Source organism: Lentihominibacter hominis (genome assembly GCF_014385065.1).
GTDB classification, from domain to species: domain Bacteria; phylum Bacillota; class Clostridia; order Peptostreptococcales; family Anaerovoracaceae; genus Lentihominibacter; species Lentihominibacter hominis.
In genome coordinates this window covers 1-114709 of sequence record NZ_JACRTA010000002.1, presented here as the reverse complement: position 1 = coordinate 114709, position 114709 = coordinate 1, and the positions used below count along the sequence as shown (strand labels likewise).

Below are 114709 nucleotides of genomic sequence, written 5' to 3'. Positions count from 1 at the left end.
TGTCTGAGGTTCTCCTTCGCATTTTCCATTCTTGCCAGTCCTGCCTTGGCTTGCTCCATAAGAGCATCACTGAAATTTATCGGATTCCTGTAATGTCCTGAAAGCAGGAAAAATCTGATAACCTCTCCGTCATAATCCTTAAGTATATCTCTGACTGTAAAGAAATTACCCTTTGATTTCGACATTTTCTCATTATCAATCGTTATATATCCATTGTGCATCCAATAATTGGCAAATGGTGCTCCATTGCAGCATTCAGACTGAGCAATCTCGTTTTCGTGATGCGGAAACTGAAGATCCTGACCTCCTGCATGAATATCTATAGTATCTCCAAGATGTTTTTTTGACATGGCAGAACACTCTATATGCCAGCCGGGACGACCTTTTCCCCAAGGGCTTTCCCATGCTATTTCGCTTTCTTCCTTCTGGGCCTTCCATAATGCGAAATCCAATGGATCTTGTTTTATATCACCCACTGCTATCCTTGCTCCCGACTCAAGATCTTCTACGTTCTGCCTTGAAAGTTTTCCGTATCCGTCAAATTTTCTTGTCGAAAAATAAACATCACCATCTGCTTCATAGGCATATCCTTTATCTACAAGGGTACTGACAAAATCTATGATCTCAGGAATATGCTCTGAAACCTTAGGATGAACATCCGCCTTTTTAACATTCAGAGCCTTTGCATCCTTATAATATTCTTCTATATATTTTTCACTGACTTCAGAAGCTGTTATGCCTTCCTCTTTAGCTTTATTTATTATTTTATCGTCCACATCCGTAAAATTCTGAACGAATTTCACTTTATATCCTCTATATTCCAAGTATTTTCTCAATGTGTCAAAAACCACGAAAGGCCTTGCATTTCCTATATGGAAATAATTATATACTGTAGGCCCGCACACATATATTTTTATAATGCCGTCCTCTATCGGTCTGAGTTCTTCTTTTTTTCTCGTAAGTGTATTATATACCTTCATCTTTTTCCTCCGATTCCTCATCCGGTCTTTTATCTCCGTATATATCTTCTTCATATATCTGAACAAAAGTCCCGTCCTGGATCTCCTTCACAATATTGGCATACTGACAATCGCTGTCGCATCTGACATGAGTCTCTTCGCCGAATTTCTCTATGAACAGTTCTTCCAGCTCCACTACTCGCCTTCTAAGACACTCCAGCTCTACGGCCACAGGATCCGGAAGATCTACCTGATCCAGTTCCTTAGTAGGCTTACCATGTCTTCTTACTATGGTGCCCGGTATCCCTACGACTGTACAACCATCCGGGATCTCCTTCAACACTACAGACCCTGCTCCTATTTTTACATCATCCCCTACTTTGAAAGGTCCCAGTACTTTAGCGCCGCTGCTTATAACGACTCTGCTACCTATGGTAGGATGTCTCTTTCCTACATCTTTGCCTGTACCTCCCAGAGTGACGCCCTGATATATAGTCACATCGTCTCCAATCTCAGCAGTTTCTCCTATAACTACAGCCATTCCATGGTCTATGAAACATCTCCTGCCGATGACAGCCCCCGGGTGTATCTCAATACCTGTGAACCACCTTGTAAGCTGGGATATCATTCTCGCAAGCATCTTAAGCTTATGTTTATAAAGCCAGTGAGCAGGTTTATGCCAGATGAGCGACCAAATGCCAGGATAACACAATAATACTTCGAGGCTTGATCTTGCTGCCGGGTCCTGCTCCAATACCGCTTTTATATCCTCTCTAACGTCTCTGAAAAATGCCATTATATCTTCCTTCTATACATGAATTTCGGTTCCCCTTTGAAACTGAAAAAGCAGGTATCCATACCTGCTTTTTATAATATCATATCTATTCGGTGGATTCAATGAAGGTTCTTAAAAAGTACCATGTTAAATCGTCTGCCTGCTCTTTATCTTTCAAAAATTTCGATTGGCATCTTACAAGTCCAGAAAATCCAGAGGATTGACACAATTTCCGTTTATTATCACCTCAAAATGAAGATGTGGTCCTGTGGAATTGCCTGTGGATCCTACGAGCGCTATCTTTTCTCCTTTACTCACATGCTGCCCCTGAGATACAAGTAATTTACTGCAGTGAGCATAATAGGTCTGCATACCATTACCGTGATCTATTTTGACAAGATTACCATATCCTCCGGAAACTCCCGAAAAATACACCTGACCATCATCTGCAGCGTATATAGAGTTTCCCTGAGCCAAAGCAAAATCTATGCCACTGTGCAGCCTTCCCCATCTCTGTCCGAATCCGGATGAAATATATATATTATCTATAGGATTGCCAAGAGTCTCATAGACAGCCGACGGATCATATGAAACATTGTCTCCGCTGTAATTGCCGGTTCCGCCTCCATACCCGTCATAATTTTTTGTTCCGGTCAGGACTATTTCTTCCTGAGGTTCTTCGAGAACTTCTTCTTCAAGTACTTCTTCTCGGATGCTTCGGCCGTTTTCTTTAACTACTTTTTTTACAACTTCCTTTGTTCCTTCCTTTCCCTCTGTCTCCACCTTTTTTTCTCCGATATACATATCAGGCTCCGGTTTATATTCCTGTTCAAACTCTATAGGTTCCTGCTGCACCTGTTCTTCAGTAGTAACTACTGTAAGATAACTTTCACCGTTTTTTCCTTCCGATAAAAGTTCTTTCGCTTCTTTTTCGGTCAGGATATCCGGAGCTTTATCTCCATTTTTGATCTCCATCTTCTCCGTTTGTGTTTCTTCCTTCACCTCGATATCCAAAACAGTTCCGCTGCCTCTGCGGTACTCTTCTATCACGTCGCCGACCACTTCTTGAGCCGTCTGCTGGGAGTCTACCAATGCGATCTTTTCTCCATCTATCGTTATATACCAAGGAGGTGTTATTACTTCTCCATCAGCCAAAACTACCGGGATATCCTTTCCCTCAGGTGACATTATTGCTCCTGCCATTATAGAAGCTGCCATCAGTAATGCGCCTGCGATAACAAAAATCAACATTCCCCTGCGGGGGACGGGCGCCCCGCTTTCCATAAAGCTTTTCATAATAAATTCTTCCTTTGTGATTTTTTCCCTCTCGGGATTTGTTTTCCATTTCCTTTAGGAAATAGTTTCCTTAACTATTATTCCCATATCCTTTTTCTTCATACACACAAAGAAAAAGCATCTGAAATATTGAATCCTCATCAAATCTCAAATGCTTTCATTATTATTTTTTATAATACTTTATGCTGTCGGTTCAGCATAACTGTAATCAGCCCCATGAAAATCAGAACCTCTGGTTATCAAAAGATCATACTTTTCAGCTATTTTAATAAATCGGGCAGTATGCTCAGAATTCTGATCCGGATGATAGCATTCCAAACCTTTAAGCCCTTTATTTTTTAACTCTGTTATTATTTTCTCCATATTAAAGAAAAATTCTTCACTGCCGGGCTTGCCTATATGCCTGGTTTGTATAGGATGTGCCAGCACCGCAAAGCCTCCTGCCCTGTTTATAACATCAATGGCTTGCTCTGCAGACAACTTTTCTTTCTTAACAGTTTTAGCCTTAAAGCTTTCTAAAAAATGACCATCTTCAAAAGCCTCCCGATAATCTTTCACATATCCTTTTTCCGCAAGAGCTCTGGCTATTACAGGTTTGCCTACGAACCCGCCCGGCTGCTTTTTTTCCAGTTCGTCAAGATATATATCATATCCCATATCCCGCAAAACACCTATAAGTTTCTCATTACGACTATGCCTCCGTTTCGCAAGATCTGAAACAATCTTTCTGAAACCAGGATCATCTGTGTCCATATCATATCCCAATATGTGAAGTCCTATGCCAGCTTCCAGTTCTGTTGCCAGTTCTATACCAGGTATTACCACAAGGCCTTCTTCTTTTCCCTCAGTCAAAGCCTCTTTTACTCCGCCTGTTCCATCATGGTCAGTTATAGCTATAACTGAATATCCCATAACTGCGGCCTTTTTTACTATAGATGACGGACTTGCCTGTCCGTCGGAATAATAAGTATGAATATGAAGATCCACCTTATGAATATCCCTCTCCCCTACAACCCTTTCAATCATGCTCATGATTTTCTCTATCTGATGCACAGCATATCTTTTGCTACGTCATCGGATACTTCCTTTCCCATTATACTTTTTACAAGAGTCAGAGCGAATTCCATAGCAAGAGCCGGTCCTCTGCCTGTTATAATATTCCCGTCTACTGTCACAGATTCTGCGCTAACTTCAGCGCCTTCCAGAGTTTCTTCCATCCCCGGATAAACAGTGGCTTTCTTTCCTTTCAAGATTCCACATGATCCAAATATCATAGGAGCTGCACATATGGCCGCAAGCTTTTTACCCTTTTGAGCAAAATCTTTTATATGTGATGTGAGACCATCATGAGCCTGCAGATTTGCCGCTCCGGGCATTCCTCCGGGAAGAACAATCATATCGCATCTGCCATAATCCGCATCTTCATAAAGAATGTCTGATTCCACAGGCACACCATGTGTCCCTGTAACAATACGGTTCCGGGAAACGGAAACCGTTTTCGTATCTATGCCGGCTCTTCTAAGAACATCCACTACAGTCAACGCTTCTATTTCCTCAAATCCTTCAGCCAGATGAACATATACCATTAATCATCGCTCCTCTCTAAAGTAATTATTCCCCAAATCAGCGGGAGGCTGACTATCTTTTTTCTTTTTATATGTACTGAATATAACAATCAAAATCGTAGCTACATATGGAATCATATCAACAAGATATTGTGATATATTGAATCCCATTGCCTGAAGTTTGAGCCCCAATATGCTGAGGCCTCCGAAAAGAGCCCCTCCGAAAAAGCCTTTTATAGGATTCCATGCTACAAAGATAACGAGAGCTACAGCTATCCAGCCCCTTCCGTTTACTATATTTTCCTGCCATATCGGCATACGTACAAGGGAAAGATACGCTCCGCCAAGACCGCAAAGAGCTCCTCCTATAAGTATGTGTACATACTTATACAACGTTACATTTATACCTGAAGCGTCAGCTGCCGCATTGCTTTCCCCAAGAGCTTTAAGGTTCATGCCCATCCGTGTCTTATACATATAGACGGCTGCAAGAGCGCATAATATATAACTTAGATATACGAACATATCCTGTCTGAAAAATATAGGCCCTATAAACGGTACATCTCCCAAAAGTGGGATCGATATCTTAGCGAAAAACTCAGTTATCTGAGAAGGCGCACTGGTCCCAAGCATTGATTCACCTACGAATTGAGCAAACCCCGTTCCGAATATAGTCAATGTAAGCCCGCAGACAATCTGATTCGCTCTGAGAGTAACGGTTAGCACAGCAAAAATCAGCGCTCCTCCTGCTCCTGCCACAGCGGCAACCAATATTGCCGCAATGGCGTTTTCTGTATTCAAAGCCGCTACAAACCCCATCACCGCTCCTATGAGCATCATTCCTTCCACACCCAGATTAGTGCTTCCCGATTTTTCAGTTATGAGTTCACCGAGAGTGGCGAAAATCAACGGAGTTCCCGCTACTATACATGCCGCTAAAAAATCAGTCATGATTATGCCACCTCCTCTTCTTTATTTCTTCCTATATGTACTTTATATCTCATGAAAAACTCGCTTCCCAAGATGAAAAACAGAATAAGCCCCTGTACAATATCTGATACCGCACTTGGAACTCCCAGTGCAATCTGTATATATTCTCCTCCCTGTACGAGCATAGCAAATACGATACATACAAAAAATGCTGTTCCGGCATTAAGTTTAGACAGCCACGCAGGTATTATAGCAGTGAAGCCATAGTTATTGGCTATTCCATATACCAAAGACTTCTCTACTGCAGAAACCTGTATCATTCCTGTTATTCCACACAAGCCTCCCGATATCAGCATAGCAGTAACTATTATCCGGCTTATATTCATGCCGGCATATCTTGCAGTCTCGACACTCTCTCCTACTACAGCTATTTCGTACCCTTTCTTGGTATGCTTCATGAAAAAATATACAGCTACAGTAGCAAGTATAGCCAGTATCCAACCTATATGTATACCTCCCAGCACCGGAAGTTCAGCACTTGCAGGAAATCTGGGTATCCTCGGAAATCCATTGACAGACGGATCTCTCCATGGACCATACTGAAGATATGTAACAAACTTTATAGCCACATAATTCATCATAAGTGTGAATATTGTCTCATTAGTTCCTAATTTCGCTTTAAATATGGCCGGTATAAAAGCCCATATTCCTCCGCATATAACTGCCGCCACTATCATGAGAAAAAGCATTACGGGCTGCGGAAGATCCGGGCTGAGATTAAGCGCCACCCATGTAGCTCCCAGAGCTCCCATTGTTATTTGTCCTTCTGCTCCGATATTCCAGAACTTCATTTTAAATGCTACAATTATCCCCAGTGATGTTATTATCAATGGTACGGCCTTGACTATGGTTTGCTTTATTCTCAGTTCAGTTCCCAGGGACCCTAATATGACTTCCTTAAAAATATGAAACGGATTCAATCCAAAAACAGCGAGAATAACTCCTGCGAATACTATTGAAAGAAAAACAGCCAGTACTGTTATCAATAATTCTTTGCTTCTGGGAAGATCGTCACGCTTAGTAAGTCTTATAAAATCCATTACGCACTCACCTCCTCTTCTGTTTTTCCTGTCATCAGAAGACCTATATCTTCTTTTGTCACCTTATCAGGATCTACTATCCCCGTTATTTCTCCATGACACAGGACAACTATTCTGTCGCACAGATCCATCAATACATCTAAGTCCTCACCGACAAACAATACTCCTACGCCGTTTCTTTTCTGTTCATTGAGAAGTTCATAAATCTTATAAGAAGCTCCAATATCGAGTCCCCTAACAGGATATGCCGTTATCAGGACCTTTGGCGATGAATCTATTTCCCTGCCCAGCAATACTTTCTGAACATTTCCGCCTGACAGCTTTTTAACCGGGGTATATATACTCGGAGTCTGAATGTCCAAAGCTTCCACCAGTCTTTCAGCTTTTTTGATACAGGGTCCTCTATGAAGTATAAAACCGGGACGATTCTGATAATCTTTCAGTATTATGTTATGCACTATATCCATTCCTCCGACAAGCCCCATTCCAAGACGGTCTTCAGGTATAAATCCCATACGTATTCCAAGTCTTATTATATCCCTGGGAGTTTTCCCCACTATATTTTCCCCATCAAAAAAGATTCTTCCTTTTTGAGCTTTTATCAAACCCGCTATAGCTTCACACAATTCTTTTTGCCCACTGTTGGCTACTCCTGCCACACCCACAATCTCATGAGATGACAATTCAAAACTTATATCAGAAACAGCTTCCTTTCCCTCTCCGTCAAGAACCGTTATTTCATCAAGATTAAGAAGCGTTTTTTTATCCCGGAATTTCTCCTTTTCTATAGACAGGTCAACTTTTTTTCCTACCATCATCTCTATAAGATTGGAAACCTGAATATCTTTTGTTTCAACAGTTCCTATGGACTGTCCTTTCCTAAGTACCGTAACTCTATCGGAAATCTCCATCACTTCATTAAGCTTATGTGTAATAATTACTATAGAACAGCCTCGTTCCTTCATATTTCTTATTACCCTGAAAAGTTTTTTTATTTCCTGTGGAGTTAATACTGCGGTAGGCTCGTCCATGATAAGGATCTTCGCTCCTCTATATAAAACCTTTATTATTTCCAGTGTCTGTTTTTCTCCCACTGACATATCATAGACCTTTTTATCAGGATCCACGTCAAGGCCATACTGATCTGAAAGGGTTTTAACCTTCTTTGTAAGACTTTTGCCATGAACGAAAAAATTCGTGCGCTGCCCTATTATAATATTTTCCTTAGCAGTCATCACGTCTACAAGTTTAAAATGCTGATGTATCATTCCTATGCCCATTCTTATCGAATCCTTTGGCGATGAAAAATGGACTTCTTCTCCGTTGATCTTAATGTGTCCGGAATCAGGTGTATATATTCCAGACAACATATTCATCAGTGTTGACTTCCCTGCGCCGTTTTCGCCAAGTAATGCATGAACCTCCCCTTTTCTGACAGAAAGATCCACATTATCATTGGCTTTATGCGATCCGAAGCTTTTGCTGATATTTTTCATTTCTATTGCAAGATTCTGCTCCACTGTATTCCTCCGTATACGCTGCACCGATACTTCCTTTATAAATAGTATAAGGGGAACTATATAGTTCCCCTTATTACTATATCATAATATTAGTTTTTTATAAATATGATAATTTTACTAGTTGGAAGTTGCTGTCACGCCTTCAATCTCTTTGTTGATCTTCCAGATCTCTTCATCTGTCAATGTCTGTCCGTCCTTGCAGAGAAGGCTTCCGTCAGTATATTTAATTTCTCCGGAGAATACATCAAATTCGCCGTTTTCCATCTTGGCCTTTACTTCCTCAATCTTCTTCAGTGCATCCTCAGGAACTGCCGATCCAAAATCATCTATACAGATCAGACCACTTTCCATAGAACCGTAATAGCTGAAAGGCTTATTCCCTGTCGGTTTCCACTCACCAGCGAGAATCTTTTCGAATGTCGGAGTAAAGTATGTTGCCATATCCCAATAAGGGGCTGTCAGATAGCTGTCTCCTGCAACATTGTTATCAGAGTTCCAACCTGTAGTATAGATTCCTGCTTCTTTAGCAGCAAGCTGTGTAGCAGTCGAATCAGCATGATAAGTCAGCACATCGCATCCTGCCGCAATAAGCTGCTCAGCGCCTGTCTTCTCAATCTCAGCATCTCCCCATGTATTGATATAGATAACCTTTACCTCAACATCCGGATTTATTGCCTGAGCTCCCAAAGTAAATGCATTAATCCCTATCTGTACTTCTGTATAAGGGTATGCTGCCACATATCCGAGAACGCCTTTCTCACTGGCTGCTGCAGCAGCCATCCCGCTGAGATATCTGGCTTCTTCCATAGAACCGAAAAAGTTTTCCATATTTGTATCATTCTGATACGTTCCGGAAAAGTGCAGGAACGTAATGTCATCATAGTCTCCGGAATTGGCCAGTTCATCCATGATCTCCCCATATCCGAACGAACATCCTACTACGATAGTACATCCCTGATCAATAAAGTTCGTTACAGCATCCTTAATGGCCTGTGCATCATTTTCACCTAAATTTTCTTTTATAAGCAGCTCAAGACCATTTTCCTCTGTTGCCTTTTCAAGGCCTTCATTCATACTCTGCGTGAAACCGCCATCGTTTACATTTCCGATATAAAGCGCTCCCACTTTACCGTTTTCACCCTTGCTGCTGTCGTCTCCTCCACATGCAGCCAAAGCAAATACCATAATTGCGGCTAACAATACTGTTAGTACTTTTTTCATCTTTCTAATTCCTCCGTGTAAATTATTGTGATATTTCTTCGTATATTATAATATTTATTTTTCATTAGTCCAACAAAAAAATGTATTAAAAGTAATTTTTTTGTCAGGATTTTTACGCATGACTTATATTTGTATATCTTGATATCTCGTGATTCACTGTTACAAGATCGTCTGTTGACAAGTCATGAACAGATTTATTTCCTGTTATCCTTGCAAACATTTTTAATTCTTCCCGCGAAACATTAAGAAAATTAGCCACTCTCTGAGCTGCCGCATCCACCTTCAGTCTGTTTCTGAGATCCTCGTTTTGGGTTGCTATCCCCACAGGACAGTTTCCCGTTCCACAGATCTTATACTGCTGGCATGCTGCCGCCATAAGTCCTGCCGAAGCTATTGCCACAGCATCGGCTCCCATAGCAAGAGCTTTTGCAAAGTCAGCGGATACTCTCAGACCGCCCGTTATAACAAGTGAAATATCAGAATCCACCGAATCAAGATATTTTCTTGCTCTATAAAGCGCATAAACTGTAGGTACTGTTGTCGCCTCTCTAAGCATATAAGGACTCGATCCTGTTGCTCCGCCTCTCCCATCTATTGTTATGAAATCAGGCTCTGCAAATACACAATGTTCAAGATCCTTTTCTATCCTCCCCGCTGCAATCTTGATTCCTATCGGTCTGCCTTCCGAACGCCTTCGAAGCATACTCACCATATCTTTAAGATCCTCTTTGGAATTTATCTCAGGGAACTTACTGGGGCTCTGTATATCTTCACCCTGTTTTTTCCCTCTTATTTCAGCTATCTGAGCGGTTACTTTCTCTCCCGGAAGATGTCCTCCCATTCCGGGTTTTGTCCCCTGTCCTATTTTTATCTCTATGGCGTCAGATGATCTGAGATTTTCATCAGTAACACTGTATTTATTTGGAATATATTCAAAAATATATTTATATGCTTCTGCTCTTTCTTCAGGAAGAATTCCTCCCTCTCCGCTGCATATTGCAGTATGCGCCATAGCCGACCCCTTCGATAGCGCCGTTTTTATCTCTTTTGATAAAGCTCCGAAAGACATATGAGAAATGTAAACAGGATTATCTATTACCATAGGTTTTTTTGCATTTTTGCCTATAACTGTTTTTGTATCTACTTCATCTTCATCATCAAGCGGAGGAGGATTAAGCTGTGCGCCTAATATCAGTATATCATCCCAATTAGGCATAGGCATCTGAGTACACATGGCTGAATCAAGAGATTTCCCTGTAACTGCCATTTCATGTATCTCTTCCATATATCTGCATGATTTATCATGTCTTATGAAATTCTGATCATAACTGAGATCCTGCTCTGCCTCTCTTGCATCATCAGGAGATATAAAGGAATCCGCACTCTTTTCAGGGCCCTTTTTCTCATCTCCTTCCGGCTCCAATTCTATAAACATATCCCCCGGCTGAAAACACACCGGACATCTTTCAGGTGGTTCATTGCCCTCGTATACGTATCCGCATACCGAACATTTAAATTTTTTCATTTCGTCTCCCCTTTCATCTTACTTGAAGACAACATCCTTTTTTACCTATTCTAATCATATATCTTATTTTTGCCATAATGTCAATAGCAATACCTTCTTCAAAAACGGCTTTTATATTCTTAAAAATTTTTATTAAAAACAACGCTGTTTCAGTTTTTATGCCATTTCTTTCCGTTTCCGTATGTCATAAGTGATTTGCATGGAAAAATAAACAGCTACGGCTAAATTATAAAAAAATGAAGCCCATACGTTATCGAACTTCATTTTATCTTAACTTTCTTCAAAACTTATTAGTCAAAGATTATATTTCCATCAGAGATCTCTCTGATAACCGCCAGAGATTCAACTTTATAACCTCTGTCCCTGAGTTTCCTGCTCCCGCCTTGAAACCCTTTTTCTATAACAGCTCCGATACCTATGATTTCGCCTCCCGCCTGCTTAACTATCTCTGTGAGTGCAAGAGATGCTTCTCCGTGGGCCATAAAATCATCTATTATCAGCACCTTTTCACCGGCATGAAGAAGATTCTTGGAAACTCTGAACTTAGAAACGGTTCCTTTCGTAAATGATCTGGCATCCGCTTCATAAAAATCTTCCGTCATAGTATTAGGTGAGGTTTTTTTTGCAAACACTACGAGAGGATATTCAAAATACTGGGCGGCAAGACATGCCACGGCTATACCGCTTGCTTCCACAGTCAATATCTTGTCTATTTCACAATCTTCAAATCGTTTTCTGAATTCTTTGCCTATACGCTCAAGAAACTCCACATCAAGCATATGATTAAGAAAACGATCGACTTTTACTACTTCTGTACCTATAGCCAAGCCTTCTTTTAAGATCTTTTCCTTTAATTCCTGCATATCTGACCTGTTTTCTATTTATCTTCCTTAAACAAATCTTCCAGCCCCTCAAAAGAAATCTCTCCGGCTTCTTCTTTAGGTGCTTCTTCTGCAGGCTCCTCTTTTAACTCAGGCATATCGACCTGTATATCATCGAGCTTAAGCTCCTGTATATCATCAACCGGCTTCCCATCAGTATTCTCTGTCTGAACGAGATCTTCCAGCTTAAGTTCCGTGAATTCTTCCTCAGCAGGTTCTTCGGCAATTTCATCTGCAGCAGGCTGTTCTGTATGTATCTGCGGAAGCGTAATCTCCTCCACACCTTCTTCTGCCATCGGGATATCAACGGCATCAAGATCCTGTGCAACATTCCATGCTGCTTCTTCGTCATCTGCCAGTTTGCTCTTAAGGCTGTCCACTCTTCCTGCAGTACGAAGTATATTTGTTTTTATCTCAGCAAACTCTTCTTCCATAGCATTGAGCTGCTGCTTGTATTTATTCTTAAGAGCCTCGGCTTTTTCTTTCTCAGCCTGAACTTCTGCTTTCATAGCAGCTTTTTCAGCTTCTACAGCCTCTCTGGAAGCATTAAGTTCTGCTGTGATGGCCTCTTTTTCGGCCTCCATACCATTTCTCATTTGTTCCAGCTCTTTTTCCTGCTTAGCCACATGTTCTCTGCCTTCTGATAAGATTGTCTCTACCTCTGTTTTCGCCTGATTGATTATCTCATTGCTGCTCTTTTTAGCTTCCATGATCAAGCTTACATACAGTTCGTTGTTATCATCATATTTCTGATATCTTTCTCTCAGTTCATTTATCTCTACTTCATAAGCGTTTTCCAGCTCTTCTATATTATTTTCGTACAAATCGCACAGCTGCTGCATGCATTCGTATACATCATCTTTGTCAAATCCCCCAGCCGGGTTCTTCTTGATATTCATATTTTTCAGAAGCCCGATAACCGTTTCACGTCTTTGCTCAGTTAATGCATTCTTGTTCATTTCCGTAACCTCTTTTTCTTCTCATTATTATAATGCGAATAAATAATATGCTATATTATAACATCATTAAACTGCTTTGTCTTCCTTTATTTGTAATTATGTCTCATTTTTTATTGACTTTTACCACTCAAAAAGGTTACCATAACAAAAAGGTCTTTTATCAAGGAGCTTTATTTTCTCATGAATTTTATGTAAAGTTGAGGTCAATATTTATGAAAACTATTGAAATAATATCAGGAGAACAAAAGGCGCGATTTACCACTAAGTCCGTTACTTTTGACGGAAAAGAGTACCTTTATATCAAGATGTCTGATGTAACACATAATACAGAAGAATGTGTGTATACATTTACATATGAAAATGAAATCAAAACTCTGCCCTATGAAGCAAAAGATGCTCGGATCCTAAATGCGATATTCAGCCAAGTTCAGAATCTGCAGGTTAAAAAAAAGCATATAAGTGAAGTTTCTAAAACTACTGAGAAATCAAAAGTTGAAAACCACGGGATTTCATCCAAACCGGATTCGGAAAAAGAACTTCTGTGTCCCGAACATTCAGAAAAACCAGATATATCATCCGAAAAAGACGCTCCTCTTGATCCAAAAGCCGAAAAAGCCAGACTTAAAGCTGAAAAGGAACGACTTAAAGCGGAGAAAAAAGCTGAAAAGGAAAAAGAAAAAGAACGAAAAAAAATTGAAAAATCAAAAACAGAGAATCCTGACATAATAACAAAAGAAAATCAGCAATCCGGTGATAACACAGCTACAGATGAAAACAAAGAAGAACCCTCCGATAAATTCTCATTATTTGAAGACTTAGATCAAAACTCGGACAAGCTGTCCGAAAATATAGATAATGCAGATTCCGAAAACAGTGATCCAAACGTTGCCGAAAAGAAAACCCGTTTCAAAAAATCCATCATAATATTCGCTATAATAGTTGCTGTGATAGTCGCTCTCTCACTCATATATTTCCTAATATTCGGAACCAAAGACAAACCTTCATCAATAAATCCTTCCTCAACTAATTCCGAAACATATGAAAACATAGATGAATTGATAGATGATCTGCAGTAAATTACTGCAGATCGTTTTTTAATTCATTCTATCGGGATGACATCTTCCGCATGGTTCATATCCAGCCTCTTGGGCAGTTTGTATATCCATAAAATAAATCCTGTTTTCCTCATTGGGAAGACCTCCGCAATCCGGAAAATGATACTTCCTTGAATTTATATTTCCTATATATTTAGCGTTTTCGTACTCTTTAACATGAGACCTTTCAGATTTTTTCCCTTCACAGTTGAATGTAATATCCTCACCGTCAGATACAGCTATTACAGTCCCTTGTTCATCTGTTCTGAAAATCTCAGCTCCAAGATCTCCGAATCTGCTCATGGACTCTTCATGTGGATGCCCATACATATTATCTTTCCCACAGGATATGACTACATATTTTGGATTTACTTCACGCAAAAAATAATAACTGTTTGAAGTACTGCTTCCATGATGCCCTGCCTGCAGAATATCAGCTTCAAGTGCCTCTCCGCTTTCTATCATCTTACGTTCACAGGAACTTCCCGCATCCCCTGTAAAAATGATACTGTTCTCCCCATGCATCACCTTAAGGCATATGGAATTATCATTTTCATCATCGGATTTCTCCAAAGGTCCCAGAAACTCGATACTGCATTCTCCTAAAGATATCGTATCTCCCGGCAAAGGAGCCTGTGTCTGTATTCCCATCCTATCTATCACTGTCTTGAGATATCCTTCAATACCATCATCATATCCTTCAAGCATAAATATCTTATCTACAGCAATGCTATCTATGATATCTCCTCCGGATCCTATATGATCTTCATGAGGATGAGTAAAAACTATATATTTAAGCCTGCTTATCCCCAAATCATCAAGATACCCTGTAATGAATTCTGCATCATCTCTGTTTCCCGCATCTACAAGCATTGCTTCATCCTGTGAAACCAACAATGTAGAATCTGCCTGCCCCACATCAAGAAAGTAAATGGTCAGATTTTCTTTCACCGGCGACTTAACTGAAGAACTGTCTTTCAATGTATCCATGCCACACGAACTGAAAAGCAGCAATACCATCAGCAGCATGAAAAATACCGGAAATACTGAGCATTTTCGCGCAATACACCCGGTATTCTTTTTATATTCTTTTTTTCCGCAACTAATCATTTTATCAAGATCTTCCCTGTTTACCATATATGTCATCTCTTCCGGCCTGCTTTTTACAATATCACTGATATATATGTTCCGCCGCGGCCTTCTGCATGAATTATCTCAAGTCCTTTATTTTGCTGAAATATATCCCTACACTCTCTAAACATCAATGATATGATTTCCTTTGTGAACAAAGTGTCATAAGGATGTCCTAATTTTTTTCTTACCTTTGCGAAAACCGTTTCGGGCATAGCTTTTATGGCCATATCAGCCATAGCCAGAGGCACCGGCATAGAGAAATTCGTTTTCCCGCTTCTGACTTCTATCTTCATAAATCCCTATTTGTCCACAAAGACGCGGACTTTTGTTCCGTCAGCCGCATCAATGCTGACAATATCTCCTTCCATTCCTTCGTTAATACACTCAGCTACTGCTGACATTATTTCTTCAAATTGTATGCCATTAAGGTTCCCATCGGGAATCGGCAGTTTCCCTGAATTCTCCAAGAGCCTTTTTACAGCAGCTACCGGAAGCTGTATATTTATCTTATCCCCATCAGCGCTGTCTACAGTAATCCTGAACATTTTCTTTCCGTAAAGTATTATTTGTTTATCGTCCATATTTCATTTCCTTTTTGTATAATAAATATATTTATTATATCACGGCATATCGATATTTAACAGATATTTGACTTTGATCTTAAAACGAAAGAAGGATGCTCTCAGCGAACATCCTCTTTTCACAAATACGTCTACGCAATTTTTCTGCAAAACAACGTTCTGCATCTTAAATTCATGGTGGAACAAGCAAGAGTTTAGTCGAACTCTTGTTGTTTCTTCCGGTACCGCTCTGCTTCTTTGCCAACTAAAAGCATAGGTAATTATACTATATATAATGTAGGAAAAAATCTCTCGCCAATATAATATAGAGTCTATCTCATAATTTCCAACATCCATAATAAATTAATCTTCATCAGAATCACCGAATAATATTTCGTCCAAGGCATCGCAAGTTAGATGCAACTTATAAGAAACTTCAGACATACTCTTTAAATGAGAATGGAGATCTACAAGTAGTTCAGGAAGATCATCAATAGTTTTCGCATATTCAGGCTTAAAGCCTCCAACCAAAATTTCCACAGGAATATTTAATCTGTCAGCAAAAAGCTGTATAGTATCTGCACGTGGATTTGAGTTTCCATCCAAATAACGCTGCAACGAAGATCTGGCAATTCCCAGATCTTCAGCAAATTCAGTTAAAGATAAATTTCTCTTTTTCATTATAGATCTTAAATTGCATTTAATATTTTCCTGGATTTTCATAGTGTACTCCTTTCCTTTAAGCATAATTTCTGCCTCAAGCCTGCGTAAATACCAACATATCGGCATTCGTACCGACATATTGATACAGGATCTAAAAAATTAATTTATAGATGAAATTTTTATACAAAAGAATTTCCTTTTAAAACTTCAGCACTCTAAGATATGTTTTTAATATATTAAATACTATAAATGCATAAGAAAAATTTTTTATAGATTAACTGTTATTTTTCTATATCTGCTAACAAATCTTGTAATTTTTTTCGAGTTTCTTTCATTTTTTCAACGTGATTACCATCTATTAAATGATTAAGCATTTGTATCATCACAACACACTGAGTTCTATTCATATTGCGTATCTCTTCCAGAGCCTGAAAATCATTCTGCTCATGCCGTTTTAGGCGGTCTATAGCTTCCCTGTTCCTGTCCACCATATCTTTCAACCGGAAACCCGGGGAAACAATATTTTTAACAACAGAGGCGACATTGCCCAAAAGAACAATGCCGCCCCCTATAGCCATTAACATCTGCCAGTCCATTTCTGTCACCTTTATATTTTTTTAGCATAATCCAGACATATCCATCCAGCTCCGGATTTTAACTTGCCCCAATTGCCCTGTGTTTCTACTATAGTATAAACTCCCGGTTTGATAAATCCTTTATTTTCGTAGTTTGTTCCCGGACCTTTTCTGATATATAGGTCTTTGGCAGTAACCTTTACGAGATAGCTTCCCGAATGCTGCTCTGTGTCCTCCATTCCATTATCCGTAATCCCCAATGTTTTCAATATCCCTCTTGCATACGCATAACCAAACGCCTTTTGTTCTGCTGTAGTATCTGCGATCTCTACATCTGTAGCATTGTCTACAAATACGCCTTCGCAGATAACCGCAGGAGCCTTTGTCAATCTGATCATTCCAAAATAATCACCATTACTGCCTTTCTTGGTTTTTAGTCCTCTGCTATTTTGTCCGATCTTTTTTACTTCTGTTTCAATATTTTTTGCAAGAGCTTTACCCTTGCCACCGTTTATGGTATGGTAAACCTCAAAGCCATCACCACCGCCGGCATTATTGTGAATGGATACAACATAATCTGCTTCCCAACTATTAGCTTCCTTTGCCATACTATTAATACTGGTGTTTGTCTCATTACTGGTTCTGGACATTTTTACTATCACTCCATTTGCTTGCAAGTAATCTCTGCACGCCAATGCCATTACCAAATTAACGTCTCTTTCATTTAAATATTTCACTGCTCCGGGATCGCTTCCGCCATGGCCCGGATCTAAATATATCTTAGCCATTTATTTTTCCTCCTTTAGGTTCATCATATTTTAACGCCTGCGCACTGTCATTTACACCTGCTGTTGTCGGATCAATAACAATCCCCAGCATAGCCAATATATTTATCAGCATACCGGCGCATTCTACTATCTGAGATTCACTTATGCTTGGCGTTATGCCAATTAACCCCAATATCTGATATATAAATGCTATTATCGCTGTTGACAATGCAATCAATGTGGCCTTATTCTGCAGTCTTAATTTCCATTTTATTTTCATATTATTCACCTTCTATAATTACTGTGTCTTTCCGTGGGTAATCATAATATATTTCGTTTCCATTTCCGGGTAGAATTATAGTTCCTGCCTTCAACTCCATGTTATCTGCCATAATATCTTCATGCGTTTGTATTATTTTATTTATACTGTCCACATTTATCTGTGCATGTCCGTCTGGGTATACATATACCGTGTAATCTACAGGCTTAGGCGTTTTAGGCTTTGCGCTGGAAATGAAATACGCCGTACAAACCACTACGGCGATTGACGCAGTGATGACCGATATTATCAGCTTTTTCATGATGTCGCCTCCAAGCGATTTATCTCATCTCGCCATGCTTGCCTCTGCACCTTCATCTCCGGGTATTCTTCCCAGGTAGACACTCCCTCGGCTATCTTTATAGCAATATAATCTGTATCTGATAGTTTCTGCTTTAGCGCGGTTATTTCCGCCTGTGCCAGTTCTTCTGCTGAAAACACCTTGAACCGCAGTATATCTTCATACTCATCCCACGCATCTTTTTCTTCAACTCCAGGGACATCGACGACCCATTCGACGTCCTTTCCTCCGTTCGCGTATTCGGCCACCGTTTCCCAGTGCCCTTTTTCCTCTACACCTTCAACGGCTTTGTGCCGCGCCACCAGGATTTTTTCCTTTTCTACGTATCCCGTATTATAGTCGATTTCCTGCTCTTGTAATTCGTGTCCCTGTTCATCCAATATTCTCATAATTAATCTCCTTTAAATACCTACTTCTTCCCATCCTGCAGGATAGGTCGACGGCGCCCAAATATTATCATCTATAATCGATCTATAGACCACATCATTTTCTATGCAACATTCGTCTTTCATATATACGCCCGATGTTCCGCACGGTGCCACGTATGGCTTTGCTTTGGTTGGGTCTTTTGTATGTGCCAGTCCCCAACGATCTCTAGCCTCGCCTGGTCTTTGCCTGTTTGTAACGCTATCGTACGGCTGTATAAGCGTCCAAACCTGGTTATCATCGCAAACCACAGAACCCGAAGGCCAATTTAGATATTGCTTATCCGGGTCGAAATCTGGGATATCTGACTCTTTTTCAATTAATGCAGTGCCGTCTAATCTTGAGGCCTCCGCTTGAATCGCTATCGCTGCACGAAGGCCCGCGCTCCTTGCTAATTGCAGGTTGCTTTCATGATTTTCTGCATTGTAACTGTTTACGCCCTCATGCATCGCCTGTTTAATTTCGTTCATTTTCTCACCTCTTAGCCTGTCCTTCGCCAGATTGATACGTTTATGTAGGGTGGCATATTATTATGCGCAGCATCACTGCCGGCGTTTCCAATATTTCCGGTGACTGTATGCGTATGCGCACCTTTGCTCGTTGCAGTACCAGAAACATCATGTGTATGCACGCCCGCCAGTCCGGTGCTCAGTGTTCTCCCTGAGTCCGAAGCGTTCGCCCAACTTTCTGCTCGCACTGCCGAACCGTTTATACCGTTAGAGGTATTAGGAACACTATGGTTATGTGACCCGGCGCTTGCCGCTGTTCCGGATACAGTGTGAGTATGCGCCCCAGCGCTTGTCGCGGTTCCAGTAAAAGTATGCGAATGAGACGGCATCTCGGCGCTTGTCAGCAAATGTTCTGCTTCACCACCTGTACTACCTATAGTTTGGCTGGCTGTTACGCCATAAAGAAATCTCGATGATATCCTCGTCCAGCTTCCCCCGAAGATTGATGCCGGAGAAGTGTGGTTATACGCGAAGTATATACTCCCAACCGGGTATACATCGTCGAGACTACATGCGCCTATATTGGCACGCGCAGCGGCGGCATTTCGCGCCCCGGTTCCACCGTTGGTTATTGGTATCGTATCGGCCGCGTTGTAATCTTTTGTCCATTCCGACCATGTATCACCATTATAATACCGGTGCCAACGCTGACCGGAAAACGGGATTAGTTCCTGGACCTTGACGCTGTTCGTAGTTGCCAGCACCCGCAGCTGAAAACCACCGATGCCAGAAGCTACATCGGTAAGGCCTTCTGGACAATTTTTAAGGGACGTCGCTATCACATCGTTTGTACAAAGCCAGTTACCGCACATCTTAAAATCGTTCAAATCCTCCCCACCATTGAAAACGTTCTGCGGCTCCAACAATACCGCCCGCTCGGACAAGTCTCCAGCCTGTGCAATCAGCGCCGCTAGGTCATTACTGTTCGAGCCCTCTGGAACTGGTGTCCCTTGGGCTTCAATAGCAGAAAAAGCGGCGTCGATGTTGCCGCTTATCCTGTTTATCTCAGATTGTATACTCATAGGCGCCCTCCTATATGGCTGCCAGCGCTGTTTCTATATCATCGGACAAGGTTACCGTACCGCCGGTTGTATATCCAGCAGCGACCTGATACGACGTTGCTGTCAGGCCGTTTATTTCCGCATTTATAGCGCCGTTGTTCGACATGGTACCGGTTATCAGATCGCCGTTAGTTCCAACTATTACTTTATTGGCCAGAACATCCGCAGCGGTCGCCGTTACGCTGGAAACGTCCTGATAGGTATCGGGAATTGCTCCAACAGTTACATCGGACAGGCCGTAATACCCCTCGTCCGGCGTTATATTCTGCTGGCTTTTTGTTGGCGTAGCGGCCTTAGACTGCAATTTGTAATTTCCACCACCCGCAACGCCGGAAACCGTTCCGGACCCGTTGTGGTATCCTTTTGGGATCGTGTAGGTTTCCCCTTCCTTTACGTCCGCAGAAACCGCGCCATTATCTACTATGCCGTCAATTTCCGTTGCCAGGGCGTCTAATTTATCCGTATTTCCGCCGATCCCCAGCTCGATGGCTTTGGCTCTTATCGTGTCCCGGGCAGTCTGGATTCTGGTTATTTCAGTTTGGATGCTCACTTGTTACCTCCTTCTTATATGGTTTTTAATAAGGCATCTATGTTACCCACTATAACGTGCACACCTGCGGCCGACATTGGCAACGGACTGTCCTCCATCTCGTTTACGGTTTTCACGCTCACGCTCTGCCCGTCGATTTGCAGGGCGTTTCCCAATGCCATAGCCTGCGCCTGGCCGGGCGGTCCCGTCGCCAAAATGGTGTTGGCCGGTTGCGCGATGTCAACCTTGCCGTTCAGGGCTGCAGTCACGACTTTGTTTTGCACAGGGTTTTTACTGGTCTCAGATAGCTCGTTGTCAACTTCGCCCGTCTGTTCGACATATATCTTCCCGTCCTCAGTCAAATCCAGGGTGCCTGTTGTTTTACCTTCGAGCGTTAAGTCTTCTGTGATACGCACGCTCTCAATTTTCAGATTTACCATCGCCTATCACTCCATCTTTTAATATTGCCCCCACGGGCTCAGTTATTATATTCGTAGCGTAGGCGGTACCGGTTCGAGATAGCACGCGCAACTGTATTTCTACGTCGTCTTCCGCCATGAACGATAGTGTTTCTTCTTGCGTTAGCTCCGCCCGTATCTCGTCGCCCGAGATATCCAGTTCCGATAATCCCTTTTCTACTTTCCGGCTCCGCTGCTTTATAGTCAGATATGCTTTATTTACTACAATCTCAGATAATCCTGTCACCGTAAGAAGGATGGTCGGAGTTGTGCCTCGCCTCATTGTGCTCTCTCCTTTCTATGCGGTCCGTCTCCACATGTACACAGATAAATACGGAGGCATATTCTCATGCGCGCCCCCGCCTCCGGTCGCTAAAGTAACACCATTTCTGTTATTTGTCTTATCGGGCCAAGTCTCACAAACTGCACCCGCAGAGCCACTCACTTCTGCGCTCGTACCCTTGACCGCGTGTGTATGCGACGGTATTTGCGCCGTTGTCAGCGTTACCGTAGCGGCGCCTCCGGTGTTACCGATTTCGCTTGCGCTTGCCGCCGCGTATAAAAACCGGGAAGATATCCTCGTCCAGCTTCCTCCGAAAAGAGTAGCAGGCGACGTGCTATTATACGACAAGTATATACTGCCCACCGGATAAACGTCATCCATCCCAACCGCTCCGAGATTTAGACGCGCCTCTTTTGCCTTGTCCGCCCCGGTGCCGCCATACATCACCGGCAGGGCCCCAGATGTTATATCCACTGCGCTGTGCTCGTGCACCATGTCAGCCTTCTCGTTTATCTGATTTTGCAGATTACCCGCCGTCGTGTCGTCTATCGCCGAGGTCACAAGATCCATATACTGCTCTAAGCTGGATTGATACTGGTTGAAAATATCGGTCAGATTCAACGGCGTAGGTATCGCCGGAACGACCAGCCCGCAAAGATCGCTGTTTAATCTCTGGTCGGTGACATCTGCGTTTGTGATCTCGTCTGACCCCTTCCGCACTCGAACATCCGCCAGGGCCAGCTCAAAATAGTTAGGCTCCTGGGTGAGCGCCGGCGGCTGCGGGCTTGCTGCCGGGGTCCCTTGCAGCTTATATATTCCAATGTTACGTGCATCCATAGCTGTGTCGAACCTGATCACTATTCTATCTATACGGTCATACTGCGCATCGGGCGTCGTGTGTGTGAATGTCTTTGCTGCGTCCGAATTATATAACGCTCCCTCTATATGCGCGCCGCCGGGCGCAACAGAGGTCACAAATCCGCCGGGCGCAGTCACCTGTAATGAATTTGTCGGCGTTTGAAAAACGCCATTGAGGTACCGCAATTTATTAAACGTCCTCTCGTTGTCTGCCGTTATCGCTCTGTCGTATACGGGCGCGTCAGCGGTCCCTGTATTCTGCGATTCGAACGGATAACTTATTTCCGCCATTTACATCGCCCTCCATTTCTGTTTTTGCGGTGTGCCAAGCACTACCGTTACATCTAATTTATTACTGCTATAAACTTCGTCCACCTCTATAATTCTCGCTGTATACATCTGTCGAATAGCGTCGATTGATACCGTACAGATGTCGCCCAGGTCGTAGTCTTTCCGGTAAAAAAACCGCTCCTGAAGAACCTCTGCCGCAATACTCTCCACTTTGTAGTTACTCAACATATCTACCTGCGCCGCAGCTTTCATCTTGTTTGAGAGAACTTCGGCGTTGGCCGGAACCAAATCTATCCCATCAATTTGCGAGAAAAACACTTTTTCCGGCTTCGTCAGGCCCATATCTTGAGGCCGGTTTCCATCATATTCGTAATATGTCTGAAAGTATGATTTTAGTTTTCCTTCTTCTATCCAGCCCGTCACGACCCCATAATCAGTCGGCCAGTCTATGGCGCTTGTACCTTCCGGAAGCGCCTGTAAGATCATATACCGACTAAACTCTCCGGATTCATCATATGTATAATTAACGCGGCTCACGTTATTAAGGGAATCTGAGAATCTCACGGTGTTTCGCAAATCCTGACCTTTCCAGAAGTTTACCGTAAGCCCCAAAAGCGGCTTGCTTTCATCTGTGTAATATACAGGCGTACAAGTGTAACTCCAATTATCGCCAGAGAGTATATTGTAAAGTGCTTGCCCAAGAGCTTGCCCGGCCGGTACGGCGTTGCTTATCGCCGTCGGGAACGCACTGTCTGCATCAAACTCAAGCTTACGCACTACACGCTTTCCGGTGTCCATCACGCCTCTTTCTATTTCTCCTGTATCAAAGTTTAGATTCAGGGCGCTACACATATACTCTTTCAACATTTTTTCAACGTTCCATCCCTCTTCGAAATTGAACGCGAACGCTACCGCGCCCCAATCCAATACTTTATCAACGAAAAACCCAGACACAGTTATAAATTTACCAGAGACCTTTTCTTCATATTCAACCTTTTGTACAAGACCAGTTTCTGGCCGGTCGTTATACTTTACGTATTTCATATCCGGCATATAAGCATCTGCCGTAAGATAAAGGACAAAGGACCCGCACTCAAGGTATTTTCGTGACCATTGCAGTTCTATGAAATCTATTGTACCGAGCGGTTTCCCGAATTTATCGAACACTAAAACCATTACAATCCTCCGTATCTTCCTGTGTAATCCATTCGGGCGTCAAAAGCCAAGTTATTCTCGTCTTCTGCGGAAACCTGAACATCGTTGTCCCCATACTGGAGCGCAAGGCTCGGTAGGTCCAGATAATTGTACAGACTCTCTGACACCCTCTCACCGTTGAGCGTTACGAGCTTGTTTTCCGCATCGATGACGATCGTATCGCCGCTTGTGAGCTGTACGTCAACGGTTATGGTCACCGTGCCTACTCGGGCGATCACGCCATTTACTAGCCCTTTTGCTTTAAGCGTCGCTATTATCGGCGCAGGCTCACTTCCGAGGTAATTCACCGTTTTTATAATAGCCTTTTCCATGCTGTCAAATGGAAGGCTTCCACCCAGTGGATAAGCTCTTGTGACATGCCACAACGGAGTCGTGGCTACAAAGTTTGTCTGCGTCTGTAAATCAGCGTACAGGTCGGCATCGGGGGCTTTAAAGCTCACTGTAATTTCTTGATTTCGATATACCGTTTCCGCTTCGCACTTCGCTCCGGTTATTACACAGTTTTTTGCAATGCGCGTATTTCCCATATATGTAAATTCCAAGTCATACACATGATTGGCATTATGAAACGCAAGTGCCATAGTCCTGTCATATTCATTAGTCGCACTGTTTTGGCTTCGGGCGACAATATCTACATCCCTGCTACCTTTCCGCTTGCCGGTTATTATATCTCCGTTTCCAAATCCTCTTTCTTTTGTAAAGACTTCCATCGTTGGGAAATCTATACCCTCAATGCTTATTATCCTCCAATCGGCGTTCTCATATGAAAAAACCTGCCCATCGCTTCGCTTTGCGACGACTCTTACAATTTTAGCCATTTACACTACACCTCCCGCGCCCGCAAGTCCGAATGTCGCTATATTTTTTATAGCTCTGGCCGTCTCGTGTGGCGTTTCAACCGGCTGATAGATATTTACCGTTTGATTTATGGCGCCAGGAGCAGCCGGAGCTGAAGCTGCAAACGCGGCTCCTCCGGAAAACCTCGCATCGTAAATCCGCGCTTCCGGCGGTTTCCAGTCGGGGGTAATCGCCAATTCCGCCGCTGAATAGGCGTCCTGTACCGCCATCATCTGCTTTCGGGCGGCTTTTACCGCCAATTTCGTCTGGGAGGTAATTCCATCAGCCAGACCATAAACCAGATTTCGACCGATGATCTTATCCATGACACGAGATGGCGAATGTATACCGAAGAAATCCTTTATGGCGTTCAAACAGGAACGCCCGAACCCTTTGATCTTATCGACTATCCAGCCCGTCACGTTTTTTATACCGTTCCACAGACCCTTTACCCAGTCCTTGCCGACGGATACCAACGATCCTATGCCGCTTTTGATTTTCCCTGGCAGAGACTTCGCAAACGACACTACCTTCGACCCCAGGGAGCCTACCCAACTTGATATACCGTCCCACAGCTTTTTCAAAATCTGCACGCCGACGCTGAAAATCTGGCCAAGCATTGATATCAAACCGTTTACGATAGCCATGATTATCTGTGGCAGTGCGGCAATCAGCTGTGGTATGGCCTGAATCAATCCTTGTATCAATGCCACAATGATTTGCACGGCTCCGCTTATGATAGCGGGCAGATTCTGCGTTATCCCGGTAATTATCGCCGTTATTATCTGCGGTATCGCGGCGATCAGTGTCGGCAACGCCTGTATGAACCCCTGTATCAATGCCATAATAATCTGAACCGCAGAGTTGATTATCATCGGCAGATTTGTTGTTATAGCGTTTATGATAGCGGTGATTATCTGCGGTATTGCGGCTACCAGCATAGGCAACGCCTGCACAAGCCCCTGTACCAACGCCATAATAATCTGAATCGCCGCCTCGATGAGCATAGGCAGATTCTCCGTTATAGCGGTAATTATTGCGTTAAGTATTTGTGGTATCACCGCTACGATCTGCGGCAACGCTTGCGTGATTCCCTGCAATAGCGCTGTCAGAATTTCGACTCCGGCGTTTATAATCGTCGGTAGCGCGGCTGAGATTGCCTCTATAATCTGTGGCAACATATCCGCAAACTTCCCCGCCATCTCAACGATTTTCCCGGAGAAGTTCTGCACCATAGCTGTCGCCGCGTCGCTGTCTTTGACGAACGCCAACAGCAACGCCGACACTCCGACTATAGCTCCCCCAAGCAGTAGCCATTTACCCGCAGTCAAAACCTTGCTGAGCGCGGATTTCGCCTTTGTAGCAAGATTCGTCGCTGTGGTGTTGGCGGCGGTCGCGGTGGTATTGGCTGTCGTTGCCACGGTGTCCGCGGCCATAGCCGCCGACTTTTTAACCAGCGACGCCCGCACACGAGATGTAAAATCCATAATATTCCCAAGCCCTGTAGCAAGCTTACCGAATATTACAAGAAGCGGCCCCGCCGCCGCAAGAAGTCCGGCGAACCCCAGTACAAGACCCTGTACCCAGCCCGGGGCGGCCGCTATATACTCTATTAGCCCCGCCAGTGCGGTCAGGAGGTCTGCCGCTTTGTCTTTAAGCAACGTCATTATGGGCTCCGCTACGGCTCCGATTTTGGCGATTGCGTCCGTCAGTTTGGCCTGCGCCCTGTGCGCGTCCATTACGTCGCCGTTGAGCTCTTTATATTTATCCGACGCGTCCCCGTACAGGTCGTTCAACGTTTCCGTTATAAGGGCCTGTCGTTCCTGCTCTGTAGAACAAGCGGCCAGTTTTTTATTAAACTCGTCTTCTGACACGCCGGCCCAGTTTAACGCGTCGGCAAGCGGCCCTGTGACTTGCCCTACTTTTGCCGTCTCGTTGGCGGCCTCCGTCAGACCCTCCAGCGGTAATGAATCGCTGAATGTGGCGAATACACCCGGTAGAATATCACCTGTCCAGGTCGCAAGTTCCTTTTCATTGTCCGTAAGCTGTGCCAAATGGTTCGCCGCCTCAACCGACGTATCTTCTTCGCCCAGCACCGCGTAAATGTCTTCATACGCGCCTTTGGCGGCTTCCGCCGAAAACCCGGCAGTCGTAAATGCCGCTTCTAGCTTCCCCATCTCGGTACGATATTCTCGCGTCTTTTCCGCGGTCGCCATAAATGCTGTACCAGCGGCCACGATTGGCCCTGTAAACGCCTTCGTCATTATGCCGCCTGTTTTCTCAAACACCGAACCGACAACCCCTAATTTTTGCCCCGCGGTCGCTTCTACATCATCAAGTCCTTTTAGCAGTCCGGACTCGTCCAGCAGGGTCTCAAATATAATTTTTCCGTCTGCCATCTATTCACCCGAAGAGCTTATTAAACTCCTCTATCGCCTCTTTTTCGTCGTCGCTCACCGGTTGCGGGAGCGCCCACATTCCCTTTAGCTTCATGTGCTCTTTATGCAATGGATCTTTACTGCTTCCCTTATAACTTCGATAGCCGATTATATCGGTCAGTGTAGTCCCCTGCGGAACGGCGGCGAGAAGCGCGGAGAATTTATGCCAATGCATATCGGCCTCCGTCAGATCAATTCCGTAGGCCTGTTGAAACGCGGCGTAAACATAGTCCGCGTCTATATCCAGATCTAATAGCCTCTCACTTGTTTCCTCTGCCCTCGGCACCTCTCTCGGCGGCCTGTAAAACCGCCCCAACGCCTCGATAACCGCCTTGCCGGGTGTCGGGTACCGTTCCAGGAACAATCCGCGATACCCGGTAATCTCACCGTCTCTCAGCTGGCCTATACGCTCAGGAAACGTCATCCATACGCGGAAATCAGTGTCAAGCAAAAAGGGCGTACCGCCTATCTCAATACCGTTCGGTAGCCCTTTCGTTTTAAGATCTATCATTTTATGCTTTTCCCTGCGTTTTCGATTATCTTTACCTGTTCCGCAGTGTCTCGCACAGCGTCAAATACCGGACTGTCGAGCAGTTCGGTCTCCTGCGCTTTTCGCATTTCCCGAAGCGGCTTTTCGTACGCCAGTATCACGCCGTTATACACCAACGTGAGCCGCACCACGTCAACCTTTTCTATGGTCTGCGCGCCGAGGATTTCTTTCGCCACCTTATCCCCCAGCGCCTCATTAACCAGCTCCCACTGCTTCCTGTAGGATTCGATCATACTGGGCGCCTTTTCCGCGGCCTCTATCACTCTTACGGTCTTCAACGTTTTCGGTGCAAGCTCATACTCTTTGCCTTCCCACTCAAACTTGTTCATCGGTACTATCCTCCCTCATTTCTTCTTGTTCATCAACTTCTGTCTCTGTCGGGCCGGCTTCGGCCGGCGAATCAGGGCGTACTTATCGTAAATGTCGGAACATAGTCCGGCGAGCTTCCCGTCACAGTGACCGTTCCCCGGTCGATATTACCGCCGAACAGCAGTTCGAAATTGAGCTCGCTGTCCACGCCGTTCATCTCGTTGAAGCTTACCATGCAGTCTACCTTCCATGCTTTATACTCCGCTTCCGGGCCGCTACCGCTTGCGCCAAACATGAACACGATTAGCATAGGCACCTTCGCGCTCGTTCCGGTCGGCAGATTATAGCACTTCTCCCAGAAAAATTTGAAATCCGGTTCGTCCTCGTACATTTTGAGCGGCTGTTCAAGCGACGGCGCATATTTCGTCAGCTCCGTCGTAGGGTTTTCATCTGCTATATAATCAAATTCCTCTGTTTCCGGATTAAATGACAGCGTCAGCTCCGTCGACTTCTTGATCCGCTTCCATGTTGGGGAGCTCGGCTCCGTTCCGGAATCGAAAAATAACGCAATCTGATGTTTCTTTATCATTTTTTTACTCCTCTCTCATATGTTATTGATACTGTGAATTGGTACGCCGCGGAATCCTCTGTGCGGGACAGCATGTAGAATGCGTTACTCATGTCTATGCTATGCACCGGATACCCGATATCCGGATAGTTCTCCGCCAGCTCCTGCGCCCATATCCAATCCTCAACAGTCTCAAGGTACTCTTCGTTATCGACCCTCTCAGTGCGTAAATTCATAGGCCGCAGAAACAGCAAATAATACGTCTCTGTCCGTATTTCGCTACCGTCGATGAGCTTCTGCACCGTTATCGTGGGCTGTTTGTATAGCCCCGCCGCGGGGTCCTCCGGCGCGAGCTGGCTCACGTCTATCTCGGTAATGTCCTCTATCTCCGGGCATGTCTTGAACCACTCCAGAAGACCTTTTATCTTGCTCATTATTTGCCTGCCTTTCCGCCACATACGGCCGCCGCGCCTTTCAGGATAGACTCTCTGCCGCCTTCATTCATCATGCGGCCAAACCAATAGTTACCGCGCTTAGGCGCTTCGCTAAAATCCGCGGGCTCGTAATACCAGCGTCGGGCGTAAGGGGTGTTGTAAATTACCTGCCCCTGCCCGATCACCGTCGAACGAATGCCGGACCGTATCAACTCGCTGCCCCGTTTCGGTACATTTGGCTCGCAGAGTCTCAGCACTTCGCTATCTATAAACTGCTGAGCCTTGCCGCCTATACCAAGGCCCCGCTGCTTTGCTGTCTTTGCAGCGTTCACCAGTACTTTTGTTTTTATCTTTATTTTCACTTCGCGCTCACACTCCAATGCTTTAAAAGCGGTCTTAGAGTATTGTCCGACACGGTGTATATTGTCGCGGCGCTTTCGTAATCGCGCTTTAAGTCCGTTATTGTGTAATCGTCTGTTATCTCGGCCTCACAGCAGCCAAGTACGACAACATCAAGATTGTCAAGCCCAAAGGTAAACCCGCGTCCTACATACTCTTTTTTCAGTACATATCCGGCGCGATATGGTACCGTAAGTCCGATTTCGGGATTAACGTGCATTTTTCCGTCAGAGTCAACCGTTTTCGTCGTCTTCTCTGTCCATTGCACGCCGGTGAGGACTGTCCGATACCATTTACCGTCATAATGGTTGTACAGTGTAACGACATCGCCGAAAAGCGTATCACTCATCAAACCGCCGCCCTTTCTCATACACACACATAGATAACAGATGTGCCGGTATATACCGTTGCGCTATCCTGTTCATCTCGGCATTCGCGCCGCCTGTATCCGCGGACCCGGCAAAAGTTACAGAGTACCCCGCATTACTCACGGACTGCACATCCCTTCCCTCGACCTTTGCGTCCTCGTAAGCTTGTAGGACGTCGCACATCTCACAGGCCGCGTATTTTACCTCCTCTGGTGCTGCTTCTGGACCGCCAAGACGTCCGAAGGTGATATAATCTATAAAGCTACTTACTCTCACGATCTGCCTATTAAAATGTACCTCTATCATATCCCCGCAATAGGTATCTATATAATACTCGTAGTCCGCATACCTGTTCATTTTGTTACCCCCCGCGGCTCGTCTTTCTTTTCTTTTTTATCTTTTACCGGTTGCGGTTTTACCTGCGCCGGGGAGCCGGCCTTTCCGGCTCGCGACGCGCGTTTTTCCGCAAAAGTTAGACCTATCCTTTTCGCCATGCCGAACCTCTTACGCCTTATAGTGCAGATAGATACCGGCAAGCTTATTCTCATAGGCGTCGACCAGACCATACTTTCTGTACTTCTGGATATACCCATCAGACCTCTGATTAGCTTCCGGCGTGATTATGTTGGACGCGGTATGCTTCCAGTATTTAAGTACGGCCGGTTTGTGGATTATCATGAAGTTGATATCCTTACCAGTCGATGCCTTGACGTATCCGCCGATAGTCTCATCGGCGCCCTCAGAGCTTGTATGGTCTGCGCCATCATACAGGTCGATCGCCGTATAGAATCTGCTCTGTGGCACCTTCACGATCTGCGTAAATCCGTCAAGCAGCTCCCTGGACTTCGTGGTATCCATCGCCCTGATAGCGGAAAGGTTCGTCGGCGTGATAAACAGATATCTGTTCTCATCCGGTACCTCGTCCTCATCCATCGTATCAACGCCTGCTTTGATTGCCGCCATTACTCCGGCGCCATCCGAAAGCGTAGCCCCAGTGGCAACCTTAGATATCCCGGATATGCCGGCAAGAGTAGCGAACGTGAATGCGTCGTCTTCCGGTACTACTTTCGTCCTTACGAACTCAGACGCAAGTCTTCCGAAAGCGAGCTGTACAGTCTCCTCATCATCCATGCTGTCAACCTCAAACAATCTACCTCTGTCGTAGTTGAATTTAACAGTTTCCCAGTTGAACGTCACGTCGCCTTTGATATAACCGTCATTCCTGGAATAGTCTGCAAGGCCATCCATGGAAAGCTTCGGTACCATGATCTCGTTTGCGTTTGCTCCCTGCCTTGCTGTAGACGCGTCGCTATCCAGAACAGACGTGAGCGACGCCTTCTTATATACCTCATCAAGCAGGCTGATATAATTTTTTGCTAAAGTTATGCTGTTTGCCATTATTTATTTACCTCCATTTTCTTCTGGCAGTCCCATTGCTGCCCTAAGCGCGGACGAGCTTCCTCCGGCTCCGCCGCCTCCTCCTATCGGACCTGTAGGATTAGGATTATCTATCGGCTCCTTACTCTTAAAGAGATAGTCGTTATCCTTCTTCACCTCTTCAAGCGCGGCCTTGATATCATTCTTCTGGTTCTTACTGCCTTTAAGCGTATCAAGGTCGAGCATAGCCATTATAGCCTTATCACTTCTGCCGCCGGCCGCCGATATCGCTTCTTTTACCGCGTCCCTGAAAACGCGGTCGGCCTCCTTAGCAGCGTACTCCTCGTCTTTGGCCTTGATATCTGCCTGTAGCTTTTCGATAGTCGCCTGCATTTCTTCCGGCTCCACGTCCTTAAACTTTTCAAGCTCCGCTGTTGCGGTATCAAGCTGCTCCTTATACTTGTCTCTGTCAGCTTCGGCGGCTGTCGCCTTTGCTTTTTCGGCTTCGATATCCTTGCCGTTTTCAGCCATAATCTGGTCGATAGCTTCCTTTTCCAGTCCAAGCCCTTCTAAAAATTCTCTTTTCATTCGTTTCCTTTCTCGCCTACGATTTTTTACGCCTATCTCTTGGCTCAGCGCTCTGCGCTCATACGCCCGCAGATCAGCAAATTTTGTATAACAAAAGACCAGCCATATTTGACTGGTCTCAGTTATCTTATAAAAAGACCCGGCGCCCGAAGGACAGCCGAGTACGTTCCGTGGATTATATAAACGCTTGCTTTATTCCTCTACCCCAACTATTCTTCTAAAACTTCAAACGCTTCCTCTGGGTATAAATAATCCTCTCCGGTCTCGTCTATAACCCTATACATGTCATACTCTTTTCCTAAGCACGCATAAGTTTTTCCCGGTATTAAATCCAGAGGCATAACATCTTCACCGATATACTTAACCTTCATCAAAGTACCTCTTTACTTTCATTCTTACCTTCTCGCCTTCTGCTTCGTACCAATGAATTTCAGCTTTTCGCTCCTTACCTTTATGAACAACAACGGCTTCACCCCTATTCTTTTGCCAAGAATCGGCAGGGTGACCGTATTGCGCTTCGAGATCAAAGCGGTCGCGAATCTCTTTATCTGTTCCCTTCCCCGCAAAGGTCTTTATTTTCGTGATCTTGCTACCTTCTTTAATGCTTGCGTTACCGCCTTGCAATAAGCGAACATCGTACCGCTTTGCCGCAGCGCCAAGGCCTTTGGGTACGTCATAGTCTCTTTGGTTTATTATACCACGCTTTGAGACTTTTGCACTCCTATTTATTTGAATTTTACCACCTGATGCCACTCTTCCTAAACCATCAATATATACTCTCTCCATCTGAGCTTTAAGTCCCATCGCGTTTGAAAACTGCTTATACTCCTGAAGCTGCCCTTGATATCTCGCCTTCGCTATTATGATGTCGTCCGGGTCTGCCCCGCCTTCTTCAAGGAGTCTGACCTTCTGTCGTTGCGCTCGCATAGACGTCTCCATGCGCCTCTGTTTCTGTTTGGCGTCATACGGTGTATACTCTTTGCCTTTAAAGGTTTTCTTTTTCTTCTCGAGCTTTTCCTGCTCCCTGAGCCATTTGTCAGAATACTGTCTTTTCGACACGCCAGGGATAAACGGATAATAGTCATGATAGCAATTTATTCCTTTGAGTCCTGTCTTATCACCAAGACCACAAACCCGTACAAGATCTCTTTTCGAGTACACCCGACCCTGCCATTTTCTATGGCTCGGTCTTGCGCCACTGTGGTATGTGACCTCAAAATATTCAGTGCCCAGTTTCTCCGCGTTCATTTCGGATATTTCACCCGCCATCTTGGAGACGGCAGTCATGACCGCGCGTCTTGCAGCAACAGGAAGCCTGCTGGTATATCCGCTTGTGTAGTCTATTGTTCGTATGCCGCTATTTGCCAGCGTGTTTACTGTCCGTTTCAAGACTGAATTATAATCAAATGCCCCGGAAGCTATATCCAATACCGCAGCGCTTAACGTTTTACGGTAAAATTCGGTAAGCGGCAGGAATGTCATTTGTCCGCCGACACTTTCCACTATGCCTAAAGTCTTTGTCATGTTTTCAATATCTCTCCCCGCCTGTTTCTTCGCGGCCTCGATCTGCTGTTGCAGTTGTTCGTTTTCATCGTACGGCACAAACTCGCCGTTTATCTGTTCGTATATTTTCTTGTTTCTCGTATACTCCTGTTCCACCACATCGTCATAGAGCTTCCAGATATCACCGTATGAGGCGTTTAGGGCTCTTTTCAGGCGTGTTTCTATCTCGTCTGAGGAATAACCCATATCGTGAAGCCTCCGCACCTGATAATCCGCTGTAGACGTTATTTGCCCTTCTTTCTTTATCCGCCTGACGATATCCGCCATAACCCGGTTTTCAAGCTCGGAAAACAGCCCCTCAATATCGTCTGCGTATTTATCCCTGTAGCTCATCAATCTACCTCATGTCGATATTATCCAGTATGGGGTTTGACTGCTCAGGGAGGTTTGCGAGTGCGGTCTCCCGGTCTTCGCCGTACCACTTAGCCCTGTACTCGTCAAGACGCATAACGCCCATAGACACTTCTTGCCTGTCCTGGTTTCTCTCTGCCTCTTCATCTGTAAGAATCGAGTCGTTAAACGAGCACGAGAAGCTGTATCCTGTAGTGTATAAGCCGTTGTAAAATGCTATGGCGTCGACCAGACCTTCCAAACAGTTTTTAAGGTTCTCCTGAATCGCGGATACTCTGTTATATTTACGTTGCTTCGCAGCCCTTATCTCGGTCGCGGTCTTATCTACATTCTGTGTGTCGGAAAGATCGCCGTAGGCCAACCCGACGATAAATTCTATCTGCCTGTAGTAGCTTTCAAGGCCGCGGTTAAATGCTTCGTCTCGCATCTCAGGCGAATATTCCTTGAACAAGTCGCCTTTTTCTGCATCTATATTCAAGCCCCGGTAAAGGCGCCGGTCTAAGTTGTCCACATAGACGCGGCCGTTATGTTCTCTTCTCAGAGCTCTTTCATCCACATGTATGGCGCGCTCCCCGGATTCATACTCCCAGTCATACCTTGCCGCCTGAATGTCTGCTTTGCGTATTCTGTCCACTGCCGCGCCCGAATAGATTGATACTCCGCAGTCCGTTTCATCTACGCGGTTTTTAATCGGGTTTTTATAAAAACCGAAGTCCATTTTGTCCATGCCGGGGTACGTGATATCCTCTGGGTATCCAGCCCACTCCGGAATGTCCGTCAGGTATGTCTGCGTTCCAAGGTTCGCAGCCGTTGCGCTGAAATACGCTTTATTTTCGATTCGCAAGCCCTGATCTGTAAGGGTATGCCGCTCTGTCCTGAAAAAATATTTATTCGCCTCCAGCTTTTTACGCTCAATCAATACGCAGTCTACCAGCCTGTCCGCATCAAACTTTATCGGTATAAAATCTTTCGCCGATACGTACTCTACAGCGCCACCCATCATCGGCTTTATTATCATGGAGCCAAGAGCGATTCCCTCTTGCAGATTCTCATTTAAATCCTTTATTGCCTTCCGAAAAAGTTTATCAAGATTTTCATTATCAACCTTTGCCTCCATCTCGTTTATGGCAATGTCGGCAAACTCCCTGCATATGCCGGATTCTATACCAAGAGACGGGGCTCTATTGTTCCATGGCGCTCTGCCGTTCAGCATAGCATCCCACAGCTCTATCCTCTCGACAAGCTCTTCTGTGAGCGCAACGTCTCCGCCAACTATACGCTTTATGTCCGTAGTGCTAAACATCGCTCTAAGTGCCCTCCAAAATGTCTTTATCCCTTCAAACATCTCTGCCCTCACTCAATTAGATACCTGATGTCGCGCTCGATTGTGTATTCAAACGCATCCAGACTATCTATATCGCTGCTGCCATCGTCAAGCCTCTCGTCGGTCTTACTGTCCCAGACGGCCTCCTGAAACGCCCCTGACAGGCTCTCGCAGTCTTCTGTAATAAAAAAACGCCCCGCGCCCATAAGTCTGACGGTGCAGTCGATTCTATCTTTTATTCGTATTTTCTTCGCCGGTCTCACGATAACGTGAGTAAAGTGCTTTTCTACAGCGTTTCTGATCGTGTTACCGAGTACGGTCTCGGCGTTATCCCAGTAAAGCTCATCCACCTTGCCATATTTTTCTTCTATGGCGCCAACAAACTCGCATACCAGCTTATCCAGCGTGCTGCTGTCAATTGGCTCAGGATAGTCCTTCTGCATAATTCGCCGTGACATCAGCGGAATCACCTTGCCGTATCCAATAAACCCCGTCGCCACGAAAGCATGGCCGGAGCTATTGCCCCCAAAGTCTACCCCGACAACGATTTTGCTTATCTTACCGATATCAGGCACGACTTTGAAGCGATCCGGCGCGTCCGCAAATTTCCTATATATCGCGCCCTCGGCTCTCTTCCACAAGCCCTCGATATATCTGTCATAATATATCGTGCCGTCATATTCCTTGCACAGATTTTCCACAAAACCGGGGTCAAGATACGGATTGTCGAAAATCCTGTAGTGCTGCAAATATATGTCTGCGTCTGAGTCCAAAAACTCCTTGAGCCAGTGCGTAGGAAACTCCGGATTACATGCCCCGTCAAAGCAGGAATATGGCTTATCCATTCGAGATTTCAGCATCTCAAAAAATTCCTTGTTCCATTTTGCTATTTCATCGCCGTAGCAGTATTTAATGCTTGCGCCCTGTATCTTCGCTACCTGGTTTATTTTCTCAGCGCCCAGGCAATATACTTCCTGTCCGAAAAGCGTTGCGGTATTCTTGCTTACGTTTATAGGGCTTACGCGCTTTGCGGTGTAAATCTCTCGCATAGGCTGTAGAACATTTCTCTCAACCGTATCCCTGCTCACACCGGCAATAACTACTAACCCGCTTTTATCTTTTCGGCTGATAATCCGTTCGGGTATAACGTTCGCGATATCCACAAACGACTTGCCCGAGCGCACCGCGCCTGATTTTATATTCCATCGGTGGTTAGCTTTCTGCGTATACTCAATTTGTTTTTTACTTAGCTGAATCATTACGCATAGCCTTTATGAAATCCATGACCTGATCGTTATCATTGGTCGTAATCTCCCGTTTATCCCGCCAGTCTTCCGGCTTGCGATTTTTAAGCCAGAAAATTTGCGCCGTAGTATCTGGTGCTACTTCTTTTGTAACTCTCTTCGTCTCAACACCACCTTCTATGGTTACTTCGTCATAGGTATAGCCCAATGCCCTTTTAAGCAATGCGTTCTCAACTTGACGGTCGACAACCTCTTTTCCCTTTTTTAGGACGGAATAAATGGCAGGATAATTCTTTTTCCATCCTGTGAAAGTCCTTTCACTTACTCCAATATTCTCTGCAATCTGTTTATCCGTAAGGCCATCTCTTGCCCACCCTTCCAGCTTCAACAAGCCTTCTGGTGTTAGCCAATATTCATATTTTCCCTTAGCCATCAGGCTCGCTCCTTTCTTTGCATATTAAAAGAGACGGTGTTTGCCGTCTCTAATAGTTTCTCTCTTAAAAAAATCTGTTCAAAGCCACTTTTACTTGATATCATTATACATCAGAAAAAACGGGCATTGTGGGCAACTTGAATTTACTACAATTTTACTTTACGACATATTATTTTTAGCCTCTTTACGTTCCTTGCACATCTCGCCTATGACCTCATTTAACTCTTCTTTAAAGTCATACATTAAGTTTGATAATAAATCTATTGCATCGTTATATGTTTCAGGGGCATTAGGACCTTCAATAAAACAATCCCTTAGAGCGTGTGCCATACTGCTTAATCCATCAGCTCTGACACTTAAATTTTCCAATCTAAAAAAACTTTTTGTTGCCATTTTATGCTACCTCCAGAAACTTGTTGATAAAATACTGCTGACCCTTACCTGTAACCTTAACAGTCTTACTTACTGAAGTATGTCCATCAGCATGAGTTATAACTGTTTCTTTAACTTCAAAGAGCCCTTTATCCATTGCTCTCTGCGTTGGCATATTCCAGTCGGCACCTTTTCTTTTGATAAGATATCCATTTTCTCTTAACCACTGAAATAGCCTTTTCTGCCCTGTATCAACACCATTCTGTTTTATCAGTTTTGCTAAATCTCCAACAAGAATAGATGTTTTTGAAGCTGCTACAGCATCGGCAAATATAGTCTTTGGTCTATCCTCCTCAATTTTATCCTGTAATCTATTTCTTAAAGCCCTTTCATCCTTTAATTCTTGTGCAAGGCTGATAATTGTATCTGGATTAAGGAGTACTTCCTCTATCTTTTCAGGTGTCATATATGTACCATGTTTGCGGATTGATGGAAGCACTTCACTTGTTACCCACCTTTTAAATTGTCTTGCTTGCGGCAGCTTGCTGGAAAGAATAAGGCTGTATAAGCCGGATTCGTTAATGACGGTTTAGTTTGGATTACCTCTTTTTCCGTCGGAAATTGCTACGGTATTCTTGTCTTCATCATCAACATGGCTTCCTAAAGCGTCTCTGGAATTTGTATATCCTAATATGTCAGCTACGTCTTTGCCTATAAACCACGGCTCGCCATTCTGTTCTATAACCCTTACTTCTCCAAACTGCTCGTTTTTAAATACTGTTAAATTGTTCATTTTTTCCTCTCTTTCTCTTTTGACATCCAGAAAGAGACCTGTTATAATTCATTTAGAATCCTCTCTGGATTTGACTGTGAGTAACTATCCTCGGCTAAAGTGATTAGTTACTCTTTTTCTTTTTGTAAATCCTTTTTGATTAGATGAATTATGTAATCTTTAATGCTACAATTCAACTCAATAGTTCGAATTTTCATTTTCTTGTGAAATTCATCATCGACTTTTATTCCTAATGTTTTCATTATTCGCCTCCTTTCGTTACGTTTTTTCATAATTCACTACATCATATTATTACGTTTTTTAGTAATTGTCAATATACTTTTTCATAATTGTTTACTTTTTTTCGTGTTTATGTTTTACTATACTCATAAATATAAGCATAGTAATTAAGGAGGGTGAACTTTATGGGATACGGTGCATCGCTAAAAAAAATTTTAACAAACAAAAATATGACTGTAATTGATTTATCCGAAAAAACAGGTATTCCTTCCACAACTTTATATTCCATAATAAAACGTGATAGTAACGATATAAGCACTGAAACACTTGCCAAAATATGTGAAGCATTAGGCACTGAGGCTACATATTCACTATTAAATGAAAATTATAAAGCAACGTACAAAGTCTACTACGATGTTATTCATGAACATATGCACGATTTGTTACATGAAAAAAGTACCTCTGAGTATCTTAAAACAAAACTCCAACTCTTCGCAGAACCCTCCATGTCATACAATGCACCACTTGACGTTTCCGACCTTACCAATGACGAAATAGAGCAAGTCAAACAATATATCGAGTTCCTCAAATCACAACGGAATAAAAATGTCCACTCAACCACCGACTAAGGTGGTTTTATTTTATCCGCATTATACACCCTGTTTTTTAATTATAATATACTAATTTTCAAAAAACATATCACATTTTCTCGCCACAGTCCTCCTATCATACCCTAAAGATTGTCCTATCTCTGCCCATGTTTTACCTTTTTGGTATCTGAGTCTAAATATTGTTCTTAGCTCGCTATCTTCAACACAATCAATCCATTTCTCCATTTTATCTATTTGTTTAAGGAGTTTTCGAGTCTTTTGAGCGAGTTTTTTCTGTAAATGGATATATTCCTCCATGTGAATGCCTTTTATCGGTATAACGTGCTTGTCAGGTCTCTCAGGAGTACTTCCAGTAACAGAGTCTATGACTACTTTAGGCTTTAAAGAAATAATATCCCCTGCCAATTCGTCCACTTCTATGTACAACATACGCAAACTTTCTAACTGCTTTTTATCCATCATCTCCAACCTCCACTTTCACAAACCTCACACCAAACTTCTTGTATGCCCTTCCATCTCTCATACTCTGATGCAGATTGCTGTCGCTTATCCCATACGCTGTGGCAAGCTGGCTTGCCGTATCTTTGATTATGCGGGGGAGCTCGTATCTATCGTTTGTTACGGATATCCATAAAGTCATATGCCTGCTACCTCTGTTATTTTTTCAGTGACCGATCTTATTGAATCCGTGAATTTTTGGAAAACAGGCTGATTTTCATAAAGAATAATTATACCCATGCTCATAGCATGATTTCTTTCAATCCTCGCACCTTTACTTTCCTTCCAGTTATCCAGCATATATATACCATCACAAGATTCTAAAAGGATTAAATCTATAGCCATAGATTTTTCATAATCAAGACCATATGCGTCTACCGTTACCGGATTTATTACCTCATACCCTTCTCCTCTTAAGCGTTTTTCTGCTGCGTTGAATTTGCCCACATATTCTTTTTTATCAAGACCGGTCATTTTACCTGATATATAAATTCTCATATTTTTAACTCCTTTGCCAATCGTTTTAACTCTTTTTCTAATATTTCAGGGGCCCTACAGGACATAATCAATATATTCTTTTTGATCTCGTACTCACGCACCCTGTCACTATACTTTTTCATCTCTGCTCCTCGCCCTTTTTATAAACGCATTAGCAAGTCGTATATCATGTTCCAAAGTATCGTCAGAGCAGTATTCCGAATCGCTACAGATAAACACTACAGCATCATTCTCACCATTAATTTCTCCACAATCACTCGGCATGAACTCATACCCACTCTGATCATTAAGGCCATCTCCTGAGGCACCATCACCATTCTGCAGGTTCATGTAATGTACTATTCCTTTGCTGCTGACCCATATTGAATCATGTGGATCAGTGCCTACTTTATGGATTTTGCCCGTGCATTTGTCTCTCACATACATATCAATCAAACTCAATGTTGCACCTCCATTCCATTACTTCACATTTAAGATTCTCTATCTCCTCTCTCAAGAGACGTATATTTTCACTCGAAGACTGTTTTATTGTCTTCTCTATAAAACTGTTCACCGCATCACCAAAAGTCGCTGCATAACCGCTCACACGTTTCTCATAAGGTTTTCCTTCTTTAGATTTCACTACGCAGGTGATCCAGTAGCAGTATGGATCACTGTTAAGGAAATGTTTATCATCTAACTGTATTTTCATAACATCCTCCAAGGGTTACTAACCGTTACTAACTTCAAAATATTAATAACCCTAAACAAACGTTTAAATTTCAATGTTTATGCCGTTTTTTGAAAGAATAGGGTTACTAAAATTATCAATTTTTCTTATATTTACAAAAACGTATTTCATTTTTGTACTTTTTTATATATATTTTTAGTAACCTTCTCTCTAAGAGAGTCAATGAATGTTGAAATATCAATGATTGTAAGGGTTACTAGCAAGGTTACTAGAGGTTACTAACATATATAGTCTATTTTTCTGAAACTGCTGCATTCATTGACTTTTCAACGTTTAAAAGGGTTACTAACATATATACTCTATGATAACCTTCTAAAACTCGCCATCATCAGTCTCATAAAATCCTTCAATTTGCTTTTCTCTCTCATAACATATCTGCGTCCCATACTTCACCGTCTTCTTTCTGCCAATATCGGTCCAGCCTACAATCGAATTTCTCATGATGTCATGTATCTCATTACTTTCCTTCCTTTTAGGTTTGACCTCTATTTTCAGCGCATCCTCCCAGATCTGCATCACACAAACTCTGTCAGCAGTCAGCCCGTCAAGATAGCTCTGTATTATTCCGACCCGGGGATCCTCTTCGAGAAAACTTTCCTGAACCGCTTTAACATCATCATACAAGTCTTTTGGCATTATGAGCCTTGGGTGCTCTGTCTTATATATATGGAGCGCCTCCGCCCATGCCTGTTCAATATCCGCCCTGACCGCTCCCTCATCATCAAACAGTGACTTCTTCACTCGCCTCCTATTAGTACGCAATGGTAAATATCGCCTATTTCCTGTTACGTCCGTGAGGAAGTGCTCGTTATTGGTAGTGCCTGCAAATACGCACCTTCTCGGTCGTTGCACTGTTCTCCTACCATATGGCGGCCTGTATGTGTCTATGGTAGATGTCAAGAATGCCTTTATACTTTCGACTTCCTTCTGCCTTTTGGCTGCCAGAAGTTCTGCCAGCTCCACGAACCACATGCCTCGCAGTCTCTCAACCGCCTTATCTCCTTCAACGGTGTTAAAGTTATCGTCGTACCATGCGTCAGACATCGCGAGCCTTCGGAGAAACGTGGATTTTCCTATGCCCTGCTCTCCTACCAAAACTATCATATAATCAAATTTACAGCCCGGTTCACATGCCCTTGAAATGGCTCCGATCATAAACAGCTTCATAACTTCGCCTGAATATCTGGTCTTTTCGACACCAAGATAATCAGGCAATAGATTCTCAATGTGAGCCTGTCCATCCCATTTTGGCAGACCGTCAAGGTGCTGTGTTATTGGATTGAATGCGTTTTCTGAAGATACGATATCTAACGCCTTTAAAGTGTTGTCCTTGTTTTTAAGTCCGTATTGCCTTTCAATATAGCAAAGCAAGTTACTATCATCCGTATCTGTCCATTCACGATATTCAATACCCTCGCCCCACGGCAATTTCCCACAAACAAACACGTTATATGAAAGGCAATTCAGGCGAATCTTATTGTGTAAATTTTCATCTTCACGCAAGACCGTGCATGCATTTTCGATTGACTGTACCACTTTTGCCTTATCACCCTCGCCAGTCATATTGAGGGTGATGTACTGCGGGGCTTTTGGAGTGTATGATACTACTGAAAGCCTACCTTTTTCTTTACTCAAAGCACTCTCTATGGTTCGCTTAAGTTCCTCATCGTCAAGCGGCGGTATGCATTTCAACTGGTTCTCCTTTTTTACCGCCTCTATTATGGTCTCATCAGACAGTCCTTTTGCCTGTAAACTGCAGGCAAGCTTAAACATGGTATCGTTCCTGATGCCCTCGCCCACGACTGCACCTATGGAAAATGTATTTTCTCCATCAGCCCTGCCTATGGATATCAGTTTATATACAGTTTCATTCGCCTCAGCGATTGCAAAATCTTCCGGACTCTGCTCCCATTCATACCTGTTGCCGTTCCTGTGTAGACTTGGTGGTACTACTACATAACCACCATCGCCGCGGATATCAATCCCATCTAATATGCCGGTTCTGCTTTTGATCGTGCGATCAGCGTGAAAAAAATAATGATAACCACCCCTGCCTGTAATAGAGTTTATCGTCTCTGGCAATTCTCCATTGTCACGTTCCCAGTCGCGTAAAGTGTCATATCCGTTCATACCCTTGTCTTCATCAACATCGAGGTCTATAACGAATATACCTCCCGAGACCTTTCCGGTCGCAACACCTATGTTTGCATATGGGTGATCCTTCCATGCTTCTCTTATACTATCTGGATCAGTCGTGGCATTTTTAAACCCGCCTCTGAATATCGGTGCTTTTCCTTTACGCTGCACTGGAAATACGGCCATGCCCATTTGAGCATAATATAACGCCCATTCAACCATCTGCATCGTCATCACCACCTAGTAATTTCAATATCGTCTCGGCAGCCTCTTCAGGTTTGCAGAACATAAATTCACAGCCATACCTTTCTGACATCGTAATCATGGACTTCATCAGCCTCTCACCTGTAACGGCTTTAGGGCTTATGGATAATCTCGGGTTCACCCATTGACTTACATCTTCTATCTTTTCAATGCCGTCTTCGTTCTCAATAAGGAAATAGAGTTTGCAGCCATGTGACTGCGCGCTCTTACACTCTTCCCTGAATCTTGCATGTTCAACTGCTGTTCCACACATGTTCGTGGCTATCTCAGACATGTTCGCCTTGGTATCTACCGCCACCCGGGGCGGTGCTGCGTAGTCACCGAATGGCAAGCGGCAACGTGTTATAGTCGTTTTATGCTGCGCCCACCATTCGCGTTTTATGTTATGTTGACCCTGTTTCTGCCTTGTATCTTCTATGATGTACCCCATGGTTTAAAATGGTATGTCATCTGGATTTACTGTAAATCCAGATGGGGGATCAACACTTTTGTCATCCAGTTTCTTCAAGTCGGGCACCTTGAATTTCCCGGCTTTTATATCGCTTACCGGCTTTGTATTGCTTATGATGATGCGTGTTTTGACTGATCCATCATTGGCCACATATTCCTCTTCACGCAGTATTACGCCCACCTGCTTATGTACCAGTGTTTTCTCATCGTTATTGAACGTATACCCAGCATTAGATTTTTCAACATCATTTTTGAATCTCTTAAAGAACCCCTGAGCTGACTCCTTATAACTTCTATATAGTGTCAACCCCCAAAAGTTTTTGCTGGCAGCAAGGTCTGAATAATAACCTACATGTTCTCCTTCTGATATGTCGAGTTCCATTTTCAAATATTCCCTCGCCGGATCGTCCTCAACCGTCAATATTGTGGCGATATATCCACCCGGCTTTATACGTTCAAAATCTGTAGCTTCCTGTACATTATCCCAATTAATATTTTTCATAATTTAATTTCCTCCTTGAACATCTTGAAAATCTCTTTTGAATTATTTAACAATTCCATTTCATTTACATTCATTTAAAACTCCTCCAGTGCTTTAAGTACGATCTGAATATCATTATCGATCTCAAAATCCTCAAATGCCCCTAGCGGCGTTTTAGCCGTTGAATTATTGGACTGTGTCTCAAATACGTACTTACCATCACTGTTTCTCACGGCGAGTAACACCACCGGAAGTATGGTCTCAAGCCCAATCTTGTTCAGCTTCTTACCATTGGTCTTTATATGCGTAAACATATATCCATCATCATCTTTTATAGTCTCTGTATGAGCGCAGAATATGACCGTAAGATCATCTCTCATACTATTAGCACATTTAATAAGCAAATATACCGAAGCTGCTAAATCCTGCCATTTGTCATACCCCTTCTGTTTTGCCCGTTTCATTTCGTCGCTCACCATGATAGAATTGAGAGTATCGATCACGACATATTTAAAATGCGTAAGTGGGTTCTGAACTTCCATATCTTCCCTGTCCCCGAGGATATTCTCACCGTTCACTCTCATGATCGTTCTGAGAACAACATCTTTATCGTCTACCCTCAGATAGTTTTTATTATCCACGCTGTACTGTTTCTTCCAGCCCTTCCACGAAAGCCCCTTACCATCGCAGTCGATATATAAGGTCTCTTTTGGATTCAATGTTCTAAGCGATGTGGTCTTTCCTGCGCCACTTTCGCCCATGATACAAATTACCTTAGCCATTGATTTCCTCCTCTTCTTCATCTGGGTCTATTATTCTGATATTCTCAGATGCGTATAGGATCATCTCGGACGCCAGTTTATACTTAGGGATTCCCGTTTCATTTGTAATCTGCGTCAGGATCCTACTTGCTTCGTTATTTATCTTTACTACATTGCATGGCTTTCTTTCCGGATACTTCCTTTTGATCAGTAATGCTCCCATGCTGCACCTCCTACCTTATTTGCAGACCCTCAGTCTGCACTACCTCAGCACCGTCTATTACCTCGCCGTCTTTCAGAATCGCGTTCTTTACAGCAGTCCTATTAATCTCCGGATCCTTAAACCTCAGCAGATCATCTCTGCCGTCTTTCTGGCATCGCTCTATGAACGCAGCTGGCTCGGCGATCTTTACAGACGCCGGATTCTTGCGGATTCCGAAACTAAACAGATCGGTCTTAAATTTGGTCTTTCCCATAGCCCTCATGCTGCCTTCGAGATTATGTTTCAGAAAATCGACACGCTTCTCCAGCTTCTCGCGTCTTTCCCTCAGCCTCTTTTCCTCCGCCTTGATTCCATTAGCGTTGACTTCCAGTCCCTTTATAATCTTTGCATATCCATCCGCTTTATCCTCGATCTGCGCCTCGATGTGCTCGCAAGCGTCCAGCAGGGACTCTTCATCTACGTCTTCATCGTAAAGCATGTTCATAAGTGTTAAAAAATCTCCTGTAAGCTCATAGAGGCTCTGATTTGTTATATTCATATTTTCACTCCTGACTTGCAATTTTCATTGCAATAATGTAAAGTATAGTTGTAGTATTTGTTTTGCACCCACGGAACTGCAATTCCGTATGTGGGTGCTTTTTCATATAAAATTTTCTATCGTGCTGGGAATCGACATAAAAACTATGAATCCAGCTATACAAAGCGTATTAAACGCTAATTTTATCGCTTTCATTTTCTAACCTCCTCTTAAAAACAATCCTTGATTCAAAATGTTTACACGTATCAGCTGGGCTTCTGTCCTTTAATCTTGGATATGAACAATGCCCTGAATTACAAGGTGTAAAAGTCATTCCTCCGCTTTTCACATAGTGCTGATAAAAATGTCTGCAATTTGCACATACCGTTTCCGTTTCATAAATTCCATACATCAACATTGGTTTTCCTCCTTAAATATGATAGAATATTTTATTAAATAACCACATTTCAACACGACAGTTTTGTTCATGTTTACTTTTGATTATACACGACAGTTTTGTTCGTGTCAAGGAGGTTCTAATGAAATTTAATGAACGGTTAAAAGAGCTACGCCTGCAATCAGCTCTCATGCAAAAAGATATTGCTAAGCTCATGGGTGTCTCTGTACGCACATTCCAAGGTTGGGAAACTGCTCGCACAGAACCGAATATCGAAAAACTTATTGCGCTTGCTGATTTTTTTGAAGTGTCCCTCGATTATCTTCTTTGCCGTGAATTTCACGCAGTTCCCTCTGTTGAATATTAAAAAGGTCCTCGAGCTTATCCCAATATTCAATTTTTCCTAATCTCGCTCCATTTTCTATATATTGATAATGTCTTTCAGTTACACCTAAATACTCTGCAACAGCTTTCTGTGTCAGCCCTGCGTCCTGCCGGGCTTTCTTTAGGTTAGCTCTCATGACTTCCTCCTTTTAGCGGCACCACCGCCGCGGCTACAAACGGCAATAACCACTCTACTCCAATTGCCCACTCACCACGCTGTATGTATGCCGCGATTACTACCAGTACGCCGAATATACATATGGTAATTATTGCTGTTTTAATCTTCATGGTATTGCTCCTTTGTTATCTCATCTATCCTGTTTCCCTCCATTTCGTAATATAAAGTAATGGCTTTTAATAATGCTTTTAAAGCATAGTTTTCTACAATAGCACTTTCTGTAGTATCTACTTCTAACATCTTAAAATCCTCCTTTCTGCTTGTCCTTTTTGTGTTGCATATGATATAAATTATCCTACTTCGGATTTAGAACTCACATATTCATCCATTGTTATCTGCCCTTCAAGCACAAGCCTTCTATTCTTTGCCTTGATACGAGACTTTGCAATTCCCTGTTCCTTTTCTTTAAGAAGTTCTTCAACTTTTCTGACTCTGTAAACATCATTGCAATTATCGATATCAACATAAACAGATTCTTTGCTTTCCTTGACTGCAAATGTCGTCCTTACTCCACTCCAGTCTTTTCTGCTCGCTACTATATTTCTGCAAACCATTTTAGTTGTTTGTAGTTTCATGGTATCAATATCAAATACCATATGTGGCATAACAAGCTCAACCATCTCTTCCAAAGACATCTCACCTCTCAAATCAAGAATCTTGTTAATTCTTTCTCTCGCTTTCGGTTCAAGATATTTACTTCTTCCCATTGTTATTTACCTCCTTTCAATTTCGCATTTAAAAAATAATTTCTAATGTCATCTAAAAGCTGTATCCTGAAAGTTAGATACTCGATTTCCGAATCAAGCCCATCAGGCGTAACTAATGCCATTCGACATATCGCTCTTTTCTTTCCTATATCAGAACGAATTTTTTCGAGAGCAATCATCGAATTACAGATTTTCCTGTATTCTTGATACACTTCAAAATCTTTATCTATTTGTTCATTTTCTACCATCGCTCTGCGAGCTTTTTCCTTTGCAAGATTAATGACTTGCGTCCTTGTAGGTAAATCGTCATTCTCACGAGCTTCGGCCTTGACTTGCTCCACTATGTCGGGATTGTTTGCAAGGGTTTCAAATCGCTCAACCTGTTTCATATTAAGCCCTAAATTTTCAACTACTTCTTTTTTTGAAGTTTGGTGACCGACACCACTGTCGCTTACCATTTTCCCAGTGTGCTGATTGCCCTTTGTGGCTTTGGGAATGGATTTAGTGATTTCACCAATTCTCATTTCGGCATCTAGAAGTGCTTCTGAAAGCATCCGCGCTTCATCTCTCTTCTGATTCCTAACCTCTGTTGCCAACCCCACTTTGTCAATTGCCCTTATTTCTGCTTTTACAGCTACCAGTTTCTCCCTACCTACCAAAACAAACTTTGATAAGTCTTCTATAGTGACAGGTAAATTAGATTGTGTGTTTTGAATTTCCATTAGTTATAGCTCCTTTGCTGTCCGACCCTCGTTTACACTTCGTGTACTTTTTAGGCGTAAAAAAGCGCCTCAACCGTCGTTTTGTAATATGCTGCAAGTTTTACCTTAATTTCGTCTCTTGGCATTCTTTCACCGCATTCGTACATAGACAGTGCTGATGCGCTTATTCCAATCACTTCGGCAACCTTTGCCTGGCTCTCATCTCCTCTTAACTTAGTTAATCTTTCACTTACTTTCTGCAAATCCATTGTTTCACCTCCTCGTTTACGTTCTGTGTACATTTGTAATATAGCACTAATCACACATCCTGTCAACACATTTTGTAAACTTCTCCTTTACATTCTTCACAATTCGTGTTATCATATGTATATACATTGAAAGAGGATAATAATATGAGCAATTTTCAAACAGTATTAAGACAGCTACGCTTAGAACACAATTTAACACAGGATGAATTGGCCACCAAGTTAGGAATCTCCAAAAGCACTGTCAGCATGTACGAAAATGGTAATCGTGAGCCTGATTTTGAAACGATGGAGACTATTGCCGACTTTTTTAATGTTGACATGGATTTCTTACTTGGTAGAACTGACTGTCCCACTAAAACAACAAATGCATCCCAAAAACCTCGTGAAGCATCAAATTCCACTTCGCTTGAAAATGCTGATCAAGACATAAGAAGAATACAGCGAGCAAGGAAAGATATGACTGATGAAAAAAAAGAACAAATGATGCAAATGCTCGAAATTGCTTTTGGCGAATATTTTAAAGAAGATGATAAGTAAGGAGCGCAAAAAACAGATTAGATATATTGTAAGCATGTATTTTAATTATCTGACTTATATGGAACGTTCTTTACCTATAATGATCCATAACCTTCCAAGTGCTATAGGAAATTGTGTTCTCATTCCTTATAGCATACACATGGAAAAGTTTGAGCTTTCATATGAAGATATGATTACATTCACAAATAGTTACGATGCTTGCACCGACTATCATGCTGGCATGGATAGATATATTATTTTTTATAATGATATTGACAAAACAAGAATGCAAAGTAATAGATACCGTTGGAATATAGCACATGAGCTAGGCCATATATGCCTAAAACATTTAGTTACTTACAACCAAACTCGTGTGTACCGCAGTTCTCTAACAAGAAGCACGTATAAACTGTTAGAGGATGAAGCTGATTGTTTCGCTGCATACATGTTAGTTCCACATGTTGGATTGTATGCATCTCACATAAAAACACAACGTGAACTAATGAATATATGTAAAATATCATCGGCTGCTGCTTCCACTAGGTATAATGACTACATCAAATGGTATAAAAGAAATGACCATCCCAAGAAATGGGATAATCATGATAAAGCACTCTCAAGAACATACTCTATTGCAGGGGCACGTAAGCATTGTTCTTTATGCAACTACATGTTATATGATAACTTCGCAAAATACTGCCCTATATGTGGAAACTCATTAAATTATACCTTGGAGGAAAAAATGGCAAGATATCCTGGAGTTGAATTAAACAAAAATAATCGTCCGGAAAAATGTTTTGAATGTGATAATGAAGAAAACTTGGTTGATTCAAAGTTCTGCATGATTTGCGGGAAAATGATGATTAATACATGTACGAACAAAGAGCAATGCAACCATGTTGGTGAAGCATTCCCTGGAAACGCACGATTTTGTCCTTATTGTGGCAAAAAAGCAACATATTATGAAAAAGGTTATTTAAAACAATATAATAAAAACGATGCTATTGTTGATGATGTAACAAATGTTGCATTCAATGCTATAACGGATGACGACATACCATTTTAGTTCCATTGCAGCGCAAAGATGCCGATGAAGGATTTTTAAAGGAAGCATTGATATATTATGGGATTTTAGATATATAGATTATTTAAGGTTATCCAATAAGCTGTAACTTATATGTTAATAGTAATGACAAGGAGTTTGTGGTATGATAACGGTAGATGATATTTTAAAATGCAAAAAAATAATAGATAAAAAAAGACGTCCCGAATTACAATTAGAACATCGTCATTATCGTATGAATATTGAGCTCACATGCAACGAACTCGATGTGAAAATGATTATGTTCATAAGAAAATTAGCAGAATCACCAAATAAAGATTTCACTGTTGGTCTTAGAATTGCCGGTCCCAGTTTTTTCGCTAACCATGATACTGTTATAGTTAGATTTCAAGGTCCTCATGGTGGTCAATCCGCAGCAAGAAATCTATCGGACTTACATAACAACTATCATATGCATTTATATACTGAGGATGACCGAATCCATCACCGCAAACTAGCTAAGTATAAGGAAGCGGCTACATTTAATAGCTTCGAACAAGCCGTTGTTGATTTTTTGGCTTTCTGCAACATAGAAGACCCTAATGGAATCTTCGATTATGAATTGGAATTAACTCAACAATTCAAAATGGATTTAGAAAATCTATAGGAGTTTGATTATGGATATTAATAACTTACTACAAAATACACCCGGAACTTTATTTCGGGCGGAAGAACAAAACAATGGCATCTACCAATTAATTGCACCACTTTTTCATGAAGACGGTGACATGATGTCCATTTATATAGAAGAATCTAATGATGGTAATATTAAGATTTTTGATAATGGAATGAGCTTAATGCGTCTATCTTACACTTTTGATATAGATACAGACAATAAAGCTAAAATTTTGAATGATATTATCTTGGCCAAAAATGCAGAAAATTACGAAGGAAACATATGTCTTACTGTTTCTCCTGAACAAATATATACCGGTATTATGACCTATTCTCAATTAGTAAACCAAATTTGTGGCTTAGATATTCTCTCCCGAGAATCTATAGCGGATCTTTTCTATGAAAATCTAAGTTCTGTAATTGAAAATACACTAACTGGTTATATATACGATAAAGACGTAACTTTACCTGAATATCGTGAAATGAAAATTGACTACGTTTTTAGAGGTGCGGATAAACCGATATACTTATTCGGGGTAAAAGACACCAATAAGGCTCAGCAAACTACAATCTGCTGCCTGCAATTAGCACAAAATAATATTCCATTTAAAAGTGTTGCTGTCTTCAACAACCTTGACAATGGGATAATAACTAAATTTGCAAGAAATACACTAATGAACACTGTCGGCAAAGTGTTTAGTGACCTTGATGGCTTTAAAGAACACGGACAAAACTATTTCAAAAGTGAAATTGCATAAATCAAAAGACCCCACGTGGTTCGCATCGTTGAGAGGCGTGTGGGGCTCATTTGTAGGGCTGCATGATACAGTCCTGTCTCACAAACAAATTGTATCATGCTCGACCGGAAATTACAACCCGGGTATTTTTATACCCGCTTTTAGGGGTAACAACATGACAAGAGCAGTAATATACGCACGGTACTCAGCAGGTCCTAATCAGACAGACCAGTCCATAGACGGCCAGCTCCGTACCTGCGAACAATACATAAAAAATAAAGGATTCTCATATATAGGTCACTATGCGGACAGACATATATCGGGAAAAACGGACAAAAGACCTGAGTTCCAAAGAATGATAAACGATGCCGAGCAAGGTCTTTTTGACGTGCTTGTGGTATATTCAACAGATAGATTTTCAAGAAGCAAATATGACTCTGCCATCTATAAAAAGAAACTGGCTGACCTTGGCATAAAGATATGTTACGCAGCTGAAAATATCCCTGATGGGCCCGAAGGTATATTGATGGAAGCTCTCATGGAGGGCTGGGCGCAATACTATTCAGAGGAACTTTCCAGAAAGATAAAGCGTGGAATGCGTGAATCTGAAATGAAAGCTAAGTGGCTCGGCGGCTTTGTAAAACCTCTCGGATATATCATCACAGAAGACAAAGACTTCGAGATAGATCCAAAGACTACGCCATATGTTGTAGAGGTTTATAAAAAGTATTTAGCTGGAGATAACTATGCTTCCCTTAGCAGGTACCTGTCCAGAAATGGAATCAGAACTCCTGCCGGAAACGAATATAAGACTGACGCTATAAAAAGAATATTAAGAAACAAATTATATATCGGTACTTACACTCATGGGGAGACAGAGATTGAAAATGCAGTACCAAGAATTATGGATGATAGTTTATTTTATAAGGTGCAAAAGAAAATGAAAACAACGAAAAAACCATACACCGCCAAGGGTGAATTTTTATTAAGCGGAAAACTTTACTGCGCTGCTTGCGGCGAAAAAATGTCGGGAACCAGTGGTACAAGTAAAACCGGTACCATGCATTACTATTACAAGTGTAAGAATAAATGTAGAAAAAATATATCTCGTGAGAAGTTGGAAAACTTTATTGTCGAGCAGGTAAAATCAACCTTTAATGATCCCGCAGAGCTTGATAACTTAGCAAATAAGCTATTTATATTGCAAAATAACGAAAACACAGCAGACGAGACCACAGAAGCCCAGACAAAAGCTTTGAGAGATGTTACCCGTCAGATAAACAATATAACCAACGCTCTTGCCAACAGACCTGACTCCACGGCTCTGCTTGATAAACTGGATGAATTGGAAGCACAGAAAGCTGACTTAAAGATGGAAATTGCAGCCAATAAAAAAGGACCTACATTATCACTTGAAGCGATAAAAGCAGGTCTGCAAGTTTTCCTTGATGGTTTTTATTTTGATGACGAGGAAACTACTAAAAAGCGAATCCTCGAGGCATTTGTGTATAAGGTCGTTCTATCAGATGGCAATGTTATTATCCAATTCAATATCGGCGATACTGACGGCTTGAAAACTACCGATCTGATAGAGTTCGACCAAACTACTGATTGGTGGAGCATAGGGGGATCGAACCCCTGACCTCATGACTGCCAGTCATGCGCGCTCCCAGCTGCGCCAATGCCCCTCATGGAGCCACTGGCCGGGGTCGAACCGGCCACCTGCACGTTACGAATGTGCTGCTCTGCCAGATGAGCTACAGTGGCTTACCGCAAAAGTATAATGACATTTTACTATGTGTTAAATATAACGTCAAGCTGACAGACAAAAATTTTCATCGTAAAGAAAACTTTTATATCATACTGGGTCATACCGGCATCCATCAAAAGAAGTATCAAACATACATATACTTTTATAACTGCAATATTTGCATGCGGTTTTGAAATTCCCCTCCATATCTCTTTTCCCTTCCCGCTTTGGCTTTATGTCTATTTTCCCTTCACACAGTTCCCTGCATATACGTTTCACCTGCATATCTACCTGCTGATACAGATTTCGAAATTCATCCTTTGACATAAGGTATCCTCCTGAAGACGAAACATATCTCCCCTCTTTCCTGCTCACCTTTACCGGAATTACGTGGGATGCTCCATTTATCTCTGTGTCCATAGAATTTATCACACTTTCATCATCGAGCAATATTCCCTCAAGCTTATAGGCATCGGCTATCTTACGCTCAAAATCCTCAGAATCTTGAGGTATAGAAGTTGTATCAGCGTCCATATCTATATCCTTTATCTTAAAATAAAATATACCCGCAGGCTGAGCAGCCTCATATGATGATTCCAGCGCTGCTTTCAGATATACCATAAGCTGAAGTTTATACCCTTTTATAAAATGTTCCGGATCTATAGAATCATCACCTGTCTTATAATCTATTATCCTAACTGCATCTGTTTCACCCTCTATAATATCAAGTCTGTCTATCTTACCCTGTATGAATACTTGCTGCTCTCCTATATCCACTTTTACAGGGGGCAAATCTTTTCCTGAACCAAAAGGATACTCAAACCGCATCGCTTTAATATTGCCTTTTCTCACCTGCTGTATCATAGACCATGCTATCCTTGAGCATATCTCAGCTATTCTCTCTGTTCTGTATTCTTCCTCTTTTCCGGAAATAAGAATTCCCTCTCTGTAAGAAAGTAAATCATTTTTTATAATTTCCTCTATCTGATCAAAACACTCATCCTGAGTTATAGTCATCCATGGGGAAACTTCATCATTTACCGACATACCGCTCTTTCTGTCAGGTGTCAAATTCTGAGATAGCTTCATGAGGCATCTGTGATAGATATCACCTATTTCTCTTGCTCCCATCTCATATACTCTTATCTGCTCTGCTCTGAGACCGTACATGATAAAATGAGCAAAAGGACATTTACTGTATTGTTCCAATCTTGAAGAGCTGACTTCCAACATAGCCCGTTCCCCTCGATACAAACTATCAGCAAAATCATTTCCCAGCATTTCCATTTTATTGTCAAAAAGCATCCCTTTTTTAACACGTTTAAAATCAGCGTCTTCTTTATCTTCATACCAGTTCATAACCTGAAGCCACCCGGTATCTATCTGCCCTCCGTCATGATATTCTCTAAGAGCATCAGCCATATAAGACAATGTCCCCTCTTTCGACGTTATTTTATCCAGAAAACAATCAGAATCAGAAAGATCACCAAAAACCGATATACTTTCCTCACTTTCGCCACCATTCATCTTTTGAAGATATTTTTTTAATTCTGTAAAAACCTCTGACGGTCTGCTTTCTTCACCCTTTTCATCCACTCCGCTGCAGCTGACATAAAGATATTCCTCAGGTAGATATAATGTTCTTAAAACAGCCAATTGTTCCTCTTGCTTTACGATCTCATCCCTTTTCGAAATTTCCAAATCCATTGACTGAAGAATCGCTTTTTCATGCTCACTTAAAAGCCCCTCATCATTTCTGTTTAAAGGCAGTACACCTTCGTTGGCTCCTACAACCAGCAGAGCTTTCAAACGGCTAAGCCTTGTTCTCTGCAATGTTCCAATCAATACACAGTCAGGACTCACAGGGACCAAACCTATTTCAACATCTTCAAACCCGGAAGTCATAAGACTCAGAAGCTCTTCATTGGAGCTTTTCTCGTTTCCTATTATCTCAACGATCTGATCAAATATATTACATATCACATCCCAACTCTGAGATGTCTCAGCGGCGCTTTCTGCAAGCCCCATATCCTCCTGCCTTCTGATTATCTCTTCCAGTCTTTCTGTCATGGCAAAATCCTTTTCAAGGAAATCATAAAGACCTCTTATTTTATCTCCGGCAGTATTGCGCCCTCCCATACAAAGTCTGGCCTTCTCAACCATATCTACCACATATTGTCTCAAATCATTGATTTTATTAAGATCCTCTGCGCTATATGTATCAGTACCCTTGGAAAAAATTTTTTTCCATGCGAAACCACGTATCCTAAATTGCTTCACATAATTTTCAAGAAGCTCCTTCTCATCATCATTAAAATCCATTATCCCGGACTTTACAAGTCTCATCAAAGCGTCATCACGATAACCTTTTGCAATCACTTCCATAAGAGCCAGAAGAAAACTTACAGCCTGATGATGCAGGACTTTACGTTTTTTATCCATAAAAACCGGTATCCCCCATCTCATGAAAGTTCTCCTTAAAATACCGCCCCTGATATCAGTATCATTACACACCACGACTATATCTCCGAATTTATAGCCTTTCTCCCTTACCAATTTAAGAATATATGCTGCCGCCCTGTCAGCCTCCGTATACATATTTGAGGCTGACACAAGTGTAACAGGAGCCGGAATTCCCCTATGACTCCACACAGTTTCCCTCGGTTTTCCGCTTATGCTCTTTATGGCAGAAGATATCCCAGCCTTCTCTGCCAGTTCAGAAAGCTGTCTCATAACATATCCTGTAAGATAAAATATTTCATTATCCTTTTCATATGTCATAACAACATTGACCCCTCTGGAAGCTCTCAGAAGGCGCTCTATCACCAGAAAATTTTTCGGAGTAAACGTATCAAACCCATATATCCATACCTCTGATTCACGTACTATCGGAGCCTCAAGGATCTTATCGCCATAAAATGTTATATAATCCTCTGAATCAAGATATTTTCCCTGTATCTGCTGTTGATAAGCTCTGTATATAGTGAGAATATCGCTGAGCTTGTATTTCAGATAACTGTTATCGTCAAGCAAGTCAAGAGTTCTTTCAAGATCTTCTTCAGAAATATCATATCGTTTCATCTCAGAGATGACGCTGTTGAGCATCTCTATAAAAGAACTTTTCCAATTAAGTCCTTTGTAAATATTAAGCCTGTCCTCCATTTTTGACACGATCTTTGTAAGGAGCATATGCCTTCCGTATTTATCTACAAGATCAGGAGTTTTGCCTCCTGCTTGCCTTATCACCTTATGACCGAGAGTAGAAAAATCTATGACTCGAAGATCTATGAGACTGTTTTTCTTAAGATAAAAAAAGGCATCCCTTTCGGCCTGCAGGGAAAACTGATCCGGTACAAGCAGCAAGGTATTGCCTTTCATATGTTCAAATATAAATTTTTCTCTATCTGTCTGTTCTCCGCCGTAATAGATATTAAGCATGGAAAATCTCCTTATTTAAGTAATAAATTCCCTGAAAACATCTTTTACGGTATCTATTTTTCGGATCCCGTCCACACCGGCGCTGCAAAAAATCAGTCCGCTATCGTAATCTCCACAAACACCACGTTTAACTGCGCCTATTATATCATACTGATCTTTTCCTGTACTTGCCAACATATCGGAAAAAGAATTTTTCATTACTCTCACTGATGTTTTCATAGGACTTCTGATTATTGTAACATCATTTTCAGTGCAGTTCAAATACAGCTTTTTGTACTCATCAGAGGCATCACATTCTTCAGTGGTAACAAATCTCGTTCCCATTAGGATCCCATCGGCTCCATATCTGTATACCTTTTCTGCATCTGATTTGTGAAATATCCCTCCTCCTACTATAAGAGGGCAATTTTCAAGTTTAGCAAGCTCTGCTTTTATTTCTGCTATTATTTTATACCTGTCCCCCGTAGCTTTCTCCAGCTCTTCTTCTTTAAAACCTAAAAGTCCCGCCGCAAGAGGACCCTGGAAAATAAATCCGTCAGGAGTTCTGTTGTATTTCTGAGTCCAAGCTTTTGTTATGGCGGAAGCTGCTCTTTTTGATGATATAGTTGGCATAAGTGCAATCTTCCTGTCAGAACAATATTCGGGAAGATTTTTAGGAACTCCTGCGCTTGTTACTATAACCTGAGCGCCTCCTCTTATAGCCGCTTTCACGTACTCTCCGGCATTAGGATTATTCCACATGATGCTTGCTCCTACGAGGCCTTTTCCTTTCGCCTTTTTTACCATATTTCTCGCCTCAGACACAGTTTTCTCTATAGCTGATAAATTTGCTTTAAGAGGATTCTCTTCATAATCATTCGTACCATATCCTATTTCAGAAGTCCCTATAAGGCCAAGCCCTCCTTCTATAGCTACAGCGGACACCAGACTGCTGCCGGCGACACCTATACTCATTCCCGCCTGTACTATAGGAACAGGCAGATGGTTTCCGGCCAGCTCCATAGGAGCCAATTCAAAAGAAGTATCTTTCTTGTAAGCCATACTGCTTCTCATCACCAGAAAATTGTTTATATTGTCCACCGAAGAGACAAACTGTCTTATACTTTCCTCCGGTATCTGAGCGATAGCTTCACGTATCATGGATTCATGAAAATCCTCATGTTCCTTTACGGCATCCATTCCGCGCTCTGTAAGACTGACTTTCACTATACGTCTGTCATTTTCATCTCTCAGACGCTGTGCATATCCCTTTTTTACAAGTCTGTTTATAGCTGTCGTAAGAGTACTGACCTTTATACCAAGTATATTGGCTATATGAGTCATGGTTTTGGGTCTTCCTGTTCCTACAGCTTCCAAAGTATGAACTTCCGTGATGGAAATATCTCCATAAGACGCATTTTGAATAGCTTCTTCCTCAAGCCTCAGCACAGTATTGAAAAGATTTACAAATATATCATTGAGTTTTTTTATTTCCCTATCCATGTCGGTTTCCTAACTGAAGGCAAACATTATCTCACATTTACAGGCCAGCACATCTGCGACATAAGCTTCCGCCAGTCCTATGCCTGAATTACTCCTTAGCCTTTCCATGCTGACTTTAAGCGTAAGAGTGTCTCCCGGAACCACTTGTTTTTTAAATTTCGCATTCTTTATAGCTCCAAAGACAGCCAGCTTGCCCTTATTCTCCGGCATAGAAAGCACAGTTATTCCTCCGGCCTGCGCCAGTGATTCCACAATGAGGACTCCGGGCATTATAGGCCTGCCCGGAAAATGTCCCTTAAAATAATACTCATCTGCTGTAACAAACTTGGTGGCAACGATGGATTTTCCTACTTCCATTTCTTCCACCTGATCTACAAGAAGGAACGGCTCTCTGTGAGGAAGCACTTCCTTTATCTGTTCTTTATCCATCAACATCTTGGCTACCTCTTTCTATCTATTGTATTTTTTCATGATAAGGGTTGCATTATGTCCGCCAAAACCGAGAGAGTTTGAGAGAACATAATTAAGCTCTGCTTTCCTTCCCACATTCGGAACATAATCAAGATCCAATTCAGGATCCTGTTTCTGAAGACCCGCAGTCGGCGGGATAAAATTCTCAACTATAGCTTTCGCACAAATAACAGCTTCAAGTCCGCCTGCTGCTCCCAGCAAATGCCCGGTCATGCTCTTAGTAGAACTTACAGGTACCTTTGTATCTTCTCCGAACACCTTTTTTATAGCAATAGTTTCAAAAGCATCATTATATGGAGTACCTGTACCGTGAGCATTAATATAATTCACATCATCGGGAGTTATTCCGGCATCCTCTATTGCCATCTTTATTGCTTTCGCTGCTCCTTCGCCTTCAGGATCAGGTGAAGTAATATGATAAGCGTCAGATGTAGCGCCGTATCCTACAATCTCTGCATATATCTCAGCGCCTCTTTTCTCTGCATGTTCGAGTTCTTCGAGAATAAGGAACCCTGCACCTTCGCCGAGAATAAACCCAGCTCTATCCTCATCAAAAGGAATAGAAGCTCTGTCAGGATCAGTTGTAGTATTCATAGCTGTCATATTGGAAAATCCGGAAAACGATACAGGGGCGAGAACCGATTCAGCTCCTCCCGCTATCACAACATCATTATATCCATGTTTAATATTTCTGTATGCTTCTCCTATATTATGAGTTCCTGCAGCGCACGCCGATACAATACCAAAGCTGGCTCCCTTTGCTTTAAATTCCATTGAAATATTACCGGCGACAGCATTTGGCATCATCATAGGTACTAAAAGAGCCGACGCCCTTGCAGTGGTCCCTTTTTTCACACATTTAGTAACTTCGCTTTCAAGAGTAGCCAAGCCGCCTATCCCTGTACCGCCATATACTCCGAATCTGCCAGAATCTACATTCTCTCCGCTTACGATTCCGCTGTCAGCTACAGCTTCTCTCGCAGCCACGAGAGCATATTGATCTGCTATATCAAGCCTCCTTGCTGCTCTCTTATCTCCGAAATCAAAATTTTTTACCTCAGCAGCTAAAGTAACTTTATGTCCTTCAAGATCAAATCTTGTAATTCTGCCTATGCCGTGTTTTCCGGCCTTTATAGATTCCCACATAGTTTCTATGTCGTTTCCTACAGGGGAGACAACGCCGAGCCCTGTAACTACAACTCTCTTTTCCATATCAGTTCCTCCTTATGAACTTGCCTATCTACATTATCAATCCGCCATCCACACTTATTACCTGTCCTGTAACATATGAACTCATGCCTGAAGCAAGGAAAAGCGCTGCATTAGCTATATCCTCCGGTTGTCCCAGCCTTCCAAGCGTTATGTTCTTAGCCGCATTATCTTTCTGTTCATCTGTCAGTACCGCCGTCATATCTGTCTCAATAAATCCGGGAGCAATCGCGTTAACTCTTATTCCGCGTCTGCCCAGTTCCTTTGCCGCTGACAATGTCATGCCTACTATTCCTGCCTTCGATGCGCTGTAATTTACCTGAGCGGGATTTCCTTTAAGCCCTGATACAGAAGCCATATTGATTATAGATCCGCTTCTTTTTTTCACCATCAGAGCAGAAAGCTCCTTCATCATATAAAATGCTCCGTTAAGATTCGCATTTATCACTTTTGTGAAATCCTCATCACTCATTCTCATCATGAGTTTATCATTTGTAATCCCCGCATTATTGACAAGTATGTCGACTTTTTTGTCAAAATCAGTTTTTATAAGCTCCGCAATTTTCTTGGCTGTTTCGGGATCAGCTACATCACCTTTTAGTACGCGAACCTCCGTTCCCATCTCTTTAAGTTCATCTGCAGTTTTTTCTGCTTCTGCATCATTGCTTCTGTAGCACAGGACAACATTAGCACCGTTCTCGCAGAAAACTCTGGCGATGGCTTTTCCTATACCTCTTACGCCTCCTGTTATCACTGCTGTTTTATCTTTTAACATTATTTCCTCCGATCATTTAACGAATCTAAATAAGCTCTTTCAGCTGTGCAACTGCATTCTGTAGTGTTTCAACATTCTCTACATTGAGAGCCGCTATTTCGGGGCATGTTTTTTTCGTAAGTCCTGTCAATGTCTTCCCCGGTCCGACTTCTACGATAGCCTTTACTCCTTCTGTCTGAAATTTCTTTATTATTTCTTCCCAGTATACCGGACTCATGGCCTGTTTTGCCAGCATATCGGTAAGATATTGTCCTTCATCCTGACCATCAAAATCTTTCATGATATCGTCTGCAGTTACATTTGCATATACCTTCTTTTTCGGCGCCTTAAGATCCGCCTCAAGCAAAACGTCTTTAAGCTTTTCCGCCGCCGGTATCATCATAGGACTGTGAAAGGCTGTACTTACGCCCAAAGGAATCGCTTTTACGCCTTTTGCCTTTGCAGCCCTTCTGAAACGCTTCAAAGCCGCCTTATCCCCTGCCACTACAGTCTGAACAGGTGAATTGAAGTTGACCCCCTCAAGAATTCCGTCCTCTCTCGCATCTTCTACCGCTTCAAGTATTGCCTTGCGGTCTCCTATACCTGCCGCCATTCCGCCTTTGGCATTGCCTTCTTCATCAAGGCCCGCCTGCTGCATGAGAACACCTCGCTTTGAAACAATATCAATTCCTTTGCTTATTTCGTCTATGGCTCCTGCTGCCGTAAGTGCCGAATACTCTCCCAAACTGAATCCTGCAAGAGCCACCACCTCCAGATCATCTGTCATTGCCTGTTTTTTTATTTCCGCCATGAAAGCTTCATAGGCTGCCATAGTGGTAGTATAAATCGTAGGCTGTGTAACATGCGTCTGCTTAAGAGTTTCTTCATCTCCTTCAAAACACCATGCCTTCACCTGATCTCCTGCCATATCAAATATGGTCTTTGCTTCCGGATAAGTCTCGTAAAGATCCTTTCCCATTCCGCTATACTGTGCTCCCTGACCTGCAAATACTATTCCTATCTTCATAAATCTTCTCCGCCTCCTTGAACATTTCTTCTATCATTTCAGCTGCTGTCTGTTCTTTATGCACCAGTCCTGCGATCTGACCGGACATGATATTGCCATTGTCTGCATCGCCGTCTCTTACCGCAGCAGCCAGCGTTCCTGTACACAGCTCGTTGATTTCTTCCTCCGGAGCGTTCTTCTTCTCCAAAGAAAGTATTTTTCTCGCCAGCTTATTTTTGATTATTCTCACCGGATGTCCTGTACTTCTCCCCGTAGCCACTGTTGAAGAGTCCTTCGCTTTAAGAATTGCGTCCTTATATCCCTGATGTATGATACATTCCTCAGCTACCAGAAATCTCGTTCCAAGCTGAACACCCTTCGCTCCCAGCATATATGCCGCAGCGATTCCTCTGCCGTCAGCAATGCCTCCTGCTGCAATTACAGGTATATTCAAAGCATCTACCATTTGCGGAACAAGAGCCATAGTCGCAGTCTCTCCGATATGTCCTCCCGCCTCTGTTCCTTCCGCAACAACAGCATCCGCTCCCGCACGCTCCACTCTGAGAGCCAAAGTCACATTGGCAACTACGGGAATCACCTTAATTCCATGTTCCTTCATCTTTGCAATATATTTACCCGGGTTTCCTGCTCCTGTCGTAACTACCGGAACCTTTTCTTCACATACCACCTCAACCAGTTCATCTACATTGTCCGCCATCAGCATTATATTAACGCCGAAAGGCTTATCCGTCATTTCTCTCGTTTTCTTTATCTGATCTTTCAGCCAATCTCCGCTTTGCCCTCCGGCAGCAATTATTCCGAGTCCGCCGCCGTTGCTCACAGCTGCCGCAAGATGATACTCTGCTATTCTCGCCATTGCACCTTGGATAATAGGATATTTTGTTCCTAAAATTTCACAGACATTCAACATGTTATTCCTCCTGTTTAATGTTCTTTATTCTAATTTCTAATTGTAAGTTCAAATACTTTGATTATCAAACTAAATTATATGATACTATTTAGAGTTGATTTAGTCAAGTACTGTCCCCAACAGCCGCTGTCCCGCTTTATCAATAGCTTAAAATGCCAGAGGCAAAATACGCTTACTCTCCTCGTCAACAAATTAAATAAAAAAGAGATGCACTGTCAATATACACCTCTTCACACTTTTTCTATATTATTTCCAATAAATCTGACGGCTTTTCCAGTATGTAATCCGGAGCCGCATCTCCCAATTCTTCTTTCGTTTTTCCGCCAAGAGCCAGTGACCATGAAACCAGAACCGACTTTACACCTGCATTTTTTGCACAAAGCAAATCAAATATCGTATCTCCCAGCATTATAGCATTTTCAGGAACAGATCCCAATTTTTCCAATGTTATATTTATTGGCTGGGGATCAGGCTTATGTCTCGTAGTATCATCTGCCGTCAACACTGTATCAAAGTAATCTTTTATTTCATATTTTTCCAGACCCTGCATAGTGGTGCTGTACAGTCTGGATGTTACCAGTGCTGTCTTGTACCCTCTTCCTTTGACCTCCGCCAACAGTTCTTTCATTCCCGGGAACAAATTTATAAGTTCACCGAAATTATCACGATGAAAACTCCTGTATACCTCCAGCGAATCTTTTGCCGGTACATCCGGGAAAAACTTTTTCATGGTCTGCTCCAAAGGTTCCCCAAAAGTATTTATCAGCCGTTCGGGATCTTCTTCGCGATTTTCAAGTGTTCTGAAAGTATGCTGCCAGGACATCAGTATAACATCATTTGTATTCATAACGGTCCCGTCAAAATCGAAAAGCACTGTATCTATATTGCTCATATGAAAAATATCCTCCGGTAAATATATTATTTAAGTTTCATTGTCAGTCCTATTTTCTGCTTGTCACGATCTATATTTATTATTTTGACCTTTACTGTATCGCCCACCGACACCACATCCATAGGATGCTTAATATATTTGCTGCTCATCTGAGATATATGAACAAGTCCGTCATTTTTGACCCCAATATCTACGAACGCTCCGAAATCCACCACATTTCTAACGGTTCCTTCAAGTTCCATATCAAGTTTAAGATCGTCAAATGATTTTACATCGTTTCGAAAAACCACAGACGGAGCGTCCTCACGCGGATCACGTCCCGGCTTTTTCATTTCCGCTACTATGTCTGAAAGTGTGAGCACTCCTGCATTCAGATCGGCCGCCATTTTTTCTATGGCTCTTTTCATATTTCTCTTAGGTTTTTCATTCTTTTTTGAAAGTTCCTTCAAAGCAGCAAGACCTTTAGCTCTTGTCTTTAGCTGCTTAGATTTTTCTTCTTCTCCGTAAACTGCCCATATTCTGTCGTCTATATCTGGAATTCCTCCTCGCTGAAGCTCTGTTTTATCTATTCCCAGCTTATACAGCATTGCTTCAGCTACAGAATATGATTCAGGGTGAACTGAAGTACTGTCAAGAGGATTCTTTCCATCAGAAATTCTTATAAATCCCGCACACTGATTGAAAGTTTTTTCCCCCAGCTTTGCAACCTTTTTCAGCTCTTTACGCTCCTTAAAAGACCCATTCTTCTCTCTGTAATCTACTATATTTCCGGCAATACTCATATTTATTCCGGCCACATGAGCAAGAAGTGAAGGTGATGCCGTGTTAAGCTCGACACCTACTCTGTTTACACAGTCTTCCACCACATTGTCAAGAGCATTTTCAAGAAGCCCCTGATTGATATCGTGTTGATACTGCCCCACACCTATGCTCTTTGTGGGGATTTTCACCAGTTCTGCAAGAGGATCCTGAAGACGTCTGCCCAAAGACATGGCGCCTCTTACGGTAACATCCAGATCAGGATATTCCTCAGTTGCCAGCTTTGATGCCGAATACACTGATGCTCCTGCTTCATTTACTATGGTATAATTTATATCTCTGCCTGACTTTCTGATGAAATCCGCAACTACTTCTTCTGTCTCTCTTGATGCCGTTCCATTGCCGATTACGATTGTGTTTATTTTAAATTTATCTGCCAGTTTAGCCAGCACAGCTTCTGTTCCTTTGATGTCCTTTTTTGGCTCTGTAGGATAAACAGTTGTATACGCCAGCAACTTTCCGGTTTCATTAAGAACAGCGATTTTGCATCCTGTCCTGTATCCCGGATCTATGCTAATAATCCTCGCTCCTTTTACAGGAGGTACCATAAGCAGCTTTTCCGTATTTTTAGCAAACACCTTAACCGCTTCTGCCTCGGCTCTCTCTGTCAGCATATTACGTGCTTCACGCTCGGCAGCAGGTGCTATCAGCCTTTTATAAGCATCTGCAACAGTATCTCTGATAAGCTCTGTAAATATAGATTTCTCATTAGTTATTGCCGAATCACATAAAAGCTCTTCCATTTTGCCGGTATCAGTCTTCACCTTTACCTTGAGTTTCTTTTCCTTCTCACCTCTGTTAATGGCCAAAATCCTGTGATTAGGTATCTTATCTATTCCTTCGCTGTATTCGTAATACATTTCGTATACAGTTTTTTCCTCAGGATCTACCGCCTCCGTAGTTATTACTCCTATATCTCTGGTTTTTTCTCTTATGGCTGCTGTCAGCTCAGGATCATCAGAAATCATTTCGGCGATTATATCACATGCGCCCTGAATAGCATCTTCTGCTGATTCAACACCTTTTTCGGCATCTGCAAATTCCGCCGCAAAATCTTCGGCCTTTCCGGTTTCCTGTCTCTGTTCCAAAATCTTCAAAGCCAGCGGCTCCAGCCCTTTTTCCTTTGCCTTTGAAGCTCTGGTTGCCTTTTTCTTTTTATAAGGCTTATACAGATCCTCTACTCTCTGAAGAACTTCTGCTTCCTCTATCTGCTGTCTAAGTTCATCTGTAAGCTTTCCCTGTTCCTCTATAAGTCTTATGACTTCTTCTTTTCTTTCCTGCAGATTTCTCAGATAAGTGAGTCGCTCATCCATATCTCTGAGGACCACATCACTGAGCCCTCCGGTAACTTCCTTTCTGTATCTGGCTATAAAAGGTATGGTGTTTCCTTCGTCTATAAGGGCCACCGTCTGCTGCACCTGAGTTTCTTTAAGCTGAAACTCTTTTGCAATCATCTCAATGATGTTCATCTGCTACTCCTTTTGCTTTAGTTTTTCGTTAATAAAATAGTCCAGGTCGCCATCCATCACCGCTTCCACATTGCCGACTTCTGCTCCAGTCCTATGATCTTTTACCATAGTATACGGATGAAAGACATACGATCTTATCTGGCTTCCCCATGTTATCTGACTGTAGTCACCTTTAAGCTCATCCAGATTTTCCTTCTTTTCCTGCTCTTTTAATTCTATCAGCTTCGACATCAGCAGCTTCATTGCAGTTTCTCTGTTCTGGTGCTGTGATCTTTCATTCTGGCACGTTACTACTATGTTAGTCGGTATATGGGTTATTCTTATGGCAGAGTCCGTCTTATTAACATGCTGCCCGCCTGCGCCGCTGGATCTGAAAGTATCTATTCTTAGATCTTCACTGTTTATCTCCACATCCACATCATCATCGATTTCCGGTACCACGTCCAACGATGAAAATGATGTATGTCTTCTACCTGATGAATCGAAAGGCGATATCCTTACTATTCTGTGAACGCCTTTTTCATTCTTAAGATATCCATAGGCGTTCTCCCCTTCCACAAGAAGTGTTGCACTCTTTATTCCTCCCTCCGGGTCTTCCTGCATATCTATGAGCTTCGCTTTGTAACCCTTCTTTTCACACCATCTGGTATACATCCTGAAAAGCATTTCCGCCCAATCCTGAGCATCTGTACCTCCGGAGCCTGCGTGTACGGAAATTATGGCATTATTTTTATCATATTTGCCATTTAAAAGGGTCCTCAGTCTCAGATCCTCAAGATCCGCTGACAGTTTGTCAAAAGCTTCCTGTGCCTCTTCAGCCAATGACTCGTCCTGCTCCTCATCAGCCATCTCAATCATGACCTCCAGATCTTCCATCTGTCCGCTTAAACCATCCAGCTCGGATAATTTATCGTCCAGAGATTTTTTCTCCTTCATTATCTTTTGAGCGGATTCAGGATCATCCCAAAAACCGCTTTTGTTCATTTCGGATTCTATCTCCTCAAGTCTTCCTTTAAGCCCTTCCGGGTCAAAGGGACTCACCTGCCTCTTTGAGCAGCCCCTGCAGTGCAGGTATCTGACCTTTTATCTGGTCAAGCTGTATCATATTCTCACATCCTTTTTATTTTTATTTTAATATATCTTTATGATGTCATACCTTGCTTCGCAAGCTATTCTTGGGGAGTCGTCCTCCCACAGCAGTGTTTATATTTTTTACCGCTGCCGCATGGGCATGGGTCGTTTCTTCCTACTTTCGGAGCATCCCTTCTGACTGTTTGTTGTTTATGCTCTCTCTGCGGAATCACCGCTTCTGCCGGAACATCCTGACCTCCGCCTGCCATAAGTGCGTCTTCCTCCGAGAATTCATCTTTATGACCTTCTCCGCTTCCCAACACATCTTTCCTCTCTGTAGTGGTCTGAACAGTCACGTTATAGCAGAATTTAACAAAATCCTCCTTAATGGAATTTATCATCAGTTCAAACATATCAAAGCCCTCCTGCGCATATGCTGCCGCAGGATCCTGTCCTCCAAGCCCTCTGAGTCCTATTCCGCTTTTAAGCTGATCCATAGCGTCTATATGATCCATCCACTTATTGTCGACAACTCTTATAAGTATCATTCGCTCCACTTCTCTGAGCTTGTCTATGCCGATCTCTTCTTCTTTTTGCTGATAAAGATCTTCAAAATCCGCATATATTCCGGCTTTAAGGCTTTCCTCATCCATATCGGAGAGTGTTTCCTGATCAAAATTCAAAGGTTCAAACTTAGGCGAAATTTTTCTCAGACCTTTATTTATAGTGTCAAAATCCCACTCTTCTGCAAACTTAGACTGTATTACTACAGGATCTACAACTTCATTTACCAGCTGATGTGTCATAGATATAAGATCTTCTCTGAGGTTCTCTCCGAACAACACTTTTTTACGCTCGCCATAGATGATTTCACGCTGCTTATTCATCACATTATCATATTGAAGCACATATTTTCTTATTGAAAAGTTTTTACCCTCTACTTTTTTCTGTGCGTTTTCTATCTGCTTGGTAATCATCTTGGCTTCAATAGCCTCATCTTCTTCTACGCCAAGTCTCTGAACGATAGCCTGCATCCTCTCTCCGCCGAAAAGTCTCATGAGGTCATCTTCCATTGATATACAGAACTGCGTCTGTCCGGGATCTCCCTGCCTTCCGGAACGTCCCCTCAGCTGATTGTCTATTCTTCGAGATTCGTGTCGCTCTGTACCTATTATACACAGACCTCCCAGCTCAACAACTTTTTCCTGCTCTGCCTTTCTTTCCTCCTTGTACTTCTCAAGAAGTTTTCTGTACTCCTCCCGCGCTTTAAGAAGCTCGGCATCATCAGACTGAACAAAACTTGTAGCAAAGGCTATCGATTCTTCGTCATATCCCTTTTGAACCATCTCTTTTCTTGCCTCAAACTCCGGATTTCCTCCCAAGATGATATCGGTACCTCTTCCGGCCATGTTAGTAGCTATGGTTATGGCGCCAAGACGTCCTGCTTCAGCGATTATCTGTGCTTCCTTCTCATGCTGCTTGGCATTCAGTATGTTGAAGTCTTTAATTCCCCGCTTTTTAAGAGCATCGGCGATAAGCTCCGATTTCTCTATGGAAATCGTACCTACAAGAACCGGCTGTCCTTCCTTATGCGCCGCCTCTACACGATCAACTATAGATTTATATTTCCCGTTTTCTGTAGCATACACCGCATCCTGAAGATCTTCCCTGACTATTGGCTTATTGGTAGGAATAACCACTACATCCATATTGTATATATCTCTGAACTCACTCTCTTCAGTCTTGGCTGTACCTGTCATACCTGCCAATTTCTGATACATCCTGAAATAATTCTGCAGCGTTATAGTAGCCAAAGTCTTTGATTCAGAACGGACAAGAACATTTTCTTTTGCTTCAATAGCCTGATGAAGTCCATCGCTGTATCTTCTTCCGAACATAAGGCGTCCTGTAAATTCATCTACAATAACGATCTCTCCGTCCTTAACGATATAATCCACATCACGCTTCATCATATTTCTTGCCTTCAAAGCCTGCAGCACATGATGGTTTATCTCCATGTTCTCAGGATCGGAAAAATTCTCTACGTCAAAATATTTCTCACATTTTGCAACACCTTCATCGGTAAGAGCTATCTGCTTATCCTTTTCCTCTATGGTAAAGTCCGCCTCCTCGCCCTCTTTAAGAGTTCTGACGAACCCATCAGCCCTCTTATACATATCTGTTGATTTGTCACCTTTTCCCGATATTATCAGTGGTGTTCTTGCTTCATCTATCAAAATGGAGTCTACCTCGTCTATGATGGCATAATTGAGTTCTCTCTGCATCATAGCTTCCTTGTATATAACCATGTTGTCTCTAAGGTAGTCAAATCCGTACTCATTGTTTGTTCCGTAAGTAATGTCAGCCTGATATGCCGCACGCCGCTCATCTTCAGATATTCCGTGTACGACGCATCCCACCGTAAGCCCCAGGAATGTATAAAGCTTGCCCATCCACTCCATGTCACGCTTTGCCAGATAATCATTTACAGTTACCACATGCACACCTTTACCTTCAAGCGCATTGAGATAGGCCGGAAGCGTAGCCACAAGAGTCTTACCTTCACCAGTCTTCATCTCTGATATCCTTCCCTGATGAAGAACGATACCTCCTATTACCTGCACATAAAAATGTTTCATTCCCAGACTTCTCCACGCGCCTTCTCTACATACAGCAAATGCTTCAGGCAATATATCATCAAGAGACTCGCCTTCCTGCACACGTTTTTTGAATTCCTCCGTTTTTTCACGAAGCTGTTCATCTGTAAGCGCCGCCATCTCGTCTTCGTGACTCATAACCCGGTCTGCTATTTTCGAAACCTTTTTTACTTCTTTTTCATTAAGATCACCAAAGATCTTTTCCATTAAACCCATTATGACTTCCCCTTTCTATTTTTAACTTCCTGCATTTTCCACTTTCAGATTTATTTCTATAGCCTTTCTTTCGTTGGCCTTAATTATCCGTACCCTCAGCTTTTTATCTCCTATTATTTCTTCAAAGGTGTCATTCTTAGCCGGAAGCTTGTCCATGCTCATAACGACCCATCCGTTTACGGTAACTACATCTGGTATATCATCTATGCCAAAATAATCAAACACCTTATTGATATTAGCACTGCACTTTACTCTGAAACTGCCGTTGTTAAGCGGTATTATATCATTTGATATTACTGCATCGTGCTCATCAAATATCTCTCCCACCAGTTCTTCTATGATATCTTCCATTGTGACCAATCCCTCGGTCCCGCCGTATTCATCTGTCACTATGGCCATATGTGTCTTTAAATGCTGCATTTTTCTAAGAAGATCGGATATCTTCATTACAGTACTGACAAAAACTACAGGGACAACCCCATCAGCAACACTTTTTTCAGTCCCCATCACATAATTATAAAAATCCTTTTGATTTATGACGCCCGTTATCCTATCTATATCTTCCTCATAGACGGGAAGTCTCGAGAAACCTGTTTTTACAAATATCTTCGCCAATTCCTCGTTGGAACATCTGACATCTGCCGCACAGATCTCAGGTCTCGGAGTCATTACATCTTCTGCTGTAAGATCAAAAAATCCTATGGCATTCTGAATAAGCTCACTGTGCTTTCCTTCAATGGTTCCTGCGGTTTCAGCCTCCTCAACCATAGTTTTGATTTCATCTTCTGTAATAACATCTGCGTTATTTAATTTCAACAATTTCGATATAAATAGCTTCCACTTCGTAAACAAAAAATTTATCGGAGTCATTAAAGTCATAAGCTTTTTCAGCATAGGAGCCGAAAGCATGGCAAAGCTCTCAGGTTTTTCCTTAGCTATACTCTTAGGCGTTATCTCTCCGAATATCAGCACAACCACAGTGATGACTGCAGTAGCGACAGTAGCCCCATACGAGCCCATGAGATTTACAAACAACATCGTAGCAATAGATGTCATTGCAATATTGACGATATTATTTCCTATCAGTATAGTAGTCAGGAGCTTATCGTATTTATCAGAAAGTTTCAGAACCCGATCCGCCTTCTTATTGCCTTCGCCGGCCATATTCTTAAGTCTTATTCTGTTTACCGATGTAAATGCAGTTTCAGTTGCTGAAAAGTATGCTGAAAACATTATAAGCACTATTATTATCACTGTATCTTTGATAATGACACTGCCCATTAAACGCAATTCTCCCCTTTCAAAACACATCTTTTATATTTATAAATTATCTAATTAATCAGTATACCTTATTTTACCTTGAAATGGAATAAATAACAGGAGATTTATTATGTTAAATTCTCTGAAAATAATGTGTCGGTGCTTTACTCTTTTCTCGAATATCAAACAAAATACGAAGTTTGTACCCTGATCCGGTTCGATTCTTTATACAAAAAAACAGCTGTTCTGGTAAAACAGCTGTCTCAGTTTTTTCGTCATCTGCAATATTATTTTTTTTCCGCAAATCTCCCGCTGAGATCAAACCCGTGATCTACAGGCCCACTTCCGTGTCCCAAATCAAGCATCGCCGACAATGCCCCTGATATATATGCCTTAGCCTCAGCTACAGCATCTTTAAGATCAAATCCCTTAGCTAAATTTGATGCTATGGCACTTGAAAGCGTACATCCTGTACCATGTGTATTGGGATTGTCTATACGTCTTGCGCCGATCCAGCTGATATTTCCTTTGGAATACAATATATCATCAGCATCTGATTCACTGTGCCCGCCTTTACACAACACAGCGCAGCCATAATTTTTACTTATCGCCATAGCCGCCATCTCCATATCTTCCTTTTCTGCAATCTCAAAACCTGTCAGAGCTGACGCCTCCGGTATATTGGGAGTTACTATTGCAGCCAGCGGAAAGAGCTTGTTTTTCAAAGTCCAGACTGCTTTTTCCTGCATAAGTCTCGACCCGCTGGTCGATATCATGACAGGATCAACCACTACGTTTTTTGCATTGTATTCGCTCAGCCTGCCGGCTATAACCTCTATGAGAGAAGGAGAAGATACCATTCCGATCTTTACCGCATCCGGCCGTATATCACAAAAAATATCATCTATTTGCCTCTTCAGGAATTCCGGAGTCACCTCTACTATCTCTGATACACCCATGGTATTCTGAGAAGTCAATGCAGTTACAGCGCTCATCCCGTATACACCGTTCATTATCATGGTTTTCAGATCCGCCTGTATTCCCGCTCCCCCACTGCAATCACTTCCTGCTATTGTCAGCACAGCTTTCTTTTTCATATTCTTTCACCTTTTTTAATTCAGTTTCAATAAACAACAGCCCGAGCCTCTGATATAAGACTTCTTGCCGCAGACTGTATATCCTCTGCTGCAAACAATGCGGAAACGACGGCAAAACCATCCATACCCATTCCTTTCAGCTGTTTCATATTTTCAATATTAACGCCGCCTATAGCTACAGAAGGAATGGATACTGCTTCACATATATCTTTCAGTTCTTGTCTGGTTATTCTTATGGCGCCCTGCTTAGTAGGAGAAGGGAATACCGCGCCTACTCCTATATAATCCGCTCCTGCCGCTTCTGCCATTTTTGCCTGTTTCACAGTCTTTGCCGTGACACCTATTATGAACTCTCTGCCTGCCAGTTTCCTGATTTCTTCAGCCGACATATCTTCCTGGCCGACATGTATCCCATCCGCTCCGGATCTTAAAGCAACATTCAAATTATCATTTATTATAAGAGGTACACTGTAATTTTTACACAGAGCTTTCAACTTTACCGCTTCCGCTGTGAAATCCTCTTCTTTCATATATTTTTCTCTCAGCTGAACACATGTCACTCCGCCTTCAAGAGCATCCCTCACCTGCGAATATAAGGTTTCTTTAACTGCATGAACACGGTTTGTCACAGCATAAAGCAGCAATTGTTCCTTTTCAAATTTCACTGTCCCCATAATCCTTTCCACGCCTTGTCTCAATGCTCTGAAAATATTTACCCGGTTCTCTGCATGTCATCATGCCGCTCATTATACAAGCCCCTTCTGCTCCTGCCTGTTTTATTTCTCCGATATTATCAGGTCCTATTCCTCCTATTGCATACACCGGAACAGACACTGCCACACATACCTCTTTGAGAAATTCAATTCCTCTCGGTTCCAGATTTCTCTTACAGCCGGTAGAGAAAATATGACCTGCTGTTATATATGTACATCCCAGTCTCTGGGCTTTCCGCGCTTCCTCGACAGAATGGCACGATGCTCCTATTATGTCAAATCTTGTTTTCTCTTTCTCAGGCATTTTCTTCAAAAGTTCCATCGGCATATGCAGAGCCCGCGCTGATAATCTTGCCGCCACATCTTTAAAGCTATGCAGTATGCATATAACTCCTGATTTCCTGCAAATTTCCATTACATCACCTGCAAGATTCTCATACTGCCCTTCTGTCATATCTTTTTCTCTCAAGATTATTCCGGCAGGACTGCACTTTGCTATTTTATTTATCCTTTCAATGAAATCTCCGTCGCATAAATGTCTATTGGTAACACATATTATATCAGACATAAAGATAATCGTTCAGCACAGGCTGCAGTCCTTCTTGGGAAATATCTTTATACATTTCCTCAAAGCTTCTGTCATCATTTATCTCAAATTGCTCGTCGCCTTCCTTACTGCCGCTCTCCTTTCCTGTATACTTGCTCTCATGATCGCCTATTCCCGTAGAAACACCGGCGGATACTTTTGTCGCTGCGATTTTTACAATACCATTTCTAAAGCTTTCACTTTCCCTTGACGATACGGTAATCCCTGCAAAAGGCAGGAAGATCCTATATGCACAGATTATCTGGCAAAGCTGTTTCTCATGGACATCCAGCGGGTTTATCTTATCATTATTGACTATAGGCCTCAGCCTCGGACATGACAAGGACATTTCGGCATGAGGATATTTTCTCTGCAGATAATATACATGAAGCGCAGTTGCAAGAGCATCTTTTCTAAAATCCGAAAGGCCTAAAAGAGCCGAAAAAGCCACGCCCCTCATACCTCCCATAAGAGCTCTTTCCTGAGATTCGAATCTATACGGCCATACTCTCTTATGGCCCATCAGATGGAGTTTTTCATATTTTTCATCATCATATGTCTCTTGAAAAACCGTCACATAATCAGCTCCGCACTCATGAAGAAATCTGTATTCATCGGTATTGACAGGATAAATCTCAAGCCCCACCATCTTAAAGTACTTGCGGGCCATCCGGCAAGCCTGTCCTATGTACTCCACATCACTCATACTGCGGCTTTCACCTGTAAGAATAAGTATTTCTTCCATTCCCGAGTCCGCTATTATTTTCATCTCGTTTTCTATCTGCTCAGGGGTCAGCCTCATTCTGCTTATATGGTTATAACAGTTGAATCCACAGTAAACACAGTAGTTTTCACAGTAGTTTGCGATATAAAGAGGCGTAAACATATATACCGTATTACCAAAATGTTTTCTTGTCTCGCTCCTCGCTCTTTGCGCCATCTGCTCCAGAAAAGGTTCTGCTGCCGGGGACAGCAGCGCTTTAAAATCTTCTACAGTACAGAATTCGTGCTGCAAAGCTGCTACCACATCCTTTTCCGTATATACAGAATAATCATACTGCTCCATTTGTATCATTACTTTTTCACGGATATCTGACTTTATCTGCTCCATTCCCGGCATATATGTCATGTGATCTGTCCTGCAGGACGGATCGCCTTCGATCTTATGTTTTTTAGCAAGAGCAGTTTCCGATAAATGCTCTGAATCAACAAAAAAATCGTTCCTCATGTGCTCCTCCTAATCTCTCAAAAATCCCGTAAGGGGATCCGATGCCGCTGCACCTCTTACAAGAACTCTTCCAAGGCCAGAAAGATAAGCCTTTCTTCCGGCTTCTATCGCCTTTTTGAAAGCTGATGCCATCATGGGAAGATCCCCTGCCGTTGCCAAAGCTGTATTGGCCATAATGGCTGCAGCGCCCATTTCCATTGCTTCACATGCCTGAGAAGGTCTGCCGATACCTGCGTCGACTATAATAGGCACATCTATTTCGTTTATCAATATCTGAATGAACTCTTTAGTGGCAAGACCCTTGTTGGATCCTATTGGGGACGCCAGCGGCATTACCGATGCAGCTCCTGCATTAACCAGATCTCTCGCCGTATTGAGATCCGGATACATATAAGGCATTACCACAAAGCCTTCCTTAGCAAGTATTTCAGTTGCTCTGACTGTTTCACCATTGTCAGGGAGCAGATATTTTGAATCCCTCATTATCTCGATCTTGATGAAATCCCCACATCCCAGTTCTTTAGCCAGTCTGGCTATCCTTACAGCTTCATCGGCATCCCTTGCACCGGAAGTGTTTGGCAGAAGTGTTACATTTTCCGGAATGTAATCCATTATATTTTCCTCATCCTTTGTGTTGGCTCTCCTAACAGCCAATGTGATTATCTCAGCTCCGGCATATTCCACTGCGGCCTCAATAAGGTTCAGAGAGTATTTGCCTGATCCTAAAATGAATCGTGAATTAAATTTATATCCTCCTATTATAAGTTCATCATTTTTCTGCATATAAATTCCTTCTTTCTTTATCTGTTGTTATACATCATATTTACCTGCAATGATCCTCATTATCATATTGGCCTGATGTGCCGCACATATCATAACTCTGGATGAAAACAGCCCATCCCCCTTATCCGCATCACTGATTTCATCACCGCAAAGATAAAACTTTTCTGTTACTTTCCTTGTCCTTATGGTATTTGAGGACAGTATCCCTGCCATTCCCGATCCCGATACTAAATACTTTTCCGGCATATTTTCAAGAATAAAATTTGCCAGCATTGCTTTGGCTTCTGCCACATCAAAAGCTTCGCATATAATATCATCATTTCTCAAAAGCCTCCGGATATTTTCCTCTGTAATCCTTACCGTATCCACAGTCACCTTCACATAAGGCGCTATCATCAGAAGATTCTCCTTTAGCGCTTCTGTTTTAAAAACTCCCGGTTGATGAGCCATATATTGCTGTCTGTTAAGATTGGATATATCCACTCTGTCAAAATCTATAAGATGAAGATGGCCCACTCCAGCTCTGGCAAGTGCTGTTGCCACATTAGAGCCAAGCCCTCCGAGACCGCATATAGCTACCGATGCGTCAGCAAATCTGTCTTGAAGCACCTTTCCGTGTCTTCTGTCAAGTTCCCTACGCATCTCTTCTCTTGAAGGTATCATCAGCCACCTCCGACAAAACTTACTATCTCAACTATGTCTCCATTCTCGAAGGCTGTATTTTCATATTGACTTTTAGGGACTATTTCCCCATTTTTTTCTACTGCAACACGCTTTAAATCATATCCTTCTTCGGACAGGTATACAGCAATCAATTTCCCTTTTGCATTACAACTTTTACCATTTATTTTCACCATGGCATGCACCTCCTCATTCATCTATATTTCACTGAAAAACTTCCCAATACTGAAATACTCTGCTTCACAAGCCACATCAGACAACTTGGCAAAACGAACAGTGTCATCCAACAAAAATCGAAATACCGCAGATGCAATAAATACCTGTATTTTACAGTGCCTTTCTCCAAATAACAAATCCAGTAAAGCTTTTCTTTATAAACCGATCCACTCCAGTTAATCCCTCAAAATACAAAAAACTCATAAAAAAAATTCCCTTAAACGGGAACTTCCTGTAATACTTAATTTAAAAAGAAAACTTGTATTTCCGGACTTCCCTACGTTGGCATTATCCAAATCAGGTAATGGGTCGAAGGTCATACCTTCCTCTCAGCCTGTCATACAAGCTCCCCGCCATTTATTTGTTAAAAATATTATAACCTCAGCCTTATATAAAAGCAAGTTTTTTATCTATAGCATCCAGTCCTCAGCTTATCATAGCTCTGCCTGCCCATACGCCTCCTATACAAAGAATAACACTGACAGCCACATAAACTGTAAACGCCGATATCTTCCCGCTTTCCAAAAGTCCCAGAGCCTCAAGAGAAAAAGTCGAAAAAGTAGTAAATCCTCCGCATATTCCCACCTTTATAAAAAGCAGTACAGGGCCGCTTACAAGCTCACATGTTTCCGCCGATTTTACAATCATTCCTATTAAAACCGCGCCCAGAACATTGACTGCCAAAGTCTGAAACGGTATATCATGCCTGTTCAAAAACGGTATCAATCCTATGAGATATCTGAACACTGAACCTATAAAACCTCCGACTCCTACAGCTAAACAATTAATCAACATGCTCTTTGACCTTCCTTCCCTCAGAAGCCATCACCTCATTAGTATCTCTGCTTTCCGGTCTGCAAAGAAACCACAACGCTGCGATCGTCACTGCAAGACCGCACAGAGACAGCGCCGTCGGCACTTCACCGAAAAACAAAAGCCCGAATACCATCGCAGCCGATGGTTCCCCGCCTGCAGCCAAAATGGAAACTTTCCCGGTATCTACATAGGAAAGGGAAAGCGTATACAACACATACGGCAGAACAGAAGTACAGAGTGAATTCAAAAATATAAATATTGAATTCCCCACAGGTGCTGTCACAATAAATTCCCCGATAATATCCCAGTCTGTAAACGGTATCATCACAATGGCGCCAATCAGCAAACTGTAAAATGTAATAGTAAATACATTATAATTCTGTTTCATGGCAGTTTTGGAAAATATACTGTAAAGAGCATAGAATAATGCGGCAGCAAGACCTGCCAGAACACCTAACATGGACAGACTCATCCCGGCTACGGATTCAAAGACACCGCTTACCAGTACACATCCCAATATCGCTAAAACAGCGCAGCCAATCTTACGCCCGGTTATCTTTTCCTTTAATATTATAGCAGCCAAAATCATTACAAACACAGGGGATAAACTGAGCAGCACAGCCGCAAGCGATAAAGCCAGTCCGGAAATAGCGTAATTATAGAAAAAATTCAATCCAAGCATTCCCAGAATGCCACTTCCAATAAATATCCAAATATCTTTAGGCTTTATCTTAAGCATAGACCTGTCAAAAGCCATAATCCCCACAAATAAAATGAACGCCGCAACGGCAAACCTTATAAATATAATAGTAAAATTATCAAAACCGAAGGCCTCAAGCGTACGTACAAAAACCCCCGCAGAACCCCAGAAAACACCTGACAGCACAGGAAGAATCAACATCATCTTCTTCATCAAACACCTCATTTGTAACATATCATTTGCCTAACAAACAAAATACCATAAACATATCTTTTTATCAATACAGCCAATATATTTACAATAGCCACGACAACATGTATTTTGGCTGAAACTTTATGTATTTGCATTATATCACCGCTGTATCTCAAGCAATTTATATTCTTCTTGCATAATGTTGATTTTTTTGTTATAGTATATAGGCAGTTTATTAAAAATTATACATTTGGAGGATTGACCGAGTGGCTAAGGAGCTCGCCTGGAAAGCGAGTAAGGTGTAACAGCCCCGTGGGTTCGAGTCCCATGTCCTCCGCCATGAATAGAAACACGTCCATAGGGCGTGTTTCTATTCATTTGTGAATGAAAATGGGGCGAGAACCCACGGGTAGAGAAAGTCCCATACGGATTTTCCATTATCCTGTGTTTCGGGCTCGTTGCATGTGACGGAATTTACAAAATGGCTGAATTATTAAATAAAGAATTGACTGAAGAAAACGAAGCCGAATGCGATGAATACGGAGAAAAACTTACACAAGTCTATGACGAATGCGCGAAAGAAGTAAGCGATGGCTGCGGAATTGAATAAATATCATCAATTTATTATTAAGTTCAGAATACATAAACCCGGATTTTAAAAAATCCGGGTTTTTTATAACTATCTGACAAAGTTTATACCTCTATACCGCTATAACGGTTTATCAATCCGTCATATAAAGCTTCCCTCCTTTTCAATATTGCTTTATGCTCTTATGGAAGGAGTGATTTATGTGACACTACAACAGAACCTATCGAATTTTATGAACGCCATCCGTTCAAGTCGAAAACAATCCATTACTGAATTTGCTAATGAAATTGGTATTTCGCGATCTGAAATGCAGCAGATTTTAAAAGGTTCCTGTAACCTTCGTATCGACACTGTAAAATACATTGCCGATAACCTAAAAATCGATCCTGCATTACTGCTTTTTCCATCTTATTCTGAAGTTCAATATGAATTCGCACTGCTTATATTGGACATCTTGGATACATTTTCCAAAATTCCAAAAGACAAACAAACTGATGCAGCAAACAATTTTCACCAGCTGCTTCTAATCATGATTGAAAACGATGATTTAAATACTGATATTCAAACAGATTAATACATTCTTTTTTACATGCAGAGATCATATAATCTTTCCTGCCTTTCTGTTGTACCATTATAATGATATGGCATACTTTTATATAATCCTTTCTTTATCTGCGATATTGTTTTATTCTCATAGAATAGGAGGGATTCATGTGTCTTTACAGCAAAATTTGTCGAATTTCATGAATACTATACGTTTGAGCAGAAATCAGTCTATCACGGAATTTGCAGAAGAAATAGGTGTTTCAAGATCTGAGATGCAGCACATCTTAAAAGGAACCTGCAATCCACGTATCGATACTCTTAAATATATAGCTAAAAATCTGGATGTAGATCCTGCCACACTTATTCTTCCTTCATATACAGAGCCTCAACAGGATTTTGCCTTGCTTTTGCTTCGTACTCTGGATGCTTTTCTGGAACTTCCGGAAGATCAGCAGGAGAATGCTGTATATTTATTCCACCAACTGATACTTCTCATGAAGAAACGTTGATAAATAATATCTCAAAGAATATATAACACACGGTCACGGGCAGAATGCGGCGATCTATTTTTTTATTTCCAATTTAAATATATTGATAACATCAGAATCAGGGCAGCAGAACCTAAAATCGCCGGTTTTACACTCCGGCAGCTGACCGCCATAGCGCATTATGTCTATATAAGGAAAGGCCACGTGCATGACCATGGGACATATTTTTCCCCTTTCGGTATCAAAATCAAAGCTGTCACCTATTTTATGACCTCTGTGGCATGGATATTCGCCTTTCTTATCTACCAGCGTTATTAAGATCCGTGGTTTTTTCATATTCTGCTCCTTTCATACTTCATCATTGAGAAATTATATAATATATGTATAAAAAAATAAAGAAGCTGCTCACAAAGATTTTACTCTTCGATGAGACAGCCTCTTTCTACAGCACGCTATCCTTTATATATTATCTTGCCTTCGGAAACAGTCTGGATAACTTTTACTTTATATATGTCCTGATGAGGAATTTCAAAGATATTTTCTTCCAGTATTACAAGATCTGCACATTTTCCAACCTCTATAGAACCTGTGATATCTTCCATTCTAAGCGCGTATGCATTCCCCATAGTAAATAGCTCCACCATCTGCTCAACGCTGAGCCTCTCCTCAGGAGCAAGCACCAGATCCATATCATCAGGATTCTCATCTATACCTACTCTTGTCACTCCTATCTGAATTCCTCTTAAAGGAGCGGGAACAGGCGTCACGTTATAATCGCTTGCTCCTCCCAGTATTATTCCTGCATCAAGAAGGCTCTTCATAGGATATTCATGATATGCTCTTTCTCCCAGATACGGAACCTCTATATCCTCAAAGAAGCCTCTATATTTAAAATGCCAATATGGATTGGTAACCGCCGCCACTTTATGTTGTTTTATCCTGGAATAATCAGCGGAATCTACAATCTGAAGATGAGTAATTACAGGACGTCTGTCTCTGGAAGGGTTCTTTTCATTTATAAAATCCAGTGCATCCAAAGTCATTGACGTAGCCGCATCCCCTATAGAATGAACATGGATATCAAATCCCAGCTCATCTACTTTTCTGCAGAATTCATTCATATCATCCTTGTTCCATATAGGGTCCCCTGCATAATTCTCGCCTTCATAAGGCTGCTTTAAAAATGCAGTCTTTCCCTCCACGACACCATCGGCGAAAAGTTTCACCTGCTGTATTTTAAACATATGTGAATCAACATCTTCTCTTATCTTAGGGAATTCATCTATATGCTTATATGAATCCGTCTCCGAACTTTTCAGAGCTCCTCTCATTTTGCAGATGAGCCTCCCCTCATCGTTAAGCTCCCTGATGGCCGCAATAGCATCATCTTCAGGATCCAGCAAAGGGTCCATGATTGAAGTGACTCCATACTGCGCAAAGTCTTTCTGTACCCATTCGATAGCTTTTTTATAATGCTCTTTATTAAATACCGGCTTTACCGAATCTACAAGAGCTATAGCAGCAAATTCTCTGAGTGTTCCGCTCGGTGTGCCATCGTCTTCTCTTTCGATTACATTGCCTGCGGGAACCTGTGTATTTTTGTCTATGCCGCACAAATCCAGAACATATGTATTTACCCAAAGAGAATGCTTATCATGTGACCACATAAGCATAGGCTTATCACTACATATTTCATCAAGTACTTTTCTGGACGGTCCATTCTTTCCAAAAAAAGGATTTTCCCATCCCGCACCTTCATATACAGGAAGCTCCGGGTTTTCCTGAACAAATTTTCTTATTGTTTCTATATAAAATTCAACATTATCAGCTCCGAATAACGATACCTTAAACAAACTATCTATAGCTCCCCACGTAACATGCCCATGAGCTTCTATGAATCCCGGCAGCATCATCTTCCCGTCCAGATCTACTGTTTCTTTCGCTTCAATGGACTTTGCCTCATCATTAGTTCCTACAAATGTAATCTTTCCGCTTTTGACAGCCACTGCCTCAGCCCAGCTTTTGCTGCTGTCAACAGTATATATCTGCCCATTTATGTATAAAATATCATTCATTTATATCGCCCCCGTTTCCGTACTTGTGTTTATCTATATTTCTTGTTCAACACGTGAGCAAATCCTTCAGTATTATATTCCCTGCCCGCTCTCTTATTCTCAAGCTGCGCATACAGCTTATCATAAACATCCTTTTTCATAGGATATACTATTATTATAACGGCACTGAGAACAAAGAAGAGTCCTGCTGCTCCGCAGATCATTGTCTGTATGGCGTTTAATACAGGTTCAGGATTATTGGCTCCCAATGTTTCATCATATCCTACTTTAGAAAGTACAGCTCCTATGGCAGATGCTGCAATAGCGTATCCGCCTTTCTGGCAGAAGAGATAGAATGACATCATAGTTCCTTCCCTTCTTTTGCCTGTCTGAAATTCATCTACTTCTATTGCATCATACATCAGAGGCATATTCATCGACCAATATGCTGATGAACCTATTACGTAAAATACACAGAACAGGCATGCTATCCACATTGAATTTACATCAATAAAATTGAATATGATCATCACAATTCCCGAAAACATCACCAGAACAGAATAAACCTTCGCCTTATCAAACTTCTCTACTACTTTCATTAAAATAGCTATTACAATGATACCCCCGAAAGATATGATAGACGTACATATAGTCATTCTCATTTCTGACAGTCCCACTACATAAAGCAGAAAATAAACCATTGTAGTCAGGAACAGACAATATCCTATCCTAAACATCAAAGATGACAGAGTAGCCATAAGATACGGTTTTATGCTCAAAACTGCTGCAGCATCTTTAAAGAAACTTGTCTTTTCCTGTTCTTTCTCTTCTTCAAAGTCTATTTCTATTCCCTTAGTCGAAAGGAATACTACAATCAGAGTCGCCACACATAATGCACCCTCCAGCCACGCCGTATAGTGCCATGCTTCATAATCCGAAAATCCTCCTGATTTGAAAAAGGATACAAACATTGTAGGTGCCACTGTTGAGAAAAACACTCCGATATACTGTACGATCTGCGCCAGCATTCTGATCTTTGTTCTCTCTTCATTATCTGACGTTAACGATGCTCCCATTGAGTAATATGGGATGCTGAAACAGCTGTAAGATAACCAAAACAGCAAAGTCATAATCAGAAAGTAAACATTAGTGGCGGCTGTTGATAATCCGCCAATTTTTGTAAAAAGCAGCAGATATGAAACAAATAACGGTATGATTGCGATAAGCAGCCACGTTCTTTTTTTACCAAACCTCGTCTTTGTCTTATCAGACAGATTCCCTACAATAGGATCTGAAAACATATTCCAGACAACGCCTATTGTTAATATCGCTCCCGCCCATGCAGGATTGACGCCTGTAAAATTCGTAAGGAAAAACAACAAAAACGCTGCTACAAAATCATAGGCCAGCGTATCTGTGGCGCCCCCCACCGAATAACCGACTTTCTTGGCGAAAGAAACCTGATGTACCTGTTTGTTCAAGTTATTACCTTCCATAAGAACACCTCCTAAATCCAACTTATATTATCACTACTTCAAAATAATTATACGCAATTATACATAATCGCCATGACTATGAAAATAATTTAGTTGCTAAGTATTTTGTCTTTTTCAAAATTTCTGTCTTTTTCGACTTTTTGTTGTTATAATTTTCAAAATTTTCTTGACACTTATAGCTGCGGATACTACAATATATTTCAAAACTGCTATATCTGCTTAAAGCAGATCATTGAGAAGGAGGCCAGTTATGCACAAAAAAATTATATCCGTCATATTTGCCTTTGCTTTGACCTTGAGTCTTACCGCATGCGGCAAACCTGATTACAGCGAAAGCTTCACAGATTTTGAAGAAGCTATCGATACCGAATACGGCAAAGAAATCATTAAAAATATCAGCAGCTTTGGCGATGACCCGGTTACAGGCAATCGTTCTGCCGGATCACCTGCCGAATCACAGGTACTTGATTACCTCAAGGCCGAAATGGAGAACATAGGTCTTAAAAACGTCACATCAGAAGAGATCACAGTTGATACATGGTTATTTAAAGGGGCTGATCTTACTTTCATCGATGCCGACGGCAAAGAGAAAAAAATAAACTTAGGCAGCTATCAAACGACACTGCAGGCCGACAATGAAGAACTGGAGCTCGTCTATGTGAATAAGGGAACTGCTGCCGATTACGAAGGAATCGATGTTACCGGCAAACTGGTACTTCTGGATGTCGATCAGAATGAAGACTGGTGGATAAACTATCCTGCATATCAGGCAAAAGTAAAAGGCGCCAAGGCTGTTATCGCCATGTCGGTATATCCTGAAGAAGGCCCTGACAGAATAGGCGTGCAAGATGTCTGCGGACCTGCTGACGCTCCTGCCTTAGCCATAAGTGAAGAAGACAGCAAAGCATTACAGAAAGCCATAAAAGACGGAAACGGAGAATCCATAACGGTAACTCTCAATGCTGATTCCAAAGTCACAGAAGACGGCACGTCACACAATCTCTGGGGAGAAATTCCTGGGAAAACCGATGAAACCATCTTCCTCTTCGCTCACATGGATGGATATTTCCACTCAGCATATGATGATGCCCAGGGAGCTGCAGTTTCTATGTCTATAGCAAAAGCTATCATTGACAGCGGATACGAACCTGACAAGACTATTCGCATATGTATGCACGGCTCTGAAGAATGGGGAGTTTCGGGCAGTGAATACGACTGGTCCACAGGAGCATACGAAGAAATCATGACAAATCATCCTGAATGGGCAGAAGGAGCCTTTGCCATAGTCAACAATGACGGAGCTTATGCTGTAGAAGGGGAAACATTTGCCGGAACAAGAAGTGCTGTCGAACTGATGGATTTTGTCAAAGACAGCATCGGTGAATTTGAAGATGATACGGTATATGAATGGTCTTTTGATAAAACAAGTGTTTATACAGAAGATTTTCAGTGGGCAAGAGAAGGCATACCTGCCATAGTTGCCGGTTCAGGTGAAGGTTCCAAGTATGATGATATGGGGTATCATTCAAGTTACGATAGCTGGGATGCTCAGCCACTGGATGAAAACGGCTTCAAAGATGTCATCAGAGCCTTTGGAAAAATTACTCTGGATTTGGATGCTCTTGATGTAAGACCTATGAACTTCACCGCAAGACTACAGGATTTCGAAGACAGTCTTACTGATACCGATCAATTTGATACTCTTCTTGAAGACGGATATACTGCAGCAGCCGCTTTAGAAGAAAAAATGAAAACAGTAGAGGAATCAGGAGAGAAAACAGAAGCCGTAAAACTAAACAAACAGACTCAGGAAGTTTACAAAACACTGCAGGACTATCTGCTGGGACTCGATTTTGAACCTGAAGCCATCAATAAACATGAACTTTATCAGACCAACATAGATATGCTCAGCCAAACCATCAATGCTCTCGAAAAAGGCAATATTCAAGAAGCCTATGACGAATATCTGTGGGCTATAGATTGGGCATGGTACGATATGTACTTTGATCAGGAAACTTGCGATTACCTTGAAAATCAACTGTTTGAAAACAGAAAAGGCACATGGGGAGACGGACTTGTCAAATATCCGCATTGTGATATAGACGATGTGGTCATCAGCCTTGGTGAAAAATATGATGCAGAAAACCCTGATGTTTCATCAGAAATAGAACAGCTCAGAACTCTCAGAGACATTCAGCAGCAATACCTTGATGAAACTTACGAAGAAGAGAAACAAGGACTGCAACAAGCCATAAAACTTATGAACGATTATGCAAAATAACATACAGCACTCCTCCAAAAGGACGGGATTTTCGGATCTCGTTCTTTTATTGTCCTTTTTATAAAAAAGATGCTTACATCCGGAGATATATGATATAATAATTCATTATATGAATATAAATGAAAGGAAAGAAATCATGACGCAGCAAAGTACTATCAGCAGAATGTATTTGGCAAATATCATAGAAGAAAATGAACAGGGGTTTCACAGAGAGTCGCTGTGGTTTGGCAGCATGCCTCAGAATCTGGGCCTTATGATTATAGATGCTATGAAGGACTGGTATGAACCTAACAAAAATGATCTGAATGCCTCTATAATAAAATATCATGAAATGCTTGAAGATAAAGACAACCTCACATTTGATATGATGGAGGGAGAAGGTTTTGATGCCGACGGAATGAAGATTTCGGTTGAGCTGAGCAACGATCTCAACGATATGTTCGGTTTCATAGTCTGCGAGATCTGTAATATATTCGCTAAAAACGGAGAAACTCCCGAAACATTCAAAAGCCTTGCAGAATTCAAGGAACATTTCATAAAAGAATATGACATAGACAAAGAATTTCAGGAAGTCCTTGAAGGAATAAACGAAGCCTCTGTCTCAAAAGCCCTATACTTAATTGATATGAAATACGATTATACCGGCAGACATTTCCGCAGCAGTAAAAATGTCTCCTAAATAATTTATCACGAAAGGAATATTCTTTAATGGAAAAGACTACATTTAAGGAAAAATTAGGATACGGCATCGCTTCTCTGGGCGATGCCATTTCATATGGTTTTGTAGGCACATTTTTTCTTTTCTTTCTTACTACTATTGCTGATATCCCTCCTGCCATAGCAGGAGTCATCGTAGCGATAGGCTCTGTATGGAATGCTGTATTCAATCCTGTCATGGGATATCTTGCCGACAATATCACTACCCGTTTCGGCAGACGAAGACCCGTTATATCAATCTTTTCCATATTCCTTGGCATTATGCTGTTTCTGATGTTTACCGATATAAATATATCTGCGAACTTCAAACCTGTGTATTACGGAATCATGATGGTATTCTTCTGGACCAGTTTCACCGGATTCTTCGTGCCTTACTGTGCACTGGGGACCGATTACGCATCAAGCTATGACGAAAGAACATCTATAAGATCCTTTGCATCCTTTTTCAATATGATCGGAAATGTATTCTGTATGGTGATGCCCACTATCATCGTTGAATTCCTGCAGCAGCATGGATTCAGTGAATCCGGAGCTTGGTCACTGACCGGAGCATTTCTTGGTGTGATTACATCCGTTACTATCATCATCACTGTTATCGTATCAAAAAACAGAGATCTACCTTGTAAAAAAACAGAAAAAAAACCTTCAGGCACCCATAATATCCTCAATATATTCAGAGAATATATTTCTGTAGCACGTCTGCGTCCTATGAAATATCTTATAGCAGCCAGTCTGTTTTCTTTGATTGTATATACGATGCTTATGTCAAACGTTCTGTACTATTTTACTTTTAATCTGAAATTATCGGCAGTTCAGATATCAGCATGCCTTATGATCCGCTCGCTGCTTGGCATAGCATTTATCCCTCTTGTGGGAAAACTATCTGTCATATTCGATAAAAGAATAGCATTAATAGGATGTTATCTGCTTGGTATCACCGGTATGCTCCTTATAAGACTGATCGGTCTTGAAGCTCTGTCAGGAGCTGTTATATATACAATTTTTCTGACTATCTGCACAGCTATATACTGGCAGTTAATGCCTTCTATATTTTATGATATATGCGAATATGACAAGGTCACTACAGGAAAGAAACGAGAAGCTATGATCCTTTCATTTCAGGGTCTTGTTGAAGCTGTTGCTGTAGGTATCGGAGGACAAATCCTTGGCGCCATACTCCAGATGGCAGGTTTTAACGGAAGCGGAACAACTCAGACTATTCAGGCTATGACATGGATAGAAAACTCCGCCACAATACTCCCTATGATTTTTCTGGCTATTTCTTCTGTTGCTCTTTATAAATATCCTCTGAGAAGAGATACGAACCAAATTATAAAATAGCCCGCGGATCCATTAAATTCCGCGGGTCTTACAAATTCTTCATTATAGACTTTTCAAATATTTTATCTCATCATTGGTAAGTTTGCGATAATGACCTTCCATAAGACGACCAAGCTTTATCTGCCCTATTTCAGTGCGCTGTAGCTCCTGCACCTTATTCCCTACAGCGGCAAACATCTTACGAACCTGACGGTTTTTTCCTTCTCGTATCTTTATTTCTACAAGGGCATATCTGGGCATCTGCTTTATTACTTTGACCTTAGCAGGAGATGTCACAAACCCACCTATATCCACACCGCGGCGCAGCCTGCTAATCCTTGCATCAGAAATAACTCCTGCAACTTTGGCTACATATGTCTTATATACCTCGTGTTTAGGATGCGTCAGAGTATATGTCATTTGTCCGTCATTTGTCATTATCAAAAGCCCCGTAGTATTGTAATCAAGGCGTCCTACAGGGAAAAGCCTTTCAGGGATATCCATTACCAAGTCTGCCACAGTCTGCCGGTCTTTGTTATCATCCATAGAAGTTATATACCCTTTAGGCTTATTGACTGCGACATAAACATTCTTATGAGTATGATCTATGATCCTTCCATTGACCTCTACTACATCTCCCTGAGCCACATTCCTTCCAAGTTCTTCGACAATAATTCCGTTTATCTTTACATTGCCGTTTGCGATCAGCTCGTCAGCTTTCCTCCTGCTGCATATTCCTGCATTAGCAATATATTTGTTTATTCTCATCTGATCCTCCGAGTTATTTATCAAAGCAATTTCCATGATATATAATAGTATAATGAATAAAATCTATCAATACAACTAATTCATTATAATATTTGTATATAAACCTTCTCCAAACAAACTTTACCTTTTATCATAATATACTTGTTCACATCAGTACCTTTAAGTATAATATATTTACACATATTACGTTTACAGGAGATAGAACATGAAAAAATATTTTAGTCAATTAAAAATGGAAATAGATTCTCTTACAGTATTTTCAAAACTAAAAGAAGATCCGGCTATATCATGTCTAAGACTGCTTCTTGATACCATCGAGGATAAAGACACTAACACATCAATAGATCTTTACAGCCGTTTTGTATCAGCCCTTTACAAAAATACTGCCAGCCTTACAGATTATATAAAAACATTGGTTCTTCAGGATGACAACTTTTATGTGAAAGGACATGCCGAAAAAAAACATATAGATCATGTCATACGAGATTCTGTAGACCATGAGCTTTCTATTCTTCAAAAAATCGCATCTTTGACATCAGATTCATTTCAGGACATAATCGGATATGAAGGTTTTCTTCCGGAATGGACTACGCGCCCTATAGATATACAATATGATTTTATGGAGAAACTCAGCAATATTTCCGTAACCGGCTATGGCATATATGCCAAGTACTGTTTTTTCAGACTGAAGGAAGGAAATGTAGTTCCTGTTGTCCATCCCGACTATCAGCCTCTGAATCAGCTTTTTGGATATGAAAGAGAACGCAATATTATAATAAAAAATACAAAAGCCCTGATAGATGGAAAAGGCGCCAGCAATATGCTTCTTTACGGAGATGCCGGAACAGGCAAAAGCTCAACTGTAAAAGCCGTTGCGGCAGACCTGTCGCCAAAAGGACTTCGTATTATAGAAGTAAAGAAAAATCAACTTTATCAAATTCCTTGGCTGATGGAGGAGCTTTCTTTAAATCCCCTGAAATTCATACTTTTCATAGACGATCTCAGCTTCACAGGCAACGATGATAATTTTTCAGCTCTGAAAGCCACTCTCGAAGGCAGTATATCAGGCTGTGGAGATAATGTAGTAATTTACGCCACCAGTAACCGCAGACACTTGCTAAAAGAAAATTTCAGAGACAGAATGGGAGATGAACTTCATATTAATGACACTATGCAAGAAACCATGAGTCTTTCAGCACGTTTCGGTCTTGCCGTGACTTTCCAGAAACCTGATAAAGAAGAATATCTTTCTATTGTAAAAGCTCTGGCAGATCAGTATGGCATAGATATGGATAAACAAGAACTTTTCAAAAAAGCAGAAGCCCATGCCATCAGAAAAAATGGCCGAAGTCCAAGAACAGCCAAACAATTTATAGAACTTTTAAAAATAGGACTCTGATAACTCAGAATCCTATTTCTGTCATATCCTCTATCAACATAATAAAGTACCATGTCCTATGCTGCAGCAAATCTGTGATTTCATTTTTTACCAATAAAGATCAGATTAAAAAATGCATATACGCATTAAAATTGTACAAAAATCAGTACAAAGCATAAAAACTGTGCTATAATAACAACGTAGCTAAGGAAAAGAGGGGATAAATATGAATGCTACAAAAAAAATAATAGTAAAAGCTAAAAAAACATTTGCTGATTGTGCTTACCTCATAGATGAGGCTGTAAAACATGGTCAGCTGTAAAAAGAAAATAATAACTTATAAAAGTATTATAAAGATTTTTCGGTAGGTTAACACCTACCGTTTTTTTTACAAAAAACAAAATGATCTTACAGTTTAATAAAAATCTGCCAAAAGCAGAATTTCTGCTGCCCTATAGATGACCTCAGGTATAGAAAAATGATCATATGACAATTTAATCCTGTGTTTCTTTTATCTCCGCGATATCCAAAGCCTGTGACAATAACGTAATTATGACTTCATTTCTTGATAACTCAGTCCTTGCTGTGAATCGATTCAATCTGTCAAGCAATTCTTCCGGAAGACGAACAGATGTTACTTTATATCCGTCTTCACCTTTCTTTTTCGGAACGATTATTTTCTGCATGCTCTCACCTATATTCATAAAAATTTTTAATACCAAAATTATAATTGTAAAAACATGCTGTTTATATACTTAAATTATGATATCATTTTTATATTCATATATACATATATTCTTTATGTTTAAAAAGGTGAAACCTATGCGAAAGATAACACCTGAACAATTCATCAAGCTCATACAAGCAAAAGAAAAAGAACAATTAAAAAAATCTTTTAAAAACAGGCTGAAAATAACAGTAGAAATTTTTCAAGTACACTGGTTTGTCAGAAAATATTATAAACCTTTTTGGATCTTTAAAATACTTTTTTACTGCATTTGCATTTTATTAAAAAAGCCGACCCTTAAATAGCTTATAGTACTCAACAACTCTCACCTCTAAAGATAATTCTGAATATATTTAAGTAATGTTATTTTTTCGGAAAGATATCGGAGGTCGGATATGTCAGATTTTAAAAAGTACAAACCGATCTGTCATGGGATAAATAATTCATCTTTATACAGACCGACAAAATGCTGCTGCATGTGTAACACTTTTCCAAAATTAATAGTCGGCCCCACCGGACCACAGGGACCTACCGGTATTCAGGGGCCTACCGGACCTGCCGGGCCTCGCGGAGAGCAAGGCCCTATAGGCGCCACAGGACCTTCAGGGCCTCAGGGAGCAACCGGACCTGTCGGCAATACAGGCATCACAGGGCCTACAGGACCGCAGGGGAAACAGGGTTCTACAGGACCTGCCGGACCTACTGGCAACACAGGACCTCAAGGAGTACAGGGCCCACAGGGAATCCAAGGAGAAAAAGGTATCACAGGAATTCAAGGGCCTGCCGGACCTCAAGGAGAGCAAGGGCCTACAGGCGTCACAGGACCTGCTGGTAATACAGGGGCTACAGGACCTGCTGGCCCGCAAGGAAAACAAGGGCCGACAGGAGCTACAGGACCTGCTGGCAGTGCAGGTCCTGTCGGACCCCAAGGAACACAAGGCCCACAGGGAATTCAAGGAGAAAAAGGTGTCACAGGGATGCAAGGGCCTGCCGGACCTCAAGGAGAGCAAGGGCCTACAGGGGCTACTGGACCGACTGGGCCGACAGGAGCCGTAGGCGAACAGGGAGAAAGAGGCCTAACCGGCCCTACTGGTGCAACGCCAAATGAAACATTTGCTTCATTTATCGACTTCCAAGATAGATTCATAGACGGAAACCTATTGACATTACATCCATCAGTAATAGACGTAACCGGAAATATCACAGAATCAGATTTAACTCATATAAACATCAAATCTGGATATTATCTTGTATCATACAATGTCTCTGCAATATTAGTAGATCCATCCTACATGCAGATCACGCCATTTTATAATGGTCTGCCACATCTTGACACAGGTGTATATTTTGCCACAACAGCAGATGGATCTGTCGCCTGTGGATCGTCCCACTTCGTTCTGGCCGCTCCCACAGATACAGTATTTTCGCTCGTCTACAATGGCCCTCTGAACGCTAAAGATGGTACAGTAAACCTGACTTTTCTCAAACTCAGCAGATAACAGTAAAAAGTGTGTACAGCAAAATCATGCTGTACACACTTTTTACTTAAAAGCAAATAATAGCGCACATCAATACCTTATGTTGAATGAAAAAAGATCCTCTGTTATATCAAAATTTTTCTATAGCCTTTATAAGATCATCTTTTCTGTTTATAACTTTACCTTCTATCACTTCCTCCAAAAGATAATCCAACAGCCTTCCTATCTCCGGGCCCTGACATATCCCCAAAGCCATTATATCTGTACCGTCTACCTCAAGATCTTTCAAAGAAAAACATTTATGTTTCTCCAAAATGCCCTTCATCATAGCTTCTATTTTATCAAATCGCCTTTTTAAATCATCTCCCATATTGCCTGTGGCAAAATTATCCGCCCTTTTTATATCAAGAATCTCAAAAAGGATCTCTGGCGAAAACCGTCTCATCCACCTTTTAAGAAGTTTCTCATCTTCTTTAAATATAAGATCATGATACTTGATCAAAAGAATAACTCTCTGAGATAATTTTTTATCAGCTTTAAATCGCTTCATAATGAGTTCTGCCACCTCAGCTCCCTTTGAAGCATGTCCGTAAAAGTGTCCTCTTCCCGTATCATCCAAAGAATACGTCAACGGCTTTCCTATATCATGGAAAAGTGAGGCCATTTTCATATGCAAATTATTTGCATCATTGACTGCTACAGCCTCCATAGCCCTGATACAATGTTCAAGAACATCATACTTGTGATATTCATTATGTTGTTCAAAGCCTTTCATCGCTACAAGTTCCGGAATAATAACTCCCAGAATATCTGCATACTGCCTTACTGTTCTTCCTGCATCTATTCCTGTCAAAAGCTTCTTAAACTCACTGAACAGTCTCTCTGCAGAAAGATTTTTTAGCATATAACTGTTTTCAAAAAGAGAATTCTCTGTCTCTTTCTCTATATCAAATCCCAATACCGATGAAAATCTCAGCGCCCTCATTATCCTCAAAGCATCTTCGCTAAACCTCCTATCAGGAGATCCTACAGTTCTTATTGTTCGGTCTTTGAGGTCATTTTTTCCTCCCAGTGGATCTATTATCTCGCCTTTCAGATCCATAGCCATTGCATTAATAGTAAAGTCTCTTCTTTCCAGATCCTTTATAAGAGATCCCGTAAATTTCACTTTATCAGGATGCCTTCCATCAGAATACCCCTCTTCAGTTCTGTATGTGGTTATCTCAACAGGGATGAATCCGCCCTGATCTGCCGGAAACAAAACTGTAACAGTTCCATGTTTCAATCCTGTATCTATTATATTCATATCGTGAAAAACTTCCTTCACCTGTTCAGGCACAGCATCAGTCGCAACATCTATATCAATTCCCTGCAGCCCGTCATATCCCATATCTGAAAGAATAGAATCCCTGACACATCCGCCCACAAAATAAGCTTCATATCCTGAATCGTTCAAAAGCTCTAAAGCTGCTCGCCCTCCTGTTGTCACAATTGTCTTTTTTCCGCACGCCATCGCCTATTCCTCCCGATGTAAATCTATGATATGATTATAACATACCACTATATCTGCTGTACTCAACATTTAATCATATCTTAATACCAAATTTCTAAAATTTGCTTATATGATAAAATCCTTCCTATTTGCCTTAAACTTTCAGCTATGTTATCATAAACAATAACATTCTGCAAAAGGACGAAATTCAAAATGATAAATACAGAAACAAACTATGAAGAATTATTGAAAAATCATAGACGCAGTCTCCATAAGATACCAGAACTCGACCGAGATCTTCCCCAGACAAAACGATATTTGCTGTCTGTCTTAGAACAGCTTAACTGCAAAATGACGTTTCTGTGCGGATCAGGTATCTGCGCTTATTTTGACAAAGGACGCAAGGAAACATACGGATTCAGGGCCGATATGGATGGCCTGCCTATACAGGAAACTAACAACTGCAGTTACCGATCCGTCCACGAAAATAAAATGCATGCCTGCGGTCATGACGGTCATATGGCCATGGTTCTGACTCTTGGACAATATGTCGATACTCTCGACGAGCTTAAATGCAATGTACTTCTTATCTTTCAGCCAGCTGAGGAAACTCTTGGAGGTGCAAAAGAAATATGTGAAAGCGGAGTTTTGGAAAAATACAATGTTACAAAAATTTTCGGCATACATATGTGGCCATTTATTGAAGCGGGAAAAATAGCCTCAAGGCCAAATGCCCTCATGCCCAAATCAGCAGAAATAAACATAGACATCTACGGCAAAGCCGCTCATGGCACGGCTCCCTATGAAGGAAACGATGCACTTTATATAGGCGCAGATTATCTCAATAAAGTCTACAGAAAGCACTCGCAAATCCCGGGAGCAGTACCGAGATTTCCTGAAGGTATAGGAGATCTTCCAAGAATTCCCGGAAAAGATCCCGAAGACAAAACTATAATCCATATAGGTAAAATGACCAGCGGATATGCAAGAAATATCGTTTCCGATTATACACATCTGCTCGGCACAGTACGAGCTTTCAGCGAAGAAAAATTCCAAATGATTATCAGGCTTCTAAAAGAGACTCTGAAACAGATTTCAAATGAATATAACTGTAAAACAAATTTCTCAAACAGCGATGGTTATCCCCCTGTGATAAATGATCCTGATCTATACAGAGAAATACGGCCGGTTCTTGATTCTCTTCCCGGCGGATATGAAGAATTCTCAGAGCCTCTTGTCATTTCAGAGGATTTCTCATTTTACGGTCATTACGCCCCTGCAGTTTTTTTCCTTCTGGGAACAGGTACTGGTATTTCGCTTCATAGCGTAAATTTTGATTTTGATGAGAAAGTACTCCTTGGCGGGTTCGAACTCTACAGGCGTCTCCTGGCATAAAACAGGAACATTTAAAAGAGAGGGTGATAAAATGTATAAGATCTTTATTGTTGAAGATGATGAAACTATCGCACACTCTATTGCAGACAGACTCAGCAGCTGGGGCTTCGAATCAAATGTCTGCAATAACTTCAGAAACATTCTGACACAGTTTCTTGAAATCGAACCACATCTTGTTCTTATGGATATTTCGCTTCCTTTCTTTAACGGATATCATTGGTGCAGCGAAATAAGAAAAATTTCAAAGGTCCCTATAATGTTCATTTCTTCTGCCGGAGACAAAATGAATATTGTCATGGCCATAAACATGGGTGCTGATGATTTCGTGTCGAAACCCTTCGATATGGATATGCTGCTTGCCAAGATACAGGCTCTTCTCCGCAGAACTTATGATTTTACCACGCAGCAGTCAGGAATATTCCAGCATGATAACATAATACTCAACAGTACTGCCTGTACAGTAACATATCATGATAATAAACTTGAGCTTTCAAAAAATGAAAACAAGATTCTCACAATACTTCTGGAAAACAAAGGTCAAGTAGTATCAAGGGATATCCTGATGAATAAGCTTTGGGAAACAGATTGTTTCATCGATGAAAATACTTTATCCGTAAACGTTACACGCCTGCGAAAATCTCTGGCAGCCATAGGTGTCCACGACCTGATAAAAACCAAGAAAGGTATGGGATATATAATCGAATGAGTAACGAATTTAATGAAGACCAACAAAAATGCGGTTTCTTCGCTGCATATATTCGCAGCAAGAGAAACGCCATCATACTATCAGGCATATTCATCATCATACTATCAGGCATATTTTTTCTCTATAATGTAAATCTTGACGCCATAGTTTTTGCCTCAATAATATGTACAATCACAGTAGCTATATATATCATATTGGACTTTCCAAAATTTCACCAACATCTGAACGCTTTAAAACACGCCACATCCAATATAACACTGACCTTAGGTTCCCTGCCTTCCTCAGAAAATGACACATATAAGGCGTATGAAAATCTTGTACGAATACTCTATGAAAGTCGAAGTGAACTCATCACTGAAAATATCGCCTCAAAACGATATATGGAAGATTATTATGCTATGTGGGTACATCAGATAAAGGTTCCCATATCAGCTATGCACATGCTACTTCATGATCAGCCGAAAAGTTCACCTCTCAACATCCAGCTTTTTAAAATTGAGCAATATGTAGAGATGGCACTTTCTTACGTACGTCTTGAATCAGACAGCAGCGACTATGTGATCAAACGTTACGATCTTGACTCTATTGTAAAATCAGCAGTTCGTAAATATGCGCCTCTTTTTATATCTAAAAAGATCAGCCTTGATATAGCTGATACCAATATCAAAGTAAACACAGATGAAAAATGGCTCAGTTTTGTTATAGAACAAATACTTTCAAACTCTCTCAAATATACACCTGCCGGAAAAATATCTATATTTTATGAAGCACCCAAAACGCTTATCATAAGAGATACAGGCATAGGAATCGCCCCCGAAGATATTCCTCGCATAGGAGAGAAAGGGTTCACAGGATACAACGGCCGTACCAGTCAAAAATCCACCGGACTGGGACTTTATCTATGCAATGAAATTCTCTCACGCCTGTCACATGCCATCACAATACAGTCAGAAGTAGGCGTTGGAACTACAGTTTCCATAGATCTTCAAACACGTGATATGATACTGGAATAACAACCTTACAAAATTGAAAGATTAGACGCTTCCGATGTAAGACAAATACATGGCAGCGTCTTTTTTTCTCTGGTAATCTTAGCATAAGGAAAACATTTAAGGAGGCATAATAAAATGACTGTTTTATTAGAAGTAAAAAACTTACAAAAAGTATATACCACACGTTTTGGAGAAAACAACGTTACAGCTCTGAGCAATGTGAGTCTTTCTGTGGAAAAAGGCGAATACATTGCCATAATGGGTGAATCAGGATCCGGAAAAACAACATTGCTCAACATACTGGCCGCGCTCGATAAGCCTACGAGAGGTAAGGTTCTTTTAAACGGTAAAGATATAACAGCTATAAGTGAAAAGGAGATATCTGCGTTCAGAAGAAATAATCTGGGTTTTGTATTTCAGGATTTCAATTTACTGGACACATTCAATTTAAAAGACAACATATTTCTTCCCCTCGTACTGTCAGGCAAAAAATATAATGAAATGAATAAACGACTTAAGCCATTGGCATCTAAGCTGGGTATCACAGATCTTCTGTACAAATATCCCTACGAAGTATCAGGAGGGCAAAAACAGCGTGCCGCAGTTGCAAGAGCCCTTATAACTTCCCCTCAGCTTATACTGGCTGATGAACCTACAGGAGCTTTGGATTCACGTTCAGCCGACGATCTTCTCAGACTTTTTACAGAAATAAATCGTGAAGGACAGACTATATTAATGGTAACCCACTCCATAAAGGCTGCCAGTCATGCAAGAAGAGTCCTTTTCATAAGTGACGGGACGGTTTTCCACCAGATCTACAGAGGAAATTCAACTACCGAAGAAATGTTCCAGAAAATATCTGACACTCTTACTACAATGGCAACAGGCGGTGATATCAATGACTAGACTTTACCCAAGTATGGCATTTACAAATATAAAGAAAAGTCGAAGAACATATATACCATATATGGTATCATGTATTCTCACCATCTCCATATATTACATCATATGCTCGCTGGCAGACAATGAAAATATAGCCCTGTTATGGGGAGGCAATATCATACAGTCTTATATGGGATTCGGACAAATAATAGTATCCATATTCGCTTTTATATTCCTGTTTTATATAAACAGTTTTCTTCTGAAACGAAGAAGAAGTGAATTCGGACTTTACAATATCCTTGGAATGGAAAAACGCCATATCACCAAAGTCATTATATTTGAAACATTTTATACATATATCACAGTAATGATCCTTGGGATATTGTGCGGAATCCTTCTTGATAAACTTATGTATCTGATTCTGGCAAAAATGTTTGGCGGAGGAATTCCCATAGGCTTCTATATTTCCACATCTGCTATATCAAAAAGTTTCGGCTTATTTGGTATAATCTTTTTATTGATACTGTTCAATTCTATAAGACAGATATATAAAGCCAAACCAGTCGAACTGCTAAAAAGTGAAAGTACAGGTGAACGTGAACCTAAAGTCAAATGGATTCTTGCAGCGTTAGGAGTAGCTTGCCTGGGCTCAGGATATTATATCGCCGTAACAACAGAAAATCCTGTCGCTGCATTTGCTATGTATTTTGTCGCTGTTATTCTTGTAATCGCAGGCACATATTTGCTGTTTACTGCAGGAAGCGTAGCACTGCTCAAGCTTCTGAAAAAAAATAAGGGGTATTATTATAAAACAAAACACTTCATCAGCGTATCATCGATGATGTACAGAATGAAACGAAACGCAGTAGGACTTGCAAACATATGTATCCTTTCTACAATGGTTCTCGTTATGGTATCAGCTACATTATCCATATATCTGGGCCTTGATGACTCTCTCGACAAACGTTATCCGGCCGAGTTTTCCATAAGTTCCATGGCTGACGATCCTCTTAACAATGATGTTTCGGAGCTTCTGGACAAATCACTGTCTAAAGAAGGACTTAAAAAGAAAAATGAAATATCTTATAAGGACCTTTCTGTTTCTGCAGTATATGAGGAAAAAGAAGACAGATTCATCACCGATCCGGATTCATACACCTCATTATCTGCCTTCCAGACTTATGATAAGCTTGCTACTTTGGTGTTTGTCACCCTTGATGACTATAACAGATGTATGAGAACTGATGAAACTATAAACAGCGAAAGTGATGTATTGGTATATTCAAACCGAGCACAACTTGAAACAGATACCATAAATATTTTCAATACCAAATTAAATGTGATAAAAACTCTGGATGATTTTATGGTAAGCGGCAACATGGCTGCAAATATTTCAAATGGATATTTCGTCGTAGTAAAGGATGATACCGTACTTAATGACATCTACAAAAAAAATGTAAAAGCATATGGTGAATACAGTTCTTTCATAAACTATTATTATCTCACAGATATTGCAGGTGATCCTGAAGAAAACAAAACTGCCATTGAAAATGCTTTCAACGATATAAAGACTCAGCTAAATGATTCACAGCAGTCAGGCGATTCTCCATACGCCGGTTTTACCGGAGCCATCGAATGCCGTTCTGTGGAAGGCGAATCATTTGGCAAAGATCTGACAGGATTGTTTTTTATAGGAATCTTCCTCGGACTGCTTTTTATAATGGCGACAGTATTGATCATGTATTATAAACAGCTTACAGAAGGTTATGAGGACAAAAAAAGATTTGAAATACTTCAAAATGTAGGCATGAGTCACCGTGAAGTAAAGAAATCCATTAATTCACAGATCCTAACAGTATTCTTTCTGCCTCTGATTACAGCAGGAATTCATGTAGCCTTTAACTTCCCTTTCATTTTCAGAGTGCTTACCCTTCTTAACCTGTTTAATATGAAGCTTTTTGCACTTTGTACAATAGGATGTTTTCTGGTATTCACCATATTTTATATAATTGTATATAAAATGACATCCAGACTTTACTACAGAATAGTCAAAAAATAAATATCTTCAACAAATCTTCACCATTCTGTATTTGAAATGAATACACTTTTATGTTAGTCTGTTGCTATGTTAGGTTACGTGAAGATCGACAAAGGCGAATTGAAAGTTCGTGAATATGAAATATATACAGGCTATTACTGCGGAATATGCAAATCTATAGGAAAGCGGTACGGCCAGCTGCCACGGATGGCGCTGAGCTATGATGCCGCTTTTCTTGCCGTAATTCTCGCCTCCCTAAGCAATAAAAGCGATCTTCCCGTACAGGAACACTGTATTGCCCATCCTTTAATAAAGAAAAAAACTATAATAAGAAATACTGCTGTAGATTACGCAGCAGATGTTATGTTGCTCCTTGCGTGGTACAAACTCATTGATGATGCCAATGATGAAGGCAAACTATATGCGAAAACTACTATCCGGCTTTTGAAAAAAATATATAAAAAACTTCAGGCTCGCTATCCTAAGCTCTGCAGAGAAATGGAAACATATCTGTCCCATTTGGCTTCCCTTGAAAGAGAAAGATGTTCCAGCATAGACATGGCTGCCGAAGCATTTTCAAAAATAATGGAGCTCATCTTTTCCGAAGGTATTGTCACTCTTTACAGTCAGAATCCGTCAGGTTTTGATGATCCCGAAAAATATAATAAAACTTACAGTCTTATGGCAAATATAGGATACCATATGGGAAAATGGATATATATGATAGATGCCGCAGATGATATAGAAGAAAACGCAGATACAGGAGCTTATAATCCTCTGATATACCGCTTCAACTACGATGAAAACTTAGAAACTACAGCTCAGTTCAGAGAAAGAATCGAATCGGATCTGCGCTTCAATCTCTATCATTATCTGGCCATTCTGAGCGATTACATAGATTCACTTGATATAAAAAAGAATAAAGGTATAATAGAGAATGTAATTTACCTGGGACTTAACCGTAAAACAGAAGAAATAATAACGAGAAAAGATAAAGATAAACAAATATAATAAAAAAACCGCTTTATACTGCGGCTGTACATATGAAAGGAGAAATTATATGAACCCTTATGAAATATTGGGAGTTTCCGAAAACGCTTCCGATGACGAAATCAAAAAAGCTTATAAAGAACTTGTTAAAAAATATCATCCTGATAAATATCAGGACAATCCGCTGTCCGATCTTGCCAAGGAAAAACTCCAAGAAATAAATGAAGCTTATAACATGATAATGAAAGGACACGGAAGCTCAAGCGGCAGTTACAGCTATGGAACACCGGACTATATGTCCGTAAGACGTCATATAGATTCAGGCAACCTGTCCGCTGCTGAAAGCATTCTCAATTCAACAAAAGACAGGAGTGCCGAATGGTTCTTTCTTTCAGGAATGCTCTCCTACAGAAAAGGTTGGTACGATGATGCAATCAATAAACTTAAGACCGCCAACGATCTTGATCCCAGCAATGTGGAATACAGTCAGGCATACGGCCGTATAATCAATATGAACGGCACATATCAGAATCAGGCGTATGGCAGAGGATACGGAAGAAATGACGATATGTGCTGTCAGGCGCTTCAATGCTATATATGTGCAGATTGCTGCTGCGACTGTATATAGTCCGATAATTTCACCTAAGCGACATGAGGATCAAAAATTGAAAAAAGAGACTGTTAAAAGAAAAAATACATCTGCAATAGCTCTGGGCGGAATATGTCTCGCCCTCACTCTCATATTTATATTCGCCGGTTCCATAATCCCGGGCATAGAACTTACACTGTTTGCCATAAGCTCCTTGTTCGTAGCCGTCATGATCATAGAATCAGGAGTAAGTGCCGGAGCCATTTTATACGCCGCGGCTGTAATATTGGGCCTTGTTCTTGTCCCAAACAAACTGGCAATGATTCCCTATGCCTTTTTTTTCGGATACTACGGAATCGTGAAATTTTTTATAGAAAAACTTAAAAACGGGATAATTCAAATAGTCATAAAGGCTGTATTCTTTGCTTTTCTTCTCTGCATCAGCCTCCTTGGCTTCAAAGAACTTCTGCTTGGAAGCATACGGCTTCCTGATTGTCCGACAGTAATATTGATAATTGCCGGAATACTGATAATGCTGGTATATGATTATATCTATACTCTTCTTATCAATTTTTATCTCAAACGAATTAAAAACCGCGGTGCAGACAATATGAAGCTCAGCTGAATCAGCTGAGCCCTTTTTATTCATCTTCTCCTACTTTTATATCTATTCCGTTTACTGCCACACCTTCCCCCACCGGAATAAGTATATACTTACTGCCATCTATAACTTTTGTCGTTATATTGTATGTGTATTCAGGATTGACTGTAATATGGACTTCAGGTGTGATCATTTCAAACTTCCTGCTCTCCATAACATTATTGGGGTTAAGTACATTATCATCTCCAAAGCCCTTCTGACAGGCATCATTAAATAAATTTATCTTTTCTTCGGACACGCCGCTTGTTTTTAAAATATTATCTATATCTTCCACATATATTTCAGGAATCTCAGGATCCTTGCTTTCTTTATGAAGCATCAGCCTTTCCCGTATCTGCCCATGTACTGCCTTGACAATTTCAAGGCTACAGTCGCTTCCCAAAGCATCACACAATGCCTCTCCAAAAACATTCTTCTGAGCACCGGCAGAAAGCGGCACTCTTTCTACATTAAATATAGCCTCGATAAACTCCTCATGTATATATGAAAGATTTCTGCTGTAATATAGCGCATTATAAATATTAGCACTTCTGTCATCAAATGTCGGGAACATAAAACCTATCTCAGGAGAGCCTAAAACATGTCCTGTAGAAGCTCCTCTGAAACTTTTCTCATCAGCATAATATCTCAGTGCTGCTTTAGCATCCTTTACAGGGCAAATACAGCAAATTATGTAATCAAAAACCTCATTTGATCCTTCTTCCCACAGTTCATCATCATTTCCTTTAAAAGGTATATCATAAGAATCTGACGCCAGCAAAATAACATAACTTTCCTCTCCCATGTCCAGAGAATCTATCACCCTCTGATAAAAAACATTTCTCATATTTTCATCCCGCAAATGAGATAACCTGAGCGTCTGAAGAAGTCTATGCTCATCACTGTCTTCTACCTGCTTCGTTGAAAACTCTATATCCAGAAGGTTTTTCCCCAAAGTTCCTGAAAGAGCTTTCTTCAAGAGTTTAAGATACATCTCAGCCTCTTCCTGCTCCATAAGCCCTACTGACATATCTATGTGAGTAACGATCTCTTTAGCCGCATTTACATAACATCCAAAAATATGGCTTATACTGTCCTTTTCAGCTTTAAAACGTTTTCTTATTTCCTGTAATTCCTTTTGATTCATATAACTCCTTCCTATCCGCAAAAGTCATCTGCTCTCCATCACGCAGAAGACATGCCAGCGGTCTGTTTTTTCTTTCTGTTACTCTATTATTCTTTCCCACTTTGCCGCATAAAAGCAGCTCCTGAGGATCATATGGGGACATCCCCTTTCCTCCAACAGTCTTTTCATATGATAACATCCGGAGATAATTCTGTCCTATTCCTATATTCCATAAACATTTTTCATTATATATCATAGACATTGAAAAATCCACCTTCATATATCATACTGTTTCTCCACTTTCATCCCTTTTTCCACAGACAAATGATCAGAACAGCACAGTTTTAACATAAAAAAATCAGGATCCGAGCATAAACAATGCGCCCGGCTCCTGACATAGCTACCTATTCTCCATTTCTTATTCTATCTATAAGACTTTCTTTTCTCATTCTTCTTCCTATAAAGAAAGTTATTGCCATCTGCCCCACTATCAGAAGTACCGCAAGAGCAACCGTTTCCCAGACAGGATAATGATATTCAGTTACACTCATAAAATGTGAATTCTTACCCCAAAGAAATATCAAATATCCAAAAATATTTCCTAAAGTCATAGATGCCAAAAGAGTACCCGCTGTAAATACCATACCTTCTCCCGCTAACATTCTCGTCAGCTGTCTGTCTGATAATCCTATAGCCTGCAGCATACCAAGCTCCTGCTTTCTCGTAATAATGCTTGTAATCATTGTATTTATCAGATTCATGAATCCTATCACAGCTATCATCAGCAAAATTACATACATCGGATACTTGATCATACTGACACTCATATCTCCTATAGATATCTCTTCATCCCTCGAATACAGTTCAAACTTATCCTGAGAATCTATCATTTCTTGAATCTGCGACTTTATATCATCATACTTATCCTTATCTACATCGATGAAAATATCTGTTGTACTGTCGTTTCTCAGTTCTAAGGAATCATATACACCTTCCGGCACCATTAATATTGATGCCCCTCCATCATTTACTGAAGCCTGAACCTTGACAGTCAAAGGTATCTTGCGATCTCCATCATATACAGTCAGATTCATATCCTCATTAAGTTTGATATTATAATCATCCCAAAACACATCCGATGTGAACACAGCTCCGTTTTGAGAAACCATTTCATCGTATTTTATTTCTCCTTTTTCCATGTCTTTGCGGTATTCATCAGCCTTCTCTCTTGTAAACTCAGAGATAGTTATCTTCCGCCCTTCCGCAAACATCTCTGAAGGATAATCTGAACTTGCGGGAACTTGGTGAACTTTACGTATATTCTCAACACCATCTATATTTTTTATTTGTTCAAGGAACTGATGAGAAAAAGGATTATTCTTATTTATATTCTCAAGGTTATTCTCCGGATATTGTTCATCATCCAGAGCATAATCCAGTGAAATTCTGAAATCACTTCCCTCCATATTTCGATCTGCGATATCTTCAGTACGCATACTGTTAAGAAGACCTGCAACACTCATAAATAATACACAGCTGAGCGCCATGGTAACCATCGTTACTATCGTACGTTTTTTGTTTCTGGTCAGATTTGCTTTACTTAACCTAAACAGACTTATACTAATATTACCGGTTCGCAGCTTTTTTTCTTTACTGCTTTCCTGATATCTCATAGCCTCTATAGGAGATATTTTAGCTGCCATTCTCATAGGCTTCAAAAGAGAAATATAAACAGTAAGCAGTACCACTGCTGCTACTGCCAAAAGCACCGGAAGAGAAAACATATCAGGCCGCTTAAAATCCATATTAATCAGACTTGTTTCCAAACCTTTTTTCAAAACTACAGGCATGATGAAGTACGGTATGAGATATCCGAGTATCAATCCTATCGGCACAGATAAAACCGATACAAACATTCCCTCCCTGAACAAAAGACGCTTTATGTGTTTCTTGGATGCTCCAAGAGCCTTTAACTTTCCTATTTCCTGAACATCTGTAATAATCCCTACATAGTATATGCTATATATCACCATCCCGGAAAATACCGCTATTACAAAAGCTATAGCCGAAACTATCTTTATCGTTTCCATTCCCGGGTCCGTCACCGTGCTAAGATACTCTTTATTTAGAGAAACATTAATTTCTTTGCAGCCTATATCAGCCGCCACATCATTTATTTTCTGACATATCTCATCATAATTAAGATCATGTTCTCCAAAAACACGTACAGAAGCATTATAAACACGGTCACCCTTAGGCAGTAATTCATTAACAAGTTCTTCCGAAATATTAGCTCCGTAAGACAAACGTGTTTCACTTATGTTAAGTTTAGATATATCCCGTTCAGAAACCAGTCCGCTTATAGTAAATTCCCTTGTCTGTATAACGCCTTCACCTTGTACTCTGAAATCGATCTTCACTTTACTTCCGATATCAGCCTTTGCTCCAAGCTGGCGAAAAAAAGATGCCGGACCACAGATCTCATTTATCTTCTTTGGATAAGACCCTTCTGTGATCTCTCCTACGCCATATGTTATCCCCTCTTTCACATTTTCCTTATATGTAAGAAATCCATTCATTTTGCCATGCTCTACGGTAGCAAATATTTCGTTGATCTCAAGAGATTCAATATCTGCATGATTCTTAAGTTTATTTACCTGATCCTCCGTAAGCTGGCCAAATGACCCATGCAGATTGCTTGTTTCAGCTGCCTGCATCTTATTGAAGTTCAAAAGACCTATAGCCGATGTCCCCAGTGCCATAAGAAGCGTTGTTGTAAGTATTATAGCTATGGCAGTAAGCACAGTACGGCTTTTGTTATATCTTATTCTGCTCTTGGCAAGTGACGTCATCATTTTATTTCACCACCTTGCCATCTTCGATGATAATAGTTCTGTCAGCCATCTGAGCAATATCCTCATCATGTGTTATTACCACAAGGGTCTGACCATATTTTTTCGCTGAAAATTTCAACAGCGCCATTACCTCATCACCTGTTTTACTGTCCAAATTTCCGGTGGGCTCATCTGCCAGAATTATGGATGGTTTTGCAGCTATTGCTCTGGCTATGGCTGTTCTCTGCTGCTGACCACCTGATAAGGTATTAGGCAGATTTCTCGCTTTACCATCAAGACCAAGTGTTTTTAGGATATCCTTCACGAAATCTACATCCACAGCTCTACCGTCAAGACCTATAGGCAAAACAACATTTTCCCATACGTTAAGAGACGGTACGAGATTAAAAGCCTGAAAAATAAACCCTATCTTACGTCTCCGTATTTTTGCCAGAGCATCCTCAGAGAATCCTTCTATATTCTTGCCCGCCAACCACACCTGACCTGATGTGGGCCGATCCAGAGCACCCAGCATATGAAGAAGCGTAGACTTTCCGCTTCCTGACTTACCTACTATTGTCACGAATTCACCTTGCTGTATCTGTATATTTACTTTATCTACAGCCTTTACAAGGTTCTCACCCTCACCGTAGTATTTGCAAAGATCCTTTGTTTCTAATATTATATCCATTATGTCAAACCTCCTCTTTCCTTATATCCCACATTTTATATCATCAGTCTTACGACAGACTTACAAAGAATCTTACATTTAGCTTACAAAGGTATCTGAACTACGAAAGTGCTTCCTTCTCCTCCTGACTTTACTGATACCGTTCCTCCTTGCTCTTCTAATATCTTTCTTGTTAGATAAAGACCGACGCCGGAACCATCCTGACCTTTTACAATATCGCTATCGCCTCTAAAAAACCTTAAAAAAATTTTATTCCGGTCTTCCTTTGGTATACCTATTCCCTGATCCTCTATCTCTATTCTTACAAAACTAAACATTTTTGTTACTTTTATATTTATCCGGCTGCCTTCCGGACTATATTTGATTCCATTATCCACGATATTGGCAATCGCCTCCACTGTCCATTTTTTATCTATAAAAAGCTCTATATCTTTAAATTCTTCCACTTCTACTTCTATATTTTTAACCGACGCTTTGTAATACTCTGTGTTCACCACATCTATTAAAAGTCTTTGCAGATGTACCTTTTCAGGGTTCAGTGATATCATATTGTTTTCAAGCCTTGATATATTAATCAAAGCTGCTGTCAAACTTTCCAGCTTATCCATCTGTGTCATGCTTCTGTCCAGAAATTCCTTCTTTTCACTATCGCTGTCAGCTTCCAGATACATATCAAAGCAAACTTTCATTGCACTTATGGGGGTTTTCAGCTGATGTGATATATCTGTAACAAGAGTCTTTGTATTATCACGTTCTTCATTCAATCTGGCAGTTTTCAATCTTAGACTTCCCGCCAGCTTCATCAGCGAATCTAAAAGAGCTGATCCTTCCAACAATTCGAAATTTTTCTCATCATCAATGAATTCAAAATCACCTGAAATACAGTCATCAAGCATGCAAAGCAGTAGTTTCTCCCTTTTTTTCTGATTCCTCGATATGTAAACAAATATCCCATATCCGGCTCCAAGAGAAAGCAGAAAAAGTAAAATAATCATGCCCGAATATACATATATAAGCGTTTTATACTGATCTTTTACATGCATATCTTCATCGTATCCGTAAGAAGACAGTATATCTGCTCCTTCGGCTTCATATTTAAAGGCTTCATCAATCGCAGCATCAATAAATATACTCTCAGCCTGTGGATACTCAGATATAACGGCTCCGGCCATATTCTGTACCCGTCTTACTTCAAATCTGTCAGCTTTATATATAACAATGCCGCCGAAAATCCCCAGTGAGACAGTTATAATAAGGATAATCCCTGTAAATATTAAGACTCTTTTTTTCATAGTTTCTCACATTTCCTCTCCCAAATATATCCCAAGCCCCTTATATTCTTTATAATAGATGGTTTTGAAGGATTTTCTTCTATCTTCTCCCTGAGTCTTCTTATATTGACTGCGACCGTATTATCATCTACAAAATTGCCGTCAACATCCCATACAGCTTCAAGCAGCTGATTTTTTGACAGCACCTTCATTGGGTTCTCAAGGAAATACAAGAGGAGTCTCTGTTCATTAGCTGTAAGAAAAAGTTGTTCTCCTCCTTTTATTACAAATTTTTTTTCCTTATCAAAGATTATATCCACTGATTTTATGATACAACTATCATTTTTACTTTTTCTGATGCTCAAAATATTTTCACAATATCTGTTCATCATGGCATTTACTTTAGATATAAGTACAGCCAGTGAAAAGGGCTTTGTAACATAGTCATCCCCTCCCACTTCATAACCCATAATTATATCAGTTTCCGTATCCATAGCCGTTAAAAATAAAAAAACAGTCGTTCTTTCTTTTATAGCCCTTACCTTTGAACAAAAATCCAGACCGCTGCCGTCAGGAAGCCCTATGTCACAAATTATAAGAACTATATCTTGACACTGATACAGCTCCCATCCCTCTTTCAGTGTTTCCGCCGAATACACCTCATATCCCTCTTTTGACAGCTTAAGACTCACGGCTCTGTTTAAACTCTTATCATCTTCTATAAGTAATATTCCTTTGCTCATATGATACCTCCGACTTGCATTATATCTAAATGCACCGAAAATATCAAATAGGGCGCTTCCCTTCCGGGAAACGCCCTATCATCTTTGTATATTTACATATACCCCTTATCTTGCCGCAAATGTCAATTTCTCTCCGTTACAATCAATTATCACATCATCTCCATCCTTAACGGTTCCACGTATAATCTCACCTGCCAGCTCTGTCTCTACATTTCTCTGGAGAAATCTTTTTACAGGTCTTGCTCCGTACGACGGATCGTAACTTTCGTCAGCAATGAATTTTTTTGCTTTATCTGTAAGTGTAAGCTTGATGCCTCTTTCTTCAAGACGCTTTTCTATATCTTTCATCGCAAGTTCTATTATCTTTACAATCTGACTCTCAGTAAGAGGAGAAAATACTACAATCTCATCGACTCTGTTGAGAAATTCAGGTCTGAAATATTTTTTAGTCTCATTTTCAACTTTTTCTTTAATTTCCTCATCTACCGTTCCGTCAGCCCTTATACCATCGATTAAATAATTGCTCCCGATATTTGAAGTCATAATCACTATAGTATTTTTAAAGTCTACCGTTCTCCCCTGATTATCTGTAAGTCTGCCGTCGTCGAGCAACTGAAGAAGTATATTAAATACATCAGGATGAGCTTTTTCAATCTCATCAAATAGGATAACACTATAAGGTTTCCTTCTTACTGCTTCCGTCAGCTGTCCTCCTTCATCATATCCCACATATCCCGGAGGAGCTCCTACGAGCCTTGAAACTGAATGTTTTTCCATGTATTCAGACATATCTATACGAATCATATTCTTCTCTGAATCAAACAGTGCCTCTGACAATGCTTTTGCCAGCTCTGTCTTGCCTACACCGGTAGGCCCCAGAAAAATAAATGATCCTATCGGTCTCTTCTCATCTTTAAGCCCCGCTCTGGCCCTCAATACTGCCTCTGCGACAGCTTTTACTCCATCTTCTTGACCTATTACTCTCTTATGAAGTATTTCAGGAAGTTTAAGGAGCTTTTCTCTCTCACTTTCCACCAGTTTACTTACAGGTATACCTGTCCAGCCTGAAATTACTTCAGCTATCTCTTCTTCCGTTACTTCTTCTTTAAGGAGCCTTGACTCTTCAGCTTCTTCAGCTTTTCCCTTTTCTGCTTCCAATTTCTTTTCCAGTTCAGGCAATGTTCCGTATTTAAGCTGTGCAAGCTTTTCAAGATTATAATTCCTCTCGGCCTCCTCCATCTGATGTTTAACATCTTCTATCTGCTGTTTAACTGCTTTAACTTCGGTTATGGCTTTTTTCTCGCCCTCCCACTGAGCACGCATAGCATTGCTTTCATCTTTAAGCTGTGAAAGCTCTTTCTCTAAAGTTGCCAGTCGTGATTTGGAACCGGCATCAGTTTCTTTTCCGAGAGCCTGTTTCTCTATCTCAAGCTGCATAATCTTTCTTGAAATCTCATCAAGCTCTGCCGGCATACTGTCAATCTCGGTTCTTATTTTCGAAGCTGCCTCATCCATCAGATCTATAGCCTTATCCGGAAGAAATCTGTCACTTATATATCTGTCAGAAAGTGTCGCACATGCTATCAGAGCACTGTCAGTAATCCTTACTCCATGATGAATCTCAAATCTTTCTTTCAGCCCTCTTAATATAGAAATAGTATCCTCTACCGTAGGCTGATCCACCAGTACTTTCTGAAAACGTCTTTCCAAAGCCGCATCTTTTTCAATATATTTTCTGTATTCATCTAAGGTCGTAGCTCCTATGCAATGCAGCTCACCTCTTGCAAGTTTCGGCTTCAGCAGATTACCGGCATCCATTGCACCTTCGGTCTTTCCTGCACCAACGATATTGTGAATCTCGTCTATGAAAAGAATTATCCGACCTTCAGACTTTTCGATCTCATTGAGTACAGCTTTAAGCCTTTCTTCGAATTCCCCCCTGAATTTAGCCCCTGCTATAAGAGAACCCATATCCAGGGCAAAAATAGTTTTGTCTTTCAAGCCTTCAGGAACGTCTCCATTTAATATTCTCTGGGCAAGACCTTCTACAACAGCAGTTTTACCGACCCCCGGCTCACCGATTAACACAGGATTGTTTTTTGTCCTTCTTGAAAGAATCTGTATAGTATGCCTTATCTCCGCATCTCTTCCGATAACAGGGTCCAGTTTTCCATCCCTTGCCATCTCCACAAGGTCTCTGCCATATTTATTTAGCGCATCATAATTTTCCTCCGGATTCTGACTCGTAACCCGCTGATTCCCCCGCACTTTATTAAGTGCATCAAGAAACCTGTCCTTTGTAATATTATATCTTTTGAATATAACTGCTGATGGTGTATTCCTCTCGTCCAGAAGGGCCAGATATAAATGTTCTACACTTATATATTCATCCTTCATTTTCTCTGCTTTCTTTTCAGCATTAAGGAATAACTGCTGAAGTCGCCTTGTAGAGTACATACTTTCAGCACTTCCGGAAACTTTAGGAAGCTTATCTATTTCTGATTCCAGAGCTCCTATTATCTCACCTGTATTTACTTCCATGAACTTCAGCAATTTGGGAATCAACCCATCTTTCTGCATCAGCAGCGCCAAATGGAGATGTTCCCCATCTATCTGCTGATTTCCCTCTTCTATTGCTATATTCTGGCAATCTATTATTGCTCCCTGTGCATTTTGCGTATATTTATCTATGTTCATAAACTTCACCCCCGAACAATAATGTACTAATTAGGTACATTATTTTTATTAATTTCATTGTATACCTATAAATACCAAAAGTCAACAGTTTTTTAGCACTCTATTAAATAGAGTGCTAAATTTTTATAACATATAAAAATCTGTAAAGCTTATTTCTGCACACAATATTTCTATACAAAAATACCACCAACACCCTTCTTATTTTAATCTTTTAGGTGCTTTATAATACCTAAAATAAATTTCACAAAATACTATAAATTACTGTAAATTTCTAATTGACAATACTTACAAAACCACATATACTTATTAAGTCAGCCTATATAATATGCGCCTTTGGTGGAATTGGCAGACACGCTAGATTTAGGTTCTAGTGGGAGACCGTGGGGGTTCAAGTCCCTCAAGGCGCACCATGCAACCCATTGAATATAATCACTTCAATGGGTTTTTATTATGAATCACATAAAAAATAAACGAAGAGTTGTAAAATAATTTGCAAAAACTTCGTTTATTTTATTATTTAATATAAATCTTTACCGATATATCTATTCGCACAATCTATACTTTTGGATATTTCTTACGATACAATACTTTGCCTGCAATGCAAGCCGCTGCGACCATCAGTACTGCATAAACTCCTGCAAAAGAACCATCTCCGGTTTCCGCTGACTTATCACCGTTATTATTATTTTCATTAACCTGATTTTGATCAGTATTACCGCCTCCCTGCTGAGGATTATCTTCTTCAGGTATTATTGGATCTTTTTGATCAACAGCTACCAGCTCTCCTTGTGCATTTAAAAGCTGCTTCGCCGCAAAATCAACATCTGTCTGAGCGTAATATTTAGGAGCTTTGTCTATAATCTGTGCTTTGGCAAGAGCATCCGAAAACACTTTATAACTTTCTTCTGTATAGAGATCTTTATCTATATTTTCTGCAGAACTAATGCCCTTTTCCAGATCATCCAGATTAATGGTCTTACTGCCATTATTAAGATAACTATAAATGTGTAATTCAAGAACATCTCCAGGCTGTGATTCTTTAGCTGTAACAGTAAATTCATCGCTCCCTTCTTTGTAGTCAATATCATAATAATCACCTAACATTGGCATCATAGTATTAACACTATTTTTAGCAAAATCCTCCGCCATATCAGTAGCAAAATTATGCAAATGTGCATTAAAAGTTGCGCCTACCTGATTAAATCCCAATCCACTTTCATACTTCGCTTTTACCGGTTCACCATTCTTAAGCAACATCCAATGCACCATTCCCCTTGTAGCATCTTCTGGTCTAATCACCTTGGTAGTTACAGAAGCATTTACATCATTAGTAGCTACTACCTGTTTTACGATTTCCGTAGTTATTCCATTTGGAACAATAATAGTTACATTGATATCAGCATTTTCTCCATCAATACTCTTCAAGTTTTTCCAAGTGCCTGAGGCTTTGAATATTCCAGCAACTTGAGCGCCCCAGCCTTTCGTAGTTATCCTAAGAGTCTTATTATTATTTGTCAACTCGACATTCGTCTGATCAGGTTTTAATCCGGCACCAAAGACAACGAAAGAGTTTCCCTCTTCCAGTTTTCCGCTGCTCTGCGCTGAAACATAAGCATCTGAAAGAATATTCATCTCAGTCAGCAATTTTTCTTTATCAACAATTTTCATTTCTTTTTCAAAAGTCAAATCAACAAAGAGAGTCTGTACGGTATTTATTTCTCCCGGTTCAAAGCCTGCATGGGTCGTCTCTGCATCAAAATCTATAACCTCTGCCACCTGACTATCATTTTCATCCACCTTTACAGTATATTTCTTAGTACTGGAAACCCAATCTCTAAGGGATGTTTCAACAGTCAATTCTGTAGTTCCTACAGAATCTGCTGTAATCGTAAACGTTCCATCACTCTTACTTGCCAAATCATTTACTGTCGGCTTATCATTAATATTGTCAAGAGCGTTAGCTTCTCCTACGGAAATTATTCCTTCCTTAGTCACAGCTGTTTCCACTTTCGTAATGCGCTTTGTAGGACTTGTACTACAATTGCATCCATAGTTCTTTATAAAGCAGCTTCCGGGCATGTCGCCGCAAACATCAGGACAATTCGGAGTAGTACCGCAGCCCTCATACTGCACATGTATGTATGGCGATACTGTAACAGTTATAGTATCACCTAACTTCATATTGATAGTATTGTTAGTTTCATTTTCTGCTGTGATAGATATAGTCCCGTGGTTACGCTTTTCACTTGTATATGTATCAGAAGCAAAAGCAGTCGCTGCTCCTCCTATGGTTAAAACACCTATCAACATTACAGCAAAAATTTTTCTCGATAGTCTGGAAATTTTCCAAGACAATCTTAAGTTTTTCATCTTAATTCTCCTTCCACAAATTCCAAATAAGAATTTCTTTTGTTTAATAAATATCCCACTGACAAGTCAGCAACAACATTATTTTACATGTTTATTTTATTTTTTTCAGTTACCAAAACATCAAAACGATTATTTTTCGTTGTCAAACTAACCAATTCTCAAATATTTCGAACATATTATCTAATGTTGAAAATGAACACCAGTATAATTGACAAAATAAAAATACTTAAATATACTTCTTTTAGAATACAAAAAACAAACCTATACCTATTTTTATTCTCATAAGAATATTATTGAAAGGATAATTTATGATTTATACATCATTGACAAACAAAGCCATGCAGCTTGCTTATAAAGCCCATCATGGTCAGGTTGATAAAAGCGGTCTTCCCTATATACTGCATCCTTATCATCTCGCTGAACAAATGAAAGATGAGATCACAATATGTACAGCCCTTCTTCATGATGTAGCAGAAGATACATCTGTGACTATAGAAGATTTGGAAAAAGAATTCCCAAAAAAAATAACAGAGGCTCTCCGATTGCTGACACACACCGAAGGAAGCGATTATTTTGATTACATTCGTGCTATCAAGAAAAACCCCATTGCAAAGATAGTTAAACTTGCTGATATCGCCCATAATTTAGATGAAACACGCCTGTCAGAATGTAAAAATATAACAGAAAAACAACGATCACTATGGCACCAAAAATACATCACAGCAAAATCCATACTGGAACAGGAGTAACATTCTTTATTCCTCCATACCTGCCGGAATTCCCATCATATCATCACACTTCTGCTTTTCTTCCGCAAACTGTCTAAACAGCTTTTCCGGAAGAAAATACAATCTTTTTCCTATAAAACGAGCTATAAATCCTACCAGCAAGGCAGCTATAACAGTACCTTCCCTGACACCCGATAACCTACTCATAAAAATCAGCGACAACACCGCAGCAACAGCCGTCATAGATACATCAAAAAATATTTTAAGAAAGCCAAATTCCTTTTTCAGCTTATATACAATCGCTCTTACAAAAGATTCTCCCGGAAGCATTACAACATTAGCCAACACCTCCAAATACACTCCAATACCAAGAACAACACAACCCACCAAAAGATATAATACTTTTACAATATATAAATCAGGCGACATAGTCTTCATCAAAAACATACTGAAATCTATAAAGTATCCAAATGCCACAGACACTGGTACCTGCAAAATATATTCAGGCTTAAAATCTTTTCTGAGAATAATAAGCTGTAAAATTATAAGAACTATACTAAATATTATAGTAAACTCCCCTAAAGTTAGGGGATATCGCAAACTCAGAACATACGGTATAGAGGAAATCGGAGATGTCCCCAGATCTGCCTTAGTTACTATTGCTACACCTAAAGAACTCACAAATAAACCAATCGTAAAAATTAAATAACGCTTAAATATCTCAGCTTTAGTCATTAAATATCAGCTCCTCCTTTTCCTTTCAAATTACTATTAACTCTCTCAAGAAAAGAAACAAATCGTTTCCTTTCTTCTTCAGAAAATCCGCTCAAAGCAATCTTCTCAAGCTCTGACAATGTCTCTACAGAAATTTTGCTATTCTCTCTACCTATTTCAGTAAGATATACACACATATATCTTTTATCACCAACTCTACTTTTTCTTTTGATCAAGCCACCCTTTTCCATTCTGGATAAAAGACTCGTTACTGTGGCTGGCTCTATCATACAAGCTTCAGCTATATCCTTCTGTATAGCCCCATCATTAAAATACAAATATTCCAGAACTTTAGGCTGGCCTACAGAAAGACATCTGTCAGAAAGACGTTCAAATACCTTTCTTGAAAACATCGTATGATTTTCCATCATCAATTTATGATATGACATAATATCCTCCAACAAAATAATTAGAATTCTAATCATTAGTATAATACTTAGAAGTCTAATTGTCAATTAAACAAATTATTAATATTGATGTACGAAATGAATCTATACTTTATTTTCTATTTTTAAAAAATAAAAAAACCTTACAATTATTATAATCGTAAGGTTTGCTTTGGTGATCCTACCGGGAATCGAACCCGGGTTACCGCCGTGAAAGGGCGGTGTCTTGACCGCTTGACCATAGGACCAAAATAAGCGGCAACGTCCTACTTTCCCAGGCGGTCTCCCGCCAAGTATCATCAGCGCTAAAGAGCTTAACTTCTGTGTTCGGTATGGGAACAGGTGTATCCTCTTCGCTATTGTCACCGCA

Annotated in this window: 127 protein-coding genes, 5 tRNA genes, 1 rRNA gene, 1 pseudogene and 1 riboswitch (1 of these 135 cut by a window edge); of the genes and pseudogenes, 27 read left to right on the top strand and 107 right to left on the bottom strand. The window is 41.1% G+C overall.

What is annotated here, in order from left to right; genetic code table 11:
- The 12 genes from cysS to H8692_RS05745 form a co-directional block, all read right to left on the bottom strand.
- Positions 1-980 carry the 5' portion of a cysteine--tRNA ligase gene (cysS, locus tag H8692_RS05800; protein ID WP_177268737.1) on the bottom strand. Its footprint begins 418 nt before the window's first position, so the window shows 980 of its 1398 coding nt (coding positions 1-980); its start codon is at positions 978-980; the stop codon falls past the left edge of the window.
- Positions 967-1755 (bottom strand): serine O-acetyltransferase, encoded by a 789-nt coding sequence (cysE, locus tag H8692_RS05795; protein ID WP_177268739.1) that lies wholly within the window; start codon positions 1753-1755, stop codon positions 967-969. The genes cysS and cysE overlap by 14 nt, the downstream gene beginning before the upstream one ends.
- A gap of 174 nt (positions 1756-1929) precedes the next feature.
- Positions 1930-3030, bottom strand: coding sequence for a peptidoglycan DD-metalloendopeptidase family protein (locus H8692_RS05790; protein ID WP_187525224.1), 1101 nt, complete (start codon positions 3028-3030; stop codon positions 1930-1932).
- A 180-nt stretch (positions 3031-3210) separates the two neighbouring features.
- Entirely contained in the window at positions 3211-4062 is an 852-nt protein-coding gene (locus tag H8692_RS05785; RefSeq protein WP_187525223.1) for a PHP domain-containing protein, read from the bottom strand.
- 8 nt (positions 4063-4070) lie between these two features.
- Positions 4071-4616 (bottom strand): DJ-1 family glyoxalase III, encoded by a 546-nt coding sequence (locus H8692_RS05780; RefSeq protein ID WP_177268745.1) that lies wholly within the window; start codon positions 4614-4616, stop codon positions 4071-4073.
- 3 nt (positions 4617-4619) lie between these two features.
- The gene (locus H8692_RS05775; protein WP_187525222.1) at positions 4620-5546 is read right to left on the bottom strand and encodes an ABC transporter permease; all 927 of its coding nucleotides are present in this window, start codon (positions 5544-5546) and stop codon (positions 4620-4622) included.
- A 2-nt stretch (positions 5547-5548) separates the two neighbouring features.
- On the bottom strand, positions 5549-6625 hold the full coding sequence (locus tag H8692_RS05770) for an ABC transporter permease (protein ID WP_177268749.1): 1077 nt from the start codon (positions 6623-6625) through the stop codon (positions 5549-5551).
- A complete protein-coding gene (locus H8692_RS05765; protein WP_346727753.1) occupies positions 6625-8145 on the bottom strand; it encodes an ABC transporter ATP-binding protein in 1521 nt (506 codons plus the stop codon). The genes H8692_RS05770 and H8692_RS05765 overlap by 1 nt, the downstream gene beginning before the upstream one ends.
- A gap of 117 nt (positions 8146-8262) precedes the next feature.
- A complete protein-coding gene (locus H8692_RS05760) occupies positions 8263-9366 on the bottom strand; it encodes a BMP family ABC transporter substrate-binding protein (protein ID WP_177268751.1) in 1104 nt (367 codons plus the stop codon).
- A 112-nt stretch (positions 9367-9478) separates the two neighbouring features.
- The gene (locus H8692_RS05755) at positions 9479-10891 is read right to left on the bottom strand and encodes a glutamate synthase-related protein (protein WP_187525221.1); all 1413 of its coding nucleotides are present in this window, start codon (positions 10889-10891) and stop codon (positions 9479-9481) included.
- A gap of 290 nt (positions 10892-11181) precedes the next feature.
- The gene (locus H8692_RS05750; protein WP_177268755.1) at positions 11182-11754 is read right to left on the bottom strand and encodes a xanthine phosphoribosyltransferase; all 573 of its coding nucleotides are present in this window, start codon (positions 11752-11754) and stop codon (positions 11182-11184) included.
- A 14-nt stretch (positions 11755-11768) separates the two neighbouring features.
- Positions 11769-12731 (bottom strand): hypothetical protein, encoded by a 963-nt coding sequence (locus H8692_RS05745; RefSeq protein ID WP_187525220.1) that lies wholly within the window; start codon positions 12729-12731, stop codon positions 11769-11771.
- Between the two features lie 212 nt (positions 12732-12943).
- Between H8692_RS05745 and H8692_RS05740 the strand changes: the two genes are divergently transcribed.
- Positions 12944-13807 carry a hypothetical protein gene (locus H8692_RS05740; RefSeq protein ID WP_187525219.1) on the top strand — a complete coding sequence of 288 codons (864 nt, stop codon included), beginning with the start codon at positions 12944-12946 and terminating at the stop codon, positions 13805-13807.
- 18 nt (positions 13808-13825) lie between these two features.
- Here the strand turns inward: H8692_RS05740 and H8692_RS05735 are convergent, their stop codons facing one another.
- The 37 genes and pseudogenes from H8692_RS05735 to H8692_RS10870 all read right to left on the bottom strand — a co-directional run bounded on the left by H8692_RS05735 (position 13826) and on the right by H8692_RS10870 (position 37964).
- Entirely contained in the window at positions 13826-14962 is a 1137-nt protein-coding gene (locus H8692_RS05735) for an MBL fold metallo-hydrolase (protein WP_187525218.1), read from the bottom strand.
- 26 nt (positions 14963-14988) lie between these two features.
- Positions 14989-15252: a hypothetical protein gene (locus H8692_RS05730; protein WP_177268763.1), complete on the bottom strand. Its 264-nt coding sequence runs from the start codon at positions 15250-15252 to the stop codon at positions 14989-14991.
- Positions 15253-15258: 6 nt separating this feature from the next.
- Positions 15259-15540 (bottom strand): hypothetical protein, encoded by a 282-nt coding sequence (locus H8692_RS05725; protein ID WP_177268765.1) that lies wholly within the window; start codon positions 15538-15540, stop codon positions 15259-15261.
- A gap of 342 nt (positions 15541-15882) precedes the next feature.
- Positions 15883-16242: a helix-turn-helix domain-containing protein gene (locus H8692_RS05720; protein ID WP_187525217.1), complete on the bottom strand. Its 360-nt coding sequence runs from the start codon at positions 16240-16242 to the stop codon at positions 15883-15885.
- 221 nt (positions 16243-16463) lie between these two features.
- Positions 16464-16778 carry a hypothetical protein gene (locus H8692_RS05715; protein ID WP_187525216.1) on the bottom strand — a complete coding sequence of 105 codons (315 nt, stop codon included), beginning with the start codon at positions 16776-16778 and terminating at the stop codon, positions 16464-16466.
- A gap of 11 nt (positions 16779-16789) precedes the next feature.
- Positions 16790-17545: an N-acetylmuramoyl-L-alanine amidase gene (locus tag H8692_RS05710; RefSeq protein ID WP_187525215.1), complete on the bottom strand. Its 756-nt coding sequence runs from the start codon at positions 17543-17545 to the stop codon at positions 16790-16792.
- On the bottom strand, positions 17538-17804 hold the full coding sequence (locus tag H8692_RS05705) for a phage holin (RefSeq protein WP_187525214.1): 267 nt from the start codon (positions 17802-17804) through the stop codon (positions 17538-17540). The genes H8692_RS05710 and H8692_RS05705 overlap by 8 nt, the downstream gene beginning before the upstream one ends.
- 1 nt (position 17805) lies before the next feature.
- On the bottom strand, positions 17806-18105 hold the full coding sequence (locus H8692_RS05700) for a hypothetical protein (RefSeq protein ID WP_187525213.1): 300 nt from the start codon (positions 18103-18105) through the stop codon (positions 17806-17808).
- Complete coding sequence (locus H8692_RS05695) at positions 18102-18533, bottom strand: hypothetical protein (RefSeq protein ID WP_187525212.1); 432 nt, start codon at positions 18531-18533, stop codon at positions 18102-18104. The genes H8692_RS05700 and H8692_RS05695 overlap by 4 nt, the downstream gene beginning before the upstream one ends.
- 12 nt (positions 18534-18545) lie before the next feature.
- Positions 18546-19040, bottom strand: a complete 495-nt coding sequence (locus H8692_RS05690) for a hypothetical protein (protein WP_187525211.1) — start codon at positions 19038-19040, stop codon at positions 18546-18548.
- An 11-nt stretch (positions 19041-19051) separates the two neighbouring features.
- Complete coding sequence (locus tag H8692_RS05685; protein ID WP_187525210.1) at positions 19052-20101, bottom strand: phage baseplate protein; 1050 nt, start codon at positions 20099-20101, stop codon at positions 19052-19054.
- Positions 20102-20111: 10 nt separating this feature from the next.
- Positions 20112-20690: a hypothetical protein gene (locus H8692_RS05680; protein WP_187525209.1), complete on the bottom strand. Its 579-nt coding sequence runs from the start codon at positions 20688-20690 to the stop codon at positions 20112-20114.
- 14 nt (positions 20691-20704) lie between these two features.
- Entirely contained in the window at positions 20705-21109 is a 405-nt protein-coding gene (locus tag H8692_RS05675; RefSeq protein ID WP_187525208.1) for a hypothetical protein, read from the bottom strand.
- On the bottom strand, positions 21090-21410 hold the full coding sequence (locus H8692_RS05670; protein WP_187525207.1) for a hypothetical protein: 321 nt from the start codon (positions 21408-21410) through the stop codon (positions 21090-21092). The genes H8692_RS05675 and H8692_RS05670 overlap by 20 nt, the downstream gene beginning before the upstream one ends.
- Before the next feature lie 15 nt (positions 21411-21425).
- Positions 21426-21905, bottom strand: a complete 480-nt coding sequence (locus H8692_RS05665) for a phage baseplate protein (RefSeq protein WP_187525206.1) — start codon at positions 21903-21905, stop codon at positions 21426-21428.
- A 654-nt stretch (positions 21906-22559) separates the two neighbouring features.
- On the bottom strand, positions 22560-23735 hold the full coding sequence (locus H8692_RS05660; RefSeq protein ID WP_187525205.1) for a Gp37-like protein: 1176 nt from the start codon (positions 23733-23735) through the stop codon (positions 22560-22562).
- Positions 23735-24592, bottom strand: coding sequence for a phage distal tail protein (locus tag H8692_RS05655; RefSeq protein ID WP_187525204.1), 858 nt, complete (start codon positions 24590-24592; stop codon positions 23735-23737). The genes H8692_RS05660 and H8692_RS05655 overlap by 1 nt, the downstream gene beginning before the upstream one ends.
- A complete protein-coding gene (locus H8692_RS05650; RefSeq protein WP_187525203.1) occupies positions 24593-27010 on the bottom strand; it encodes a phage tail protein in 2418 nt (805 codons plus the stop codon).
- A gap of 4 nt (positions 27011-27014) precedes the next feature.
- The gene (locus H8692_RS05645) at positions 27015-27560 is read right to left on the bottom strand and encodes a Gp15 family bacteriophage protein (protein WP_187525202.1); all 546 of its coding nucleotides are present in this window, start codon (positions 27558-27560) and stop codon (positions 27015-27017) included.
- A complete protein-coding gene (locus H8692_RS05640) occupies positions 27557-27928 on the bottom strand; it encodes a hypothetical protein (protein ID WP_187525201.1) in 372 nt (123 codons plus the stop codon). The genes H8692_RS05645 and H8692_RS05640 overlap by 4 nt, the downstream gene beginning before the upstream one ends.
- Before the next feature lie 71 nt (positions 27929-27999).
- A complete protein-coding gene (locus H8692_RS05635) occupies positions 28000-28497 on the bottom strand; it encodes a hypothetical protein (protein WP_187525200.1) in 498 nt (165 codons plus the stop codon).
- Positions 28494-28910 (bottom strand): hypothetical protein, encoded by a 417-nt coding sequence (locus tag H8692_RS05630; protein ID WP_187525199.1) that lies wholly within the window; start codon positions 28908-28910, stop codon positions 28494-28496. Before H8692_RS05630 ends, H8692_RS05635 begins: the two co-directional genes overlap by 4 nt.
- On the bottom strand, positions 28910-29272 hold the full coding sequence (locus tag H8692_RS05625) for a capsid protein (protein WP_207722961.1): 363 nt from the start codon (positions 29270-29272) through the stop codon (positions 28910-28912). The genes H8692_RS05630 and H8692_RS05625 overlap by 1 nt, the downstream gene beginning before the upstream one ends.
- Positions 29269-29577 (bottom strand): hypothetical protein, encoded by a 309-nt coding sequence (locus H8692_RS05620; RefSeq protein ID WP_187525198.1) that lies wholly within the window; start codon positions 29575-29577, stop codon positions 29269-29271. Before H8692_RS05620 ends, H8692_RS05625 begins: the two co-directional genes overlap by 4 nt.
- Before the next feature lie 73 nt (positions 29578-29650).
- Positions 29651-30034 (bottom strand): head-tail connector protein, encoded by a 384-nt coding sequence (locus H8692_RS05615; RefSeq protein WP_187525197.1) that lies wholly within the window; start codon positions 30032-30034, stop codon positions 29651-29653.
- Positions 30031-30171 (bottom strand): hypothetical protein, encoded by a 141-nt coding sequence (locus tag H8692_RS05610; protein WP_187525196.1) that lies wholly within the window; start codon positions 30169-30171, stop codon positions 30031-30033. The genes H8692_RS05615 and H8692_RS05610 overlap by 4 nt, the downstream gene beginning before the upstream one ends.
- Before the next feature lie 10 nt (positions 30172-30181).
- Positions 30182-31075, bottom strand: a complete 894-nt coding sequence (locus H8692_RS05605; protein ID WP_187525195.1) for a hypothetical protein — start codon at positions 31073-31075, stop codon at positions 30182-30184.
- A gap of 3 nt (positions 31076-31078) precedes the next feature.
- Positions 31079-31642, bottom strand: coding sequence for a phage scaffolding protein (locus tag H8692_RS05600; RefSeq protein ID WP_187525194.1), 564 nt, complete (start codon positions 31640-31642; stop codon positions 31079-31081).
- A 209-nt stretch (positions 31643-31851) separates the two neighbouring features.
- Complete coding sequence (locus tag H8692_RS05595) at positions 31852-32013, bottom strand: hypothetical protein (protein ID WP_187525193.1); 162 nt, start codon at positions 32011-32013, stop codon at positions 31852-31854.
- On the bottom strand, positions 32003-33538 hold the full coding sequence (locus H8692_RS05590) for a phage minor capsid protein (RefSeq protein WP_187525192.1): 1536 nt from the start codon (positions 33536-33538) through the stop codon (positions 32003-32005). Before H8692_RS05590 ends, H8692_RS05595 begins: the two co-directional genes overlap by 11 nt.
- Positions 33539-33542: 4 nt before the next feature.
- On the bottom strand, positions 33543-34901 hold the full coding sequence (locus H8692_RS05585; RefSeq protein ID WP_187525191.1) for a phage capsid protein: 1359 nt from the start codon (positions 34899-34901) through the stop codon (positions 33543-33545).
- An 8-nt stretch (positions 34902-34909) separates the two neighbouring features.
- On the bottom strand, positions 34910-36139 hold the full coding sequence (locus H8692_RS05580; protein WP_207722960.1) for a PBSX family phage terminase large subunit: 1230 nt from the start codon (positions 36137-36139) through the stop codon (positions 34910-34912).
- The gene (locus H8692_RS05575) at positions 36123-36557 is read right to left on the bottom strand and encodes a helix-turn-helix domain-containing protein (RefSeq protein ID WP_187525190.1); all 435 of its coding nucleotides are present in this window, start codon (positions 36555-36557) and stop codon (positions 36123-36125) included. The genes H8692_RS05580 and H8692_RS05575 overlap by 17 nt, the downstream gene beginning before the upstream one ends.
- A 159-nt stretch (positions 36558-36716) precedes the next feature.
- Positions 36717-36950: a hypothetical protein gene (locus H8692_RS05570; RefSeq protein ID WP_187525189.1), complete on the bottom strand. Its 234-nt coding sequence runs from the start codon at positions 36948-36950 to the stop codon at positions 36717-36719.
- Between the two features lies 1 nt (position 36951).
- Positions 36952-37395 (bottom strand): phage antirepressor KilAC domain-containing protein, encoded by a 444-nt coding sequence (locus tag H8692_RS10925; RefSeq protein ID WP_346727771.1) that lies wholly within the window; start codon positions 37393-37395, stop codon positions 36952-36954.
- A gap of 36 nt (positions 37396-37431) precedes the next feature.
- A pseudogene (locus H8692_RS10920) lies at positions 37432-37722 on the bottom strand (BRO-N domain-containing protein); the annotation flags it as partial.
- Between the two features lie 107 nt (positions 37723-37829).
- Complete coding sequence (locus H8692_RS10870) at positions 37830-37964, bottom strand: hypothetical protein (RefSeq protein WP_283242298.1); 135 nt, start codon at positions 37962-37964, stop codon at positions 37830-37832.
- A 162-nt stretch (positions 37965-38126) separates the two neighbouring features.
- Here H8692_RS10870 and H8692_RS05560 point away from each other — a divergent pair, with 162 nt between their 5' ends.
- On the top strand, positions 38127-38570 hold the full coding sequence (locus tag H8692_RS05560; RefSeq protein WP_187525188.1) for a helix-turn-helix domain-containing protein: 444 nt from the start codon (positions 38127-38129) through the stop codon (positions 38568-38570).
- Positions 38571-38621: 51 nt separating this feature from the next.
- On the opposite strand, the gene H8692_RS05555 is transcribed toward H8692_RS05560, so the two are convergent.
- The 11 genes from H8692_RS05555 to H8692_RS05505 all read right to left on the bottom strand — a co-directional run bounded on the left by H8692_RS05555 (position 38622) and on the right by H8692_RS05505 (position 45131).
- On the bottom strand, positions 38622-39014 hold the full coding sequence (locus H8692_RS05555; protein WP_187525187.1) for a sigma-70 family RNA polymerase sigma factor: 393 nt from the start codon (positions 39012-39014) through the stop codon (positions 38622-38624).
- Positions 39004-39192 carry a hypothetical protein gene (locus H8692_RS05550; protein ID WP_187525186.1) on the bottom strand — a complete coding sequence of 63 codons (189 nt, stop codon included), beginning with the start codon at positions 39190-39192 and terminating at the stop codon, positions 39004-39006. The genes H8692_RS05555 and H8692_RS05550 overlap by 11 nt, the downstream gene beginning before the upstream one ends.
- Complete coding sequence (locus H8692_RS05545) at positions 39189-39548, bottom strand: DUF4406 domain-containing protein (RefSeq protein ID WP_187525185.1); 360 nt, start codon at positions 39546-39548, stop codon at positions 39189-39191. Before H8692_RS05545 ends, H8692_RS05550 begins: the two co-directional genes overlap by 4 nt.
- A 108-nt stretch (positions 39549-39656) precedes the next feature.
- The gene (locus H8692_RS05540; RefSeq protein ID WP_187525184.1) at positions 39657-39989 is read right to left on the bottom strand and encodes a hypothetical protein; all 333 of its coding nucleotides are present in this window, start codon (positions 39987-39989) and stop codon (positions 39657-39659) included.
- Positions 39976-40239 carry a hypothetical protein gene (locus H8692_RS05535; protein ID WP_187525183.1) on the bottom strand — a complete coding sequence of 88 codons (264 nt, stop codon included), beginning with the start codon at positions 40237-40239 and terminating at the stop codon, positions 39976-39978. The genes H8692_RS05540 and H8692_RS05535 overlap by 14 nt, the downstream gene beginning before the upstream one ends.
- A 351-nt stretch (positions 40240-40590) precedes the next feature.
- The gene (locus H8692_RS05530) at positions 40591-42642 is read right to left on the bottom strand and encodes a VapE domain-containing protein (protein WP_187525182.1); all 2052 of its coding nucleotides are present in this window, start codon (positions 42640-42642) and stop codon (positions 40591-40593) included.
- On the bottom strand, positions 42629-42931 hold the full coding sequence (locus H8692_RS05525; RefSeq protein WP_187525181.1) for a hypothetical protein: 303 nt from the start codon (positions 42929-42931) through the stop codon (positions 42629-42631). Before H8692_RS05525 ends, H8692_RS05530 begins: the two co-directional genes overlap by 14 nt.
- 180 nt (positions 42932-43111) lie before the next feature.
- Positions 43112-43630, bottom strand: coding sequence for a hypothetical protein (locus H8692_RS05520; RefSeq protein ID WP_187525180.1), 519 nt, complete (start codon positions 43628-43630; stop codon positions 43112-43114).
- 74 nt (positions 43631-43704) lie between these two features.
- Complete coding sequence (locus tag H8692_RS05515; protein WP_187525179.1) at positions 43705-44391, bottom strand: AAA family ATPase; 687 nt, start codon at positions 44389-44391, stop codon at positions 43705-43707.
- Entirely contained in the window at positions 44384-44593 is a 210-nt protein-coding gene (locus H8692_RS05510; protein WP_187525178.1) for a hypothetical protein, read from the bottom strand. The genes H8692_RS05515 and H8692_RS05510 overlap by 8 nt, the downstream gene beginning before the upstream one ends.
- A 10-nt stretch (positions 44594-44603) precedes the next feature.
- Positions 44604-45131, bottom strand: a complete 528-nt coding sequence (locus H8692_RS05505; RefSeq protein ID WP_187525177.1) for a siphovirus Gp157 family protein — start codon at positions 45129-45131, stop codon at positions 44604-44606.
- Between the two features lie 518 nt (positions 45132-45649).
- Here H8692_RS05505 and H8692_RS05500 point away from each other — a divergent pair.
- Positions 45650-45874: a helix-turn-helix domain-containing protein gene (locus H8692_RS05500; RefSeq protein ID WP_187525176.1), complete on the top strand. Its 225-nt coding sequence runs from the start codon at positions 45650-45652 to the stop codon at positions 45872-45874.
- Here H8692_RS05500 and H8692_RS05495 read toward each other — a convergent pair.
- From H8692_RS05495 to H8692_RS05470, 6 genes are read right to left on the bottom strand one after another with little or no spacing between them, the layout of a single operon-like run.
- Positions 45789-46028 (bottom strand): helix-turn-helix transcriptional regulator, encoded by a 240-nt coding sequence (locus H8692_RS05495; RefSeq protein WP_187525175.1) that lies wholly within the window; start codon positions 46026-46028, stop codon positions 45789-45791. The genes H8692_RS05500 and H8692_RS05495 overlap by 86 nt on opposite strands.
- A complete protein-coding gene (locus tag H8692_RS05490) occupies positions 46018-46179 on the bottom strand; it encodes a hypothetical protein (RefSeq protein ID WP_187525174.1) in 162 nt (53 codons plus the stop codon). Before H8692_RS05490 ends, H8692_RS05495 begins: the two co-directional genes overlap by 11 nt.
- Positions 46169-46309: a hypothetical protein gene (locus tag H8692_RS05485; RefSeq protein ID WP_187525173.1), complete on the bottom strand. Its 141-nt coding sequence runs from the start codon at positions 46307-46309 to the stop codon at positions 46169-46171. Before H8692_RS05485 ends, H8692_RS05490 begins: the two co-directional genes overlap by 11 nt.
- A gap of 50 nt (positions 46310-46359) precedes the next feature.
- Positions 46360-46776 (bottom strand): hypothetical protein, encoded by a 417-nt coding sequence (locus H8692_RS05480; protein WP_187525172.1) that lies wholly within the window; start codon positions 46774-46776, stop codon positions 46360-46362.
- Between the two features lie 2 nt (positions 46777-46778).
- The gene (locus tag H8692_RS05475) at positions 46779-47498 is read right to left on the bottom strand and encodes a hypothetical protein (RefSeq protein WP_187525171.1); all 720 of its coding nucleotides are present in this window, start codon (positions 47496-47498) and stop codon (positions 46779-46781) included.
- 50 nt (positions 47499-47548) lie between these two features.
- Entirely contained in the window at positions 47549-47779 is a 231-nt protein-coding gene (locus tag H8692_RS05470; RefSeq protein ID WP_243206925.1) for a helix-turn-helix domain-containing protein, read from the bottom strand.
- Between the two features lie 111 nt (positions 47780-47890).
- On the opposite strand from H8692_RS05470, the gene H8692_RS05465 reads away from it, so the two are divergent.
- The 5 genes from H8692_RS05465 (at position 47891) to H8692_RS05445 (ending at position 52358) form a co-directional block, all read left to right on the top strand.
- Positions 47891-48283: a helix-turn-helix domain-containing protein gene (locus tag H8692_RS05465; RefSeq protein ID WP_187525170.1), complete on the top strand. Its 393-nt coding sequence runs from the start codon at positions 47891-47893 to the stop codon at positions 48281-48283.
- 139 nt (positions 48284-48422) lie between these two features.
- On the top strand, positions 48423-49328 hold the full coding sequence (locus H8692_RS05460; RefSeq protein ID WP_187525169.1) for an ImmA/IrrE family metallo-endopeptidase: 906 nt from the start codon (positions 48423-48425) through the stop codon (positions 49326-49328).
- A gap of 142 nt (positions 49329-49470) precedes the next feature.
- Positions 49471-49971 carry a hypothetical protein gene (locus H8692_RS05455; protein WP_187525168.1) on the top strand — a complete coding sequence of 167 codons (501 nt, stop codon included), beginning with the start codon at positions 49471-49473 and terminating at the stop codon, positions 49969-49971.
- 10 nt (positions 49972-49981) lie between these two features.
- Positions 49982-50737, top strand: coding sequence for a DUF1828 domain-containing protein (locus H8692_RS05450; protein ID WP_187525167.1), 756 nt, complete (start codon positions 49982-49984; stop codon positions 50735-50737).
- Positions 50738-50891: 154 nt separating this feature from the next.
- Positions 50892-52358, top strand: coding sequence for a recombinase family protein (locus tag H8692_RS05445; protein ID WP_187525166.1), 1467 nt, complete (start codon positions 50892-50894; stop codon positions 52356-52358).
- Here the strand turns inward: H8692_RS05445 and H8692_RS05440 are convergent.
- The 23 genes from H8692_RS05440 to H8692_RS05330 form a co-directional block, all read right to left on the bottom strand.
- Positions 52329-52404, bottom strand: a tRNA-Ala gene (locus tag H8692_RS05440). The genes H8692_RS05445 and H8692_RS05440 overlap by 30 nt on opposite strands.
- Before the next feature lie 3 nt (positions 52405-52407).
- Positions 52408-52483, bottom strand: a tRNA-Thr gene (locus H8692_RS05435).
- 91 nt (positions 52484-52574) lie between these two features.
- Positions 52575-55904 carry a PD-(D/E)XK nuclease family protein gene (locus H8692_RS05430; protein ID WP_187525165.1) on the bottom strand — a complete coding sequence of 1110 codons (3330 nt, stop codon included), beginning with the start codon at positions 55902-55904 and terminating at the stop codon, positions 52575-52577.
- 15 nt (positions 55905-55919) lie between these two features.
- On the bottom strand, positions 55920-57386 hold the full coding sequence (locus H8692_RS05425) for a geranylgeranylglyceryl/heptaprenylglyceryl phosphate synthase (protein WP_187525164.1): 1467 nt from the start codon (positions 57384-57386) through the stop codon (positions 55920-55922).
- A 9-nt stretch (positions 57387-57395) separates the two neighbouring features.
- The gene (fabZ, locus tag H8692_RS05420) at positions 57396-57821 is read right to left on the bottom strand and encodes a 3-hydroxyacyl-ACP dehydratase FabZ (protein WP_177268771.1); all 426 of its coding nucleotides are present in this window, start codon (positions 57819-57821) and stop codon (positions 57396-57398) included.
- 15 nt (positions 57822-57836) lie between these two features.
- Positions 57837-59069 (bottom strand): beta-ketoacyl-ACP synthase II, encoded by a 1233-nt coding sequence (fabF, locus tag H8692_RS05415; protein WP_187525163.1) that lies wholly within the window; start codon positions 59067-59069, stop codon positions 57837-57839.
- Positions 59070-59097: 28 nt separating this feature from the next.
- Entirely contained in the window at positions 59098-59841 is a 744-nt protein-coding gene (fabG, locus tag H8692_RS05410) for a 3-oxoacyl-[acyl-carrier-protein] reductase (protein ID WP_177268775.1), read from the bottom strand.
- Between the two features lie 25 nt (positions 59842-59866).
- A complete protein-coding gene (locus H8692_RS05405; protein ID WP_187525162.1) occupies positions 59867-60847 on the bottom strand; it encodes an ACP S-malonyltransferase in 981 nt (326 codons plus the stop codon).
- Positions 60804-61757, bottom strand: a complete 954-nt coding sequence (gene fabK, locus H8692_RS05400; RefSeq protein ID WP_177268779.1) for an enoyl-[acyl-carrier-protein] reductase FabK — start codon at positions 61755-61757, stop codon at positions 60804-60806. Before fabK ends, H8692_RS05405 begins: the two co-directional genes overlap by 44 nt.
- Positions 61758-61998: 241 nt before the next feature.
- Complete coding sequence (locus tag H8692_RS05395) at positions 61999-62649, bottom strand: HAD family hydrolase (protein WP_187525161.1); 651 nt, start codon at positions 62647-62649, stop codon at positions 61999-62001.
- Positions 62650-62675: 26 nt separating this feature from the next.
- Positions 62676-64937, bottom strand: a complete 2262-nt coding sequence (locus tag H8692_RS05390) for a Tex family protein (protein WP_187525160.1) — start codon at positions 64935-64937, stop codon at positions 62676-62678.
- A gap of 3 nt (positions 64938-64940) precedes the next feature.
- A protein-coding gene (prfB, locus tag H8692_RS05385) for a peptide chain release factor 2 (RefSeq protein ID WP_187525159.1) occupies positions 64941-66042 on the bottom strand; the annotation gives its coding sequence in 2 pieces (ribosomal slippage) (positions 64941-65966 and positions 65968-66042; 1101 coding nt in all).
- 64 nt (positions 66043-66106) lie between these two features.
- Positions 66107-68881, bottom strand: a complete 2775-nt coding sequence (secA, locus tag H8692_RS05380; RefSeq protein WP_207722959.1) for a preprotein translocase subunit SecA — start codon at positions 68879-68881, stop codon at positions 66107-66109.
- Positions 68882-68902: 21 nt separating this feature from the next.
- A complete protein-coding gene (locus tag H8692_RS05375) occupies positions 68903-70162 on the bottom strand; it encodes an HlyC/CorC family transporter (protein WP_187525158.1) in 1260 nt (419 codons plus the stop codon).
- Positions 70163-70428: 266 nt separating this feature from the next.
- On the bottom strand, positions 70429-71238 hold the full coding sequence (gene thiD / locus H8692_RS05370) for a bifunctional hydroxymethylpyrimidine kinase/phosphomethylpyrimidine kinase (protein ID WP_187525157.1): 810 nt from the start codon (positions 71236-71238) through the stop codon (positions 70429-70431).
- A gap of 26 nt (positions 71239-71264) precedes the next feature.
- Entirely contained in the window at positions 71265-71912 is a 648-nt protein-coding gene (gene thiE / locus H8692_RS05365; protein WP_207722958.1) for a thiamine phosphate synthase, read from the bottom strand.
- The gene (locus H8692_RS05360) at positions 71893-72519 is read right to left on the bottom strand and encodes a thiamine phosphate synthase (protein ID WP_177272505.1); all 627 of its coding nucleotides are present in this window, start codon (positions 72517-72519) and stop codon (positions 71893-71895) included. The genes thiE and H8692_RS05360 overlap by 20 nt, the downstream gene beginning before the upstream one ends.
- Positions 72512-73765, bottom strand: coding sequence for a 2-iminoacetate synthase ThiH (gene thiH, locus H8692_RS05355; RefSeq protein WP_187525156.1), 1254 nt, complete (start codon positions 73763-73765; stop codon positions 72512-72514). The genes H8692_RS05360 and thiH overlap by 8 nt, the downstream gene beginning before the upstream one ends.
- 9 nt (positions 73766-73774) lie before the next feature.
- Positions 73775-74548 (bottom strand): thiazole synthase, encoded by a 774-nt coding sequence (locus H8692_RS05350; RefSeq protein ID WP_177268795.1) that lies wholly within the window; start codon positions 74546-74548, stop codon positions 73775-73777.
- Between the two features lie 27 nt (positions 74549-74575).
- Positions 74576-75211 carry a sulfur carrier protein ThiS adenylyltransferase ThiF gene (gene thiF / locus H8692_RS05345; protein WP_187525155.1) on the bottom strand — a complete coding sequence of 212 codons (636 nt, stop codon included), beginning with the start codon at positions 75209-75211 and terminating at the stop codon, positions 74576-74578.
- Entirely contained in the window at positions 75211-75405 is a 195-nt protein-coding gene (gene thiS, locus H8692_RS05340) for a sulfur carrier protein ThiS (protein WP_177269168.1), read from the bottom strand. Before thiS ends, thiF begins: the two co-directional genes overlap by 1 nt.
- A gap of 294 nt (positions 75406-75699) precedes the next feature.
- A riboswitch (TPP riboswitch) is annotated at positions 75700-75808 on the bottom strand.
- A gap of 63 nt (positions 75809-75871) precedes the next feature.
- Entirely contained in the window at positions 75872-76240 is a 369-nt protein-coding gene (gene crcB / locus H8692_RS05335; protein ID WP_207722957.1) for a fluoride efflux transporter CrcB, read from the bottom strand.
- Entirely contained in the window at positions 76230-77174 is a 945-nt protein-coding gene (locus H8692_RS05330) for a DMT family transporter (protein WP_187525154.1), read from the bottom strand. Before H8692_RS05330 ends, crcB begins: the two co-directional genes overlap by 11 nt.
- Before the next feature lie 231 nt (positions 77175-77405).
- Between H8692_RS05330 and H8692_RS05325 the strand changes: the two genes are divergently transcribed.
- The 4 genes from H8692_RS05325 to H8692_RS05315 all read left to right on the top strand — a co-directional run bounded on the left by H8692_RS05325 (position 77406) and on the right by H8692_RS05315 (position 78797).
- Positions 77406-77493: transfer RNA gene (locus tag H8692_RS05325), tRNA-Ser, on the top strand.
- Between the two features lie 141 nt (positions 77494-77634).
- Positions 77635-77763 (top strand): hypothetical protein, encoded by a 129-nt coding sequence (locus tag H8692_RS10865; RefSeq protein WP_283242297.1) that lies wholly within the window; start codon positions 77635-77637, stop codon positions 77761-77763.
- A 181-nt stretch (positions 77764-77944) separates the two neighbouring features.
- Positions 77945-78316, top strand: coding sequence for a helix-turn-helix domain-containing protein (locus tag H8692_RS05320; RefSeq protein ID WP_177269164.1), 372 nt, complete (start codon positions 77945-77947; stop codon positions 78314-78316).
- Positions 78317-78455: 139 nt separating this feature from the next.
- Positions 78456-78797, top strand: coding sequence for a helix-turn-helix domain-containing protein (locus H8692_RS05315; RefSeq protein ID WP_177269162.1), 342 nt, complete (start codon positions 78456-78458; stop codon positions 78795-78797).
- Between the two features lie 54 nt (positions 78798-78851).
- Here the strand turns inward: H8692_RS05315 and H8692_RS05310 are convergent, their stop codons facing one another.
- The 3 genes from H8692_RS05310 to H8692_RS05300 all read right to left on the bottom strand — a co-directional run bounded on the left by H8692_RS05310 (position 78852) and on the right by H8692_RS05300 (position 82326).
- Positions 78852-79112: a TIGR04076 family protein gene (locus H8692_RS05310; RefSeq protein WP_177269160.1), complete on the bottom strand. Its 261-nt coding sequence runs from the start codon at positions 79110-79112 to the stop codon at positions 78852-78854.
- A 116-nt stretch (positions 79113-79228) separates the two neighbouring features.
- Positions 79229-80851 carry an amidohydrolase gene (locus H8692_RS05305; protein WP_187525153.1) on the bottom strand — a complete coding sequence of 541 codons (1623 nt, stop codon included), beginning with the start codon at positions 80849-80851 and terminating at the stop codon, positions 79229-79231.
- Between the two features lie 29 nt (positions 80852-80880).
- Positions 80881-82326 (bottom strand): MFS transporter, encoded by a 1446-nt coding sequence (locus H8692_RS05300; RefSeq protein WP_177269156.1) that lies wholly within the window; start codon positions 82324-82326, stop codon positions 80881-80883.
- Positions 82327-82576: 250 nt separating this feature from the next.
- Between H8692_RS05300 and H8692_RS05295 the strand changes: the two genes are divergently transcribed.
- The 3 genes from H8692_RS05295 (at position 82577) to H8692_RS05285 (ending at position 86665) form a co-directional block, all read left to right on the top strand.
- Complete coding sequence (locus H8692_RS05295) at positions 82577-84607, top strand: M28 family peptidase (protein ID WP_187525152.1); 2031 nt, start codon at positions 82577-82579, stop codon at positions 84605-84607.
- A 109-nt stretch (positions 84608-84716) separates the two neighbouring features.
- Positions 84717-85286: a hypothetical protein gene (locus H8692_RS05290; protein ID WP_187525151.1), complete on the top strand. Its 570-nt coding sequence runs from the start codon at positions 84717-84719 to the stop codon at positions 85284-85286.
- Positions 85287-85315: 29 nt separating this feature from the next.
- Positions 85316-86665: an MFS transporter gene (locus H8692_RS05285; RefSeq protein ID WP_177269150.1), complete on the top strand. Its 1350-nt coding sequence runs from the start codon at positions 85316-85318 to the stop codon at positions 86663-86665.
- A gap of 42 nt (positions 86666-86707) precedes the next feature.
- Here H8692_RS05285 and H8692_RS05280 read toward each other — a convergent pair whose 3' ends face one another.
- A complete protein-coding gene (locus tag H8692_RS05280; protein ID WP_187525150.1) occupies positions 86708-87412 on the bottom strand; it encodes a pseudouridine synthase in 705 nt (234 codons plus the stop codon).
- Between the two features lie 205 nt (positions 87413-87617).
- Between H8692_RS05280 and H8692_RS05275 the strand changes: the two genes are divergently transcribed.
- On the top strand, positions 87618-88811 hold the full coding sequence (locus H8692_RS05275; RefSeq protein WP_187525149.1) for an ATP-binding protein: 1194 nt from the start codon (positions 87618-87620) through the stop codon (positions 88809-88811).
- 473 nt (positions 88812-89284) lie between these two features.
- Here H8692_RS05275 and H8692_RS05270 read toward each other — a convergent pair whose 3' ends face one another.
- Positions 89285-89476 carry a ribbon-helix-helix protein, CopG family gene (locus tag H8692_RS05270; RefSeq protein WP_177269144.1) on the bottom strand — a complete coding sequence of 64 codons (192 nt, stop codon included), beginning with the start codon at positions 89474-89476 and terminating at the stop codon, positions 89285-89287.
- Positions 89477-89912: 436 nt separating this feature from the next.
- On the opposite strand from H8692_RS05270, the gene H8692_RS10860 reads away from it, so the two are divergent.
- Entirely contained in the window at positions 89913-91016 is a 1104-nt protein-coding gene (locus tag H8692_RS10860; protein WP_283242296.1) for a collagen-like domain-containing protein, read from the top strand.
- A gap of 109 nt (positions 91017-91125) precedes the next feature.
- On the opposite strand, the gene H8692_RS05260 is transcribed toward H8692_RS10860, so the two are convergent.
- Positions 91126-92508 (bottom strand): CCA tRNA nucleotidyltransferase, encoded by a 1383-nt coding sequence (locus H8692_RS05260; protein WP_187525148.1) that lies wholly within the window; start codon positions 92506-92508, stop codon positions 91126-91128.
- Between the two features lie 192 nt (positions 92509-92700).
- Between H8692_RS05260 and H8692_RS05255 the strand changes: the two genes are divergently transcribed.
- From H8692_RS05255 to H8692_RS05220, 8 genes are all read left to right on the top strand, one after another.
- On the top strand, positions 92701-93882 hold the full coding sequence (locus H8692_RS05255) for a M20 metallopeptidase family protein (protein WP_187525147.1): 1182 nt from the start codon (positions 92701-92703) through the stop codon (positions 93880-93882).
- A gap of 31 nt (positions 93883-93913) precedes the next feature.
- Entirely contained in the window at positions 93914-94588 is a 675-nt protein-coding gene (locus tag H8692_RS05250) for a response regulator transcription factor (protein ID WP_187525146.1), read from the top strand.
- Positions 94585-95601: a sensor histidine kinase gene (locus H8692_RS05245; protein ID WP_177270182.1), complete on the top strand. Its 1017-nt coding sequence runs from the start codon at positions 94585-94587 to the stop codon at positions 95599-95601. The genes H8692_RS05250 and H8692_RS05245 overlap by 4 nt, the downstream gene beginning before the upstream one ends.
- A gap of 114 nt (positions 95602-95715) precedes the next feature.
- Positions 95716-96486, top strand: a complete 771-nt coding sequence (locus tag H8692_RS05240; RefSeq protein WP_177270184.1) for an ABC transporter ATP-binding protein — start codon at positions 95716-95718, stop codon at positions 96484-96486.
- Entirely contained in the window at positions 96479-98521 is a 2043-nt protein-coding gene (locus H8692_RS05235; RefSeq protein WP_187525145.1) for an ABC transporter permease, read from the top strand. Before H8692_RS05240 ends, H8692_RS05235 begins: the two co-directional genes overlap by 8 nt.
- Positions 98522-98587: 66 nt before the next feature.
- Positions 98588-99511 (top strand): DUF5685 family protein, encoded by a 924-nt coding sequence (locus H8692_RS05230; protein ID WP_187525144.1) that lies wholly within the window; start codon positions 98588-98590, stop codon positions 99509-99511.
- 49 nt (positions 99512-99560) lie between these two features.
- Entirely contained in the window at positions 99561-100118 is a 558-nt protein-coding gene (locus H8692_RS05225; protein WP_187525143.1) for a J domain-containing protein, read from the top strand.
- Positions 100030-100704 (top strand): hypothetical protein, encoded by a 675-nt coding sequence (locus H8692_RS05220; protein WP_187525142.1) that lies wholly within the window; start codon positions 100030-100032, stop codon positions 100702-100704. The genes H8692_RS05225 and H8692_RS05220 overlap by 89 nt, the downstream gene beginning before the upstream one ends.
- 16 nt (positions 100705-100720) lie before the next feature.
- Here the strand turns inward: H8692_RS05220 and H8692_RS05215 are convergent, their stop codons facing one another.
- From H8692_RS05215 to clpB, 7 genes are all read right to left on the bottom strand, one after another.
- The gene (locus H8692_RS05215) at positions 100721-101866 is read right to left on the bottom strand and encodes a DUF4317 domain-containing protein (RefSeq protein WP_187525141.1); all 1146 of its coding nucleotides are present in this window, start codon (positions 101864-101866) and stop codon (positions 100721-100723) included.
- A complete protein-coding gene (locus H8692_RS05210) occupies positions 101826-102107 on the bottom strand; it encodes a hypothetical protein (RefSeq protein WP_187525140.1) in 282 nt (93 codons plus the stop codon). The genes H8692_RS05215 and H8692_RS05210 overlap by 41 nt, the downstream gene beginning before the upstream one ends.
- 142 nt (positions 102108-102249) lie before the next feature.
- The gene (locus H8692_RS05205) at positions 102250-104700 is read right to left on the bottom strand and encodes an ABC transporter permease (RefSeq protein WP_187525139.1); all 2451 of its coding nucleotides are present in this window, start codon (positions 104698-104700) and stop codon (positions 102250-102252) included.
- A 1-nt stretch (position 104701) separates the two neighbouring features.
- Positions 104702-105370 (bottom strand): ABC transporter ATP-binding protein, encoded by a 669-nt coding sequence (locus tag H8692_RS05200; RefSeq protein ID WP_177270199.1) that lies wholly within the window; start codon positions 105368-105370, stop codon positions 104702-104704.
- 83 nt (positions 105371-105453) lie between these two features.
- Positions 105454-106662 (bottom strand): sensor histidine kinase, encoded by a 1209-nt coding sequence (locus H8692_RS05195; RefSeq protein ID WP_187525138.1) that lies wholly within the window; start codon positions 106660-106662, stop codon positions 105454-105456.
- Positions 106659-107384, bottom strand: coding sequence for a response regulator transcription factor (locus H8692_RS05190; RefSeq protein ID WP_187525137.1), 726 nt, complete (start codon positions 107382-107384; stop codon positions 106659-106661). Before H8692_RS05190 ends, H8692_RS05195 begins: the two co-directional genes overlap by 4 nt.
- Positions 107385-107489: 105 nt before the next feature.
- Entirely contained in the window at positions 107490-110081 is a 2592-nt protein-coding gene (gene clpB / locus H8692_RS05185) for an ATP-dependent chaperone ClpB (protein ID WP_177270219.1), read from the bottom strand.
- A 327-nt stretch (positions 110082-110408) separates the two neighbouring features.
- On the opposite strand from clpB, the gene H8692_RS05180 reads away from it, so the two are divergent.
- Positions 110409-110491, top strand: a tRNA-Leu gene (locus H8692_RS05180).
- A gap of 145 nt (positions 110492-110636) precedes the next feature.
- Here the strand turns inward: H8692_RS05180 and H8692_RS05175 are convergent.
- A complete protein-coding gene (locus H8692_RS05175; RefSeq protein WP_187525136.1) occupies positions 110637-112451 on the bottom strand; it encodes a hypothetical protein in 1815 nt (604 codons plus the stop codon).
- A 308-nt stretch (positions 112452-112759) separates the two neighbouring features.
- Between H8692_RS05175 and H8692_RS05170 the strand changes: the two genes are divergently transcribed.
- A complete protein-coding gene (locus H8692_RS05170) occupies positions 112760-113200 on the top strand; it encodes an HD domain-containing protein (RefSeq protein ID WP_177270223.1) in 441 nt (146 codons plus the stop codon).
- 6 nt (positions 113201-113206) lie between these two features.
- On the opposite strand, the gene H8692_RS05165 is transcribed toward H8692_RS05170, so the two are convergent.
- From H8692_RS05165 to rrf, 4 genes are all read right to left on the bottom strand, one after another.
- Complete coding sequence (locus tag H8692_RS05165; protein ID WP_243206924.1) at positions 113207-113914, bottom strand: YczE/YyaS/YitT family protein; 708 nt, start codon at positions 113912-113914, stop codon at positions 113207-113209.
- Entirely contained in the window at positions 113914-114342 is a 429-nt protein-coding gene (locus H8692_RS05160) for a MarR family winged helix-turn-helix transcriptional regulator (protein ID WP_243206923.1), read from the bottom strand. Before H8692_RS05160 ends, H8692_RS05165 begins: the two co-directional genes overlap by 1 nt.
- 170 nt (positions 114343-114512) lie before the next feature.
- Positions 114513-114587 (bottom strand) — tRNA-Glu (locus H8692_RS05155).
- Positions 114588-114592: 5 nt separating this feature from the next.
- Positions 114593-114709 (bottom strand): 5S ribosomal RNA (rrf, locus tag H8692_RS05150).

Bases quoted from the DNA above. Each gene is read 5' to 3' on its own strand.
- secA (WP_207722959.1), bottom strand. From the start codon at position 68,881: ATGGGTTTAATGGAAAAGATCTTTGGTGATCTTAATGAAAAAGAAGTA.
- H8692_RS05635 (WP_187525200.1), bottom strand. From the start codon at position 28,497: ATGATAAAGAAACATCAGATTGCGTTATTTTTCGATTCCGGAACGGAG.
- H8692_RS10925 (WP_346727771.1), bottom strand. From the start codon at position 37,395: ATGACACCTGAAAAGATAGAGGAAGTACTCCTTAATCCAGATACAATT.
- H8692_RS05295 (WP_187525152.1), top strand. From the start codon at position 82,577: ATGCACAAAAAAATTATATCCGTCATATTTGCCTTTGCTTTGACCTTG.
- H8692_RS05785 (WP_187525223.1), bottom strand. From the start codon at position 4,062: ATGAGCATGATTGAAAGGGTTGTAGGGGAGAGGGATATTCATAAGGTG.
- H8692_RS05505 (WP_187525177.1), bottom strand. From the start codon at position 45,131: ATGAATATAACAAATCAGAGCCTCTATGAGCTTACAGGAGATTTTTTA.
- H8692_RS05225 (WP_187525143.1), top strand. From the start codon at position 99,561: ATGAACCCTTATGAAATATTGGGAGTTTCCGAAAACGCTTCCGATGAC.
- H8692_RS05705 (WP_187525214.1), bottom strand. From the start codon at position 17,804: ATGAAAATAAAATGGAAATTAAGACTGCAGAATAAGGCCACATTGATT.
- H8692_RS05550 (WP_187525186.1), bottom strand. From the start codon at position 39,192: ATGACTTTATGGATATCCGTAACAAACGATAGATACGAGCTCCCCCGC.
- fabF (WP_187525163.1), bottom strand. From the start codon at position 59,069: ATGGAAAAGAGAGTTGTAGTTACAGGGCTCGGCGTTGTCTCCCCTGTA.
- H8692_RS05605 (WP_187525195.1), bottom strand. From the start codon at position 31,075: ATGGCAAACAGCATAACTTTAGCAAAAAATTATATCAGCCTGCTTGAT.
- H8692_RS05425 (WP_187525164.1), bottom strand. From the start codon at position 57,386: ATGGATAGGGAAATAAAAAAACTCAATGATATATTTGTAAATCTTTTC.
- H8692_RS05720 (WP_187525217.1), bottom strand. From the start codon at position 16,242: ATGAAAATCCAGGAAAATATTAAATGCAATTTAAGATCTATAATGAAA.
- H8692_RS05190 (WP_187525137.1), bottom strand. From the start codon at position 107,384: ATGAGCAAAGGAATATTACTTATAGAAGATGATAAGAGTTTAAACAGA.
- fabG (WP_177268775.1), bottom strand. From the start codon at position 59,841: ATGTTAAAAGATAAAACAGCAGTGATAACAGGAGGCGTAAGAGGTATA.
- H8692_RS05360 (WP_177272505.1), bottom strand. From the start codon at position 72,519: ATGTCTGATATAATATGTGTTACCAATAGACATTTATGCGACGGAGAT.
- thiD (WP_187525157.1), bottom strand. From the start codon at position 71,238: ATGAAAAAGAAAGCTGTGCTGACAATAGCAGGAAGTGATTGCAGTGGG.
- H8692_RS05590 (WP_187525192.1), bottom strand. From the start codon at position 33,538: ATGAGCTACAGGGATAAATACGCAGACGATATTGAGGGGCTGTTTTCC.
- H8692_RS05460 (WP_187525169.1), top strand. From the start codon at position 48,423: ATGGAAAAGTTTGAGCTTTCATATGAAGATATGATTACATTCACAAAT.
- H8692_RS05730 (WP_177268763.1), bottom strand. From the start codon at position 15,252: ATGAAGATAGAAGTCAGAAGCGGGAAAACGAATTTCTCTATGCCGGTG.
- H8692_RS05245 (WP_177270182.1), top strand. From the start codon at position 94,585: ATGAGTAACGAATTTAATGAAGACCAACAAAAATGCGGTTTCTTCGCT.
- fabZ (WP_177268771.1), bottom strand. From the start codon at position 57,821: ATGTTGATGGATAAAGAACAGATAAAGGAAGTGCTTCCTCACAGAGAG.
- H8692_RS05470 (WP_243206925.1), bottom strand. From the start codon at position 47,779: ATGTACACAGAACGTAAACGAGGAGGTGAAACAATGGATTTGCAGAAA.
- H8692_RS05430 (WP_187525165.1), bottom strand. From the start codon at position 55,904: ATGCTTAATATCTATTACGGCGGAGAACAGACAGATAGAGAAAAATTT.
- H8692_RS05555 (WP_187525187.1), bottom strand. From the start codon at position 39,014: ATGATGGATAAAAAGCAGTTAGAAAGTTTGCGTATGTTGTACATAGAA.
- H8692_RS10860 (WP_283242296.1), top strand. From the start codon at position 89,913: ATGTCAGATTTTAAAAAGTACAAACCGATCTGTCATGGGATAAATAAT.
- thiH (WP_187525156.1), bottom strand. From the start codon at position 73,765: ATGAGGAACGATTTTTTTGTTGATTCAGAGCATTTATCGGAAACTGCT.
- H8692_RS05475 (WP_187525171.1), bottom strand. From the start codon at position 47,498: ATGGAAATTCAAAACACACAATCTAATTTACCTGTCACTATAGAAGAC.
- H8692_RS05615 (WP_187525197.1), bottom strand. From the start codon at position 30,034: ATGAACAGGTATGCGGACTACGAGTATTATATAGATACCTATTGCGGG.
- H8692_RS05790 (WP_187525224.1), bottom strand. From the start codon at position 3,030: ATGAAAAGCTTTATGGAAAGCGGGGCGCCCGTCCCCCGCAGGGGAATG.
- H8692_RS05210 (WP_187525140.1), bottom strand. From the start codon at position 102,107: ATGTCTATGATATATAATGAAAAATGTTTATGGAATATAGGAATAGGA.
- H8692_RS05235 (WP_187525145.1), top strand. From the start codon at position 96,479: ATGACTAGACTTTACCCAAGTATGGCATTTACAAATATAAAGAAAAGT.
- H8692_RS05775 (WP_187525222.1), bottom strand. From the start codon at position 5,546: ATGACTGATTTTTTAGCGGCATGTATAGTAGCGGGAACTCCGTTGATT.
- H8692_RS05160 (WP_243206923.1), bottom strand. From the start codon at position 114,342: ATGTCATATCATAAATTGATGATGGAAAATCATACGATGTTTTCAAGA.
- H8692_RS05285 (WP_177269150.1), top strand. From the start codon at position 85,316: ATGGAAAAGACTACATTTAAGGAAAAATTAGGATACGGCATCGCTTCT.
- H8692_RS05645 (WP_187525202.1), bottom strand. From the start codon at position 27,560: ATGATAGATCTTAAAACGAAAGGGCTACCGAACGGTATTGAGATAGGC.
- H8692_RS05270 (WP_177269144.1), bottom strand. From the start codon at position 89,476: ATGCAGAAAATAATCGTTCCGAAAAAGAAAGGTGAAGACGGATATAAA.
- H8692_RS05545 (WP_187525185.1), bottom strand. From the start codon at position 39,548: ATGAGAATTTATATATCAGGTAAAATGACCGGTCTTGATAAAAAAGAA.
- H8692_RS05445 (WP_187525166.1), top strand. From the start codon at position 50,892: ATGACAAGAGCAGTAATATACGCACGGTACTCAGCAGGTCCTAATCAG.
- H8692_RS05215 (WP_187525141.1), bottom strand. From the start codon at position 101,866: ATGAATCAAAAGGAATTACAGGAAATAAGAAAACGTTTTAAAGCTGAA.
- H8692_RS05650 (WP_187525203.1), bottom strand. From the start codon at position 27,010: ATGGCAGACGGAAAAATTATATTTGAGACCCTGCTGGACGAGTCCGGA.
- H8692_RS05305 (WP_187525153.1), bottom strand. From the start codon at position 80,851: ATGAATGATATTTTATACATAAATGGGCAGATATATACTGTTGACAGC.
- H8692_RS05480 (WP_187525172.1), bottom strand. From the start codon at position 46,776: ATGGGAAGAAGTAAATATCTTGAACCGAAAGCGAGAGAAAGAATTAAC.
- H8692_RS05500 (WP_187525176.1), top strand. From the start codon at position 45,650: ATGAAATTTAATGAACGGTTAAAAGAGCTACGCCTGCAATCAGCTCTC.
- H8692_RS05755 (WP_187525221.1), bottom strand. From the start codon at position 10,891: ATGAAAAAATTTAAATGTTCGGTATGCGGATACGTATACGAGGGCAAT.
- H8692_RS05495 (WP_187525175.1), bottom strand. From the start codon at position 46,028: ATGAGAGCTAACCTAAAGAAAGCCCGGCAGGACGCAGGGCTGACACAG.
- fabK (WP_177268779.1), bottom strand. From the start codon at position 61,757: ATGTTGAATGTCTGTGAAATTTTAGGAACAAAATATCCTATTATCCAA.
- H8692_RS05675 (WP_187525208.1), bottom strand. From the start codon at position 21,109: ATGGTAAATCTGAAAATTGAGAGCGTGCGTATCACAGAAGACTTAACG.
- H8692_RS05250 (WP_187525146.1), top strand. From the start codon at position 93,914: ATGTATAAGATCTTTATTGTTGAAGATGATGAAACTATCGCACACTCT.
- H8692_RS10870 (WP_283242298.1), bottom strand. From the start codon at position 37,964: ATGAAAACATTAGGAATAAAAGTCGATGATGAATTTCACAAGAAAATG.
- H8692_RS05200 (WP_177270199.1), bottom strand. From the start codon at position 105,370: ATGGATATAATATTAGAAACAAAGGATCTTTGCAAATACTACGGTGAG.
- H8692_RS05165 (WP_243206924.1), bottom strand. From the start codon at position 113,914: ATGACTAAAGCTGAGATATTTAAGCGTTATTTAATTTTTACGATTGGT.
- H8692_RS05290 (WP_187525151.1), top strand. From the start codon at position 84,717: ATGAATATAAATGAAAGGAAAGAAATCATGACGCAGCAAAGTACTATC.
- H8692_RS05490 (WP_187525174.1), bottom strand. From the start codon at position 46,179: ATGAAGATTAAAACAGCAATAATTACCATATGTATATTCGGCGTACTG.
- H8692_RS05600 (WP_187525194.1), bottom strand. From the start codon at position 31,642: ATGAAAAGAGAATTTTTAGAAGGGCTTGGACTGGAAAAGGAAGCTATC.
- H8692_RS05450 (WP_187525167.1), top strand. From the start codon at position 49,982: ATGGATATTAATAACTTACTACAAAATACACCCGGAACTTTATTTCGG.
- H8692_RS05240 (WP_177270184.1), top strand. From the start codon at position 95,716: ATGACTGTTTTATTAGAAGTAAAAAACTTACAAAAAGTATATACCACA.
- H8692_RS05715 (WP_187525216.1), bottom strand. From the start codon at position 16,778: ATGGACTGGCAGATGTTAATGGCTATAGGGGGCGGCATTGTTCTTTTG.
- H8692_RS05395 (WP_187525161.1), bottom strand. From the start codon at position 62,649: ATGAGCAATATAGATACAGTGCTTTTCGATTTTGACGGGACCGTTATG.
- H8692_RS05455 (WP_187525168.1), top strand. From the start codon at position 49,471: ATGATAACGGTAGATGATATTTTAAAATGCAAAAAAATAATAGATAAA.
- H8692_RS05375 (WP_187525158.1), bottom strand. From the start codon at position 70,162: ATGGGCAGTGTCATTATCAAAGATACAGTGATAATAATAGTGCTTATA.
- H8692_RS05275 (WP_187525149.1), top strand. From the start codon at position 87,618: ATGAAAAAATATTTTAGTCAATTAAAAATGGAAATAGATTCTCTTACA.
- H8692_RS05690 (WP_187525211.1), bottom strand. From the start codon at position 19,040: ATGAACGAAATTAAACAGGCGATGCATGAGGGCGTAAACAGTTACAAT.
- clpB (WP_177270219.1), bottom strand. From the start codon at position 110,081: ATGAACATAGATAAATATACGCAAAATGCACAGGGAGCAATAATAGAT.
- H8692_RS05220 (WP_187525142.1), top strand. From the start codon at position 100,030: ATGGCAGAGGATACGGAAGAAATGACGATATGTGCTGTCAGGCGCTTC.
- H8692_RS05710 (WP_187525215.1), bottom strand. From the start codon at position 17,545: ATGGCTAAGATATATTTAGATCCGGGCCATGGCGGAAGCGATCCCGGA.
- H8692_RS05750 (WP_177268755.1), bottom strand. From the start codon at position 11,754: ATGCAGGAATTAAAGGAAAAGATCTTAAAAGAAGGCTTGGCTATAGGT.
- H8692_RS05330 (WP_187525154.1), bottom strand. From the start codon at position 77,174: ATGAAGAAGATGATGTTGATTCTTCCTGTGCTGTCAGGTGTTTTCTGG.
- H8692_RS05465 (WP_187525170.1), top strand. From the start codon at position 47,891: ATGAGCAATTTTCAAACAGTATTAAGACAGCTACGCTTAGAACACAAT.
- H8692_RS05515 (WP_187525179.1), bottom strand. From the start codon at position 44,391: ATGGCTAAGGTAATTTGTATCATGGGCGAAAGTGGCGCAGGAAAGACC.
- H8692_RS05685 (WP_187525210.1), bottom strand. From the start codon at position 20,101: ATGAGTATACAATCTGAGATAAACAGGATAAGCGGCAACATCGACGCC.
- H8692_RS05570 (WP_187525189.1), bottom strand. From the start codon at position 36,950: ATGGCAACAAAAAGTTTTTTTAGATTGGAAAATTTAAGTGTCAGAGCT.
- H8692_RS05575 (WP_187525190.1), bottom strand. From the start codon at position 36,557: ATGGCTAAGGGAAAATATGAATATTGGCTAACACCAGAAGGCTTGTTG.
- H8692_RS05205 (WP_187525139.1), bottom strand. From the start codon at position 104,700: ATGATGACGTCACTTGCCAAGAGCAGAATAAGATATAACAAAAGCCGT.
- H8692_RS05585 (WP_187525191.1), bottom strand. From the start codon at position 34,901: ATGTTTGAAGGGATAAAGACATTTTGGAGGGCACTTAGAGCGATGTTT.
- H8692_RS05640 (WP_187525201.1), bottom strand. From the start codon at position 27,928: ATGAACAAGTTTGAGTGGGAAGGCAAAGAGTATGAGCTTGCACCGAAA.
- H8692_RS05230 (WP_187525144.1), top strand. From the start codon at position 98,588: ATGTTAGGTTACGTGAAGATCGACAAAGGCGAATTGAAAGTTCGTGAA.
- H8692_RS05725 (WP_177268765.1), bottom strand. From the start codon at position 15,540: ATGGACGATAAACAAATAATACTTTACGGAAAGAAAATGTTCAGGATT.
- H8692_RS05700 (WP_187525213.1), bottom strand. From the start codon at position 18,105: ATGAAAAAGCTGATAATATCGGTCATCACTGCGTCAATCGCCGTAGTG.
- H8692_RS05255 (WP_187525147.1), top strand. From the start codon at position 92,701: ATGATAAATACAGAAACAAACTATGAAGAATTATTGAAAAATCATAGA.
- H8692_RS05630 (WP_187525199.1), bottom strand. From the start codon at position 28,910: ATGAGCAAGATAAAAGGTCTTCTGGAGTGGTTCAAGACATGCCCGGAG.
- H8692_RS05170 (WP_177270223.1), top strand. From the start codon at position 112,760: ATGATTTATACATCATTGACAAACAAAGCCATGCAGCTTGCTTATAAA.
- H8692_RS05655 (WP_187525204.1), bottom strand. From the start codon at position 24,592: ATGGCTAAAATTGTAAGAGTCGTCGCAAAGCGAAGCGATGGGCAGGTT.
- H8692_RS05560 (WP_187525188.1), top strand. From the start codon at position 38,127: ATGGGATACGGTGCATCGCTAAAAAAAATTTTAACAAACAAAAATATG.
- thiE (WP_207722958.1), bottom strand. From the start codon at position 71,912: ATGGGGACAGTGAAATTTGAAAAGGAACAATTGCTGCTTTATGCTGTG.
- H8692_RS05405 (WP_187525162.1), bottom strand. From the start codon at position 60,847: ATGAAGATAGGAATAGTATTTGCAGGTCAGGGAGCACAGTATAGCGGA.
- H8692_RS05660 (WP_187525205.1), bottom strand. From the start codon at position 23,735: ATGGTTTTAGTGTTCGATAAATTCGGGAAACCGCTCGGTACAATAGAT.
- thiS (WP_177269168.1), bottom strand. From the start codon at position 75,405: ATGGTGAAAATAAATGGTAAAAGTTGTAATGCAAAAGGGAAATTGATT.
- H8692_RS05280 (WP_187525150.1), bottom strand. From the start codon at position 87,412: ATGAGAATAAACAAATATATTGCTAATGCAGGAATATGCAGCAGGAGG.
- H8692_RS05175 (WP_187525136.1), bottom strand. From the start codon at position 112,451: ATGAAAAACTTAAGATTGTCTTGGAAAATTTCCAGACTATCGAGAAAA.
- H8692_RS05695 (WP_187525212.1), bottom strand. From the start codon at position 18,533: ATGAGAATATTGGATGAACAGGGACACGAATTACAAGAGCAGGAAATC.
- H8692_RS05520 (WP_187525180.1), bottom strand. From the start codon at position 43,630: ATGAAAAATATTAATTGGGATAATGTACAGGAAGCTACAGATTTTGAA.
- H8692_RS05735 (WP_187525218.1), bottom strand. From the start codon at position 14,962: ATGGTAAACAGGGAAGATCTTGATAAAATGATTAGTTGCGGAAAAAAA.
- H8692_RS05350 (WP_177268795.1), bottom strand. From the start codon at position 74,548: ATGCAGAAAAATGATGAACTTATAATAGGAGGATATAAATTTAATTCA.
- H8692_RS05740 (WP_187525219.1), top strand. From the start codon at position 12,944: ATGAAAACTATTGAAATAATATCAGGAGAACAAAAGGCGCGATTTACC.
- H8692_RS05770 (WP_177268749.1), bottom strand. From the start codon at position 6,625: ATGGATTTTATAAGACTTACTAAGCGTGACGATCTTCCCAGAAGCAAA.
- H8692_RS05310 (WP_177269160.1), bottom strand. From the start codon at position 79,112: ATGAAAAAACCACGGATCTTAATAACGCTGGTAGATAAGAAAGGCGAA.
- H8692_RS05510 (WP_187525178.1), bottom strand. From the start codon at position 44,593: ATGGGAGCATTACTGATCAAAAGGAAGTATCCGGAAAGAAAGCCATGC.
- H8692_RS05595 (WP_187525193.1), bottom strand. From the start codon at position 32,013: ATGAAGGTTAAGTATATCGGTGAAGATGTTATGCCTCTGGATTTAATA.
- H8692_RS05530 (WP_187525182.1), bottom strand. From the start codon at position 42,642: ATGCAGATGGTTGAATGGGCGTTATATTATGCTCAAATGGGCATGGCC.
- H8692_RS05745 (WP_187525220.1), bottom strand. From the start codon at position 12,731: ATGAACAAGAATGCATTAACTGAGCAAAGACGTGAAACGGTTATCGGG.
- cysE (WP_177268739.1), bottom strand. From the start codon at position 1,755: ATGGCATTTTTCAGAGACGTTAGAGAGGATATAAAAGCGGTATTGGAG.
- H8692_RS05670 (WP_187525207.1), bottom strand. From the start codon at position 21,410: ATGAGGCGAGGCACAACTCCGACCATCCTTCTTACGGTGACAGGATTA.
- H8692_RS05195 (WP_187525138.1), bottom strand. From the start codon at position 106,662: ATGAAAAAAAGAGTCTTAATATTTACAGGGATTATCCTTATTATAACT.
- H8692_RS05485 (WP_187525173.1), bottom strand. From the start codon at position 46,309: ATGTTAGAAGTAGATACTACAGAAAGTGCTATTGTAGAAAACTATGCT.
- H8692_RS05390 (WP_187525160.1), bottom strand. From the start codon at position 64,937: ATGAACATCATTGAGATGATTGCAAAAGAGTTTCAGCTTAAAGAAACT.
- H8692_RS10865 (WP_283242297.1), top strand. From the start codon at position 77,635: ATGGCTGAATTATTAAATAAAGAATTGACTGAAGAAAACGAAGCCGAA.
- H8692_RS05580 (WP_207722960.1), bottom strand. From the start codon at position 36,139: ATGATTCAGCTAAGTAAAAAACAAATTGAGTATACGCAGAAAGCTAAC.
- crcB (WP_207722957.1), bottom strand. From the start codon at position 76,240: ATGTTGATTAATTGTTTAGCTGTAGGAGTCGGAGGTTTTATAGGTTCA.
- H8692_RS05665 (WP_187525206.1), bottom strand. From the start codon at position 21,905: ATGGTGCACGAGCACAGCGCAGTGGATATAACATCTGGGGCCCTGCCG.
- H8692_RS05780 (WP_177268745.1), bottom strand. From the start codon at position 4,616: ATGGTATATGTTCATCTGGCTGAAGGATTTGAGGAAATAGAAGCGTTG.
- H8692_RS05300 (WP_177269156.1), bottom strand. From the start codon at position 82,326: ATGGAAGGTAATAACTTGAACAAACAGGTACATCAGGTTTCTTTCGCC.
- H8692_RS05260 (WP_187525148.1), bottom strand. From the start codon at position 92,508: ATGGCGTGCGGAAAAAAGACAATTGTGACAACAGGAGGGCGAGCAGCT.
- H8692_RS05535 (WP_187525183.1), bottom strand. From the start codon at position 40,239: ATGAAAATACAGTTAGATGATAAACATTTCCTTAACAGTGATCCATAC.
- H8692_RS05610 (WP_187525196.1), bottom strand. From the start codon at position 30,171: ATGGCGAAAAGGATAGGTCTAACTTTTGCGGAAAAACGCGCGTCGCGA.
- thiF (WP_187525155.1), bottom strand. From the start codon at position 75,211: ATGATACCTTCAAGAGAAGAGATGCGTAGGGAACTTGACAGAAGACAC.
- H8692_RS05760 (WP_177268751.1), bottom strand. From the start codon at position 9,366: ATGAAAAAAGTACTAACAGTATTGTTAGCCGCAATTATGGTATTTGCT.
- H8692_RS05525 (WP_187525181.1), bottom strand. From the start codon at position 42,931: ATGTGTGGAACAGCAGTTGAACATGCAAGATTCAGGGAAGAGTGTAAG.